Annotated in this window: 104 protein-coding genes, 1 tRNA gene and 1 pseudogene (2 of these 106 cut by a window edge); 57 read left to right on the top strand and 49 right to left on the bottom strand. The window is 69.4% G+C overall.

Going from position 1 to position 112,164, the window contains the following annotated elements; all coding sequences use genetic code 11:
- The 6 genes from phnE (ACF3NH_RS03475) to ACF3NH_RS03450 form a co-directional block, all read right to left on the bottom strand.
- Nucleotides 1-478, bottom strand: the 5' portion of a protein-coding gene (gene phnE, locus ACF3NH_RS03475) for a phosphonate ABC transporter, permease protein PhnE (RefSeq protein ID WP_422921877.1). It extends 365 nt beyond the left edge of the window; 478 of the gene's 843 nt are visible here — the first part of the coding sequence; its start codon is at nt 476-478; its stop codon lies off the left edge, out of view.
- Between the two features lies 1 nt (nt 479).
- A complete protein-coding gene (gene phnE / locus ACF3NH_RS03470) occupies nt 480-1,376 on the bottom strand; it encodes a phosphonate ABC transporter, permease protein PhnE (protein ID WP_198365741.1) in 897 nt (298 codons plus the stop codon).
- Between the two features lies 1 nt (nt 1,377).
- Nucleotides 1,378-2,364 carry a phosphate/phosphite/phosphonate ABC transporter substrate-binding protein gene (gene phnD / locus ACF3NH_RS03465; RefSeq protein ID WP_198365742.1) on the bottom strand — a complete coding sequence of 329 codons (987 nt, stop codon included), beginning with the start codon at nt 2,362-2,364 and terminating at the stop codon, nt 1,378-1,380.
- A gap of 159 nt (nt 2,365-2,523) precedes the next feature.
- Nucleotides 2,524-3,495, bottom strand: coding sequence for a phosphate/phosphite/phosphonate ABC transporter substrate-binding protein (gene phnD / locus ACF3NH_RS03460; protein WP_422921876.1), 972 nt, complete (start codon nt 3,493-3,495; stop codon nt 2,524-2,526).
- A 52-nt stretch (nt 3,496-3,547) separates the two neighbouring features.
- Complete coding sequence (gene phnC / locus ACF3NH_RS03455; RefSeq protein WP_198365744.1) at nt 3,548-4,384, bottom strand: phosphonate ABC transporter ATP-binding protein; 837 nt, start codon at nt 4,382-4,384, stop codon at nt 3,548-3,550.
- 156 nt (nt 4,385-4,540) lie between these two features.
- Entirely contained in the window at nt 4,541-6,763 is a 2,223-nt protein-coding gene (locus tag ACF3NH_RS03450; RefSeq protein WP_422921875.1) for a heavy metal translocating P-type ATPase, read from the bottom strand.
- A gap of 106 nt (nt 6,764-6,869) precedes the next feature.
- Between ACF3NH_RS03450 and ACF3NH_RS03445 the strand changes: the two genes are divergently transcribed.
- Both ACF3NH_RS03445 and ACF3NH_RS03440 read left to right on the top strand, forming a co-directional pair.
- A complete protein-coding gene (locus tag ACF3NH_RS03445) occupies nt 6,870-7,367 on the top strand; it encodes a MerR family transcriptional regulator (RefSeq protein WP_422921873.1) in 498 nt (165 codons plus the stop codon).
- A 310-nt stretch (nt 7,368-7,677) separates the two neighbouring features.
- The gene (locus tag ACF3NH_RS03440; RefSeq protein ID WP_422921872.1) at nt 7,678-8,106 is read left to right on the top strand and encodes a hypothetical protein; all 429 of its coding nucleotides are present in this window, start codon (nt 7,678-7,680) and stop codon (nt 8,104-8,106) included.
- A gap of 10 nt (nt 8,107-8,116) precedes the next feature.
- On the opposite strand, the gene ACF3NH_RS03435 is transcribed toward ACF3NH_RS03440, so the two are convergent.
- Both ACF3NH_RS03435 and ACF3NH_RS03430 read right to left on the bottom strand, forming a co-directional pair.
- Nucleotides 8,117-9,028, bottom strand: a complete 912-nt coding sequence (locus ACF3NH_RS03435) for an EamA family transporter (RefSeq protein WP_422921871.1) — start codon at nt 9,026-9,028, stop codon at nt 8,117-8,119.
- 46 nt (nt 9,029-9,074) lie between these two features.
- A complete protein-coding gene (locus tag ACF3NH_RS03430) occupies nt 9,075-9,989 on the bottom strand; it encodes a LysR family transcriptional regulator (protein ID WP_422921870.1) in 915 nt (304 codons plus the stop codon).
- A 176-nt stretch (nt 9,990-10,165) separates the two neighbouring features.
- Between ACF3NH_RS03430 and ACF3NH_RS03425 the strand changes: the two genes are divergently transcribed.
- The 13 genes from ACF3NH_RS03425 to ACF3NH_RS03365 all read left to right on the top strand — a co-directional run bounded on the left by ACF3NH_RS03425 (nt 10,166) and on the right by ACF3NH_RS03365 (nt 23,476).
- Nucleotides 10,166-10,921 (top strand): SIMPL domain-containing protein, encoded by a 756-nt coding sequence (locus ACF3NH_RS03425; protein WP_422921869.1) that lies wholly within the window; start codon nt 10,166-10,168, stop codon nt 10,919-10,921.
- Between the two features lie 60 nt (nt 10,922-10,981).
- Nucleotides 10,982-11,848, top strand: coding sequence for a DMT family transporter (locus ACF3NH_RS03420; RefSeq protein WP_198365750.1), 867 nt, complete (start codon nt 10,982-10,984; stop codon nt 11,846-11,848).
- A 148-nt stretch (nt 11,849-11,996) separates the two neighbouring features.
- Nucleotides 11,997-12,746 (top strand): class I SAM-dependent methyltransferase, encoded by a 750-nt coding sequence (locus ACF3NH_RS03415; protein WP_198365751.1) that lies wholly within the window; start codon nt 11,997-11,999, stop codon nt 12,744-12,746.
- A gap of 302 nt (nt 12,747-13,048) precedes the next feature.
- The gene (gene coxB / locus ACF3NH_RS03410) at nt 13,049-13,963 is read left to right on the top strand and encodes a cytochrome c oxidase subunit II (protein WP_198365752.1); all 915 of its coding nucleotides are present in this window, start codon (nt 13,049-13,051) and stop codon (nt 13,961-13,963) included.
- A gap of 42 nt (nt 13,964-14,005) precedes the next feature.
- Nucleotides 14,006-15,616, top strand: coding sequence for a cytochrome c oxidase subunit I (ctaD, locus tag ACF3NH_RS03405; protein ID WP_198365753.1), 1,611 nt, complete (start codon nt 14,006-14,008; stop codon nt 15,614-15,616).
- 48 nt (nt 15,617-15,664) lie between these two features.
- Entirely contained in the window at nt 15,665-16,600 is a 936-nt protein-coding gene (locus tag ACF3NH_RS03400) for a heme o synthase (RefSeq protein ID WP_232477052.1), read from the top strand.
- Nucleotides 16,597-16,770: a hypothetical protein gene (locus ACF3NH_RS03395; protein ID WP_198366206.1), complete on the top strand. Its 174-nt coding sequence runs from the start codon at nt 16,597-16,599 to the stop codon at nt 16,768-16,770. The genes ACF3NH_RS03400 and ACF3NH_RS03395 overlap by 4 nt, the downstream gene beginning before the upstream one ends.
- A gap of 13 nt (nt 16,771-16,783) precedes the next feature.
- On the top strand, nt 16,784-17,413 hold the full coding sequence (locus ACF3NH_RS03390) for a cytochrome c oxidase assembly protein (RefSeq protein ID WP_198365755.1): 630 nt from the start codon (nt 16,784-16,786) through the stop codon (nt 17,411-17,413).
- Nucleotides 17,414-17,530: 117 nt separating this feature from the next.
- The gene (locus ACF3NH_RS03385) at nt 17,531-18,382 is read left to right on the top strand and encodes a cytochrome c oxidase subunit 3 (protein WP_198365756.1); all 852 of its coding nucleotides are present in this window, start codon (nt 17,531-17,533) and stop codon (nt 18,380-18,382) included.
- A gap of 181 nt (nt 18,383-18,563) precedes the next feature.
- A complete protein-coding gene (locus ACF3NH_RS03380; RefSeq protein WP_198365757.1) occupies nt 18,564-19,262 on the top strand; it encodes an SURF1 family protein in 699 nt (232 codons plus the stop codon).
- Nucleotides 19,259-20,746: a carboxypeptidase M32 gene (locus tag ACF3NH_RS03375; protein WP_422921868.1), complete on the top strand. Its 1,488-nt coding sequence runs from the start codon at nt 19,259-19,261 to the stop codon at nt 20,744-20,746. The genes ACF3NH_RS03380 and ACF3NH_RS03375 overlap by 4 nt, the downstream gene beginning before the upstream one ends.
- 22 nt (nt 20,747-20,768) lie before the next feature.
- Complete coding sequence (locus ACF3NH_RS03370) at nt 20,769-21,899, top strand: THUMP domain-containing class I SAM-dependent RNA methyltransferase (RefSeq protein ID WP_422921867.1); 1,131 nt, start codon at nt 20,769-20,771, stop codon at nt 21,897-21,899.
- Nucleotides 21,900-22,033: 134 nt separating this feature from the next.
- Entirely contained in the window at nt 22,034-23,476 is a 1,443-nt protein-coding gene (locus ACF3NH_RS03365; protein WP_422921866.1) for a M20 family metallopeptidase, read from the top strand.
- 118 nt (nt 23,477-23,594) lie between these two features.
- On the opposite strand, the gene lpxK is transcribed toward ACF3NH_RS03365, so the two are convergent.
- The 5 genes from lpxK to rsfS all read right to left on the bottom strand — a co-directional run bounded on the left by lpxK (nt 23,595) and on the right by rsfS (nt 27,981).
- Nucleotides 23,595-24,584 (bottom strand): tetraacyldisaccharide 4'-kinase, encoded by a 990-nt coding sequence (gene lpxK / locus ACF3NH_RS03360; RefSeq protein ID WP_422921865.1) that lies wholly within the window; start codon nt 24,582-24,584, stop codon nt 23,595-23,597.
- Between the two features lie 142 nt (nt 24,585-24,726).
- Complete coding sequence (locus ACF3NH_RS03355) at nt 24,727-26,052, bottom strand: 3-deoxy-D-manno-octulosonic acid transferase (RefSeq protein ID WP_422921864.1); 1,326 nt, start codon at nt 26,050-26,052, stop codon at nt 24,727-24,729.
- Nucleotides 26,053-26,062: 10 nt separating this feature from the next.
- The gene (locus tag ACF3NH_RS03350) at nt 26,063-26,779 is read right to left on the bottom strand and encodes a lysophospholipid acyltransferase family protein (protein ID WP_198365762.1); all 717 of its coding nucleotides are present in this window, start codon (nt 26,777-26,779) and stop codon (nt 26,063-26,065) included.
- Between the two features lie 81 nt (nt 26,780-26,860).
- Complete coding sequence (locus ACF3NH_RS03345; protein WP_198366175.1) at nt 26,861-27,313, bottom strand: 23S rRNA (pseudouridine(1915)-N(3))-methyltransferase RlmH; 453 nt, start codon at nt 27,311-27,313, stop codon at nt 26,861-26,863.
- 11 nt (nt 27,314-27,324) lie between these two features.
- Nucleotides 27,325-27,981 (bottom strand): ribosome silencing factor, encoded by a 657-nt coding sequence (rsfS, locus tag ACF3NH_RS03340; RefSeq protein ID WP_422921863.1) that lies wholly within the window; start codon nt 27,979-27,981, stop codon nt 27,325-27,327.
- On the opposite strand from rsfS, the gene ACF3NH_RS03335 reads away from it, so the two are divergent.
- Complete coding sequence (locus ACF3NH_RS03335) at nt 27,956-28,930, top strand: hypothetical protein (RefSeq protein ID WP_422921862.1); 975 nt, start codon at nt 27,956-27,958, stop codon at nt 28,928-28,930. The genes rsfS and ACF3NH_RS03335 overlap by 26 nt on opposite strands.
- Here ACF3NH_RS03335 and ACF3NH_RS03330 read toward each other — a convergent pair.
- The 7 genes from ACF3NH_RS03330 to rplU form a co-directional block, all read right to left on the bottom strand.
- Nucleotides 28,888-29,568 carry a nicotinate-nucleotide adenylyltransferase gene (locus ACF3NH_RS03330; RefSeq protein WP_422921861.1) on the bottom strand — a complete coding sequence of 227 codons (681 nt, stop codon included), beginning with the start codon at nt 29,566-29,568 and terminating at the stop codon, nt 28,888-28,890. The genes ACF3NH_RS03335 and ACF3NH_RS03330 overlap by 43 nt on opposite strands.
- A gap of 2 nt (nt 29,569-29,570) precedes the next feature.
- Nucleotides 29,571-30,851 carry a glutamate-5-semialdehyde dehydrogenase gene (locus tag ACF3NH_RS03325; protein ID WP_422921860.1) on the bottom strand — a complete coding sequence of 427 codons (1,281 nt, stop codon included), beginning with the start codon at nt 30,849-30,851 and terminating at the stop codon, nt 29,571-29,573.
- Nucleotides 30,848-32,239, bottom strand: coding sequence for a hypothetical protein (locus ACF3NH_RS03320; protein ID WP_422921859.1), 1,392 nt, complete (start codon nt 32,237-32,239; stop codon nt 30,848-30,850). The genes ACF3NH_RS03325 and ACF3NH_RS03320 overlap by 4 nt, the downstream gene beginning before the upstream one ends.
- Before the next feature lie 65 nt (nt 32,240-32,304).
- The gene (gene proB / locus ACF3NH_RS03315; RefSeq protein WP_422921858.1) at nt 32,305-33,420 is read right to left on the bottom strand and encodes a glutamate 5-kinase; all 1,116 of its coding nucleotides are present in this window, start codon (nt 33,418-33,420) and stop codon (nt 32,305-32,307) included.
- A complete protein-coding gene (gene obgE, locus ACF3NH_RS03310) occupies nt 33,417-34,427 on the bottom strand; it encodes a GTPase ObgE (protein WP_198365768.1) in 1,011 nt (336 codons plus the stop codon). Before obgE ends, proB begins: the two co-directional genes overlap by 4 nt.
- Nucleotides 34,428-34,536: 109 nt before the next feature.
- Nucleotides 34,537-34,806 carry a 50S ribosomal protein L27 gene (gene rpmA, locus ACF3NH_RS03305; RefSeq protein ID WP_422921856.1) on the bottom strand — a complete coding sequence of 90 codons (270 nt, stop codon included), beginning with the start codon at nt 34,804-34,806 and terminating at the stop codon, nt 34,537-34,539.
- 26 nt (nt 34,807-34,832) lie between these two features.
- Entirely contained in the window at nt 34,833-35,150 is a 318-nt protein-coding gene (gene rplU / locus ACF3NH_RS03300) for a 50S ribosomal protein L21 (RefSeq protein ID WP_198365770.1), read from the bottom strand.
- A 232-nt stretch (nt 35,151-35,382) separates the two neighbouring features.
- Here rplU and ACF3NH_RS03295 point away from each other — a divergent pair.
- Both ACF3NH_RS03295 and ACF3NH_RS03290 read left to right on the top strand, forming a co-directional pair.
- Nucleotides 35,383-35,472 (top strand) — tRNA-Ser (locus ACF3NH_RS03295).
- Between the two features lie 74 nt (nt 35,473-35,546).
- A complete protein-coding gene (locus tag ACF3NH_RS03290) occupies nt 35,547-36,803 on the top strand; it encodes a hypothetical protein (protein ID WP_422921855.1) in 1,257 nt (418 codons plus the stop codon).
- On the opposite strand, the gene ACF3NH_RS03285 is transcribed toward ACF3NH_RS03290, so the two are convergent.
- Nucleotides 36,778-37,977 carry an IS256 family transposase gene (locus ACF3NH_RS03285; protein ID WP_422921854.1) on the bottom strand — a complete coding sequence of 400 codons (1,200 nt, stop codon included), beginning with the start codon at nt 37,975-37,977 and terminating at the stop codon, nt 36,778-36,780. The two genes, ACF3NH_RS03290 and ACF3NH_RS03285, sit on opposite strands and share 26 nt — an antisense overlap.
- A gap of 139 nt (nt 37,978-38,116) precedes the next feature.
- Between ACF3NH_RS03285 and ACF3NH_RS03280 the strand changes: the two genes are divergently transcribed.
- On the top strand, nt 38,117-38,803 hold the full coding sequence (locus ACF3NH_RS03280) for a site-specific integrase (protein WP_422921853.1): 687 nt from the start codon (nt 38,117-38,119) through the stop codon (nt 38,801-38,803).
- Here ACF3NH_RS03280 and ACF3NH_RS03275 read toward each other — a convergent pair.
- From ACF3NH_RS03275 to ACF3NH_RS03265, 3 genes are all read right to left on the bottom strand, one after another.
- Nucleotides 38,775-39,134 carry a hypothetical protein gene (locus ACF3NH_RS03275; RefSeq protein WP_422921852.1) on the bottom strand — a complete coding sequence of 120 codons (360 nt, stop codon included), beginning with the start codon at nt 39,132-39,134 and terminating at the stop codon, nt 38,775-38,777. The genes ACF3NH_RS03280 and ACF3NH_RS03275 overlap by 29 nt on opposite strands.
- A 257-nt stretch (nt 39,135-39,391) precedes the next feature.
- Nucleotides 39,392-41,983, bottom strand: a complete 2,592-nt coding sequence (locus ACF3NH_RS03270; RefSeq protein ID WP_422921841.1) for a DEAD/DEAH box helicase family protein — start codon at nt 41,981-41,983, stop codon at nt 39,392-39,394.
- 394 nt (nt 41,984-42,377) lie between these two features.
- A complete protein-coding gene (locus ACF3NH_RS03265; RefSeq protein ID WP_422921842.1) occupies nt 42,378-42,614 on the bottom strand; it encodes a hypothetical protein in 237 nt (78 codons plus the stop codon).
- A 261-nt stretch (nt 42,615-42,875) separates the two neighbouring features.
- On the opposite strand from ACF3NH_RS03265, the gene ACF3NH_RS03260 reads away from it, so the two are divergent.
- Nucleotides 42,876-43,148, top strand: coding sequence for a hypothetical protein (locus tag ACF3NH_RS03260; protein WP_422921843.1), 273 nt, complete (start codon nt 42,876-42,878; stop codon nt 43,146-43,148).
- A gap of 78 nt (nt 43,149-43,226) precedes the next feature.
- On the opposite strand, the gene ACF3NH_RS03255 is transcribed toward ACF3NH_RS03260, so the two are convergent.
- Both ACF3NH_RS03255 and ACF3NH_RS03250 read right to left on the bottom strand, forming a co-directional pair.
- On the bottom strand, nt 43,227-43,463 hold the full coding sequence (locus ACF3NH_RS03255) for a hypothetical protein (RefSeq protein ID WP_422921844.1): 237 nt from the start codon (nt 43,461-43,463) through the stop codon (nt 43,227-43,229).
- Entirely contained in the window at nt 43,460-44,119 is a 660-nt protein-coding gene (locus ACF3NH_RS03250; protein ID WP_422921845.1) for a recombinase family protein, read from the bottom strand. The genes ACF3NH_RS03255 and ACF3NH_RS03250 overlap by 4 nt, the downstream gene beginning before the upstream one ends.
- A gap of 690 nt (nt 44,120-44,809) precedes the next feature.
- Between ACF3NH_RS03250 and ACF3NH_RS03245 the strand changes: the two genes are divergently transcribed.
- From ACF3NH_RS03245 to ACF3NH_RS03210, 8 genes are all read left to right on the top strand, one after another.
- Complete coding sequence (locus tag ACF3NH_RS03245; RefSeq protein ID WP_422921851.1) at nt 44,810-45,514, top strand: hypothetical protein; 705 nt, start codon at nt 44,810-44,812, stop codon at nt 45,512-45,514.
- 76 nt (nt 45,515-45,590) lie between these two features.
- Nucleotides 45,591-46,052 (top strand): hypothetical protein, encoded by a 462-nt coding sequence (locus ACF3NH_RS03240; protein ID WP_422921850.1) that lies wholly within the window; start codon nt 45,591-45,593, stop codon nt 46,050-46,052.
- 3 nt (nt 46,053-46,055) lie between these two features.
- Nucleotides 46,056-49,490, top strand: coding sequence for a BREX system P-loop protein BrxC (brxC, locus tag ACF3NH_RS03235; RefSeq protein WP_422921849.1), 3,435 nt, complete (start codon nt 46,056-46,058; stop codon nt 49,488-49,490).
- A gap of 5 nt (nt 49,491-49,495) precedes the next feature.
- Nucleotides 49,496-52,816, top strand: coding sequence for a BREX-1 system adenine-specific DNA-methyltransferase PglX (locus ACF3NH_RS03230; RefSeq protein WP_422921848.1), 3,321 nt, complete (start codon nt 49,496-49,498; stop codon nt 52,814-52,816).
- Nucleotides 52,817-52,999: 183 nt separating this feature from the next.
- Complete coding sequence (gene pglZ / locus ACF3NH_RS03225; RefSeq protein WP_422921847.1) at nt 53,000-55,288, top strand: BREX-1 system phosphatase PglZ type B; 2,289 nt, start codon at nt 53,000-53,002, stop codon at nt 55,286-55,288.
- Between the two features lie 3 nt (nt 55,289-55,291).
- A complete protein-coding gene (brxL, locus tag ACF3NH_RS03220; RefSeq protein ID WP_422921846.1) occupies nt 55,292-57,340 on the top strand; it encodes a BREX system Lon protease-like protein BrxL in 2,049 nt (682 codons plus the stop codon).
- 500 nt (nt 57,341-57,840) lie between these two features.
- Nucleotides 57,841-58,500, top strand: a complete 660-nt coding sequence (locus tag ACF3NH_RS03215; RefSeq protein WP_422921845.1) for a recombinase family protein — start codon at nt 57,841-57,843, stop codon at nt 58,498-58,500.
- Nucleotides 58,497-58,733, top strand: a complete 237-nt coding sequence (locus ACF3NH_RS03210) for a hypothetical protein (RefSeq protein ID WP_422921844.1) — start codon at nt 58,497-58,499, stop codon at nt 58,731-58,733. The genes ACF3NH_RS03215 and ACF3NH_RS03210 overlap by 4 nt, the downstream gene beginning before the upstream one ends.
- A 78-nt stretch (nt 58,734-58,811) precedes the next feature.
- Here ACF3NH_RS03210 and ACF3NH_RS03205 read toward each other — a convergent pair whose 3' ends face one another.
- The gene (locus tag ACF3NH_RS03205; RefSeq protein ID WP_422921843.1) at nt 58,812-59,084 is read right to left on the bottom strand and encodes a hypothetical protein; all 273 of its coding nucleotides are present in this window, start codon (nt 59,082-59,084) and stop codon (nt 58,812-58,814) included.
- A gap of 261 nt (nt 59,085-59,345) precedes the next feature.
- Between ACF3NH_RS03205 and ACF3NH_RS03200 the strand changes: the two genes are divergently transcribed.
- Both ACF3NH_RS03200 and ACF3NH_RS03195 read left to right on the top strand, forming a co-directional pair.
- Nucleotides 59,346-59,582, top strand: a complete 237-nt coding sequence (locus ACF3NH_RS03200; protein ID WP_422921842.1) for a hypothetical protein — start codon at nt 59,346-59,348, stop codon at nt 59,580-59,582.
- A gap of 394 nt (nt 59,583-59,976) precedes the next feature.
- Nucleotides 59,977-62,568: a DEAD/DEAH box helicase family protein gene (locus ACF3NH_RS03195; RefSeq protein WP_422921841.1), complete on the top strand. Its 2,592-nt coding sequence runs from the start codon at nt 59,977-59,979 to the stop codon at nt 62,566-62,568.
- Nucleotides 62,569-62,906: 338 nt separating this feature from the next.
- Here the strand turns inward: ACF3NH_RS03195 and ACF3NH_RS03190 are convergent.
- The 5 genes and pseudogenes from ACF3NH_RS03190 to ACF3NH_RS03170 all read right to left on the bottom strand — a co-directional run bounded on the left by ACF3NH_RS03190 (nt 62,907) and on the right by ACF3NH_RS03170 (nt 67,692).
- Nucleotides 62,907-63,641, bottom strand: a pseudogene (locus tag ACF3NH_RS03190) (IS6 family transposase).
- A gap of 78 nt (nt 63,642-63,719) precedes the next feature.
- On the bottom strand, nt 63,720-64,028 hold the full coding sequence (locus tag ACF3NH_RS03185; RefSeq protein ID WP_198365772.1) for a hypothetical protein: 309 nt from the start codon (nt 64,026-64,028) through the stop codon (nt 63,720-63,722).
- A gap of 178 nt (nt 64,029-64,206) precedes the next feature.
- The gene (locus ACF3NH_RS03180) at nt 64,207-65,085 is read right to left on the bottom strand and encodes an oxygenase MpaB family protein (protein WP_422921840.1); all 879 of its coding nucleotides are present in this window, start codon (nt 65,083-65,085) and stop codon (nt 64,207-64,209) included.
- A gap of 145 nt (nt 65,086-65,230) precedes the next feature.
- Nucleotides 65,231-66,082, bottom strand: coding sequence for an SDR family NAD(P)-dependent oxidoreductase (locus tag ACF3NH_RS03175; RefSeq protein ID WP_422921839.1), 852 nt, complete (start codon nt 66,080-66,082; stop codon nt 65,231-65,233).
- Nucleotides 66,083-66,108: 26 nt separating this feature from the next.
- Complete coding sequence (locus ACF3NH_RS03170; RefSeq protein ID WP_422921838.1) at nt 66,109-67,692, bottom strand: AMP-binding protein; 1,584 nt, start codon at nt 67,690-67,692, stop codon at nt 66,109-66,111.
- A gap of 117 nt (nt 67,693-67,809) precedes the next feature.
- On the opposite strand from ACF3NH_RS03170, the gene ACF3NH_RS03165 reads away from it, so the two are divergent.
- Genes ACF3NH_RS03165 through ACF3NH_RS03155 form a run of 3 tightly spaced genes read left to right on the top strand, consistent with a single transcriptional unit; the run spans nt 67,810 to nt 70,849 of the window.
- Nucleotides 67,810-68,976 (top strand): iron-containing alcohol dehydrogenase family protein, encoded by a 1,167-nt coding sequence (locus tag ACF3NH_RS03165; protein ID WP_422921837.1) that lies wholly within the window; start codon nt 67,810-67,812, stop codon nt 68,974-68,976.
- The gene (locus ACF3NH_RS03160) at nt 68,976-70,049 is read left to right on the top strand and encodes a CaiB/BaiF CoA transferase family protein (protein ID WP_422921836.1); all 1,074 of its coding nucleotides are present in this window, start codon (nt 68,976-68,978) and stop codon (nt 70,047-70,049) included. Before ACF3NH_RS03165 ends, ACF3NH_RS03160 begins: the two co-directional genes overlap by 1 nt.
- Entirely contained in the window at nt 70,046-70,849 is an 804-nt protein-coding gene (locus ACF3NH_RS03155) for an SDR family NAD(P)-dependent oxidoreductase (RefSeq protein WP_422921835.1), read from the top strand. The genes ACF3NH_RS03160 and ACF3NH_RS03155 overlap by 4 nt, the downstream gene beginning before the upstream one ends.
- A gap of 114 nt (nt 70,850-70,963) precedes the next feature.
- On the opposite strand, the gene ACF3NH_RS03150 is transcribed toward ACF3NH_RS03155, so the two are convergent.
- Nucleotides 70,964-73,078, bottom strand: a complete 2,115-nt coding sequence (locus ACF3NH_RS03150; protein WP_422921834.1) for an acetate--CoA ligase family protein — start codon at nt 73,076-73,078, stop codon at nt 70,964-70,966.
- On the bottom strand, nt 73,075-74,220 hold the full coding sequence (locus ACF3NH_RS03145) for an acyl-CoA dehydrogenase family protein (RefSeq protein WP_422921833.1): 1,146 nt from the start codon (nt 74,218-74,220) through the stop codon (nt 73,075-73,077). The genes ACF3NH_RS03150 and ACF3NH_RS03145 overlap by 4 nt, the downstream gene beginning before the upstream one ends.
- 226 nt (nt 74,221-74,446) lie before the next feature.
- Here ACF3NH_RS03145 and ACF3NH_RS03140 point away from each other — a divergent pair, with 226 nt between their 5' ends.
- The 3 genes from ACF3NH_RS03140 to ACF3NH_RS03130 all read left to right on the top strand — a co-directional run bounded on the left by ACF3NH_RS03140 (nt 74,447) and on the right by ACF3NH_RS03130 (nt 77,259).
- Complete coding sequence (locus ACF3NH_RS03140) at nt 74,447-75,184, top strand: IclR family transcriptional regulator (protein WP_198365780.1); 738 nt, start codon at nt 74,447-74,449, stop codon at nt 75,182-75,184.
- Between the two features lie 111 nt (nt 75,185-75,295).
- On the top strand, nt 75,296-76,285 hold the full coding sequence (locus tag ACF3NH_RS03135; protein WP_422921832.1) for a Bug family tripartite tricarboxylate transporter substrate binding protein: 990 nt from the start codon (nt 75,296-75,298) through the stop codon (nt 76,283-76,285).
- Nucleotides 76,282-77,259 carry a Bug family tripartite tricarboxylate transporter substrate binding protein gene (locus ACF3NH_RS03130; RefSeq protein WP_422921831.1) on the top strand — a complete coding sequence of 326 codons (978 nt, stop codon included), beginning with the start codon at nt 76,282-76,284 and terminating at the stop codon, nt 77,257-77,259. The genes ACF3NH_RS03135 and ACF3NH_RS03130 overlap by 4 nt, the downstream gene beginning before the upstream one ends.
- 125 nt (nt 77,260-77,384) lie before the next feature.
- Here ACF3NH_RS03130 and ACF3NH_RS03125 read toward each other — a convergent pair whose 3' ends face one another.
- Both ACF3NH_RS03125 and ACF3NH_RS03120 read right to left on the bottom strand, forming a co-directional pair.
- Nucleotides 77,385-78,371: a Bug family tripartite tricarboxylate transporter substrate binding protein gene (locus ACF3NH_RS03125; RefSeq protein ID WP_422921830.1), complete on the bottom strand. Its 987-nt coding sequence runs from the start codon at nt 78,369-78,371 to the stop codon at nt 77,385-77,387.
- Between the two features lie 101 nt (nt 78,372-78,472).
- Nucleotides 78,473-79,123, bottom strand: a complete 651-nt coding sequence (locus ACF3NH_RS03120; protein WP_422921828.1) for a TetR/AcrR family transcriptional regulator — start codon at nt 79,121-79,123, stop codon at nt 78,473-78,475.
- A 167-nt stretch (nt 79,124-79,290) separates the two neighbouring features.
- Between ACF3NH_RS03120 and ACF3NH_RS03115 the strand changes: the two genes are divergently transcribed.
- From ACF3NH_RS03115 to ACF3NH_RS03085, 7 genes are read left to right on the top strand one after another with little or no spacing between them, the layout of a single operon-like run.
- Nucleotides 79,291-80,259 (top strand): Bug family tripartite tricarboxylate transporter substrate binding protein, encoded by a 969-nt coding sequence (locus ACF3NH_RS03115; protein ID WP_422921827.1) that lies wholly within the window; start codon nt 79,291-79,293, stop codon nt 80,257-80,259.
- Between the two features lie 23 nt (nt 80,260-80,282).
- A complete protein-coding gene (locus ACF3NH_RS03110) occupies nt 80,283-80,681 on the top strand; it encodes a Zn-ribbon domain-containing OB-fold protein (protein ID WP_422921826.1) in 399 nt (132 codons plus the stop codon).
- Nucleotides 80,678-81,826 carry a thiolase family protein gene (locus tag ACF3NH_RS03105; RefSeq protein WP_422921825.1) on the top strand — a complete coding sequence of 383 codons (1,149 nt, stop codon included), beginning with the start codon at nt 80,678-80,680 and terminating at the stop codon, nt 81,824-81,826. Before ACF3NH_RS03110 ends, ACF3NH_RS03105 begins: the two co-directional genes overlap by 4 nt.
- A 12-nt stretch (nt 81,827-81,838) precedes the next feature.
- Complete coding sequence (locus ACF3NH_RS03100) at nt 81,839-82,633, top strand: enoyl-CoA hydratase/isomerase family protein (RefSeq protein WP_198365788.1); 795 nt, start codon at nt 81,839-81,841, stop codon at nt 82,631-82,633.
- Between the two features lie 9 nt (nt 82,634-82,642).
- Nucleotides 82,643-83,458 (top strand): SDR family NAD(P)-dependent oxidoreductase, encoded by an 816-nt coding sequence (locus tag ACF3NH_RS03095; protein WP_198365789.1) that lies wholly within the window; start codon nt 82,643-82,645, stop codon nt 83,456-83,458.
- 1 nt (nt 83,459) lies between these two features.
- Entirely contained in the window at nt 83,460-84,473 is a 1,014-nt protein-coding gene (locus ACF3NH_RS03090; protein ID WP_422921824.1) for an NAD(P)H-dependent flavin oxidoreductase, read from the top strand.
- Nucleotides 84,470-85,990, top strand: a complete 1,521-nt coding sequence (locus ACF3NH_RS03085; protein WP_422921823.1) for an AMP-binding protein — start codon at nt 84,470-84,472, stop codon at nt 85,988-85,990. The genes ACF3NH_RS03090 and ACF3NH_RS03085 overlap by 4 nt, the downstream gene beginning before the upstream one ends.
- Before the next feature lie 136 nt (nt 85,991-86,126).
- Here ACF3NH_RS03085 and ACF3NH_RS03080 read toward each other — a convergent pair whose 3' ends face one another.
- The 3 genes from ACF3NH_RS03080 to ACF3NH_RS03070 all read right to left on the bottom strand — a co-directional run bounded on the left by ACF3NH_RS03080 (nt 86,127) and on the right by ACF3NH_RS03070 (nt 88,779).
- Nucleotides 86,127-86,861, bottom strand: a complete 735-nt coding sequence (locus ACF3NH_RS03080) for an IS6 family transposase (protein WP_422921822.1) — start codon at nt 86,859-86,861, stop codon at nt 86,127-86,129.
- A 76-nt stretch (nt 86,862-86,937) separates the two neighbouring features.
- Nucleotides 86,938-88,206 (bottom strand): extracellular catalytic domain type 1 short-chain-length polyhydroxyalkanoate depolymerase, encoded by a 1,269-nt coding sequence (locus tag ACF3NH_RS03075; protein ID WP_422921821.1) that lies wholly within the window; start codon nt 88,204-88,206, stop codon nt 86,938-86,940.
- 150 nt (nt 88,207-88,356) lie between these two features.
- A complete protein-coding gene (locus ACF3NH_RS03070) occupies nt 88,357-88,779 on the bottom strand; it encodes a CopG family transcriptional regulator (protein ID WP_422921820.1) in 423 nt (140 codons plus the stop codon).
- Nucleotides 88,780-89,119: 340 nt separating this feature from the next.
- Between ACF3NH_RS03070 and ACF3NH_RS03065 the strand changes: the two genes are divergently transcribed.
- The 3 genes from ACF3NH_RS03065 to ACF3NH_RS03055 all read left to right on the top strand — a co-directional run bounded on the left by ACF3NH_RS03065 (nt 89,120) and on the right by ACF3NH_RS03055 (nt 91,999).
- Entirely contained in the window at nt 89,120-89,911 is a 792-nt protein-coding gene (locus ACF3NH_RS03065) for a 2-keto-4-pentenoate hydratase (RefSeq protein ID WP_422921818.1), read from the top strand.
- A 167-nt stretch (nt 89,912-90,078) separates the two neighbouring features.
- On the top strand, nt 90,079-91,461 hold the full coding sequence (locus ACF3NH_RS03060; protein WP_422921817.1) for an aminotransferase-like domain-containing protein: 1,383 nt from the start codon (nt 90,079-90,081) through the stop codon (nt 91,459-91,461).
- A 187-nt stretch (nt 91,462-91,648) separates the two neighbouring features.
- Nucleotides 91,649-91,999, top strand: coding sequence for a DUF983 domain-containing protein (locus ACF3NH_RS03055; protein WP_232477013.1), 351 nt, complete (start codon nt 91,649-91,651; stop codon nt 91,997-91,999).
- Nucleotides 92,000-92,071: 72 nt separating this feature from the next.
- Here ACF3NH_RS03055 and ACF3NH_RS03050 read toward each other — a convergent pair whose 3' ends face one another.
- The 5 genes from ACF3NH_RS03050 to ACF3NH_RS03030 form a co-directional block, all read right to left on the bottom strand.
- Entirely contained in the window at nt 92,072-92,482 is a 411-nt protein-coding gene (locus ACF3NH_RS03050) for a hypothetical protein (protein ID WP_422921816.1), read from the bottom strand.
- 35 nt (nt 92,483-92,517) lie between these two features.
- On the bottom strand, nt 92,518-93,108 hold the full coding sequence (locus ACF3NH_RS03045) for a hypothetical protein (protein ID WP_422921815.1): 591 nt from the start codon (nt 93,106-93,108) through the stop codon (nt 92,518-92,520).
- Nucleotides 93,109-93,489: 381 nt separating this feature from the next.
- Entirely contained in the window at nt 93,490-93,750 is a 261-nt protein-coding gene (locus tag ACF3NH_RS03040; RefSeq protein WP_422921814.1) for a hypothetical protein, read from the bottom strand.
- A 169-nt stretch (nt 93,751-93,919) separates the two neighbouring features.
- Nucleotides 93,920-95,599 (bottom strand): FGGY-family carbohydrate kinase, encoded by a 1,680-nt coding sequence (locus ACF3NH_RS03035; RefSeq protein WP_422921813.1) that lies wholly within the window; start codon nt 95,597-95,599, stop codon nt 93,920-93,922.
- Nucleotides 95,600-95,634: 35 nt separating this feature from the next.
- Nucleotides 95,635-96,465, bottom strand: a complete 831-nt coding sequence (locus ACF3NH_RS03030; protein ID WP_422921812.1) for a DeoR/GlpR family DNA-binding transcription regulator — start codon at nt 96,463-96,465, stop codon at nt 95,635-95,637.
- 119 nt (nt 96,466-96,584) lie between these two features.
- Between ACF3NH_RS03030 and deoC the strand changes: the two genes are divergently transcribed.
- The 9 genes from deoC (at nt 96,585) to ACF3NH_RS02985 (ending at nt 105,532) form a co-directional block, all read left to right on the top strand.
- Entirely contained in the window at nt 96,585-97,286 is a 702-nt protein-coding gene (gene deoC / locus ACF3NH_RS03025; RefSeq protein WP_422921811.1) for a deoxyribose-phosphate aldolase, read from the top strand.
- Nucleotides 97,287-97,324: 38 nt separating this feature from the next.
- Nucleotides 97,325-98,380, top strand: coding sequence for an autoinducer 2 ABC transporter substrate-binding protein (locus ACF3NH_RS03020; RefSeq protein ID WP_422921810.1), 1,056 nt, complete (start codon nt 97,325-97,327; stop codon nt 98,378-98,380).
- Between the two features lie 118 nt (nt 98,381-98,498).
- Nucleotides 98,499-99,995, top strand: coding sequence for a sugar ABC transporter ATP-binding protein (locus ACF3NH_RS03015; RefSeq protein ID WP_422921809.1), 1,497 nt, complete (start codon nt 98,499-98,501; stop codon nt 99,993-99,995).
- On the top strand, nt 99,992-100,984 hold the full coding sequence (locus tag ACF3NH_RS03010; protein ID WP_198365803.1) for an ABC transporter permease: 993 nt from the start codon (nt 99,992-99,994) through the stop codon (nt 100,982-100,984). The genes ACF3NH_RS03015 and ACF3NH_RS03010 overlap by 4 nt, the downstream gene beginning before the upstream one ends.
- Before the next feature lie 11 nt (nt 100,985-100,995).
- Nucleotides 100,996-101,994 carry an ABC transporter permease gene (locus ACF3NH_RS03005; RefSeq protein ID WP_422921808.1) on the top strand — a complete coding sequence of 333 codons (999 nt, stop codon included), beginning with the start codon at nt 100,996-100,998 and terminating at the stop codon, nt 101,992-101,994.
- Complete coding sequence (locus tag ACF3NH_RS03000; RefSeq protein WP_422921807.1) at nt 101,991-103,088, top strand: aldose 1-epimerase family protein; 1,098 nt, start codon at nt 101,991-101,993, stop codon at nt 103,086-103,088. Before ACF3NH_RS03005 ends, ACF3NH_RS03000 begins: the two co-directional genes overlap by 4 nt.
- Nucleotides 103,089-103,103: 15 nt before the next feature.
- Nucleotides 103,104-104,039: a ribokinase gene (gene rbsK / locus ACF3NH_RS02995; RefSeq protein ID WP_422921806.1), complete on the top strand. Its 936-nt coding sequence runs from the start codon at nt 103,104-103,106 to the stop codon at nt 104,037-104,039.
- A gap of 117 nt (nt 104,040-104,156) precedes the next feature.
- Nucleotides 104,157-104,939 carry a DUF4394 domain-containing protein gene (locus ACF3NH_RS02990; protein WP_422921805.1) on the top strand — a complete coding sequence of 261 codons (783 nt, stop codon included), beginning with the start codon at nt 104,157-104,159 and terminating at the stop codon, nt 104,937-104,939.
- A 38-nt stretch (nt 104,940-104,977) separates the two neighbouring features.
- Nucleotides 104,978-105,532: a hypothetical protein gene (locus ACF3NH_RS02985; RefSeq protein ID WP_198365808.1), complete on the top strand. Its 555-nt coding sequence runs from the start codon at nt 104,978-104,980 to the stop codon at nt 105,530-105,532.
- Nucleotides 105,533-105,578: 46 nt separating this feature from the next.
- On the opposite strand, the gene ACF3NH_RS02980 is transcribed toward ACF3NH_RS02985, so the two are convergent.
- From ACF3NH_RS02980 to ACF3NH_RS02965, 4 genes are all read right to left on the bottom strand, one after another.
- Nucleotides 105,579-106,841, bottom strand: coding sequence for an OmpA family protein (locus tag ACF3NH_RS02980; protein WP_422921804.1), 1,263 nt, complete (start codon nt 106,839-106,841; stop codon nt 105,579-105,581).
- Nucleotides 106,842-106,879: 38 nt separating this feature from the next.
- Nucleotides 106,880-107,752, bottom strand: a complete 873-nt coding sequence (locus ACF3NH_RS02975; RefSeq protein ID WP_422921803.1) for a hypothetical protein — start codon at nt 107,750-107,752, stop codon at nt 106,880-106,882.
- 257 nt (nt 107,753-108,009) lie between these two features.
- On the bottom strand, nt 108,010-108,702 hold the full coding sequence (locus ACF3NH_RS02970; protein WP_422921801.1) for an anti-sigma factor: 693 nt from the start codon (nt 108,700-108,702) through the stop codon (nt 108,010-108,012).
- Entirely contained in the window at nt 108,699-109,241 is a 543-nt protein-coding gene (locus ACF3NH_RS02965) for a sigma-70 family RNA polymerase sigma factor (RefSeq protein WP_422921800.1), read from the bottom strand. The genes ACF3NH_RS02970 and ACF3NH_RS02965 overlap by 4 nt, the downstream gene beginning before the upstream one ends.
- Nucleotides 109,242-109,633: 392 nt before the next feature.
- Here ACF3NH_RS02965 and ACF3NH_RS02960 point away from each other — a divergent pair, with 392 nt between their 5' ends.
- Both ACF3NH_RS02960 and ACF3NH_RS02955 read left to right on the top strand, forming a co-directional pair.
- Nucleotides 109,634-110,875 (top strand): MFS transporter, encoded by a 1,242-nt coding sequence (locus tag ACF3NH_RS02960; RefSeq protein ID WP_422921799.1) that lies wholly within the window; start codon nt 109,634-109,636, stop codon nt 110,873-110,875.
- Nucleotides 110,876-111,007: 132 nt separating this feature from the next.
- Nucleotides 111,008-111,484 carry a YqhA family protein gene (locus ACF3NH_RS02955; protein ID WP_422921798.1) on the top strand — a complete coding sequence of 159 codons (477 nt, stop codon included), beginning with the start codon at nt 111,008-111,010 and terminating at the stop codon, nt 111,482-111,484.
- A 65-nt stretch (nt 111,485-111,549) separates the two neighbouring features.
- Here ACF3NH_RS02955 and ACF3NH_RS02950 read toward each other — a convergent pair whose 3' ends face one another.
- Nucleotides 111,550-112,164: the 3' portion of an MFS transporter gene (locus tag ACF3NH_RS02950; RefSeq protein ID WP_370591961.1), read on the bottom strand. The gene runs 585 nt beyond the window's last position; the window shows 615 of its 1,200 coding nt (coding positions 586-1,200); the start codon falls outside the window, past its right edge; its stop codon occupies nt 111,550-111,552.

Here is a 112,164-nt window from a genome sequence, read left to right as displayed (position 1 = left end):
CGAGGTCGCTGGTGAAGATGGCCAGCACGCCGGCCAGCGGGCCGAGGCCCACGGCGCGCACATAGGCCAGCGCCCAGATCAGCTGGTCGACGCCGCGGATGCCGTCGAAGACGCGGCGCAGCGAGAAGCGCAGCAGGGTCACGGTGATGACGTTGCGCGCGCCGAGGAAGCCGAGCGGCACGGCGACCAGCGCGGCCAGGACGGTGCCGAGGAAGGCCATGGCGACGCTTTCCGCCATGCCCTTCAGGATGTCGAGCCAGAGCTCGCCGGGGCTCGGCGGCACCATCAGCCGCAGGATGGTGAAGAGGCCGGACAGGCCGTTCCACAGCCGCGCGGGCGTGATGTCGAACAGCCAGAGGCTCCAGGCGAGCCAGGCCAGGAAGGCGGCGCTGCCCGCCCAGCGCAGCGTCCGGCCCATCGGCGTCGGCCCGAAGGCGCGGGGGTGGCTGCGTTTCCAGTCGGCGATCGAGGCGGACATCTCAGCGCTCTCCCGCGGTATCGATGAGGCGGTGGCGGAGCCGCTCGGAGACCAGGTCGATCAGCATGACGGTGAGGACGATGAGCAGCACGATGGCGCTGATCTCCTCGTAGTAGTTGAAGGCGATCACCTGATAGAGCTCCTGCCCGATGCCGCCGGCGCCGACGAAGCCGATGACGCTGGCGCCGCGCACATTGATCTCGAAGCGCAGCAGCGCGTAGCTGACGAGGTTCGGCGCGACCTGCGGCAGCACGGCGTAGCGGCAGGCCTGGGCCCAGTTGGCGCCGGAGGCGCGCAGCCCGTCCCAGGCCTGCATCTCGGTGTTCTCGATCACCTCCGAGAACAGCTTGCCCAGCGCGCCGGCGGTGTGGATGGCGATCGCCAGGATGCCGGCCAGGGGCCCGACGCCGAAGGCCCAGACGAAGATCAGCGCGTAGACGATCTCGGGGATGGTGCGCGTCGCCTCCAGCCCGCGCCGGGTGATCTGGTGCGCCCAGGCGTTGGGCGCGATGTTGCGCGCCGCCGGGAAGGCCAGCAGCAGCGCCACCGCGGCGCCGGAGAGCGTCGCCAGGGCCGCCATCTGCGCCGTCTGCAGCAGCAGCAGCGCCCAGGTGTCGAGGCGGTAGAACCAGAAGGCCAGGCTGCCCTCCGTCTCCACGCCGGAGAACAGCGCGTCCCAGCGCAGCGTGGGCAGGATGCGGCCGAAATACTCGCCGATGCGCGGCAGGCCGGCGAGCAGGGTGGCGGGATGGAACTCGCTCATCCAGCCCGCCGCCAGCAGGCCGGCGAGGAGAAGGGCGAGGCCGAGGGCGGTCCGGACGCGGCGCTGGCGGCGGAGGTCACGATAGGCCTCCTCCCCGCGTCGCACCGCCGGCAGATGGGCGGCGATGGCGTGCATGCTATCCGCGGCGGCGCCGGGCCGCCGCCTCCTCCTGTCTGAGGTCGATGAAGAGCTGGTAGTCGGCGTGCCGCGCCTCGCGGTAGCCGGTGCCCTCGCCACGGCTGATCTGGCGGTAGATCTCGGGATGCGCGCGGGGCAGGGCGAGGAAGAATTGCAGCAGGTCGCGCTTCAGCGCGTCCGGCAGGTCGGCGCGGACGGTGATCGGCCCGGTGGCGATCGGCTCGGAGCGCCAGATGAGGCGGACGTCGCGCATGTCGAGCATGCCCTTGTCCACCATGGCGCGGAGATTGCCGCGGGTGAAGCCGCGCGCCGCGTCGCCCTGGCCCGAGGCCCAGGTGCAGCAGGCGTCATACTGCTTCTGCAGCACGGCGACGACGGCCTGCTCGTGCCCGCCGGCGAAGCCGGTGCGGGAGAAATAGCGGTCGATATCGATGCCCTGGCGGCGCAGCGCGGCGCGCGGCAGCAGGTAGCCGCTGGCGGAATTCGGATCGGCCCAGGCGAGCGAGCGGCCCCGCATGCCGGCGAGGTCCTGGATGCCGGCATCGGCCCGCGCCACCATCACGGCGAGATAGCCGATGGAGCCGTCCTCCTGCTCCGGCACCACCAGCGGCTCGACGCCGCCCTTCGTGTCGAGCCAGGCGCCGGCATAGGCGGAGGCGCCGAGCGAGGCGATCTCCACCTGCCCCGCCGCGAAGGCCTGCATGACACCGGCATAGTCGCCCGAGGGATAGACCCGCACCGGCACGCCGAAAGTCGCTTCCATCAGCGCGCGGTAGCCGTCGAAGCGCGCCAGGCGGTCCACCTCGTTCTCGCCGCCCATCAGCGCGATGCCGAGGCGTGGCACCTGCCCGGCCCAGGGCCGGCGGCCGGGGGCGGGGAAGGCGACATCGCCATCCGCGCTCCTCCGCTGCGCCCGCGCGGAGCGGGGCGAGGCCAGCAGCGCGGCGGCGGCGAGGGCGGTGAGGTGGCGTCGGCTGGGCTGCATGTCTCGGCTCCGCTGCGGCGCCCCGGAGGATGGAGGAAGGATCGGAAGGGCGCCCGAGCGGATGGTTGTAGGTCAGATGGTGTCCGGGCGGCATCGCGCTTCCGGCGATGCCGCCCGGCCCCTGGCGGGGAGGCGAGGGGCCGGCGGCCCCGTGCGGGATCAGCTCCGGCGGCGGCGCTCGGCGGCCTCGTCGCGGCGCAGCTGGACGATCGGCGCGAACATCTCGTGCGTGACGCGGACATAGCCCTTGCCGCCGCCGCGCTCGATGTCGGCGTAGATCTTCGGGTGGCTGTCGGGCAGCGCCAGGTGGAAGTTGGTGAAGTCCTCCCTGAAGGCGGCCGGCAGGGCCTTGCGCACCACCAGCGGGCCGTTCGGGATCGGGCGCGACTTCCAGATCAGGTTGAGGTCGGCCATGTTCAGCATGCCCTTCTCCACCATCGCCTGGAGGTTGCCGCGGGAGAAGCCCTTGCTCTGGTCGCCGATGCCCGAGGCCCAGGTGCAGCAGGCGTCGTACTGCTTCTGCAGCACCGCGACGACACCCTGCTCATGCCCGCCGGCGAAGCCGGTGCGGGAGAAGAAGCTGTTGATGTCGATGCCGTCGTTGCGCAACTCCGACCGCGGGATGAGGTAGCCGGAGGTCGAGTTCGGATCGGCCCAGGCCAGCGACCGGCCCTTCATCTGTTCGAGCGAGGTGATGCCGGAATCCTTCCGCGTCACCATCACCGAGATGTAGGAGGAGGAGCCGTCGCTCTCCAGCGGCACCACCAGCGGCTCCACCGCGCCATTGGTGTCGAGCCAGACGCCGGCATAGCCGGAGGCGCCCATGGAGGAGGCCTCGATCTGCCCGGCCGAGAAGGCCTGCATCACGCCGGCATAATCGGCCGCCGGGAAGAGGCGGGTCGGCACCTTGAAGGTGTCCTCGATCAGCTTGCGATAGGCATCGAAGCGGCCCAGGCGGTCGGATTCGTTCTCGCCGCCGAGCAGGCCGATGCGGATCTGCGGGACCTCCTTCGCCCAGGGGCGCTCGCCGGTGGCGGGCATGGCGACGGGCGCCTGCTGGGCGCGCAGGGCAGCGGGCAGCAGGGCGGTGCCGGCCACGAGGCCGGCCAGCGTGCGACGCGTGATCATCATCGGTCTCCTTGGAGGCGTCCGGCCTTCCCGGCGGGAAGGCGGCGCGGATCTCTCAGGCGGTGAAGGCGGCCGCCTGGCTGGTTTCAGGCCCGTGCGCCGGCCTGCGTGCCGGCTCCATCAGGCTCTGCTCATCGAACTCGGCCTCGGACACGCCGTAGATCTCCCGCAGCTTCGCGGCGGTGAGGCCGGCGGGCGGCCCGTCGAACATCACCCGGCCGGCCTGCATGGCGATGATCCGGTCGCAATAGTCGCGGGCAATCTCGAGGTGGTGCAGGTTGCAGAGCACGGTGATGCCGTCGCGCCGGTTCACGTCGCGCAGGGCCTCCATGACGGTGCGGGAATTGCGCGGATCCAGGCTGGCCACCGGCTCGTCGGCCAGGATCAGGCGCGGCTCCTGCATCAGCACGCGCGCGATGGCGACGCGCTGCTGCTGACCGCCCGAGAGGGTGTCGGCGCGCTGCAGCGCCTGGTCAGCCAGATCGAAGCGATCCAGCGCGGCGAGCGCCATGGCGCGCTCCTCGGCCGGGAAATGCTTGAACAGGGTGGTCAGCGTGCCGAGCAGGCCGGGATGGTGGTTGAGCCGGCCCACCAGGACGTTGGTCAGCACGTCGAGCCGCTGCACGAGGTTGAACTGCTGGAAGATCATGCCGCAGCGGGTGCGCCAGTCGCGCAGCGCCTGGCCGCGCAACGCCGTGACATCGGCGCCGTCATGCAGGATGCGGCCGCTGGAGGGTTCGGTCAGCCGGTTGATCATGCGCAGCAGGGTGGACTTGCCGGCGCCCGAGCGGCCGATGACGCCGACCATCTGACCAGCCGGAATCGTCAGGCTCACATCCTGCACCGCCGCCGTGGCGCCGAAGCGGCGCGAGAGGTTTTCCAGCTGAAGCATCCGTCGCCCTATCGCAATGCGGCGGCGTATAGAGGGCACCCGTGACAGCGGAATGACAAGGGAATGACATCCGCATGTCGAATCCCCCGCGGCCAGGCAGATCCCGATCGGGCGGAATCGCCGGATCGGGTGAAGATGCTCGCGAAAACAAATGCTCTAGGGCCGCCAGCGCAGCAGCCGTAGGGCGTTGAGCGTCACCAGGACGGTGGCGCCGGTATCCGCCAGGATCGCCGCCCAGAGCCCGGTCGCGCCGGTCACGGTGGTCAGCAGGAAGACCAGCTTCAGGCCCACCGCGAGCGCCACGTTCTGCCGCACATTGGCCAGCGTCGCGCGGGACAGCGCCACCAGCTCGGCGACGCCGGAGACGCGGCCGCGCAGCAGCGCCGCATCGGCGGCCTCCAGCGCCACGTCGGTGCCGCCGCCCATGGCGATGCCGGCGGTGGCGGCGGCGAGCGCCGGGGCGTCGTTGATGCCGTCTCCCACCATCAGCACCGGCCCGGCCGCGCGCCGCGTGGCGATCTCGCGCAGCTTGTCCTCCGGCCGCAGCCCGGCCCGCACGGCCACGCCGAGCGCCGCGCCGATGGCGGCGCCGGTGCGCGGATTGTCGCCCGTCAGCATCACCGCCTCGAGGCCCTGGCGGCGCAGCGCGGCGAGGCCCTCCGCGGCATCCGGCCGCGGCTCGTCGCGCAGCGCGATCAGGCCGAGCACGCGCGCCTCCTCCATCAGCACCGTCACCGTCTGGCCCTCCTCCTCCAGCCGGAGCGTGGCCTCGGCCCAGGGGGAGGAAGTGGCGGAGGAAATGGCGGCTCCGGCCCAGGCCGGGCTGCCAAGGCCGAGGCGCCGGCCCTCGACCACGGCGGTCACGGCCTGGCCGGGGATCGCCCGGGCCTCGCGCGCCGGCGACGGGACCAGGCCGCGCGCCGCGGCCTCGGCCAGGACGGCGCGGGCCAGCGGATGCGCCGAGCCGCTCTCCACCGCCGCCGCGAGGCGCAGCAGCTCCGCCTCCGCCACCCCCTCCGCCGGCCGCAGGGCGGTGACGCGCGGCTGCCCCTCGGTCAGCGTCCCGGTCTTGTCGAAGGCGACGGTGCGGGCGCCGCCGATCGCCTCCAGCGCCTCGCCGCCCTTGACCAGCAGCCCGCGCCGCGCCCCGGCGGAGAGGCCGGAGGCCATGGCGGCGGGCACCGAGATGACCAGGGCGCAGGGACAGGCCACCAGCAGCAGGGCGAGGCCCCGGTAGAGCCAGGTGGCCCAGTCGCCGCCGGCCAGCAGCGGCGGCGCCAGGATGACGAGGGCCGAGACCGCCATGGCGCCGGGCGTCCACCAGGCGCTGAAGCGCTCGATGAAGCGCTGGGTGCGGCCCCGGCTGGCGCTGGCCTCGGCCACCATGGCGGCGATGCGGGACAGGGTGCTCTCGCCGGCCGCGTGGGTGACGCGGAGGCGCAGCGCGCCGTCGGTGCTGATGGCGCCGGCCACCACCGCGTCGCCCGGGCCGCGCGTCACGGGGATGGATTCGCCGGTCACCGGGCTTTCGTCCAGCGCCGCCCGGCCCTCGAGGATGGTGGCGTCGCAGGGAATGCGCTCGCCGGGGCGCACCAGGACGATGTCACCCGGGGCGAGGCCGGCGGCGGGGACGGTGGCGACGGCGCCGCCGGCCGCCTCGCGCCGGGCCTCGCGCGGCATCAGCGCGACCAGCGCCTGGATGCCGGCGCGGGCGCGGCCGGCGGCGACACCCTCCAGCAGCTCGCCCAGGGCGAAGAGGAAGACCACCATCGCCGCCTCCGCCGCCGCGCCGATCACGCTGGCCCCGAGGGCGGCGGTGACCATCAGCGTCTCGATGCTGAAGGGGCTGCCGGCGCGGGCGAGCGCCAGGGCGCGGCGGCCGAAGGGGATCAGCGCGACGAGGGTGGCGGCGAGATAGAGCGGGCCGGCCAGTCCGGGCAGGAGATGCGCGGCGATCCAGGCGCCGGCCACCAGCGCGCCGAGCAGGAAGACCAGCCGGGCCTTGCCGGTGGCGTACCAGGGGCGGTTGGCATCGGCGGGATCGTCGTGATGGTGCCCATGCCCATGGTCATGTCCGGCGTGGTCATGCCCGTGGTGATGGCTGGCGTGGTCATGGCTGTGGTCATGTTCGGGATGCGCCGCCGGTGGCGCGGCATCGCCGGGCAGGGGCGAGACGCGATAGCCGAGCGCCTCGACCTGCCGCCGCACGCCCTCGGGGCTGGCCCGCGGCTCCAGCTCGGCGGAGAGCCGCTCGGTCATCAGGTTGACCTCGACCGCCGAGACCCCGGGCAGGCGTTCCACCGCCCGCTTCACCTTGGCGACGCAGCCGGCGCAATCCATCCCCTCCACCCGCCACGCGGCCCTGCCCGTCGATGCCATCGCTTGTCCTTCCAGAAGGCCCTGCCCAGATGTGGGACCTCCAGCGACTGGAGGTTCAAGACCCCCGCGGCCGGAGGATCGGTCCGGGCCTGAGGAGAGGCGGAGCATGCAGGAGGTGCGGCGGGCGGCGCCACGCTGGTCCATCGGCGATCTGGCGCGGCGGACCGGGGTGAAGGCGACCACCATCCGCTGGTACGAGCAGGAGGGCCTCCTGCCGGCGCCGGCGCGCAGCGAGGGCGGGCATCGCGTCTATGGCGACGATCATCTGCGCCGCCTGGGCTTCATCCGCCACGCGCGGGAGCTGGGCTTCGGCATGCCGGCCGTCCGCGGCCTGCTGGGCCTGGCGGGGCGGCCGCGCGACGCCTGCAGGGAGGCGCATGCCCTGGCCCTGGCGCAGATCGAGGAGATCGACTCGCGGCTGCGACGCCTCGCCGCGTTGCGGGCGGAACTGACGCAGATGGCGGCCTCCTGCGCCGGCGGCCCAGCCGCCGACTGCCGCATCCTCGAGACGCTGGCCGACTTCGAGCATGGGCATTGCGCCGACCCGGCGCATGGGAGGGAGGCCGCCGACCCGGCGCATGGGAGGGGGGAGAGGCCGGCCTAGCGCGGCGGCGGTCGCCTCTCCCGCCGCGATGCCATCCGTGGCGGGTAGGAGGGGAATATCGTTGCGGCACGGCGCGAGGACTGGCTAGGCTTCAGCCATGCTGTCCCGCTTCCTCCTCCTCGCGCAACGACAGGGCCGCTCTCCGGCGGCCCTGGCGCGCGCTTGGAATGCCGGAGGAGCGCCGGCGGGGGCCTGAGCCTCCGCCTTCCATCCCGGCCTCCCGCGCCGTTCAGCCCCGCCACGCACCGGCGGGGTTTCCCCATGCGCCGCCCAGCGCCCCCGCCGGCCCCTGACCTTCCAGGAGCCCGCCATGACCCTCCACCATCCTGAACTCGGCGAGGCCGCGATCGACCGGATCGGCCGCGGCCTGCTGGACCGCAGCCTGCCCCGGGCGGAGTGGACCCACGCGGCGCACTTCGCCGCCGCCCTCTGGATCCTCGAGCGTTGCCCGGCGCGCGACATGCCGGAGCTGATCCGGGCCTACAACCTGGCCTGCGGCGTGGCGAACGGTGACAGTGGTGGATACCACGAGACCATCACCCAGGCCTCGCTGCGCGCCGCCCTGGCCTTCCGCGCCGCCCGGCCGGGCCTGCCGCTCGCCGCCCTGCTGCGCGCGCTGCTGGCCTCGGAACTCGGCGACAGGGACTGGCCGCTGGCCTACTGGACGCGGGAGCGGCTGTTCTCGGTCGCCGCGCGGCGCGGCTGGGTGGCGCCGGACCGGCGGCCGCTGCCCTTCTGAGGCGGCGGCCTCACCGCCCCAGCAGCACCAGCACCACCCCGGCCACCACCGTCATCGCGCCGATCACCTCGGCGCGCTTCAGCGTCTCCTTCAGATAGAAGCGGCTGAACAGCAGGGTGAAGAGGATCTCGGTCTGGCCCAGGGCGCGCACCATGGCCACGGGAGCGAGGGCGAAGCCGGCGAACCAGCAGGCCGAGCCGCAGGCCGAGAGCGCGCCGACCGGCAGGCTGTCGCGCCAGGTGCGGAAGACGGCGCGGAACTGCTCCGGCTCCTTCAGCGCCAGCCAGCCGCCCTGCATGACGGTCTGCAGGATGTTGGCCACCACCAGCGTGACCAGCGCGCGCAGGATCGGGTCGGGATGCGCCAGCTCCTGATTGGCGGCCTTGATCAGCACGGCGGTGAGGGCGAAGCCGGTGCCGGCGCCCAGCCCGTAGAGCGCCGCCGGCTGCAGCGTCGCCTGCAGCAGCCCGCGCGGCGACATCTCCCGACCCGCGAGGGAGAGATAGAGCACGCCCCCCACGCCGATGGCGATGCCGAGCCAGGACAGGGCGGAGAGGTGCTCGCCGAGCAGCACCAGGGCCAGGATCGCGCCCTGCACCGCCTCGGTCTTGGCATAGGCGGTGCCGACGGCGAAGCCGCGCGCGCCGAAGGAGAGGATCAGCAGGTTGGTGCCGAGGATCTGCGTCAGCCCGCCCAGCGCCACGAAGGCCAGGAAGGTCAGGGTCGGCGCCGGCAGGGCACCGAGCGCGCCGGTCGCCGCCGCATAGGCCAGCAGCAGGAGCAGCCCGACCGGCACGCCGTAGAGGTAGCGGACCACGCCCGCGCCGTTCACGGAAAGCTGGCCGCGCAGCTTCTGCTGGAGCGCGGTGCGCCAGGTCTGCAGCAGGGCGGCGGAGAGGGTGACGGCGATCCAGAGCGGCATGCGGCGTTCCAGGAAGGGGCCGGCGCGGGACCGGCCGAGAGCGGGATCAGCGGGGGAAGGTGCCCTCGAAGGTCTCGATGACCAGCTGGCGGAACCAGCGTTCGGCCGGGTCGCGGTCCTGCGAATCGCTCCAGGCGATGGAATTGGCGATGATGTCGGGCGCCACGGGCGGCACTTCCGTGGCCAGGCCGGCGCGCGCCGCCAGCCGCTGGCCGACGAAGTCCGGCACCGTGGTCACCAGGTCGGTGCCGGGCAGGGCGGCGGAGAGGAGGCCGAAGGAGCTGATGCTCAGCACCACGCGCCGGCTGCGGCCCTGCTGGCGCAGCACCGCGTCGACGAAGCCGCTCATGTCGCCGCGTGGCGTGACCAGCACGTGCGGGCGGGCGCAGTAGGCGTCGATCCCGGCGACGGAGGGGGTGGCGGGATCGCGCAGGATGAGCCAGCCGGAATGGCGCAGCACGCGGATGCGCGCATTGGCCGGCAACTCGTCGCCCAGATAGCCCAGGGCCAGGTCGATCTCGCCATGCGCGAGCCAGCCGGGCAGGGTGCGGAAGTCGCCGATGCGGATCGCCAGCCCGCAGAGAGGCGCCTCCTGCCGCAGCCGGGCCATCAGCGGCGGCAGGATGGCGAAGCCCACGGCGTCGGAGCAGCCGATGCGGAAGCTGCGGGCATCGCGCGAGGGCTCGAAGGGCGTGGCCGCGGCGATGCCGGCCGTCAGGGCGGCGAGCCGCGGCGCGATCACGGCGTGAAGGTCCTGGGCGCGGCTGGTCAGGCGCAGCTCCTGCCCCTCCCGCACCAGCAGCGGGTCCTGGAAGATCTCGCGCAGCCGCTTCAGCCCGCCCGAGGCGGCCGGCTGCGAGAGGAAGAGCCGCTCCCCGGCGCGGGTGACATGCCGCTCCTCCACCAGCGCCACGAAAAGACGCAGCAGGTTCAGGTCCGGCAGGCGGTCGGCGGGGTTCATCGGGCGTCTCCGGGGCCGGCGCGGCCCGTCCTGTCGTGATGTTCGTCCCGGGGCAGGGGCTAGAGCAGACACGCGGGCTTGACCAGAGCTTCGCCGGGCCAGGGGGAAGAGGGGCTTTCCAGGGGCGCCCGCCAAAGCGATACCGGCGGCTTGCGCATGACCAGGGAGACGCCAGCATGACCCGCCCGTTTTTCCGTCCCGGCCTCCTGCTGCTGTGCGGCCTGCTGGCCGCCGGCCCCGCCCTGGCGCAGGGGGGCGCCACGGTGCCGCCGCCCGGCTCCGGCTCCAGCCCCGGCCCTAACCCTGGCGCGGAGAGCGCCGGCGCGGCGGAGACGGTGCTGATCCTCTCCGAGACCGCCGAGCTCGGCCGCGCGCCGGACGAGGTGCGGGCGACGCTGCGGGCCGAGGCGCGCAGCGCCAGCGCCGCCGCCGTGCAGGCGCAGGTCAACACGCTGATGGAGAAGGCGCTGGCGCAGTCGCGGACGGTGGCCGGCGTGCGCGCCACCACCGGCGGCTACTGGACCAGCCGCAACGAGGAGAACCGCAACTGGACCGCCTCCCAGGCCCTGAACCTGCGCGGCGGCGATGCCCCCGCCCTGCTGGAACTGGCCGGGGCGCTGCAGGGGCAGGGCCTGGCGATGTCCCAGCTGGGCTGGCAACTCTCCCGCGCGCAGCAGACCGCGGCGCGGCAGGAGGCCGGCCGGAGGGCGATCGAGGCGCTGCGCCAGCGGGCCGAGGCGGTGGCGGCGCAGCTCGGCCTGCGCGTCGCCGGCATCCGCAACCTGCGGCTCGACGCGCCGGATTCGCCGGTGCCGCGCCCGATGGCCATGGCCATGGCGGCGCGCGGCCAGGGCGCGCCGGCCCCGGTGACGGCGCCGGAAGATGTGATCGTCTCCTCCACCGCGGTCGCCGAATTCATCCTGCGCCCCTGAAGCCGGTGCCGGACGGCGCCGGACTGACAGGACCGTTTCCCAATGCCATGATGGCCGGGAATGTCACCCATCCTGACGGGACTCGCGCTGCAGATCGTGGCCATCGCCTTCTTCGTGGCGCTGGACACGACCATCAAGTTGATGACCGCGCATTTCGCCGTGCCGCAGCTCATTTTCGCGCGTTTCGCCTTTCATCTCGTCTTCGTGGCCCTGGCCATGCGGCTGTTCGGCGGGCCGCTGCCCTGGCGCTCGCGGGCACCGGGGCTGCAGGCGCTGCGGAGCCTCTGCCTGGCCTCGGCCAACTTCCTCTTCTCGCTGGCCCTGGCGCGGGTGTCGCTGGCCGATGCCACGGCGGTGAACTTCGCCTCGCCCCTGCTGACCGTGGCGCTGGCCGCGCTGTGGCTGGGGGAGACGGTCGGCCGGCGGCGCTGGCTCGGTGTCGGCATCGGCCTGCTGGGCGTGGCGGTGGCGCTGCGGCCGCCCTTCCTGACCGGCGGGCCGCTGCCGCACTGGGCGATCCTGCTGCCCCTCGGCACGGCGGCGCTCTACGCCGTCTACCAGATCCTGACCCGCAAGCTGGCCAGCATCGACGATCCGCGCACCACCATCCTGCATACCGGCATCGCCGCCGCGCTGGCCAGCGCCCTGGCGCAGCCCTTCGTCTGGCACTGGCCGGCGGGGGGCTGGGGCTGGCTCGGCCTCGCGGCCCTGGGCGTCTTCGGCGCCGCCGGGCATGCCCTGCTGGTGCTCGCCTTCGCCCGCGCCCCGGCCAGCCTGCTGGCCCCGATGACCTATACCCAGCTGATCTGGGCCGTGCTGGCCTCGATGCTGGTCTTCGGCGACCATCCCGACCGCTTCACCCTGCTGGGCGCCGCCGTGATCACGCTGGGCGGGCTATTGGTGGCGCTGCCGCAAAGCCGGCGCTAGGATCCGCCGCCCGCGAGTGGATCCCACGAGTGGACATGGGGGGCGGCGCAACCGCCCGGCGTGACCTGGCGTTGCTGGTCCGAGGAAACTCTTGCGCTTGCGCCGGCAGTCATGAGGGGCTAGCGGAGGTCGGGCGCGAGGACAGGGAATGGCCACGACACTTGAATCACCGCGAAACCCAGCGGTTCACGCCTCGAATGACGCCGTTCTGCGGGATCATCCCCGGGCGGCGCTGGACGCCAACTCCGTCAGGGAGGCCTATCGCCGCTGGGCGGGGGTCTATGACGCGGTGTTCGGCGGTGTCTCCTCCTATGGCCGCCGCAGGGCCGTCGCCGCCGTCAACCGCCTTCCCGGCACGCGCGTGCTGGAGGTGGGTGTCGGCACCGGCCTCGCCCTGCCGCGCTACAAGCCCGAGAAGCGCGTGGTGGGCATCGACCTCTCGCGCGACATGCTGCTGAAGGCCCGCGAGCGCGTCGCGCAGGAGGGCCTCTCGCATGTCGAGGGGCTGCTCGAGATGGATGCCGAGTCGATGGCCTTCGAGAACGGGGCCTTCGATATCGCCGTGGCCATGTTCACCGCCAGCGTCGTGCCGGACGCGAAGCGCCTCTTCGCGGAGATGCAGCGCGTGGTGCGGCCGGGCGGCCACCTGCTCTTCGTCAACCATTTCGCCGCCGAGGGCGGGCCCCGCTGGTGGGTCGAGCGCACCATGGCGCCGCTCTCCCGCGTGCTTGGCTGGCACCCCGACTTCGCCTTCAGTGACCTGTTCGACCGCGACGCGGTCCAGGTCGAGGCGATTCAGCCCTGCCCGCCGGCGGGCCTGTTCACCCTGGTGCATCTGCGCAACGCCGAGCCGGCCACGGCGACGCTGACCGATCCCGCCAAGCTCGCCGCGGCCTGAGCGGCGGCGCCCGCCCCGCTCCCGGGGCGCGGCCGGGCGGCAGGTCCGGGCTTCCCTCTTTTCCAGATAGCGGATTCAAGGCGCGGCACGGGGCCGCGACGGCGGCGCTGGCCGGCTCATCGCCCCGCCCTCCCTTGTGCATGGTGGGGAGGCGCGACTATGGTCCGGCGGTATGCCTGCCCTGCGGTTGTGGGGTAAGGGGAGGGTGGACCGTGCGGTGCGGTCCGGCTTCGATTCGGCGCGCTGCGCGCCGGCGTCCGACGAGAGCGGGCGCATAGGGATGAGAGCGGACGGGATAGGGAATGCGGCGGTCGATCGTTTCGCGCTTCGCGGGCTTCGCCGCCACCTTCGGGGTGGCGGCTGTCTCCTTGCTGCAGGGGGCGCCTGCCCTGGCCCAGGCACCGGCTGCCACCGCGCCCGGGGCGACTGTGGCGCCGGATACGATGATCGGGGCCCCGGTGCCCTGGGGCATCGACCTGCAGCGCGCCGGTGGGCCGCTGAAGGACGCCATCCACGACTTCAACGTGCTGGTGCTCTGGATCATCGTCGCCATCACGATCTTCGTGGGCGCGCTGCTGGCCTACGTGGTCTGGCGCTTCCGCGCCTCGGCCAACCCGGTGCCCTCCCGCACCAGCCACCATACCCTGCTGGAGGTGGCCTGGACGGTCGTGCCGGTGCTGATCCTGATCGTCATCGCCATTCCGTCCTTCCGGCTGATCTACTACCAGGACCGGACGCGGGACGCCGAGCTGACCATCAGCGTGACCGGCCGGCAGTGGTACTGGCACTACGCCTACCCGGACCACGACAACTTCGCCTATGACAGCTATCCGGTGCAGACGGCCGACCTGAAGCCGGGCCAGCGGCGCCTGCTGGAGGTGGACGAGCCGCTGGTCGTGCCGGTGGGCAAGAACATCCGCATCCTCACCAGCGGCCAGGACGTGATCCACAGCTTCTTCGTGCCGAGCCTCGGCGTGCAGAAGTACACGATCCCCGGCCGCACCATGGAAACCTGGATGCGGGCCGACAAGGTCGGCACCTTCTATGGCCAGTGCAACCAGATCTGCGGCGAGAACCACTGGTTCATGCCGATCGTGGTGAAGGCGGTGCCGCAGGCGGAGTTCGATGCCTGGGTCGCCGGCGCCAAGCAGCGCTTCGCGGCCGATGCGGGCGCGCCGGCGGATGGCCAGGCCCTGGTTGCGGAGCTGCGCCGCTAAGGCGGCGTTCACGAGACGGTTCGAGAGCGGGACGGACAAGAGATGGCGACCGCGTCACACACGCACGACACCCATGGCCACGGGGATCACGGCCACCACGACCACACGCCCGGCTTCGTGGCGCGCTGGTTCTTCAGCACCAACCACAAGGACATCGGGATCCTCTACCTGATCTTCGCGGTGGCTGCGGCCTTTGTCGGCATCGGCCTGTCGCTGCTGATGCGGATCGAGCTGCAATCCCCGGGCATGCAGATCTTCGCCAGCGGCCAGGCCTGGAACGTCGCCGTCACCGCGCATGGCGTGGTGATGGTGTTCTATGTCGTCATGCCCGCGCTGATCGGAGGCTTCGGCAACTACTTCCTGCCGATCATGATCGGCGCGCCGGACATGGCCTTCCCGCGGCTGAACAACATCTCCTTCTGGCTGCTGGTCCCGGCCCTGCTGCTGACGGTGGGCAGCCTCTTCGTCGGCGGCGCCGGCACGGGCTGGACGCTCTATCCGCCGCTGTCCAACAGCACCTACCAGGCCGGCATGGGCCCGGACATGGCGCTGTTCGGCCTGCACCTGGCGGGCGCCAGCTCGATCCTGGGCGCGGCGAACTTCATCACCACCGTGTTCAACATGCGCGCCCCGGGCATGACGCTGCACAAGATGCCGCTCTTCGTCTGGTCGATGCTGGTCACCGCCTTCCTGCTGCTGCTCTCGGTGCCGGTGCTGGGCGGCGCCATCACCATGCTGATCACGGACCGCAACTTCGGTACGGCCTTCTTCGACCCCGCCGGCGGCGGCGACCCGGTGCTGTTCCAGCACCTGTTCTGGTTCTTCGGCCATCCCGAAGTCTACATCATGATCCTGCCGGCCTTCGGCATCATCTCCCACGTGCTCTCCACCTTCAGCCGCAAGCCGATCTTCGGCTATCTCGGCATGGCCTATGCCATGGTGGCGATCGGCGTGGTCGGCTTCGTGGTCTGGGCGCACCACATGTTCACCTCCGGCATCTCGGTGGACACGCGAGCCTATTTCATGGCCGCGACCATGGTCATCGCCGTGCCCACGGGCATCAAGATCTTCTCCTGGATCGCCACCATGTGGGGCGGTTCCATCTCCTTCAAGACGCCGATGCTCTTCGCCATCGGCTTCATCTTCCTGTTCACCATGGGTGGCGTGACCGGCGTGAAGCTGGCCAATGCCGGCGTGGACACGATCCTGCACAACACCTACTACGTGATCGCGCACTTCCACTACGTGCTGTCGCTCGGCGCCGTCTTCGGCATCTATGCCGGCTTCTACTACTGGATCGGCAAGATGAGCGGGAAGCAGTACCCGGAGAAGTGGGGCCAGATCCATTTCTGGCTGACCTTCATCGGCGTGAACCTGACCTTCTTCCCGATGCACTTCCTGGGCGCCCAGGGCATGCCGCGCCGCTACCCGGATTATCCGGACGCCTTCGCCGGCTGGAACCTGATCGCCAGCCTCGGCTCCTATATCTCGGTGGCGTCCTTCCTGGTCTTCATCTATGTCTGCTGGCGCACCTTCACCAGCAAGGAAGTGGCCGCCGCCAATCCCTGGGGCGAGGGCGCCACGACGCTGGAATGGCAGGTCTCCTCCCCGCCGCCCTTCCACACCTTCGATGAACTGCCCCGCATCCGCTGAGGTTCGATACGGCTGATGAGTGAGACTGCGATCGATTCCGAGATCCGTATGGGGGGGGCTTCGGCCCCCCTCGGCGCATCCGCCGAGCTTGACCTGAGCGAGGTCGGCGACTGGCTGGCGCTGCTCAAGCCGCGCGTCATGTCGCTGGTGGTCTTCACCGGGCTGGTCGGCATCATCGTGGCGCCGGGCGGACTCCATCCCGTGCTGGCCGCCACCGCCATCCTCTGCATCGCCGTCGCGGCCGGCGCCGCCGGCGCCATCAACATGTGGTTCGACCGCGACATCGACGCCGTGATGCGGCGCACGGCGCGCCGGCCGATCCCCGCCGGCCGCATCCGGCCCGAGGCGGCGCTGACCTTCGGCATCGTCCTGGCGCTCGCCTCGGTGCTGCTGATGGGGCTGGCGGTGAACCTCACCGCCGGCGCCGTGCTGGCCGGCTCGATCGGCTTCTACGTCTTCGTCTACACCATGTGGCTGAAGCGGCGGACGCCGCAGAACATCGTCATCGGTGGCGCCGCGGGCGCCTTCCCGCCGGTGATCGGCTGGGCCGCCGTGACCGGCCAGGTCTCGCTCGAGGCGCTGGTGATGTTCGCCATCATCTTCGTCTGGACCCCGCCGCATTTCTGGGCCCTCTCGCTCTATGCCAGCGGCGACTACCAGCGCGCCGGCGTGCCGATGCTGCCGGTGGTGGCCGGGGCACGGGAGACGCGGCGGCAGATATGGCTCTACTCCCTGGTGCTGGCGCCCCTCGGCCTGCTGCCCACGCTGCTCGGCATGGCCGGCCTGGCCTATGGCGCCGCCGCGCTGGTGCTGGGCGCCTTCTTCCTGGAGGCGATGTGGCGGGTGCGGCGCGACGCGCAGGACGAGGCCGGCCGCAGCCTGACCAACGACGCCCCGGCGCGCGCCGCCTTCCGCTTCTCCATCATCTACCTGTTCATGCTCTTCGCCGCCCTGGCGGCGGACAAGCTGGTCTTCGGCCCGTGAGCGCTCCCCCGAAGGCCTCGCGGGGCGGCCCGGCCGGCATGACGGAAGAGGAGAAGCAGGCTTTCATCCGCCGCCGGCGCGGGCGCAACTGGGCGATTCTGGCCGTGTTGCTGGGGCTGGTGGCGTTGTTCTACTTCATCGCCATGGCCCGCATGTCGATCACCGAATGAGGGAAGGGCGCGCATGACCCCCGATCTCGCCCGCCGCAACCGCCGGGTCGCGCTTGGCGCCGCCGCCATCGTCGGCGGCATGCTGGGCCTCTCCTTCGCCGCCGTGCCGCTCTACACCCTGTTCTGCGCCGTCACCGGCTATGGCGGCACGCCGGTCATCAACAGCGCGGCGGCGCCGGGGGCCGCGGACGGGCGGAGCATCACCGTCCGCTTCAACGCCACCACCCATCCGGGCCTGCCGTGGCAGTTCCAGCCCGGCCAGACCGCGATGCGCGTGCGGGCGGGCGAGGAGGGCATCGCCTTCTACACCGCCCGCAGCCAGGCCGCGGGCCCGAGCACCGGCATCTCGACCTACAACGTCACCCCCGAGGTGGCGGGGCCGTACTTCCATAAAGTCCATTGCTTCTGCTTCGACGAGCAGACCCTGCAGGGCGGACAGCAGGTGGAGATGCCGATCTCCTTCTGGGTCGATCCGAAGATCGCCGAGGACCCCAACACGCGGGACATCGGCACGATCACCCTGAGCTACACCTTCTTCCGCACCCTGGCCGATGCGGAGCGCGCCGGCGCCCTGGCCAAGGCGGGGCCCCATGCCGGGAAATGGAGCGAGGCGGACCCCGCGCGCCCCACGCTGACCCGGTGACGCACTTGATCCGCAAGCCGTTTTGAGGATTGATGCGACGAGTTTGACCGGGCGCCGCCAGCCCCTCCCGGCGGGCGGCGTTCCGCGAATCCCCTGAGTCGAGTCCCAGGAAGCACCATGGCCAGCAGCAACACGACCCTGGACGCGGAAGTCCCGCCTCCCAACAAGCATCCCTACCACCTGGTCGATCCCAGCCCCTGGCCGCTGGTCTCCTCCTTCTCCGCCGGGCTGCTGCTCTTCGGCATCATCCTCTGGGCGCAGCATGGCGTGCGCTGGGCCTTCTTCCTGGGGCTGCTCGGCACCCTGACCTCGATGTTCTTCTGGTTCCGCGACGTGGTGCGGGAGGCCCGCACGCCGGGCATCCACACGCCCGTCGTGCGGCTCGGCATGCGCTACGGCATGATGCTGTTCATCGCCTCCGAGGTGATGTTCTTCGTCGCCTTCTTCTGGGCCTGGTTCCACTTCGCGCTCTATCCGGAGCATGTCTCCGGGGCCGCCAAGGCGATCTGGCCGCCCGAGGGCATCCACACCTTCGATCCCTTCGGCCTGCCGCTGCTGAACACGCTGATCCTGCTGCTCTCCGGCTGCACCGTCACCTGGGCGCACCACGCCCTGCTGGAGAACGACCGCAAGGGCCTGTTACAGGGCCTGGGCCTGACCGTGCTGCTGGGCATCTCCTTCAGCTTCTTCCAGGCGGTGGAATATGCCGAGGCGCCCTTCGCCTTCCATGGCGGCGGCATCTATCCCTCGGTCTTCTTCCTGGCCACCGGCTTCCATGGCTTCCATGTCATTGTCGGCACCATTTTCCTGGCGGTCTGCTGGTTCCGCGCCTGGAAGGGCCATTTCTCGCCGCAGCGCCATTTCGGCTTCGAGGCGGCCGCCTGGTACTGGCACTTCGTGGACGTGGTCTGGCTGTTCCTCTTCGTCTGCATCTATGTGGCGGGCGCCGGCGTCATCGCCCAGCACTGATCCGCCATCGGCCCGCCGCCGCGCTCCGGAGCCTCCGGGCGGGGCGGCCGGGTGGGGCCCTTCCGGCCGGGCGCGCCAGTCGCGGCCCGGCCTTTTTCATGGATGCCATGGCCTGTTCTTCGCATGATCCCGCCCGGCCTCGCCCGGGGGCCTCGCCCGGGGCCCTGTCCGGGCGCGCCCGATGAGCGGCGGGCGCTGGCGCCGCCTTGTGGTGCCCATCCTTGTCACCCTGCCGGTCCTGGCCCTGCTGATCGGCCTCGGCACCTGGCAGGTGCAGCGGATGCACTGGAAGACCGAACTGCTGGCCCGCTTCGCCGCCGCCCAGGCCGGCCCGGCGCGGCCGCTGACCGCCGACCCCGAGCCCTGGGCCCGGTTCCATGTCACCGGCCGCTTCCTGCATGAGCGCGAGGCCTTGCTGGGACTGGAGGTGCGGGACGCCGTGCTGGGTGCGCAGTTGCTGACCCCCCTGCTGCGCGCCGAGGGACCTCCGGTGCTGGTCAATCGCGGCTGGGTGCCGCTCGAGCGCGACCGGCCGGTCGACCGCCCCGGGGGCGAGGTGCGGATCGAGGGCTATCTGCGCCCCAGCGAGCCGCGCGGCGCGCTGAGCGCCACCGACGATCCGGCGGCGCGGCGCTTCTACACGCTCGACCTCTCGGTCATCGGTCCCGCCCTGGGCCTGCCGGAGATGCCGCCTTTCGCCCTGGTCGCCCTCGCACCGTCGGGCCCGCCCTCGCGCGCCCTGCCGCAGCCGGCGCGGCACCTCCCGCAGCCGCCGAACAACCATCTCGGCTATGTCGTCACCTGGTACGGGCTGGCGCTGGCCCTGGTGGGCGTGTTCATCGCCTGGGCCCGCGCCCGCCTGAAGGAACCCGTCGCATGAGCCATGCCACCACCGCCTACGCCCGGCTGAAGGACCGCTTCGCCCGCATCGCCCTGATCGGCGAGGCGCAGGCCATGCTGCACTGGGACGCGGCCGCGGTGATGCCGCCCGGGGGCGCCGCCGCGCGGGGCGAGCAGCTCGCCACCCTGGCCGGGCTGGCGCACGAGCTGCTGACGGCGCCGGCCCTGGCCGATGATCTGGCCCAGGCAGAGGCGGAGGGCGAGTGGGACGCCGCCAACCTGGCCCTGATGCGCCAGGCCCAGTCCCGCGCCACCGCCCTGCCGACCGCCTTGGTGGAGGCCAGCAGCTGCGCCAATGCCGCCTGCGAGACGGTCTGGCGCGAGGCCCGGGCCGCCTCGGATTTCGCCCGCGTCCGGCCCTTCCTGGAGGAGGTGGTGCGGCTGCAGCGGGAGACGGCGGCGGCGCTGGCCGCCGTCACCGGCCTCGCGCCCTATGACGCGCTGATGGAGGGCTACCAGCGCGGCATCACGGCGGCCGATGTGGAGCCGGTCTTTGCCGCCTATGAGGGCTTCCTCGCCGAGGCCCTGCCGCGCGCCGAGGAGCGGCAGGCGCGCCGGCCCGCCGCCCTGCGGCCCGAGGGCCCGTTCCCCGCGGCGGCGCAGGAGGCCCTCTGCCGCGAGATGGCCGGGCGCGCCGGGCTCGACTTCGCGCATGCCCGGCTCGACCGCAGCCTGCATCCCTTCTGCGGCGGCACGCCCACCGATGTCCGCATCACCACCCGCTATGACGAGGCGAATCTCGCTAGCGCCCTGCTTGGCGTGCTGCACGAGACCGGCCATGCGCTCTACGAGCGCGGCCTGCCGCCGGCCTGGGCGCGGCAGCCCGTGGGCGAGGCGGCGGGGATGGCGGCGCATGAATCGCAGAGCCTGATCATCGAGATGCAGGCCTGCCGCTCGGACGCCTTCCTCCGCTTCATCGGCCCCCGGCTGCAGGCGGCCTTCGGCGGCCCGGCGGCGCCCTATGCCGCGGAGAACCTGTCCGGCCTCTGGCGCCGGGTGGAGCGCGGCTTCATCCGCGTCGATGCCGACGAGCTGACCTATCCCGCCCATGTCATCCTGCGCTTCCGGCTGGAGCGGGCGCTGATCGGCGGCGATCTCGCCGTGGCCGATCTGCCCGGCGCCTGGAACGACGGCTTCGCCACCCTGCTCGGCCTGACCCCGCCGGACGACGCGCGTGGCTGCCTGCAGGACATCCACTGGCATGACGGGGCCTTCGGCTACTTCCCTTCCTACACGCTGGGCGCCATGGCGGCGGCCCAGCTGATGCGCGCCGCGCGCGCTGGCCTGCCCGATCTGGATGCCGCCCTGGCGGAGGGCGACCTGTCGCCGCTGACCGGCTGGCTGCGGGAGAGGGTGCATGCCCAGGGGTCCCGGCTCGGCTTCCAGGACCTGCTGCGGGCGGCGACGGGCAAGCCGCTGGACCCTTCGGACTTCACGGCGCATCTGACCGAGCGGTATCTTTGAGGAAGGCTGGCCTGCGCGCGCGATGACCACAGACACCGGTTTCGAGATCTTCCTGGCCGCGCCGCCAGGCCTGGAGGACGTGCTGTGCGACGAGGTGCGCGGCAAGGGCTTCCGCCGCCCCCGGCCGGTCCCCGGCGGGGTCGTGTTCCAGGGCGGCTGGCCGGAGGTCTGGCGCGCCAATCTCTGGCTCCGCGGCGCCGGGCGCGTCCTGGCCCGCATCGCCGCCTTCCGCGCCGTGCACCTCGCCCAGCTCGACGACCGGGCGCGCCGCGTGCCCTGGGCCGATATCCTGCGGCCGGACGTGCCGTTCCGGGTGGAGGCGAGCTGCGCCGGCTCGCGCATCTATCACAGCGGCGCGGCGGCGGAGCGCATCGCCACCGCCATCCGCGAGACCCTGGGCGCACCGGAATCGCCCGAGGCGGAGATCCTGGTCCGGGCGCGGCTGGAGAACGACACCTGCACCATCAGCGTCGACACCTCCGGCGCGCCGCTGCACAAGCGCGGCTACAAGGAAGCCGTGAACGCGGCGCCGATCCGCGAGACCATGGCCTCGCTGTTCCTGCGCCGCTGCGGCTATGACGGCACCGAGCCGCTGCTGGACCCGATGTGCGGCTCCGGCACCTTCGTCCTCGAAGCCGCGGAGATCGTGGCCCGGCTCAACCCCGGGCGGAACCGCGCCTTCGCCTTCGAGAAGCTCGCCACCTTCGACGCGGAGGCCTGGGCCCGCATGCGCGCGGTGGTGCGGAGCGAGCGCCCGCAGGCGGTGCTCTGCCATGGCAGCGACCGGGACGCGGGCGCCATCGCCATGAGCCGGGCCAATGCCGAGCGCGCCGGCCTGGCGGCGCGGACGGTGTTCCGGCAGGCGACGATCAGCGAGGTCCGGCCGCCCGAGGGGACGCCCCAGGGAATGTCCGGCCTGGTCATCGTGAACCCGCCCTACGGCACCCGTCTCGGCGAGCGGGAGAAGCTCCTGCCGCTCTATCGCGCGCTCGGTCAGGTGCTGGCGGCCCACTTCTCCGGCTGGCGCGTCGGCCTGGTCGCCGCCGAGCCACGGCTGGCCCATGCCACCGGCCTGCCCTTCCTGCCGACGGATCCGCCGGTGCCGCATGGCGGGCTGCGCGTCACCCTCTACCGGACTGCGCCGCTGCCCTGAAAACCGCTCCGGGGTGATGGCGGCCGCCCTCCCGAAGCGGGCCAGGGCCCGAATCGCCGGGCAGGCTGGGAATTCACGCCTTCCGGCCTTGCACGGCGGGCGAGGATGCGCTGAGCCCCCAGCAGGACAGTCCGATGGAGCAGGCGGTCATGCGCAGCAACAGCGAGGAGATCTGGCGCCGGGTGGAGGAGAAGCGCGAGCGCTTCTTCGAGCTCAGCGACCGCGTCTGGGGCATGCCGGAGCTGAACTACGCCGAGCACCGCTCCGCCGCTGCCCATGCCGAGGCGCTGGAGGCCGAGGGCTTCCGCGTGACGCGGGGCGTCGCCGGCATTCCCACCGCCGTGATGGGCGAGGCCGGGGAGGGCGGGCCGGTGGTCGCCATCCTGGGCGAGTACGATGCGCTGCCCGGCCTCAGCCAGGAGGCCGGCGTGGCCGAGCACCGGCCGGTCGAGCCCAACGGGCATGGCCATGGCTGCGGCCACAACCTGCTGGGCTCGGCCTCCCTGCTGGCCGCCGCCGCGGTGAAGGACTGGCTGGCCGCCAGGGGCATCCAGGGCCGCGTGCGCTACTACGGCTGCCCGGCCGAGGAGGGCGGCTCGGCCAAGGGCTTCATGGTGCGCGACGGCGCCTTCGACGACGTCGACATCGCCATCTGCTGGCACCCGGCGGCCTTCTCCGGCGTCAACAAGCCGCATTCGCTGGCCTGCCTGGAGATGGACTTCAGCTTCACCGGCCGCTCCAGCCACGCCGCCGCCGCGCCGCATCTGGGCCGCAGCGCGCTCGATGCCGTCGAGCTGATGAATGTCGGCGTCAACTACATGCGCGAGCACATGCCGAGCCATGCGCGCATCCACTATGCCCTGCAGGATGCCGGTGGCATCGCGCCCAATGTGGTGCAGGGCAGGGCGCGGGTGCGCTACCTGATCCGCTCGCTCACCATGGCCGAGGTGCTGGCGCTGCAGGCGCGGGTGCGCAAGGTGGCGCAGGGTGCCGCGCTGATGACCGAGACCTCCGTCACCGACCGCGTGCTCAGCGCCGATGCCGAGCTGGTCGGCAACGATCCGCTGGAGCAGGCGATGGAGGAGAACTTCCTCCGCCTCGGGCCGCCGCGCTTCGATGCGGCGGACAAGGCCTTCGCCCACGCGATCCAGGCGACGCTGACCCCGGCCGAGATCGACAGCGCCTATCGCCGCGTTGGCCTGGCGCCGATTCCGGGCGAGGTGCTGGCCGAGCGGCTGGTGCCGCTCTCGGCCCCCGCGCCGAGCGGCGTCGGCTCAACCGATGTCGGCACGGTGTCCTGGAAGGTGCCGACGGTGCAGGCGCGCGGCGCCACCCATGCCATCGGCACGCCGGGCCATTCCTGGCAGATCGTCGCCCAGGGCAAGACGCCCGCCGCGCACAAGGGGCTGGAGCATGTCGCCAAGGTGATGGCCGGCACCGCGGCGGACGCGCTGAGCGATCCTGCCCTGCTGGCCCGCGCCAGGGCCGACCACGCCGCCCGCACCGCCGGCATGCCCGAGGTCTTCCCGATTCCGAAGGACGTGCCGCCGCCCTTCGACATGGCCGCTGGCGGCTAGAGCGGATCCCGATCGGGTGGAAGCAGCTGATCGGGTGAAGATGCTCGCAAAAACAAATGGCCAGAGCGTTTGTCGTGAGCCAGGGCGAACGGAAAATGCTCTGGAGCGGATCCCGGCCTCAGGCCGGCACGGGCACCCGCTGCGCCAGGGGTTCCAGCAGGGCCTCGATCCCCAGCGGGTCCTCCCAGTCCAGACGCACGGAGAGCACCGTGACGCGGCTGCGGAAGGCGGGGGGGATGCGCACGTAGTCCTTGCGCGTGGTCACCGGAATGGCGCGCAGCGCCTCCGCCTGCCCGAGCAGCTCGCGCAGGTCGCCGGCGTCGAAGGGGTAGTGGTCGGCATAGGAGACGCGCCCCGCCATCACCGCCCCCGCCTCCTGCAGCGAGGTGAAGAACTTGCGCGGATTGGCGATGCCGCAGAAGGCGAAGACCGGCTGGCCCTTCAGCAGTTCCGCCTCCGGCCCGGGCACCAGGCGGGCGCGCAGCACCGGAAGGCCCGGCGGGAGCTGCTCCAGGGCGCCGGATTCGTCCTCGCCGATCAGCACCGCGGCGCGGCAGCGCCCGGCGGCCTCGGCGACCGGCTCGCGCAGCGGCCCGGCGGGGATGATGCGGCCATTGCCGAAGCCGTAGGGGCCGTCGATGACCAGAAGCGAGAGATCCTTCTCCAGCCCCGGATTCTGCAACCCGTCATCCATGATGATGGCCTGGGCCCCGGCATCGACGGCGGCGCGGCCCCCGGCCTCGCGGTCGCTCGCCACCCAGGTCGGGCGGGTGGCCGCCAGCAGCAGGGCCTCGTCGCCCACGGCCTTGCTGTCGTGCTGCTTGGTGTCGACCAGGACCGGCCCCTTGAGCCGGCCGCCATAGCCGCGGGTCAGGAAATGCGTCGCCACGCCACGGTTGGACAGGCGCTGGCCGATATCCAGGGCCACGGTGGTCTTGCCCGCGCCACCCGCTGTGGCATTGCCGCAGCAGATCACCGGCACCGGCGCCTTCCAGCCCCGCCGCGCGACCCGGCGGGCGGTGGCGGCCGCGTAGATCGCGGCGATCGGCGAGAGCAGCAGGGGCGCGATTCCCCAGCCGCCCCCGCTCCAGAAGTCGGGGGCACGCATCCGGCTCTGACCTGTCCTCTCTAGAGCAGATCCGGCGAGGCCGGGATTGGCCAGCCGGTGCGATGCTCGTGAACGCCTTCGCGGAACCAGCCTCCCGGGCCCCAGCCTTCCGGACAAGGATGCCCGCAGGGCGCGGCCCCGCTCAAGAACAATACCCGCGCTGCCGCGCCACGCCGTCCCCGGGCAGGGCGGGCATGATTCCGAGGACCGCCGTGGCGAGCCTGCCGGGAAGCCCGGCCGACCGGGCGGCGACGGCGGCGGCGGCGGCGGCCATGGCGTGACCCCGCGCCGGATCGGATAGCACGTCTGTAACCGCTTGTGCCAGCGCCGCCGCCGAGGCCACCGGCAGCGCCCCGCCACGGTCCAGCAGCGCCTCGGCGGCCTCCAGGGCGTTCTCCGTGTGCGGGCCGAGCAGGATCGGGCAGCCGAGCCGCGCCGGCTCCAGCGGGTTGTGGCCGCCTTTCGGGACCAGCGTGGCGCCGACCAGGGCGACATCGGCCAGGCGGTAGAACAGGCCCAGCTCGCCCAGCGTATCGGCGACATGGATGCCGGCCTCCGGCACCGGGTCGCCGCCCTCGGCGCGCCGGGTGACGCCGCGTGGCGCGGCCGCGGCGGCGGCCAGGGCGGCGATGGCCGCCCCGCGCTCGGTGTGACGCGGCACGATGATGGTCAGCAGGTCGGGGAAGCGCGGAAGCAGGGCCGCGTGCGCCGCGCAGACGATCTCCTCCTCTCCCGCATGGGTGCTGGCCGCGAGGAAGATCGGACGGTCGCCGGTCATGGCACGCAGCCGGGCCAGCTCGGCCGGATCGGCGGGCAGCGGTTCGGCGGCGGCCTTGAGCTGGCCCCAGTAGACCGCGCCCGGCGCGCCCAGCCGCCGCAGCCGCTCGGCATCGCCTTCGCTCTGCGCCACCACCAGGCTGAAGCGCCCGAGCATGTCGCGCATCAGCCCGGGCGCCCAATGCCAGAGGCGGGCGGAGCGGGCGGAGATGCGGGCATTCACCAGCGCCAGGGGGATGCCGCGGCGCGCCAGGGCGGCGGTCAGGTTGGGCCAGAGTTCGCTTTCGACGAAGATGGCGCCGTCCGGCCGCCAGCCGTCGAGAAAGGTCTCCACCCAGCGCGGGACATCGAGCGGCACGAAGCGGTGATGCACCCGGTCGGCCAGCAGGGGCGGCAGGCGCTGCATCAGCAGGGTGGCGGCGGTGACGGTGCCGGTGGTGACGAGAAGGTGGAGGTCCGGCCGCCGCTCGACCAGGGCGTCCATCAGCGGCAGCAGGGAGAGCGATTCGCCGACACTGGCGGCATGGAGCCACAGCAGCGGCCCGGCGGGGCGCGACGCGGCCTCGCCCCGCCGTTCCGCCAGCCGCTCCGGCATCTCCTTGCCACGCCGGGCACGCAGCTCCAGCCAGAAGGGCAGGAGCGGCGCGAGGCCGGTGCCCACGGCATGGCTGATGCGGCCGGCCAGGCTCATGGGCGGCCGGTCACAGCGGCATCGCCGCCAGGTGGGGGGGCAGCCGCCCCGCGGCCCAGAGGTCCGCGGTGTCGCAGGCGTCATCCAGCGCCGCCTCGATCGTCGTCAGCGCCGCGGCCTCCTCGCCCCGCGCCACCGGGATGGCGGGGCCGCAGACCAGCACCGCGCGGGTGAAGGGCAGGGGCAGCATCATGCGGTCCCAGCTCGGCAGCAGGCGATGGCGCCGGGCGGCGGCGGCGGTGGGCAGCACCGGCGCGTCCGAGAGACTGGCCAGCTGCGCCACGCCCTCGGCCGCCTTGCGGCGTGGTCCGCGCGGGCCATCGGGCGTGATGGCCACCGGGCTGCCCTCGCGCAGCACCCGCAGCAGGACACGCAGCCCCCCGGCCCCGCCGCGCGAGGTCGAGCCATGCACCATCCGGAGGTCGAAGCGCGACACCACCTCGCCGATGAAGCGGCCATCGCGGTGCTGGGACACCAGCACATGCGGCCGCCAGTGTTCCGCCTGGGGGAAGAGGCGATGCGTGACGGTCCAGAGCATGGGCATCATCGGCAGGCGTTCATGCCAGAAGGTGATGATGACCGGCCTGCCCTCACCGGCATGCCTTGCGATCTCCGCATGGCCGATCAGGCTCCATCGCGTCGTGCGGTAGCACAGGGCGAGGTAGCTGCTGAGCAGCCAGGCCAGGGCCGACTGCGTGCGGGGGTGGCGGATCAGCCTGCGAAACATGGAATGCGCCCGGTCACGGGATGCGCCCCTAGCATAGCTCCGGCGGATGCGGAAACCCCGCCCCGTCGGGCCGGCCCCGCCTCAGGGCCGCCAGGCGCGGTGGTAGGGGTGGCCGGCGCGGATGGCCTGGGCGCGGTAGAGCTGCTCGGCCAGCAGCCCGCGCACCAGGAAATGCGGCCAGGTCAGGGGACCGAGGGAGAGCCGGTGGTCCGCCCGCGACAGCACGGCGGGGTCCAGCCCCTCGGCCCCGCCGATGAGGAAGGCCAGGCCCCGGCCGCTCTCCTCCCAGCGTTGGGTCAAGGCCGCCAGCCCCTCGCTGTCGGGCGCCGGCCCGCCGAGGTCGAGCGCGACCGCCAGCGCCCCCTCGGGCAGGGCGGCGAGCAGGGCGGCGCCCTCCCGGCGGCGCACCTCGGCGGCCGAGCCGCGCGCCTCCGGGATCTCGCGCACCGCCAGCGGTGGCCGGAGGCGGGCGTTGTGCTGCTCGAACAGCGCCGCCTCCGGCCCGGACCGCAACCGCCCGACGGCGATGAGCAGCGGCGCGCGGCTCAGCGCGGCTCCTCCTCCGGGGCGTCGGGGGACTCGTCCTCCTCCTCGTCGTCGTCCTCATCGTCCTCGTCGTCGTCCGGCTCGTCCACCGGGTCCCCGGGGCCGTTGAGGCTGTCGGCGTCGTCCTCGTCATCCTCGTCGTCGTCCTCGTCCTCCTCATCCTCGAAGGCCTCGAGCGAGGGGATGAAGTCGTCCTCCGCGGGCGGCGGCTCCGGCGGGACATCACCGGCCGGCATCACCAGGTCGTCGGGCGGCGGGCTGTCCGGGCCCCACATCTTCTCCAGCCGGTAGTTGGCGCGGGCCTCCGGCTTGAAGAGATGCACGATGAGGTCGCCGGCATCGAGCAGCACCCAGTCGGCCGAGGTCTCGGTGCGGATGCGGCGGATGCCGTGCTCGGCCAGGGCCTTCTCCAGATGCGCGGCCATCGCCTGGATCTGCCGGTCGGCGAGGCCGGTGGCGACGATGATCCGGTCGGCGAAAGCGGCGCGGCTGGCCACGTCCAGCACCACCACATCCTCGGCCTTGTCATCCTCCAGGCTGCGCACGGCGCTCTGCACGATCACGTCGAGATGCGGCACCTTGGGCCGGCTCGGCCTGCGGGCCGGCGCGGCAGGCTTGGCCTTGGTCGCCGTGGCGGCCTTGGGCTTCGCCGTCACGGCCGTCGCGCGCGCCGGCGTCTTCGCCGCCACGGACTTGGCGGCGGTGCCGCGCGCCGCCTTCGGGGCCGTCCGGGCGGTGGCCTTGCCCGGGCTGCCTCCGGCGCTGGGGCGGGCTTTCGCGGCGCGGCTGTTGGCGGTGCCGCCGCTCCGCGTGGGCTTGGCCGGGGTGGATGGAGCCTGGGTGGATCGAGCCGGGGCGGACCGGGCCGGGGCGGACCGGGCCGGGGCAGACCGGGCCGGGGCGGACCGGGCCGGAGCGGCGGCGCGGCTGGCCGGTGCCTTGGCCGGCGTGGCGCGGCTGGTGGCAGGCTTGCCGGTGCCGCGTGGGCTCGCGGCGGCGCGCGGAGTCTTGGTGGCCGCAGTCTTGGACGCCGGGGCCTTGGTCGCCGGGGCCTTGGTCGCCGGGGCGGCCCTCGGGGTCCTGGCCGGGGCCGCCGCGCCGCGGGCCGCCGTCCTGGCCGGAGCGGCCTTCCTCGCGGCGGTGCCGGCCGGCTTCGCGGCGGACCGGGCCGCGACGGGCTTCGCCGGCGCGGCGGCGCGCGCCGTCTTGCCGGACGTCGCGGTCCGCGCGGGCCTGGCCGCCGCCGTGCCGCGCGTGGTCTTCGCGGCGGTGGCCTTCGGCGCGGCGGCCTTCGATGGCGTGGTCCTTGACGTCGAGGTCTTCGACGCCGTGGTCTTCGAACTCGTCGTCTTCGTGGCGCCGGCGCGCGTCGTCTTCGGCGCGGCGGTGGAGCGGCCGGGCTTGGCGGTGCCGGCTGCGCGCGCCGGCTTGGTCGCGGCGCTGCGGGCGGATCCGGTGGCGCGGGGGCCCGCCGCGCTCTTGCGGCGGGTCTCGTCCGGGGTCTTGGGGGTGCGGGCTATGGCGGCCTCCTGTCTGGGCTTTTCTCTGCGCTGTATCGCGGGTCAGGGGGGTGGGGCCAGCGCGGAATGCCCGCGCGCGGCATGACTGGCAAGGCCGTTGCCGGAACGCCGCAGCGCCGTGGCGCTGGCCGGATGCTCGCGGGCCGGGATCAGGCCCCAGGCGGCATGCCCGCCGCCCTCCCGATCGGGCAGCACGGCGCCGGCTGGGCGGCGGTGCCGGCGCAGCGTGCTGGCGGCGGCGCCGTGCAGGGCAGGCCGCGTCCAGCCCGGGCGGGGCAGCACCGCCATCGGCGTCCGCGCCGCCAGGCTGCGCCACTGCCGCCACCGGGGCAGCTGCGCCAGGTTGTCGGCGCCGATGATCCAGACGAAGCGCGCGCGCGGGAACAGCCGCGACAGCCGCCGCAAGGTGCGGGCGCTGTAGCGCTGGCCGATGGACGCCTCGATCCCAGTGGCGAGGATACGCACGCCATCGGCGATCGCCCGCGCCGAGGCCAGGCGCTGCGCGAAGGGCGCCATGCCGGAGACCGGCTTGAGCGGATTGCCGGGCGAGACCAGCAGCCAAACCTGGTCGAGCCGCAGCGCCCGCAACGCCTGCTGCGCCACGTGCCGGTGCCCCGCATGGGCCGGATTGAAGCTGCCGCCCAGCAGGCCGATGCGCCGCCGCCGGCGGTCGCCCCACCGGCCGGGGCCGACCCGGCCCGGCCCGAGCTGTTCCGCCGCCACCGTCAGGGCCGTGTCTGCCCCGAGCCGAGTATCTGATAGCGATAGGTGCAGAGCTGCTCCAGCCCCACCGGGCCGCGCGCATGCAGCCGGCCGGTGGCGATGCCGATCTCGGCACCGAAGCCGAACTCGCCGCCGTCGCAGAACTGGGTCGAGGCGTTCCACAGGCCGACGGCGGAATCCAGCCCGTCCAGGAACGCCTGGGCCACCGCGGCGTCCTCGGTGATGATGGCCTCGGTGTGCTCGCTGCCATGGCGGCGGATATGCGCCAGCGCCGCCTCGGGGCCGTCCACCACGGCGATGGACAGCACCGCCTCCAGCCATTCCGTGCCGAAATCCGCCTCGGTCGCGGCGGGCAGCTCCGGGCAGATGGCGCGGGCGCGCGCATCGGCGCGGAATGCGCAGCCCAGCGCGGCGAGATCCTCGACCAGCAGCGGCAGCAGCCCCGGGGCGATGGCGGCGTCGATCAGCAGGGTTTCGGTGGCGCCGCAGACGCCGGTGCGGCGCATCTTGGCATTGGCCAGCACGGCGCGGGCCATGGCGGGCTCGGCGGCGGCGTGGACATAGGTGTGGCAGAGCCCCTCGGCATGGGCCAGCACCGGCACCCGCGCCTCCCGCATCACCCGCGTGACCAGCCCCTTGCCGCCGCGCGGGATGATCAGGTCGATCAGCCCGGCCGCGCCCAGCATGGCGCCGACGAAGGCGCGGTCCTGGGTGGGGGCGATCTGCACCGCCGCCTCGGGCAGGCCGGCCTGGCGCAGCCCCTCCGCCAGACAGGCATGGATGGCGGCGGCCGAGCGGGCGCTCTCGCTGCCGCCGCGCAGCAGCACCGCCGAGCCCGCCTTCAGGCAGAGCCCGCCGGCATCGGCGGTGACGTTCGGGCGGCTCTCGTAGATCATGCCGATGACGCCGAGCGGCTGCGCGACGCGGCGGATGACGAGGCCGTTGGGGCGTTGCCACTCCGCCAGACGGCGGCCCACGGGATCGGGCAGGTCGGCGATCTCCTCCAGCCCGCGCGCCATGGCCTCGATGCGGGCGGGGGTGAGGGTCAGGCGGTCGCGGAAGGCTTCGGTGATGCCGGCCGCGCCGACCAGATCGGCCGCGTTGGCGGCGAGCAGCTCCGGCTGCCGCGCCCGCAGCGCCGCCGCCGCTGCCCTGAGGGCGGCATCCTTCGCCGGCCGCGCCGCGCGGGCGAGCCGCGCCGCGGCAACCCGCGCGGCCCGCGCGGCCTCCTGCAGCGCGACCTCGATGGCGGTGGGGGAGGACGTCTCGGCGATGGCGTTCACGTCAGGCGCTCCGTTGCGGGACCGGGCGGGGTGGCGGCTCCGGCGGCCGTGCAGGTCAGGGTATGGAGAAAGACCGAAAAGGCGAATTGCTCGGCGCCCTCGCGCCGGTCGACGCTGGAGCCGAAGCAGGGGCGGTGCAGCAGGAACTCGGCCGCACCCTCTCCCAGGGGCAGCTCCGGCACCTCCAGCCAGTGCCGCTCGTTGGCGGTCCAGCGGGCGCCGGGGCCCGCGGCGGACCAGTGATACAGGGTGAGCGCCGTCGAGCCCCCGGCGTTGAAGGCGGGCGGCGGCAGGCCATGCAGGACGAGGCGGCGCGGCCCGCCGCCGGCTCCGGCGCGCAGGCTGAGGCGGGAGACCGGGCCGAGGCGGATGCCGGCACTCGTCCGCTTCACCTCGGAACTCGCCAGGCTGGCCTCGATCCCCTCGTCCAGCGACAGGCTCAACCGCTGGCCGGCTCCGTCGCGCAGCAGCGCCATGGCCTCGTCCAGCGCGCCTTCGCCGGCCCGCAGCAGGCGCAGCTGGCCCAGCTGCAGGGAGCCCCCGTCCAGGCCGCGCGCGGCCGTCGCCAGCTCCGCCGCGGCACCGGCACGGTTGCCGGCGAAGAGCGCGGCCCGGGCATGAAGCAGCCGGAAGGCGGGGCTGTCCCGATGGGCTGGCGCGGCGCCGGCCTCCGCCAGCAGGGCCGGCAGCGGCGCGCCGGTGGCGAGGGCGTCGATGAAGCCCTCGAAGCGCCGCTCCGTCTTGAGGGTCTGCGGCAGGTTGTGGAGGCCGTCACGCACCAGTGCGACGCCCGACCAGCCCTCCTCGACGAAGCGCCAGGCGTTGCGGAGGTCGAGCATCGCGGCATCGCCGAACAGGATCAGGTGCCGGCCCGGCTCCGGGCGGCGGGGCGCGAGCCGGTCGAGGCCCCGCATGCCGTGGTCGTGGATCCAGCGCCGGTGGCGGATGGCCACCTGGCCCTCCCCCTCCAGATCGACCGAGATGGGCGGCGACATGGCGACGACGCGGGCCCGCGGCAGGGCCTCGCCCAGCAGCAGGGCGCCATAGGCCCCCATGCTGACGCCCAGGATCGTGACGTGTCCGTAGTCGCGCCCGGCGAGGCGGCCGGTGAGCCAGCCCAGCAGCGCCGCCCAGCCCTCCGGGGCATTGTACCAGCTGCGCAGCCGGTCGCGGATCAGCAGGGTGTCCACGGGGCGGCGCGCCAGGCTGCCGGCGAACTCGTAGCTGGCGAGGGGCGCCGAGGTGTTGCCGACGCCGGTCAGCGCGATGACGAGGCCGCGCGGCGCGGCACACCGGCTGAAGCGAGCCTCGTAGCCGCCGAAGCGGACCTCCTCCACGCTGCCGTTCCCCGCTTCCTGCCCATCCACCATTGGCCCGCCCGCTGACATCTCACCCTCTTTTCCGGCGATGCTGGCGGTCCCACCCGCGGCGGGCAAGGGGGTCGGCCCCGCGCCTAGAGCAGCACGAGATCGTCGCGGTGGACGATCTCGGCACGGCCGCGCCAGCCCAGGATGGCCTCGATCTCCTCCGAGCGGCGGCCGGCGATCTGCCGGGCGGCCTCGGCGTCATAGGCGGAGAGGCCCCGCGCCAGCTCGAGGCCGGCCTCGTCGCGGATGGAAAGCGGGTCGCCGCGGTGGAAGCTGCCCTCGACGGCGCGCACGCCGGCGGGCAGCAGGGAGCGACCCTGGCGCAGCGCCCCGGCCGCGCCGGCATCGACGCGCAGCACGCCGAGCGGCGCGAGCGAGCCGGCGATCCATTGCTTGCGGGCCGAGCGGCCCTCCGGCGCCGGCAGGAACCAGGTGCAGCGGCCGCCCTGCTCCAGCGCGGCCAGCGGATGGGGCCGCTGGCCGAGCGCGATGGCCATGGCGCAGCCGGCGCCGGTGGCGATCCGCGCGGCGATCAGCTTGGTGCGCATGCCGCCCGAGGAATAGCCCGGCGGCGGCTCGCCCCCCATGGCCATGATCTCCTCGCTGATGCGCTCCACCACCGGGATATGGGCGGCGGCGGGGTCGGTGCGGGGGTCGGCCGTGTAGAGGCCGTCGATATCGGACAGCAGCACCAGCGCGTCGGCCTGGATCATCTCGGCGACACGCGCCGCCAGGCGGTCGTTGTCGCCGAAGCGGATCTCGGCGGTGGCGACGGTGTCGTTCTCGTTGATCACCGGCACGCAGCCGAGATCGAGCAGTGTGCCCAGCGTGGCGCGGGCATTGAGGTAGCGCCGGCGGTCCTCGCTGTCCTCCAGTGTCAGCAGCAGCTGCGCCGCGTTCAGCCCGTGGCGCGACAGGGCGGCCTGCCAGGCCCCCGCCAGCCGGATCTGCCCGACCGCCGCCGCCGCCTGCTTCTCCTCCAGCCGCAACCTGCGCCGGGTGAGGCCGAGGGCGTGGCGGGCCAGGGCGATGGCGCCCGAGGAGACCAGCACCACCTCCACCCCGCGCGCCCGCAGCGCCGCCACATCCTCGGCCACCGAGGCGAGCCACGCCTCGCGCGGGGTCGCGGTCTGGCCGTCCACCACCAGGGCGGAGCCGATCTTGACGACGAGGCGGCGGGTGGTGGCGAGCGAGGGTGTCATGCGCCCTGGTCCTCGCGCTGGCGGCGGATGGTGTCGGCCAGCTCCCGCAGCGTCTCCGGCACGCCGTCCTGGGTGGCACCGCTGATCAGCCGGACGGGGCGGCCGAGCGCGCGCTCCAGCGCCTTGGCGCGGCTGGCCCGGGCCTGCGGGGTCATGGCGTCGAGCTTGTTCAGCGCGACGATCTCGGGCTTGTCCGCCAGCCCACCGCCATACTCCGCCAGCTCGCCGCGCACCGTCTCATAGGCGCGGACCGGGTCGGGCTGGCTGCCGTCGATCAGGTGCAGCAGCACGGCGCAGCGCTCGACATGGCCGAGGAAGCGGGTGCCGAGCCCGGCGCCCTCCGCCGCGCCCTCGATCAGGCCGGGAATATCGGCCAGGACGAATTCCTCGGTGGCGTTCAGCCGCACCACGCCAAGCTGCGGCGTCAGCGTGGTGAAGGGATAGTCGGCGATCTTGGGCTTCGCCGCGCTGACCACGGAGAGGAAGGTGGACTTGCCGGCATTGGGCAGGCCGATCAGGCCGGCATCGGCGATCAGCTTGAGGCGCAGCCAGAGCCAGCGCTCCTCGCCCGGCCAGCCCTTGTCGGCGCGGCGGGGCGCGCGGTTGGTCGAGGTCTTGAAATGCGCGTTGCCGTGGCCGCCATCGCCGCCCTGGCAGATCACGGCGCGCTGGCCCTCGCGCACCAGATCGGCCAGCACGGTCTCCTTGTCCTCGGCCAGGATGACGGTGCCCACCGGCACCTTCAGCACGACATCCTCCGATCCCGCCCCCGTGCGGTCGGAGCCGGCTCCGTTGCCGCCCTTGCGGGCCTTGAAGTGCTGGGCGTAGCGGTAGTCGATCAGCGTGTTGAGGCCGGGCACGGCCTCGACGATGACGTCGCCGCCCTTGCCGCCATTGCCGCCATCCGGGCCGCCGAACTCGATGTACTTCTCGCGGCGGAAGGCGACGACGCCGTCGCCGCCATCGCCGGCCTTCACCCAGATCTTGGCTTCGTCGAGGAACTTCATCGGGCTTGGGGGTCCGGTCGGGCAGGGGGAAGCGGGGGTGCCAAAAACGAAAACGGGGGCCTTGCGGCCCCCGTTCGCGGTCGAAGTGTCGTCGCGGAGGCGCGCGGGCTTACTCGGCGGCCTGCGGCAGCGGCTCCACGGAGACATGCACGCGGCCCTCGGCGCGGCGGGTGAACTTCACCCTGCCCTCGACGGTGGCGTGCAGGGAGTGGGTACGGCCGACCAGGACGTTCTGGCCCGGGACCATCTTGGTGCCGCGCTGGGTCACGATGATGTTGCCGGCCAGCACATGCTCGCCGCCGAACTTCTTGACGCCGAGGCGCTTGCCGGCGGAGTCGCGACCGTTGCGGGAGGAACCGCCAGCCTTCTTGTGAGCCATGGGGAGTGTCTCCTACGGAAGCCGGTTCAGGCCGCGTTGATGGCCGAGATGCGCAGCACGGTCTGGTGCTGGCGATGGCCGTTCTTGCGGCGGCTGTTCTGCCGGCGGCGCTTCTTGAAGATGATGACCTTGTCGCCGCGGTTCTGCTCGACCACGGTCGCGGTCACGGTCGCGCCGGCCACGGTGGGGGCGCCGATGGTCAGCCCGGCCTCGCCGCCGATGGCGAGCACGTCCTGGAAGGTCACGGTCGCGCCGGCTTCGGCGTCGAGACGCTCGACGGTCAGAACGGCATCCGGGGTGACGCGGTACTGCTTGCCGCCGGTGCGGATCACTGCGTAGGTCATGGTGCGCCCTGAAAGCTCTCTGCCGTTACTGGCCTGGTCTACAATGAGGATCGGCCGGAAACGGCCTTCGGCGAGGCACGAGGCCCCGCCGGGAGGACGGGCGTATAGCGCCGAGGCGGTGAGGGAGTCAACGGCGATGGTCCGGGATGGCGGAAATCCCGCACGGCATCCGTTGCGCTGCCGCCCGCATGCCTTTATACCCCCGCCCGCCTGCCGACCAGGCGCGCCCCGCGGAGAGGTGGCAGAGTGGTCGATCGCGTCGGTCTCGAAAACCGAAGTACCTGCAAGGGTACCGTGGGTTCGAATCCCACCCTCTCCGCCATCTTGTTGATATCGTTGAGAAAACTTTGCTGAGACCGCCTCGGACGCCCCTGTGCTCCAAAATGGTGGTCCAAAGTGGAGTCCATTCGCTATCTCCGCCAGCACCCCCGAACCGGGCTGCTGCACTACCGGCGCGTCATTCCGCCGCACCTTCGTGCCCATGTCGGCGTCGGCACCATCTCCCGCAGCCTCGGCGCCCGGACCCTCAATCACATCGCCCTCTCGCGCTGGATCGAGGCGGACCGGGAGGCCGAGCAACGCTTGGCCGAGGCTCGGGCCACGGTCGGCGAGACGGTGACCACGACGGTCATGCCCACGGTCGCTGGGACGGTCTCGCCCATGGTCGCCAAGATGGTCGCGGCGATGGTCTCGACCGCCGCCCCAATCCTGATCGACGCGCGGGCCTGCATGGCGGCCTTGGCGATTTGGAGGGAGCGGGAGATCGGGCGGCAGAGCCTCCGGCTCCATGAGGCTTGGGCCGATCCCAGAGCATGGGAGCAGCTTGAGCGTTCCCACAACGAGATCAGGGACAGGCTCATCGGGTATGGCGACTCGACAGGCTTGCTCGAAATTGACGACTTGCTCGGCGCTGCCCTGCGAGAGGGCGGCATCGTCATCCCGACCGACGAGGCCACCGTGGCGGTGCTCCGTCCGGCATTTCGGGAGGCGCTCGCCGAGGTCCTGCGGGTGATCAACGGCCTAATCACCGCCAAGCGGAACGATGCTCAGCAGCCAGTCTCCGGCGACGGCGCGGGGTCATCGCCACCACCTTGCCGGATACCGGCGGATGCCGGTCCTGCCGGTGCCGCCGAGGCGGACAGGGACGGACTGCGCCTGTCCGAACTTGCCGACGCCTACCTGACGGGTTGCAACGCCGACCCCGACTATGCCGAGGACCTGCGCACTTACGTGCGGCGCCTACAGGAGAGCCTTGGGGGCGACCGCCCGGTCCAGCAGATTAGCAAACGGGATGTGGTCTGTTTCCGCGACCAAGTCTGCAAGCTGCCCGCAAGACCGGCCCACGCACAGCGCCGGATGCCCATTCTCGATCTCGTGGAAGTGGCGGAGCAGGAGCGTGCGGAGGGCTTCGGCAGGCCGCCCCTCACCAGCAAAACGGTGAAGAAGTGGTTGGACCACCTCGGCGCTATGTTCCGCTATGGGCTCGCAAACGAGCTTTGTAGCGCGAACCCAGTCGCCGGGGTGAAGCCGCCAAAGGAGAGAGACCCCGAACCGCCTCGTCAGCCCTTCGATCGTGTCCCACCCTGTGGTGTAGGAGCGGCGCTCCTCAGCGGGCTGAGCCGCGGTGTCAGGCTGCCGCGGCGGGCAGGCTGACGGGGGCAGTATCGCTCACAGCGCCGATGGTCTCCAGCGTCATGTAGCGCGACCGCTGTGTGGCCCATTCGTCGGACTGCTCGAGGAGCAGAGCGCCGACGAGCCTGGTGATGGCGGCTTCGTTGGGGAAGATGCCGACGACGTCGGTGCGCCGCTTGATTTCGCCGTTGAGGCGCTCGATGGGGTTGGTGCTGTGGAGCTTGGCGCGGTGCTCCCGCGGGAAATCCATGAAAGCCAGCACGTCCTCCTCGGCCGCATCCATCAGGCTGGCGAGTTTCGGCACCCTGGGGCGGAGCTGGTCGGCCACGGATCGCCACTGGGCATGGGCGGCCGCGGCATCGGCCTCGGCATAGGCGGTGCCGATCCAAGCCGAGACGATGCGGCGCTGGGTCTTGCCCGCATGGGCGGCGGCGTTTCGGCCGAAATGCACGCGGCACCTTTGCCATGTGGCCCGGAGCACCTTGGCCACTGCGGCCTTGAGGCCCTCATGGGCGTCGGAGATGACCAGCTTGACGCCGCGCAGGCCGCGCCGGGTCAGGCCGCGGAGGAAGTCCGTCCAGAAGGTCTCCGCCTCGGAGGCGCCGACCGCCATGCCGAGCACCTCGCGGCGTCCGTCACTGTTGACGCCTACCGCGATGGTGACCGCGACCGAGACAATGCGGCCAGCCTCGCGCACCTTCACGTAGGTGGCGTCGAGCCACAGGTAGGGCCAGTCGCCCTCGATAGGGCGGCCCAGGAAGTCCTGCACCCGGCCGTCGATCTCGGCGCAGAGCCGGGAGACCTGGCTCTTGGAAATGCCCTCCATCCCCATGGCCCGGACCAGGTCGTCCACCGAGCGCGTGGAAATGCCCTGGACATAGGCCTCCTGGATGACTGCCGTCAGCGCCTTCTCCGCCAGCCGCCGAGGCTCCAGGAAAGCCGGGAAGTAGCTGCCCTTGCGGAGCTTGGGGATGCGAAGCTCCACCGTGCCGGCTCGGGTCTGCCAATCCCGCTCGCGATAACCGTTGCGCTGGTTCACCCGCTCGGCGCTGCGCTCGCCATGCCCCGCACCGCAGCGGCCGTCCGTCTCCAGCTCCATCAGCCGCTGGGCGGCAAAGCCGATCATCTCCCGCAGAAAAGTCGCGTCAGAGCCCTTCTCCAGAAGCTCGCGAAGGGCAATCCTCTCGTCGGTCATCGTGGCGTCCTTGCGTCAGAGTTGCGTGTTGCAACACAACCCTACCGAGGATCACCGCGATGGCCGCCCTAACTTGGGCGGCTGCCTCCTACACCACCACCCGGGGCACGACCAGCCCTTCGGTCAGGATGAGCTTCGCGTGATCTTCACCTCACCGCTCTACCAAGGTCACGCAGGCGACGCCTATCGATGTAATCCCGGCATTCAGATCATCCGTGACAGCAAGTTCTGGCTACCGCTGCTCGGGCTTTACACCGGATGCCGACGTGAGGAGATGGCGCAGGCGCGGGTCGCAGATATGAAGTCGGAGGATCGGATCGCCTTCCTCCACATCAACACGCTTGCGCAGGACAACGGTCGCGAGAAGCGGCTCAAGACGGCCGGGGCACGCCGAATGGTGCCGCTGCACCGGACCGTGCTCGAAGCCGGGTTTCTAGAGCATGTGGCTGTGCTGCGACGCCGAGGTGAAATCTACCTGTTTCCCGATCTCAACCACATGGCCCGAGAACCCGCCGGAGCGTTCGGCAAATGGTTCGACCGATTCTGCCGCCGCCTTGCCGAGGTCAACGACCTACCGTTGGGACAAGGGATCGACCATCCGTCGCGGACGTTCCATTCGTTCCGCCATACCTTCAAGCGCGCCTGCCGTGATGCTGAGATTGGCAAGGAGCTACACGACGAACTGACCGGTCATGCCGGAGGCGGCGATGTCGGCCAAGGTTATGGGCGCACGAGTGACGGCCGCTTTTCCCTGCGAGTCCTGAATGCTGCTATCCAGCGTATTCAGTTCTCGGGATTCACGCTGCCTTCAATGCCGCCTTCATGAATGAATGCGCGTCGATCAGGATTGGGGCGGCGGTCGAGACCATCGCCGCGACCATCTTGGCGACCATGGGCGAGACCGTCCCAGCGACCGTGGGCATGACCGTCGTGGTCACCGTCTCGCCGACCGTGGCCCGAGCCTCGGCCAAGCGTTGCTCGGCCTCCCGGTCCGCCTCGATCCAGCGCGAGAGGGCGATGTGATTGAGGGTCCGGGCGCCGAGGCTGCGGGAGATGGTGCCGACGCCGACATGGGCACGAAGGTGCGGCGGAATGACGCGCCGGTAGTGCAGCAGCCCGGTTCGGGGGTGCTGGCGGAGATAGCGAATGGACTCCACTTTGGACCACCATTTTGGAGCACAGGGGCGTCCGAGGCGGTCTCAGCAAAGTTTTCTCAACGATATCAACAAGATGGCGGAGAGGGTGGGACCCGCTGCCATGGGCTGAGAAGACCGGCTTCGACCGCTTAGGACGGTCGCAGGATGGCAGATTGAAGCCTCAAGCTGAAGCCAGTTTTGGTGTTCACGGTGGGACGCCGCAGGCCGCCTCGATGTCGCCACCGTGGTGGTGACGACTGGGCGGCCAACGAGGTTGGTCAGGCGGCGCGACCGAGGGCCTGCTTCCTGATTTCCTTCAAGAGCGGCTTGATCTGCTGGCGGCGCTCGTCCGGGTGCCGGGCGTGCAGGGCCTCCTGCCGGAGAATGGTCGCGATTTCCCCGAGGTCGAGTCCGAGTCGGGCGAGAGTCATGCCAAGCTTGAAGAAGGCGACGTTCCCCTCACCCGGCGAGGCGCTGCGCCACGCCTCGATGGCCGTGTCGCGCCGCTGCGCCAAGGACTTGATTGATCCGGCGGTCTGCTGGGCGAGAAGCCGCTCACTCAATACCTGCATCGGGGACAGCGTCTTGGCCTTATCGTCATTCGCCGGAACAGGCGGCACCGAGGCGGTGGCGGGCTGCACGATCTCGGGCTCCGGGCGCGCCCTGTTGGCGGCGGCCATGATCCACTGGTAGGGATCGAGCGGCGCGCGCCGCTCCTCGTGATGGTCGGTGAAGAAGCTGTCGGCCGGGTCCTTGGCCTGACACGGCAGGTAGAACAAGCTCGACGGCACCAGCTTGGACATGTCGAAGCCGTGGTGGAGGTTGGACTTCCGCTTGCGGCCATCGACCAACTGCTTGGCTGACCAGAACCCCGCCTTGTTCACCGCGTCGATGATCTGGCCGACGACGGCCTTGTAGGCCCGGACCGACAGCGGGATCGTCGTGGGGATAAAGACGCGCCAGCGCGGCTGGTCGCGGGTGCTGCTGTAGCTGTTGAAGATCGCCATCCGCAGGCGCGGGAACAGCCGGGCGAACTCGTCCGGGAGCAGGTCACCGCCGTCATTATCCAGCCAGACGCCCCAGACCGCGCGGATGTTGTCGAGGCCGCGCTGAGTGTCCTCGGACAAGTTCGGGTCGAAGATGGCCGGGCTGATGAGGGCGTTGTCCTGCTTGTTCTCAAACTGGTTGCCGTGGAAGTGGCGCAGGCCCTCGATGATGGTGTCCACGTCGCTCAAGGGCATGAAGTCGAAGGGCTTCGAGGCGAAGATCGAGGTGAAGATCGTCCCGGCCATGGCGTCCAAGTCGGTGCGGCCCATGGTGGTCAGGGTCTGGTCGCGCCCCCGGCCGAACTCAGTCATCTGCTGCCGAAGCTCCTGCGCGAGGGAAGCCAGCGGACCGATGGTCGGCGGGACGCCGTTGATCAGGGCAAGCTCGGTGGCGAGTTCATCCCGGAAGCGGTCCCGGTGCGCGGCCTTGCGATCAGCGTCGCAAAGGTGCTTGCGGCGGCGCCCGCCCTTGCCCTTGCTGGGCATGGCGGCCAAGCCGTCGAGGGGCTGCACAGCGCAGCCGGGGAACAGGTCGGCCAGCCAGTCGGCCGTGGAGCGGTCCATGACGATGGCGGTCTTGCGGGTCTGGTCGCCGGGATTTCGCACCGAGATGCGCATCACCGCCTGATAGACGGCCTGCCAGTAGCAGGCCCGCCGGACCTCGGTGCCATCGAGACCGGTGCTCTCAAGGAAGGCGAAATGCGCGGGCGGCGGGTTCAGGGCTGAGAGCACCGCGACGTTGTGGACGTTCTGGAAGCAGTTCAGCCCGTGCGGCGAATTCGGCAGGCGCCGGGCCTGCCCAGTGAACAAGTTGTCCGGGAGGTCCTTGTTGCCCATCCACACGAACGGCGTTTCCACGAAGGTGGCGCCGACGCTCTGGGCCACGTGGTCGAGCACCGTCCGGGGCTGGCCCTCGGAGACCACGTCGGTGGTGAGCGCCTTGTCGCGGAAGTTCTTGGACCAATCCTCCTCGGCGGCGTAGCGGATGGTCAGCAAGGACCCGTTCTCGTGGCGGGCGTAGCGCAGGTTCTTGCTGATGCGCTGGTGCGGCCGGAACTGGACCTGCTGGGCGATCCACAGATGGAACAGCGTCGATTCCTTGAAGCAGGCGCCCATGATAGTGGCGGACTTGAAGTCCTTGACCAACGAGGGGCTCAGCACCCCGAAGGTCCAGAGACTGCGCCGGTCACCAATGCCGTTGGTCAGATCGTAGAACTGGTGATCGAGAACATAGGTCCGCCAGTGCGGCGAGAGCAGCTTGCTGATGAAGTCCTCGAAGCGGTCCCAGACCTCGTCGCCATTCTTGTTGTCGAGCATGGCCTGCAACTGGGTCCGGTTCTTGGCCTCGACTCGTTCGTAGCGGGCGCCGACGAGACCGCTCTCATCGACCTGCGTCGAGATGCAGTTGGTGATGAGATGGTGGGTCTCGGCGAGGTTCAGTTCCTCGCACCAGTCGGCCTGCGGGATTTCATCGATCAGCAGGTGCCAGCGATCAGGCCGATAGAAGTAGGGCAAGCGCAGGAAGGCAGTGTGGGTGATGATCAGCACCTCGCCCTGCGACCCGGCGTGGGTGCAATGCTGAACAATGCGTCCAACGACGTTGGAACTGGTTCCGCTGCCATGCGATCCGTTGCCGTGGATCGCGTTCACCGGGACGGCGGGGCTGAGGGTGAGGAAGTCGGCCAGCGTCTGCTGGATCAGGGTGATGCTCGGCTGAACGAAAAGGACCTTGTGGCCCTGCTGAGCGAGATGGTGGGCGTGCCGGACGGCGGCGTGAGTCTTACCGCTCCCGGCCAAAGCATCAACGAAATGGACTAATAACACGAGAAAGAATAGCTCCGGAGGAACCCGCTAAGGTTTGACGGCTATCGGCGGGTTCTTGTGGAGTTCGTTTCAGGTCACGCGGGCCGGGACCGGGATTGGTCCCATGAAGTCTATTCCTGATCGAGTGCGTCCAACTCCCGCTCGGAGCCGGACACCAAACTGGCGTCCCGATACTTGTCGCACATCTGGATTCCAAAACGCCACCATGTTGTGAGGCCCTGCTGTGCGATCTGGGCGAGCAGCACGTCGTCCGGGTGCAGCACCTGATCCGCGAGACGAAACCTCCTTCTTATAAGGTGTTTTCGTCCCGCTATCTGGCCGGTGCCCTGCCAACACCAACGAGGTTTGGGGCACCAAGGAGGTTGGCTGGCTCTGATCAGGCCAGCCCCGGACCTCAAAGGAGGTTGTCGGCCCAGTGGTCGAACTCGGACTGGGCTCGGCGAGAGGCGCAGCCCACGTAGACCGTCCAGCGGTCGGGCTGCTTATCGAGTGTTCCAAGGACCCGGAGTTCGGGGCGGTCATCAACCATCCGGGTGAGACGGCGATGATCCGCAGGATCGATCTGGGTGACCGACACGTATGGGTGGGATTCGGGGATCGTGAAGAACGGCCTTAACTCGGCGTAGCGCATGGTGTTGTGGAACTTCTTGAAGGGGTTTGGCACCGCGAGGTGCGACCCTATTTAGCCGTGCAGCAAAGCGACGTTCTGGTGCGCCGCCACCTGCGCGGCGTCATCGCGCGGCGCTCCTGAAAAACGTCCGCCGCCTCCACGTTATGGTTGAACGTTGAACCAGCCGCCCCGTAGAATGCCTCTCATGCAGTGAATAGGTGCTGCATTCAAACACACACTGTGACCTTGACTATGACTTCGAACAAATTGCCCCAGAATAACGTGACGGGGCGCGACTACGACATTGTGTCCAAGGCTCTGGCCTACGCAATCACCACCATCGACAACTTGCCGCGCAGGCAGCAGGAGGGCAGCGACCGTGATGACATGGTGCTCCTGCTCGCTGCCATGAGGCCGGATGGGCATTGGTTCGGCGAGGAGATCATGACGGCACGGCGGCACATGGGACTTGAGCCCTGCCTGAGTCCGAAGGCTCGCCAGAAGCAGTTGAACTCCTACTTCGGATCGAGCGCGAAGCGGCCTCGCCGCATCTGATCCTCAGGCTGCTTGATCTCGCTGTTTGGGTAAGGCCAGTCCCTCAACCTCGTTGAGAGCCGAGCGGCTGGTCCGAGTTCAAACCTCGTTGGAAGTCGAGGTCGATGACGGGCTCTCGGCGTCGGTCTGGTTGTCCGAGACCATGGTCTCCGTCTCGGCCAGCCATTCGACGATGGCCTGCTCAAGCGTGCGCACGACATCGTCCCAATCCTCATCGGTCATCGGCGCCCGAAACTGGGCCAAGAAGTTCGGCCCCGGCATGGCGTCCTCATCGTCGAGGTCGAGTTCAAGGTGATGGTCATCATGCGCGGTCATGCGGTGGGCTCCGGGTTGGTGGTGCCGGTATTTACCTGCCCGGCCATGGAGCGCCGCACCTCACTGACCTTGGCCGCGCTGACCCGAAGCAACCGGGCCGTCTCCCGGACGCCACGACCCTCGGCAAGCGCGTCCCGGATGCGGTTGAGCTTGACGATGGAGATGGGCGGTCGTCCGAGACGCTTGCCTGCCGACCGCGCCCGGTCCAAGCCCGAAAAAATTCTGGCTTGTGTCATCGATCTCTCGAACTCGCTGAAAACGCTCAGCATTCCGTAGAGCGCACGACCGGACGGTGTGCTGGTATCCAGCGCCTGTTGGTGGAGATACAGGTCCACGCCACGGGCCTGAAGGTCACCTAGAAGGCCAACCAGATCGGGCAGTGACCGGCCGAGGCGGCAAACGCTCCATGCGGCCACGATGTCGAACTCGCGGCGCGTGACACCTTTTAATAGGGCATCGAGGCCGGGGCGCTGCTGCCGACCCTTGGCCCCCGAGATGCCCTCGTCCTTGTGGATGGCAACGATGGTCCAACCCAGCCGGGCCGCCGCCTCCTGTAGGGGCTGAAGTTGGTTCTCCACGGTCTGACCCCGGTCGGCGGTCGAGACCCGGACATAGAGCGCGGCGCGGCGGGGGCCGGGGGTGGCGGAGTGTCTCACTCGTCCACGATCTCATGGAACGCCGATCCGTCAACAAAAGCGGATGGTTCTGGATACGGCAAATTGAGCGGACGGAACCGAGGAAAATAGCCGGGTTCAGCGCCGCCCCGACAAAGGGGATTTCTGAACGACTGCCAATGCGCCCCCGGCGCGCCTCCGTGTCCCTGCGCCTCGGAACTCATGTCGAGGACGGAGTGCCGGGAGACCAGTTGCCGAATGGGGTCCAAGATATCCAGAACCCGCCAGTCCGCCGTCTCGTGCGACGCCCCGGCGGACCACCGACAAACCACCGGTTCTCGTAATCGCCGTCGCAGCACCATTCACCATGAACGGTGACGGCGGCCCACATGCGCGCCCTGTCTCGTTGCGCCCTCGCGCAAAACGGAGCTATCCTTCTGATTGAACGGGAGCATATAAGTCCCCACCGGATGTATTGCATGTGGGTTTGTCGTGTTCTCTGAATCAAAGGGCATTACTGTCGATGTGGCTGAAAGCAGAGATGCCGGGCCACGAGCAGGCCAGATAGTGGATCAGTCGAAGCGACTGTCCTGTGTTGGTCCGACCGCACCTACGTCGTTGCTAGGCAATTCTACTTTGCATCCATGGTTTTCGAATCTTTCTGGCGCCGAGCAGTCTCTACTTCGCGCGGGGATCAAGTTACATGGCGGTGGCCCGCATCAATCCAAGACCATGATGCTTGACGACCTCACCGCTGTCCTTGGTGCTCAGATGGAGCGGAAGCCGGTCGAGGCCATCATCGGCGAGAACCTGCTGGGCAAGCCGAGCGCCCGCGCCCGAGAGGTGGCAGCCGACCGGCTTGCTAAGCTCTACGGTCTCGGTGACGCGCCGCCGCCGATCAGTCTGGCTCTATTCAGCCTTTGGCGACGTGATCTGCCGGGACGCCCGCTGCTGGCGCTGCTGTGCGCACTAGCCCGCGACCCTACCTTCCGCGACGGGGCCGACCCGGTGTTGGATGCTGCGCCGGGGGCTCAGGTCCGTTCTCCCGCACTTGCCGCAGCCTATGAAGCGCGCCATCCCGGACGCTTCGGTCCCAAGATGACAGCTTCCCTCGCCCGGAACGCGGCGTCCTCGTGGACGCAGGCTGGCTACTTGTCAGGCGCCGTGCGCAAGACGCGAGTCCGCGTCAAGCCGACGCCGACCACCGCCGCCTATGCCGCGCTGCTGGCCCGCCTATGCGGATTCGGGGGCGCCCGCCTGCTCGGAAGCCGCTGGCTCGACGTTCTCGACTGCCCGACCGAAGAACGTCTCGGACTACTCCGACAGGCGGAAGGCTTGGGGCTGGCGCGTGTGCGCAGCGCCGGGGACGTGCTGGAAATCGAGGTCCGCCGACCAATGGCGGACGCCTTGGGAGTCCCTGAACTTGTCAGCGGTTGACGACCTCCTAGCTGCCTTCGGCGAGCGACTGCGCGTGCCTTGGCGGCCTGACGAACCCGCCCTCGGGCGCGTGTGGATGCTCTGGTATGCCAAGGAGCACGAGCGCCGGGTCCGAGGTCGGATTGGTGAGTTCCGCCTCGCGGCGCTGAACGCCGATAAGGGGTGGCACGAACTTGACCTTGCGCCGCTGTTCGGCCAATGGATCGTATCGCAGCCGTGGTTCGAACGTGCCGCGCGCCGACCGGCCACGCTCTCGACGGTGATTGGGCAGTTCGAGGCGGCCGTCGCCGACCGTGTCCGCCTCACCCTGACCGCTTGCGGGCCGAACGACATTCTCGCCTTGACCGGCGTTGCGTCCCTGTTCGGGCTGATACGGGCGCAGGACCTCGTTCGCAGAGTCACCGACTCTACGCAGGTGCCCGGCCGGTTGCTGCTGGCCTTCCCCGGCGTCCATCGCGACGGCATCTATCGGATGCTTGATGCGCGCGATGGTTACAACTACCTCGCCGTCCCAATCCCTTCCGCCGATGTGGTCTGACCTATGACGCTGAACCGCGACGTTCTCGCGCGTGACCCCTTGTCCTTTGCCCTCGCGGATGGCGGCGTGGCGAAGGTGTCTTTCCCGCCCTCGCCGGACGAGCTTCCCGTGCTGCGGGAACAGTTGAGCATGTTCGTCTGCGAAGGCGCCTACGCTGACGCGCTACGGCGTATTCTCGAAGGTTACGTTGCGGTTGCTGGGGGCAAGACCGACACGCCAGCGGCATGGATCAGCGGCTTTTACGGGTCCGGCAAGAGCCTATTGGCAGCGATGCTCGGGGCGCTCTGGACCGACTTCCGCTTTTCGGATGGCGCGTCAGCGGAAGGCTTGATCCATAATATCCCCGACGACCTGCGCGCCGCCCTGAAGGAATTGCGGACCAAGGCGAAGCGGTTCGGCGCGGACCTCGTCGTCGGCGGCACCACGCTAGGACGCGGCGCCGGGGACCCGGTGAAGGCGGTGTTCAGCGTCATCATGCGGGCGGCCGGACTGCCTGCGACCTCGGACCTGCGCCCGATGCTGTTTGCCCTGTGGCTTGCCGAACAGGGCGTGCTTGATGCCGTGCGCGCATCCCTCGGCGATGCCTTTCCCACTGCCCTCGAAGCATTCCTGTTGGACGAACGTATCGCGAAAGCCACCTTGGCCGCGAAGCCGTCGCTGGCTCCCGATCCCGATACGCTCATGGATCGGCTGAACAACCTATTTGCCAACGAGCCGGAGCCAACCCCTGATCTACTGATCGAGAAGGCGCGGCAGGCATTGACGCTGGGCGGTCGGGACATCCCGCTGACACTGATTATCCTCGATGAGGTTCAGCAGTTTCTCCGCGAGGATTCGGACCGGACGCTGACCATCCAACTAATTGCAGAAGGCTTGGCTGCGAAGCTCAAAGGTCGGGTCCTGCTAGTTTGCACGGGCCAGTCAGCACTAGGCGACATCCCGTATCTGGAAAAGCTGCTCGGCCGCTTTCCGATGCGCCACCCCCTCGGCTCGGCCGACATCAACAGCGTCGTGCGCAAGACTATCCTCCGCAAGAGCGACACCGCCCGCCCGCAGATTGAGGCGATGCTGAACGTGCGGTCTGGCGAGATCGACAAGCACCTCCAAGGTTCCATCCTCAAGCGCACGGAAGCCGACCGCAAGGAAGCGGTTGCCGACTGGCCCCTGCTCTCGACCCGGCGCAAGCTGTGGGAGCGGGTTATGCAGGAGTTGGACCGGTCGGGGCTGGGCGCCACCCTTCGGAGTCAGCTTCGGCTGACCCTCGACGCGGTGCGGCAATATGGCCCCCGCGAACTGGGCGTTGCCGTGCCCGGCGATTTCCTGCTTGAGACATTCGGCGCCGAGGCGCTATCGCGTCAACTTATCGGCCGTGAGTTCTTTGACAAAGTCGAAACGCTGCGTGCCGAGGCTGGCGACGGCCCCCTGAAGGCACGCATCCTGCTGGTCGTCTATATGCTGGCGAAGATCGCGGGCGATGCTGAGACGCATGGTGTGCGCGCAACGCCCGAGATCATTGCCGACCTGCTGATCGAAAACCTCGGTGATGCCGCCGCGCTGCGCGCCAAGATTCCCCAACTGCTCGCAACGCTGCGCGCTGAGGGCTACCTAATCGATGTCGGCGATGAGTGGCGCCTTCAGAGCAAGGAAAGTGCTGAATGGCAGGTGGCCTATAACAAGGCGCACGCTGAGGAAGCAGGCGATGTGAACGGTATCGCGCGTTACCGCCAGCAACTTCTCGAAACTGCGCTTGAAGCGGCCCTAGCCACCGCTGGACAAGTTGTGCAAGGCGCGTCTAAGGCCGCCCGCAAAATCGAGCGCGTCTATGGTGATGCGAAGCCCTCAGGCTCCGGCCTCGTGCTGCGGCTCTGGAACGGCTGGGAGCACGGCGCCGCGACCCTGAACGACATCAAGGCGGCGGATGTCGCAAAGGACGCCACGCTGCACATGATGGTCCCCTCCCACCGGAGCAAGGACCTCTCCGAAGCCATCGTAACCCTGCGCGCGGTTCCGGTGGTGATGCAACGGCAAGGTGTGCCCAGCACCGACGGCGGCAAGGAGGCCAAGGCCGCCATGCAGGCGCGGCTTGACCGGGCACAACAGACGGCGAACGAAATCCTCGCTGAGGCGGTCGCCGACGCCAAGGTCCTGATCGCAGGCGGGCGCGAGATCGGCATCGGGCAGTCGCGCGCCGACGCGGTGAAGGATGCCGCCCAGCAGGTGCTCGACCGCCTTTATCCCGATTTCGCCACGGCCGATCACGCGGGATGGGATCGGGTGGTGACGAAGGCAAAGGCCCGCCAGCCGGATGCCATCAAGGAGGTTGGACATCAGGGCGAGCCGCAGGATCACACTGTGTGTAAGGCGCTGCTCCGCGCCCTCGGAAGCGGTAAGCGTGGCTCCGACCTGCGGACGCTGTTCGGCGCCCCACCCTATGGATGGCCGCGAGAGGCGGTCGATGGCGGGCTGCGCGTGCTCGCTCTTGCCGGGCAGGTGAAGGTCGCTGACGCAAACCACAAGCCGACCGATCTGGCTGCCCTGAACGACACCCAACTCGGCACCTGCCAGTTCACCGCCGAGAGCCGACCGCCAACAATGAAGGAGAAGCTCGCCCTGCGCGGGCTTGGCGCGGCGCTCGGAATTAAAATCGCGGCCGGTGAGGAACTCGTTCATCTTCGGGCCATCGTGGATGCCTTGGAGGCGCTGGCTCGCGAAGCCGGGGGCGAGCCCCCGTCGCCGCCCGCGCCCAGCGTGCCGGGACAGGCGGCCTATCATGCCGCGTCTGGTAACGACCTGCTGGTGGAACTGGCTGCCCGCGCGACCGAGCTAGGAACGCTGATTCCGCAATGGCAGGCGGCTCGGAAGCTCCGGGCGGAGCGCCTTCGCAACTGGACCCTTGCGACCGCGCTCATTGGCCTTGGCGCCAAGAGCCACGCGGCCGAGGCCGATGCGATCCGTGCCAACCGGAGCTTACTGGACGAGACAAACCCGGTTGCCGCTCTCGTCGCCGCTGCGGCGGAGACGCTCCGCGCCGAGGCCCACGCCGCATTCAAGGTTTGGCAGGAGGTGTGGACGGAAGGGGAAGCCCGGCTGAAAGCCGACGCGGCGTGGAACAAGATCGACGAGACGAAGCGGCACGAGTTGCGGCAGGAACACCGGCTCCTGCCGGTCCCGGAACCGGACCTCAGTTCGCCCGAGAAAATCGTCGAAAGCCTCACCGCGCGCGGGCTCGGCCAGTGGCGCGATATGGCCGCCGCGCACCCGGCGCGGATTGAGGAAGCCCTCTGCGACGCGGCCGTCGAACTGGAACCAAAGATGCAGATGGTGTCGATCCCTCGCCCCGTCCTCAAAACAGGTGACGATCTCACGACGTGGCTAGACAATCTCCGCGCAGAGATTGAGCCCCGTCTGCTTGCTGGCCCCGTTCTACCGACCGCGTGACCGTTATGCCCTTTCTCAACAAGACCCTCCGCCGCCAACTCGCCACCGCCATCCAAGAGGCTCGACTGGTCGCCGAGGAAGGCGCGGCCGATGCCGTTCGCCGTCTCGGGGTGATGGATGAGGTCGCGCCCGCCTATCTCCGTGAGGAGGACCGCGAGCTACGCCGCAAGCTGCGTGCTCATGCTCGCAGCCTCGGTGATAACTGGGATGGAAAGGTCCTGACCTCAGTCACTCGCCTCGTGGAGACAACGGCGTTCGAGCACTGGCACCGGATGTTGTTCGGCCGCTTCCTCGTGGAGCGGGGGCTTCTGGTTCATCCCGAGCTTGGCGTCGCTATCGCGCGCGAGGAACTAGGTGAGTTGGCTGCCGAGGAAGGGCTGCCGGACGAATGGGCGCTGGTGGAGCGCATCGCCGCCCCGGCGCTGCCCGCCGTGTTCAAGCCCGAGGACCCGGTGCTCGCCATGACGCTCGCGCCGGAGTTCTCGAAGCAATTGCGCGACATCGTGGTCAGCTTGCCGACCGAGGTGTTTACGGCGGATGATTCGCTCGGCTGGACCTACCAGTTCTGGCGGGCGGCCGAGAAAGACGCGGTAAACAAGTCCGGCGTCAAGATCGGTTCGCACGAACTACCCGCCGTGACGCAGTTGTTTACCGAGAGCTACATGGTGCAGTTCCTTCTGCACAACACGCTTGGAGCGTGGTGGGCAGGAAAGGTGCTGGCAGCAGACCCCACGCTCGCATCCTATGCCGAGGACGAGGACACTCTCCGGGCGGCGTGCTCACTGCCGGGCGTCGAGTGGGACTATCTCCGCTTCGTCCGCGAGGGGGAGGCACAGGACGGGCCGTGGCGCCCGGCGGCGGGAACCTTTCCCGGTTGGCCAATGCGTGCGGCCGAGATCACCTTCTGCGATCCATGCTGCGGATCGGGCCACTTTCTGACGGAAGGGTTCGCCATTCTCGTTGCCCTGCGGCAACGGGAGGACGGGCTGTCGCCCGCTGATGCCGTGCAGGCGGTGTTGCGGGACAACCTGCACGGGCTGGAACTCGACGGCCGTTGCGTCCAGATCGCTGCCTTCAACGTGGCGTTGGTTGGGTGGAAGCTGGCAGGCGAGCCGATTGCACTGCCTGCCCCGCACGTTGCGTGGATCGGCGCTCCGCCTCCGATGTCCAGAGCCGAGATGGCAGCCCTTGGGAACGGTGATCTGGGCCTACGGCGTGCGCTTGAGGCGCTCCATGATCAGTTTGCAGAGGCACCTATTCTCGGTAGCCTGCTTGAGATAGGCGCACGGAATCTGTTCGATGCCGATTTGCGCGAAAGAGGTGAAGCGGCTTTCGTGAAACTGCAACGGGCCGAACCTGAGCGGGCGGAAGGTGCGGTGGCCGCCCGTGGGCTGTTCGACGCTGCCGCGATCCTTGGACAACGCTACGTGCTTCTGGCGACCAATGTGCCGTTTCTCGGGCGCGGTAGGCAGAGATTTGAACTGGCAGATTTTATCGCAAGAAGAATGCCAAAAGCCAAAGCTGATCTGGCCACTGCAATGCTCCTACGGATGCAGCAGATGGCTGCTGCGGGTGGTGCTGTGGCAAGCATCGCGCCGCAGAACTGGTTGTATATCAATGCCTACGCTGGGTTTAGAGAAAATTTTCTTAATGAAACGAGTTTTGCCGTCGTGGCGGGGCTTGGTTCGCGCGCGTTCGAAACCATAACGGGCGAAGTTGTAAATCCTGCCCTCGTCATATTCAGCAACGCCATCCCAATCAAATCGACCGAATTCGCTGCATTTGACGCAAATGGAGTAAGCGAATACGACGAGAAGAAGGCCGTATTGTCGAAATGGTCTTATCGCAAGCTGAAGCAGGCAGATCAAAAGCGCAATCCGCAGCACGCGATCCGCACGTCGGCTTCAAGTGAGTTGCCCTTGCTCAGTCTGTTCGCGGATAGCTGGCAGGGCATCGTAACAAGCGACAACAATAGATATATGAGGAAGTTCTGGGAAGTTTCTCCCCCTAGTTCAGGATGGGAATACTGTGTCACAAGCCCAGAATCGACTGCTGATTACGTTAGCCGAGACACAATGCTCTGGTGGCGAGGCGGCGCTGGTCCACTACACGCTGAGGGAAAGGCACACAACTTTCCGCCCAAGAGTGCGCTCGGCCGTCGTGGTGTGTTGGCTTCGCAGATGGGCGACATGCGGGTGACGCTGTATGATGGAGAAATTTTCAACGATAAGAGTGTCCCCATCATTCCCTTTCGAGATGAACACCTGCCAGCCATCTACTGTTATCTGCAAGATGATAGTTTTTCTGTAAATGTCCGGGAGATAACGAGGAATCTCCACATTCCCAATCAATACTTACTGAAAGTTCCGTTTGACCTTCCGAAATGGGAAGCGGTTGCCTCTGAACGGTTTCCAGCGGGGTTGCCGGAACCGTATTCTGACGATCCGACGCAATGGCTTTTTCATGGCCATCCCGCATTCGCGGAAACCGGCACCGAACTTCACGTCGGCCTTGCTCACATAGCTGGTTTCCGCTGGCCCGCCCAAACAGACTCAAGCTTAAGACTTAGCCTTCTGGCGAAGAAGCGAGCAGCGCTTGCTGCCTCACTTCCTGCCGCCGACGCGGACGGATTGCTGACGATACACGCGAACGGAACTGACCGCTCCCTCGCAGACCGTTTGCGCGCTCTACTAAGCGCTGCTTATGGTGCCTCGTTAACGCCTGCACGGGAAGCCGAGCTTGTGCGCGCAGCAGATGCGAAGCTCGACAGGAAGGAAGCCCGCGATGTGAGCTTGGAGGGCTGGCTCCGCGACCGAGCCTTCCGCCAGCATTGTCTGCTGTTCCAGAACCGCCCGTTCCTTTGGCACGTGTGGGACGGACTCAAGGACGGCTTTTCGGCCCTCCTGCACTGCCACCGACTCGACCACGCTGCGATGGAGAAGCTGACTTACACGCTGCTGGGCGATTGGATCGCCCGTGCCAAGGCGGAAGGCAACACGGCGCGGGATGAGCGCGCTCGGCAACTTCAACAAAATCTGGTGGCGATCATCGAGGGCGAGCCGCCGTTCGACATTTTCGTTCGCTGGAAGCCGCTGGCGGCGCAGCCGGTTGGGTGGATGCCTGATCTCGACGATGGCGTTCGGCTCAACATCCGCCCCTTCATGACGGCTGGAATCCTTCGGGAGCAGCCGAAGGGAATCGCGTGGGGCAAGGACCGGGGCACGGATGTCAAGTCCGCGCCGTGGTATCACCTCGGTCCGAAGTTCGGCGGAAAGCAGGGGGACCGCATCAACGACCACCACGTCACGCTGGCCGAGAAGCGCTAAGCCCAGACGGGCAAGGGCAAAACCCGTGCGGCCTGATCCGGGAGAGCGGGAATGACTTCCGCCCGCTCGGTCCGGCCCCGTTGACGTGATGGTCGCCTTGGTTGGCGGCAGCAGGCGGCGAATGGTGCGGGTGGCGTAGCTGCGCCCGTGCCGCGACACCGCACCACAGCAGGACAGGACGGAGTGAACACCCCCCTCGACGCACTTGCGGAGGCCCTGAAGGCCGCCGCTGCCCACAATCCGGCTGCCGAGGCGGCGCCGGACGCCATCGTCTGGTGCGATGCCACGGGCGACTTCGCGCCGATCCTACCGGCCCTGCGTGGACGCCTGCCGGGCCTGTTGACCTTCGGCGGTTACGACCTCGCGGCGCGAACCGGTCCGGCGCTGTGGCTGCGTGCCGCCGCTGTGCGGCAGGTCCCCGGCATGGAATGGCCGGTGGGGGAGCCGCCGATCATCTACCTGCCGGGCCACGCCCGCGACGTGCTGCGCGGCGCCGAGGACTGCCCGCCCGAGCTTGCGCCGTTGGTCTGGTTCGCCGTCTCGGGGGTGTTCTTCGGCCAGCCGAAACAGGCTCGGGATTGGACGTTGCGCGGCTTCCTCGCGGCGCAGGGCAGTCCGGTCGGCGTCGATCTGCCGGAGGACGCAGCAACCCGCTCGGCCCTGTTGCGGGCCGCCCCCCGTCTGTTCGCCGAGCCCATCGCATCGCTGAAGGGCAAGCGGTGGGACGCGGCGGCGCTCGATGGGCTGCTGGTCGAGAACCCCGTTGCCGACATGCTGGCGTGGATCGACGGCGCGCTGACCCGCGAGGCCGACCCTGCCCGGTTCGACGCCTTCGCCGGGCTCGCCACGAAGCAGTTCGGCGGCTTCGACCCCCGCAAAAAAACCCGACAGGACGCCGCTGCGCGGCTTGTCAGCAAGGAGAAGGCGTGGGGCAAGGTCTGGGATCGCTTCGCCGAGGCGAACACCGGCTACAACGAGGTGGTCCGCCTGCTGGGCTTCGAGGAGCCGCAAGGCGACCTTCTCTCGGTGCCGGACGCTTATCCCGCCGAGAACACGCGCCTAGAGAAGGCGCTCCGCGCGGCGTTGCTCGCCCTCGACGGCAAGGCGGCCTCGGCAGCGGCGAAGGCGATCCGCGATCTGGAAATCAGCCACGGTTGGCGGCGGGACACCGTCTGGGGCAAGCGAGGTGAGGCCCGGCTCGCCTTCGTGCTGGCACATCTCGCCGTGATCGCGGATGCGGCCCTGTTACCAGCGCACGACACCACGGCGATGGCCGACACCTATGCCGCGACCGGCTGGAAGGTGGATGCGGCAGCGATGGCGGCGCTCAATTTGGCCCGCAACGGAGAAGATCGGGATGCGGTGATCGCGGCTCTGCGGGCGCTCTATCTGCCGTGGGTGGACGAGAACGCCACCGCCATGCAGGCCCTCGCCTTGGCGGACAAGGTTCCCTTCGCCCGGCCTGAGCAGGTCGCCGTCTCCACGGCCAGCACCGCGTGGCTGTTCGTGGATGGCTTGCGCATGGACCTCGCGCATGGCCTCGTCGAACGGTTGCAGACAGCAGGGGCGGCGGTGACGCTAAGGTGGCGCTGGTCAGGCTTCCCCACGATCACGGCGACCTGCAAGGCTCTGGCCTCCCCTGCGGCGGGTTTGCTGGCCGCCGGTCCCGTGGAGGACCTGCTGCCGACATTCGGTGGCAAGGGCGCGAACAAGCCGGTGCTGGTGAAAGCCATTGAGGCGGCGGGCTGGTCGTGCGCCGAAACCTTGATCGGCGACGCACCGATCTGGTGCGAGGCGGGCTCCTTCGATGAGGAGGGACATGCACTCGGGGCGAAGCTCGCCGCGCAGGTCAAGGACGGGATTGAGGAGATCGCCGGAGTCGTCCTGCGGCTGGCGAAGGCGGGGCGTCGCGTGCGGATCGTCACCGATCACGGCTGGTTGCTGATGCCGGGCGGGCTCCCTCATGCCGCGCTTCCGGCCGGGCTTGTGGTGCCGTCCGGCAAGGCGAACCGGGTCGCCATCCTGAAGGAAGGGGCAGCAACGGGCTATGCCCGGTTGCCATGGAGTTGGGACGAGGCCGTCCACCTGACCACGCCGCCCGGCGCGCGCACGTTCTTCAACGGGACCGAATACGCCCACGGCGGCGTCAGCCCACAGGAATGCGTGCTGCCAATCATTGATGTTGCGCTTGCAAACGCGGCGCCGCCGGTTGCCCTCTCCGTGAAATGGCGCAACCTCATGGTGAAGGTGCGTGTGGAAGGGGGCGCTGGGCTGATGGCCGATGTGCGCTTGGGGGCGGATACCTCCGGCGCCAGTGCGTTGATCAAGGGGCCGAAGGCGCTCGACGACGCGGGCGAGGCCAACCTCGGCGTGGACGGCGACCACGAAGGACAGACCGTCTGCGTGGTAGTCTACCGCCCCGAGACGCCGCACGACATCGCGGCGAAGCTGGTTACGAAGGCTGGGGGCTGATCCGTGGGACTGGACGAACTCGACCGCAAGGCAACGGAAGCCTTTCCCGGCCATATGGTGCGCAAGGACTTGGTGCGGCAGTTCCGGGGGCAGTTCCCGGTGCCGACCTATGTGGTCGAGTTCATGCTGGGGCGCTACTGCGCCAGCACTGACCCGGCCGAGATCGCCGAGGGGGTCGAGATGGTGCAGGACCAGCTATCGGCCCGCACCATCCGCGCGGGGGAGGAGGAACTGTTCAAGGCCCGAGCCCGCGAGAAGGGCTCGGTGCGGGTGATCGACATCATCACCGCCCGTCTCGATTCTAAGAGCGACAGCTACCTCGCCACTTTGCCGAGCTTACGGCTCACGGATGTGCGGATCGGTGACAAGTTGGTCAGCGAGCACGAGCGGATGCTGACGGGCGGGTTCTATGCGGAGGTTGATCTCGGCTATGACCCGGCCATCGCGCAGGAGAAGGGTGGACGCCCCTTCGAGGTGCTGTCGCTGCGGGAAATCCAGCTATCGACGCGCGACATTCTGACCAAAATCGCCGAGGGCCGGAAGGCACTGTCCACGACGGAGTGGCGGGACCTCCTCCTGCGCAGCGTCGGGCTGGAACCGGCGATGCTGACCTCGCGTGCCCGCGATGTGGCACTGCTGCGCATGGTGCCGTTCGTGGAGCGGAACTACAACATGGTCGAACTTGGCCCGCGCGGCACTGGCAAGAGCCACTTGTTTCAGCAGGTTTCGCCCTACGCCCATCTGGTCAGCGGCGGCAAGGCGACCGTCGCCCGTATGTTCGTGAATATGGCGAACGGGCAGCGGGGCCTTGTGTGCCAATACGATGTTGTGTGCTTCGACGAGGTATCGGGCGTGTCCTTCGACCAGAAGGACGGCGTCAACATCATGAAGGGCTACATGGAAAGCGGGGAGTTCTCCCGTGGACGCGAGAGCATCCGCGCTGAGGGCTCGGTCGTGATGGTCGGCAACTTCGACGTGGACGTGCAACACCAGCAGCGGGTTGGGCATCTTTTCGGCCCGCTGCCGCCCGAGATGCGCAACGACACGGCCTTCATGGACCGTATCCACTCCTACCTGCCGGGCTGGGACATCCCGAAGGTGAACAAGGCTCTGTTCACTAACCACTTTGGGATTGTGAGCGACGTGCTGGCCGAGTGCTTTTCCCGGCTTAGGTCGCAGTCCCGGATCAACACGATGCAGGGGCGGGTCCACTTCGGCGGCGCCTTGTCCGGCCGCGACACCAACGCGGTGAACAAGACCGTCTCCGGACTGCTCAAGCTGCTGTATCCCGACCCGGAGCAGCCTGTCCCCGACGAGGACCTCGAATTGTCCGTCCGGCTGGCCCTTGAGGTTCGCCGCCGGGTTAAGGAGCAGCAGAAGCGGATCGGCACGGCCGAGTTCCGCAACACCCAATTCAGCTACTCCATGGGGCTGGACGGCGTGGAGAAGTTCGTCGCGACACCGGAGCTTCAAAGCGAGGACAGCATCGGCGCCGATCCGCTTCCGGCTGGTCAGGTCTGGGCCATCAGTCCCGGCGGTCAGGATGAAGGTGTCGGCCTCTATCGCTTGGAGGTCAACGAAGGGCCGGGCGGGGGCGTTCGCATCCTTAACCAATCGCCTCCGGCGCCGTTCAAAGAGAGCGTCAAGATCGCCGAGCAAAATCTCTACGCGCGAAGCCGCGAACTTGTCGGGGACCGCAATCCCAGAGAGCACGAGTTCACCGTCCAGCTTCGCTCGTTTGACGCATCAAAGGCCGCTGGGCAGACGGGCCTTCCGGTGCTGCTGGCGCTCTCCTCGTCCCTACTCGGCAAGCCGCTCAAGGGCGGCCTCGCCGTCGTGGGCGGCATTAATCTCGGCGGCTCCATCGAACCTGTAGCGAACCCAGTCGATGTTGTTGAGCACGCGCTGTCGAAGGGAGCGTCAACCGTGCTGATGCCGGTTTCATGCCGCCGCCCGCTGGTGGACCTATCCGATGACGTGGCGACCAAGGTGCAGGTGCTTTTTTATGCTGACGCGGCCGACGCGCTCAGGAAGGTCCTTCACGAGGGCTGACAAGCATAGCGGCGCACGTTGATCGGCTCGCGAGACCGGCGACACGCTGTCGCCGCGCCATGGGCATCGGCTGCTCATCCCATCGTTCCTCGGGCGTGATTTTGTTTGGCAACCGTTGCGCCACGGCGGAACAGAGGTGTCGCCTTCGGGCCACGCCGGAGTGTATCAGGCCCGGCGGCGTGCTTGGTGTTCCAGACTATCGGAGAACCGGTGGTTTGTCGGTGGTCCGCCGGGGCGTCGCACGAGACGGCGGACTGGCGGGTTCTGGATATCTTGGACCCCATTCGGCAACTGGTCTCCCGGCACTCCGTCCTCGACATGAGTTCCGAGGCGCAGGGACACGGAGGCGCGCCGGGGGCGCATTGGCAGTCGTTCAGAAATCCCCTTTGTCGGGGCGGCGCTGAACCCGGCTATTTTCCTCGGTTCCGTCCGCTCAATTTGCCGTATCCAGAACCATCCGCTTTTGTTGACGGATCGGCGTTCCATGAGATCGTGGACGAGTGAGACACTCCGCCACCCCCGGCCCCCGCCGCGCCGCGCTCTATGTCCGGGTCTCGACCGCCGACCGGGGTCAGACCGTGGAGAACCAACTTCAGCCCCTACAGGAGGCGGCGGCCCGGCTGGGTTGGACCATCGTTGCCATCCACAAGGACGAGGGCATCTCGGGGGCCAAGGGTCGGCAGCAGCGCCCCGGCCTCGATGCCCTATTAAAAGGTGTCACGCGCCGCGAGTTCGACATCGTGGCCGCATGGAGCGTTTGCCGCCTCGGCCGGTCACTGCCCGATCTGGTTGGCCTTCTAGGTGACCTTCAGGCCCGTGGCGTGGACCTGTATCTCCACCAACAGGCGCTGGATACCAGCACACCGTCCGGTCGTGCGCTCTACGGAATGCTGAGCGTTTTCAGCGAGTTCGAGAGATCGATGACACAAGCCAGAATTTTTTCGGGCTTGGACCGGGCGCGGTCGGCAGGCAAGCGTCTCGGACGACCGCCCATCTCCATCGTCAAGCTCAACCGCATCCGGGACGCGCTTGCCGAGGGTCGTGGCGTCCGGGAGACGGCCCGGTTGCTTCGGGTCAGCGCGGCCAAGGTCAGTGAGGTGCGGCGCTCCATGGCCGGGCAGGTAAATACCGGCACCACCAACCCGGAGCCCACCGCATGACCGCGCATGATGACCATCACCTTGAACTCGACCTCGACGATGAGGACGCCATGCCGGGGCCGAACTTCTTGGCCCAGTTTCGGGCGCCGATGACCGATGAGGATTGGGACGATGTCGTGCGCACGCTTGAGCAGGCCATCGTCGAATGGCTGGCCGAGACGGAGACCATGGTCTCGGACAACCAGACCGACGCCGAGAGCCCGTCATCGACCTCGACTTCCAACGAGGTTTGAACTCGGACCAGCCGCTCGGCTCTCAACGAGGTTGAGGGACTGGCCTTACCCAAACAGCGAGATCAAGCAGCCTGAGGATCAGATGCGGCGAGGCCGCTTCGCGCTCGATCCGAAGTAGGAGTTCAACTGCTTCTGGCGAGCCTTCGGACTCAGGCAGGGCTCAAGTCCCATGTGCCGCCGTGCCGTCATGATCTCCTCGCCGAACCAATGCCCATCCGGCCTCATGGCAGCGAGCAGGAGCACCATGTCATCACGGTCGCTGCCCTCCTGCTGCCTGCGCGGCAAGTTGTCGATGGTGGTGATTGCGTAGGCCAGAGCCTTGGACACAATGTCGTAGTCGCGCCCCGTCACGTTATTCTGGGGCAATTTGTTCGAAGTCATAGTCAAGGTCACAGTGTGTGTTTGAATGCAGCACCTATTCACTGCATGAGAGGCATTCTACGGGGCGGCTGGTTCAACGTTCAACCATAACGTGGAGGCGGCGGACGTTTTTCAGGAGCGCCGCGCGATGACGCCGCGCAGGTGGCGGCGCACCAGAACGTCGCTTTGCTGCACGGCTAAATAGGGTCGCACCTCGCGGTGCCAAACCCCTTCAAGAAGTTCCACAACACCATGCGCTACGCCGAGTTAAGGCCGTTCTTCACGATCCCCGAATCCCACCCATACGTGTCGGTCACCCAGATCGATCCTGCGGATCATCGCCGTCTCACCCGGATGGTTGATGACCGCCCCGAACTCCGGGTCCTTGGAACACTCGATAAGCAGCCCGACCGCTGGACGGTCTACGTGGGCTGCGCCTCTCGCCGAGCCCAGTCCGAGTTCGACCACTGGGCCGACAACCTCCTTTGAGGTCCGGGGCTGGCCTGATCAGAGCCAGCCAACCTCCTTGGTGCCCCAAACCTCGTTGGTGTTGGCAGGGCACCGGCCAGATAGCGGGACGAAAACACCTTATAAGAAGGAGGTTTCGTCTCGCGGATCAGGTGCTGCACCCGGACGACGTGCTGCTCGCCCAGATCGCACAGCAGGGCCTCACAACATGGTGGCGTTTTGGAATCCAGATGTGCGACAAGTATCGGGACGCCAGTTTGGTGTCCGGCTCCGAGCGGGAGTTGGACGCACTCGATCAGGAATAGACTTCATGGGACCAATCCCGGTCCCGGCCCGCGTGACCTGAAACGAACTCCACAAGAACCCGCCGATAGCCGTCAAACCTTAGCGGGTTCCTCCGGAGCTATTCTTTCTCGTGTTATTAGTCCATTTCGTTGATGCTTTGGCCGGGAGCGGTAAGACTCACGCCGCCGTCCGGCACGCCCACCATCTCGCTCAGCAGGGCCACAAGGTCCTTTTCGTTCAGCCGAGCATCACCCTGATCCAGCAGACGCTGGCCGACTTCCTCACCCTCAGCCCCGCCGTCCCGGTGAACGCGATCCACGGCAACGGATCGCATGGCAGCGGAACCAGTTCCAACGTCGTTGGACGCATTGTTCAGCATTGCACCCACGCCGGGTCGCAGGGCGAGGTGCTGATCATCACCCACACTGCCTTCCTGCGCTTGCCCTACTTCTATCGGCCTGATCGCTGGCACCTGCTGATCGATGAAATCCCGCAGGCCGACTGGTGCGAGGAACTGAACCTCGCCGAGACCCACCATCTCATCACCAACTGCATCTCGACGCAGGTCGATGAGAGCGGTCTCGTCGGCGCCCGCTACGAACGAGTCGAGGCCAAGAACCGGACCCAGTTGCAGGCCATGCTCGACAACAAGAATGGCGACGAGGTCTGGGACCGCTTCGAGGACTTCATCAGCAAGCTGCTCTCGCCGCACTGGCGGACCTATGTTCTCGATCACCAGTTCTACGATCTGACCAACGGCATTGGTGACCGGCGCAGTCTCTGGACCTTCGGGGTGCTGAGCCCCTCGTTGGTCAAGGACTTCAAGTCCGCCACTATCATGGGCGCCTGCTTCAAGGAATCGACGCTGTTCCATCTGTGGATCGCCCAGCAGGTCCAGTTCCGGCCGCACCAGCGCATCAGCAAGAACCTGCGCTACGCCCGCCACGAGAACGGGTCCTTGCTGACCATCCGCTACGCCGCCGAGGAGGATTGGTCCAAGAACTTCCGCGACAAGGCGCTCACCACCGACGTGGTCTCCGAGGGCCAGCCCCGGACGGTGCTCGACCACGTGGCCCAGAGCGTCGGCGCCACCTTCGTGGAAACGCCGTTCGTGTGGATGGGCAACAAGGACCTCCCGGACAACTTGTTCACTGGGCAGGCCCGGCGCCTGCCGAATTCGCCGCACGGGCTGAACTGCTTCCAGAACGTCCACAACGTCGCGGTGCTCTCAGCCCTGAACCCGCCGCCCGCGCATTTCGCCTTCCTTGAGAGCACCGGTCTCGATGGCACCGAGGTCCGGCGGGCCTGCTACTGGCAGGCCGTCTATCAGGCGGTGATGCGCATCTCGGTGCGAAATCCCGGCGACCAGACCCGCAAGACCGCCATCGTCATGGACCGCTCCACGGCCGACTGGCTGGCCGACCTGTTCCCCGGCTGCGCTGTGCAGCCCCTCGACGGCTTGGCCGCCATGCCCAGCAAGGGCAAGGGCGGGCGCCGCCGCAAGCACCTTTGCGACGCTGATCGCAAGGCCGCGCACCGGGACCGCTTCCGGGATGAACTCGCCACCGAGCTTGCCCTGATCAACGGCGTCCCGCCGACCATCGGTCCGCTGGCTTCCCTCGCGCAGGAGCTTCGGCAGCAGATGACTGAGTTCGGCCGGGGGCGCGACCAGACCCTGACCACCATGGGCCGCACCGACTTGGACGCCATGGCCGGGACGATCTTCACCTCGATCTTCGCCTCGAAGCCCTTCGACTTCATGCCCTTGAGCGACGTGGACACCATCATCGAGGGCCTGCGCCACTTCCACGGCAACCAGTTTGAGAACAAGCAGGACAACGCCCTCATCAGCCCGGCCATCTTCGACCCGAACTTGTCCGAGGACACTCAGCGCGGCCTCGACAACATCCGCGCGGTCTGGGGCGTCTGGCTGGATAATGACGGCGGTGACCTGCTCCCGGACGAGTTCGCCCGGCTGTTCCCGCGCCTGCGGATGGCGATCTTCAACAGCTACAGCAGCACCCGCGACCAGCCGCGCTGGCGCGTCTTTATCCCCACGACGATCCCGCTGTCGGTCCGGGCCTACAAGGCCGTCGTCGGCCAGATCATCGACGCGGTGAACAAGGCGGGGTTCTGGTCAGCCAAGCAGTTGGTCGATGGCCGCAAGCGGAAGTCCAACCTCCACCACGGCTTCGACATGTCCAAGCTGGTGCCGTCGAGCTTGTTCTACCTGCCGTGTCAGGCCAAGGACCCGGCCGACAGCTTCTTCACCGACCATCACGAGGAGCGGCGCGCGCCGCTCGATCCCTACCAGTGGATCATGGCCGCCGCCAACAGGGCGCGCCCGGAGCCCGAGATCGTGCAGCCCGCCACCGCCTCGGTGCCGCCTGTTCCGGCGAATGACGATAAGGCCAAGACGCTGTCCCCGATGCAGGTATTGAGTGAGCGGCTTCTCGCCCAGCAGACCGCCGGATCAATCAAGTCCTTGGCGCAGCGGCGCGACACGGCCATCGAGGCGTGGCGCAGCGCCTCGCCGGGTGAGGGGAACGTCGCCTTCTTCAAGCTTGGCATGACTCTCGCCCGACTCGGACTCGACCTCGGGGAAATCGCGACCATTCTCCGGCAGGAGGCCCTGCACGCCCGGCACCCGGACGAGCGCCGCCAGCAGATCAAGCCGCTCTTGAAGGAAATCAGGAAGCAGGCCCTCGGTCGCGCCGCCTGACCAACCTCGTTGGCCGCCCAGTCGTCACCACCACGGTGGCGACATCGAGGCGGCCTGCGGCGTCCCACCGTGAACACCAAAACTGGCTTCAGCTTGAGGCTTCAATCTGCCATCCTGCGACCGTCCTAAGCGGTCGAAGCCGGTCTTCTCAGCCCATGGCAGCGGGTCCCACCCTCTCCGCCAGATATTCCCTGTAAGTTGTTGATTTGAGACGGTAATCCTGAGACTTCTAAATCTCAGCCCACATTTCAGCCCACGCGATGCTTCCGGACAGGGTGAACAGTTGGTTCCGTTGCAAAGATTGTCGGTAGCCGCGAATAGACACGATGGTAGCCAAATCAGGCAGCGGGAAGAAGCAGCTTGTTGATGAAGTTGGCCTGGGCCCGCATGTCTCGTCCGCCGATATCCCGAACCTGCTCCTTCCTGATCATTGCCATCGCCTCGTAGCCCGCCAGTGTTCGTCGTGCTGTATGGAAACCGCTGAAGCCGAGCCGTGGTCTGATCAGGCGCTTCACACGCCGGTGGGCTTGTTCCACAATGCTATTTAGGAACTTGCATTGTCGCAGGCGGGCGGAGCGCCACAATTTGCCGTCCGCTTTCATCTCTGCCGTGGCGCACGGGTAAGCGGGATTTTTGTCCACCGCAATGGTGCGCGGGGTTCACTCTACGTGGCTGTCCAAGCGCCTTCGGAAGAAGCGCTTCGCGGCTTCGGCATCCCGCCTGGCCGAGAGCAGGAAGTCGATGGTCTGGCCACGGCTGTCGACCGCCCGGTACAGGTAGGTCCAGCGCCCCTTCACCCGGACATAGGTCTCGTCAACCCTCCATGATCCGTTGGACAGGCGTAGATAAGGCCGGAGCCGCCGCTCCAACTCCGGTGCATAGGCCTGGATCCACCGAAAGATGGTGGTGTGCGCGATGCTGACATCGCGGTCCTGCAGCATGAGTTCGAGGTCGCGGTAGCTGATCGGGACCATCAGGTACCAGCGCACCACCCAGAGGATCACCTCCGCCGTAAACTGCCGACCTTTGAAGGTCAGATCCGTCCGGAGTTTCGCCAGCTGTCGTCGTGACATACCCCAGCTTGGCCCCGATCGCGCCAGACCACAAAAGATCCAACAGAACCGACCGAAGCGGTTAAGACAACCCGTCGGCTACGTGGCAGAGGCAGTTTCAACATCAGCCGCACCGCACTGGTGAAAGCTGGAAAGCGCCATCTCAAGTTGATCGTCACCGACCTCAGCCGTCACCATGATCCGGCCCTTGCGAACGCCTTCCGGCGTTTCTCCGGCAGCGGCATCAGCCGCGTCCGCGCCGGAGACCACGGTACCCGATGTATTGTCCTCTCCTTCAGCCGCGGCCCGCACGCGATTGCGGTCCAGCCCATGATCCTGGACGAGGTGCTCGACAGCCATTTCGGCGTCCCGGCGCGTATCGAAATAGCCGGTAATGGTGTGTGGCATGTTGGGCCTCCTTGGATATTTCACCTAGCGCTGGAGACCGGCATTGGATGCTTGGCCCATCGAATTAATCTGCGGTCGCAGGTCATTCATCCGATCAGGCCTGGGCGAGAAGCCCTGAAGGGCGCTGAACGCGGGCGCTCCCTCATTGTAATCCTCCGCAGCCACGCTCAGGCTGTCATCACCGGAAGGCCCACCGCAGCGTTGTCGCTAGGCCCAGCGCGCCGACGCGGATCAGGGGGCGGCCCAACATGGGCACGGTGAGGCTGTGCATGTGTTGCGCCCAGGCCGGCAGGAGGTCCGCTGCCGCCTGCATGGTCAAGGTTTGGATCGGCTTGGCCAATCTGTTTTGCGGCGGCTGCCTCAAGAGCAGCCGCGCAACGTCGTATGTGCGGCGATCGTAGCGCAATTGCGGCCGCATATCCTGGATCAGCCGATGCGCCATCGCCCGGCTGCGGGGAACGGGATCAGCGCCCAGCAGGCAGGCGATCTGTGCCATCTCATCAAAATACCGGTCCTGATCGGCACCCGACATGCTAGGCTCGGCGTAGCGGCGCCACGCATCCAGAAAGTGGGTCACCTCGGTGACATGCACCCAGGCCAGCAAGGCCGGGTCCTTCGCCGCATAGGGCGTGCCGTCGGGCAGGATACCGCTGACCTGCTCGTGAATGGCTCTGACGCGAGCAATGACGGCCTCGGCCTCCTCCCGCCCGCCATAGGTGGTGAGGGCGATGAATCGTGCCGTCCGTCGCAACCGGCCCTGCATGTCGGACCGGAAGCGCGAATGATCCCAGACGCCCGCCAGCACAGCCGGGTGCAGCATCTGCAGCAGAAGCCCGGCAATACCGCCCAGCATCATTGTTGTTACGTCGCCATGGACACGCCAGGCCACCGCCCGGGGCCCAAACAGGCCATCCGGCCTGCGTGTGACCGGCCGCTCACCCCGGGAGCGGTCGTTGAAGGTATCGACAACCTCGGCCACGATCGCCTGCTTCATCCGACGGGCCAGCAGACCAGGCAGACGATCCGGGGCAATGCCGGCTCCAGGAAACGGCATCATGATGTGCACCTGCGCGTTTACGTCAGATATATGGGTGCGTTGGAAATGCTGTCAGCACCTGGAGCAATGGACCTTCTTGCTACCTTGATCTTGGACATTATCGTCGACAATGCCGGGCATATCTCGCATTCAGGCGGCTTGCCTCCTAGTCCCGCACAATGCCTACGCCCAGGCCGCCATCGACGACCAAGCACTCGCCGTTCACATAAGCGGCTTCGTTGGAGATAAGGAACAACGCGGCATGCGCCACCTCCCAGCCGGTGCCCTGACGTCCGAAGGGAACGGCAGCGGCGCGATTCTGACGGTTGCGGCTGGCATCGCGGCCCATGGGCGTGTCCATCAACCCAGGTGCCAGGGCATTGCAGCGGATCCCGCGTGGCTCCCCCGCGCGGGCTAGACTGCGGGCCAGCGCGATCTGCGCCGCCTTGGAGGTCTCATAGGCCGGATTGCGGGAGGCGGCGCGAAACCCCGCCAGAGAAGCGATCAGCAGCATCGATCCGCCCGGCGCCATGACCCGCAGCGCTTGCTGGGCGAAGAGCATGTTGCTGCGCAGATTGACGGCGAAGACGCGGTCCCAATCCGCTACGGTCAAGGCATCGACCTCCTGCCGGGTGGAAATGCCGACATTCAGCACCAGCCCATCCAGCCCACCCAGCACAGCCACGGCTTGCATGACGGCAGGAGGGATCGCCGCCGCATCGGCGACATCGGCGGTAAGGGGGAAGGCGCGGCCGCCCTCAGCCTCGATCATGCGGCAGCTGGTTTCGGCAGCTTCTGTCACCAAGTCGAGGCAGGCGAGCCTCGCACCTTCGCGCGCGAAGAGCAGGGCCATGGCGCGGCCATTGCCTATTGGCGGATCGGGCTCCGCGCTGGCGCGCTGGCCGGCGCCGACCAGCAGCAGGCGGCGGCCGGCCAGCCGCGTCCCGCGCGGCCCCTGGCCCAGGCTTTCCGCATGCATCGACCGACCGGGATCGGGCAAGCCGGGGGCGAGATTCATTGCGGTTCTCCTTGCTATGGGCGGCCTCAGCCGACTGCGCGGGTCCGGCCTTCCCAATAGGGCGCGCGCAAGGCCTTCTTGTCCGGCTTGCCCAGCACGGTCAGCGGCAGTTGCGCGACGAAATCCACCGTTTTCGGCGTAGCGACCGCGCCCTTCCTCGCCTTCACATGCGCGGCCAGTTCCTCCGCCGAGACCTGCCATCCGGAGCGGCAGACCACGATGGCCTTCACCGCCTCGCCCCATTTGGCGTCCGGCACACCGATGACGGCGGCGGCAGAAACCGCCGGATGCGCGGTCAGCACATCCTCCACCTCCTTCGGGAAGACGTTGAAGCCGCCCGAAATGATCATGTCCTTCTTGCGGTCGACGATGAAGAAGAAGCCGCGCGCATCGCGATAGGCCATGTCGCCAGTATGCAGCCAGCCGTTGCGCAAGACTTCCGCGGTCTGTTCCGGCTGCTTCAGATAGCCGGCCATGACAAGCGGGCCGCGCACGCAGATCTCGCCCACCTCGCCCTGCGGCACCTCCCGGTCGTCATCGTCGAGCAGTCGCACGGCAATGCCAGGGTAGGGCTTGCCGGCCGAGGACAGGATGCTGTCATCGGCGTCGAGATGATCCAGGCGCGACAGGGTCAGGATGGCGCTGGGCGCTTCGGTCTGACCATAGCCCTGCTGCAGCACCGGGCCGAAGACCGCCAACGCCTCCCGGATGCGCGCGGGCGACATCGGCGCGGCGCCATACATCAATGTCTCCAGCTGGGAGAAATCGGTTTGCCGTGTGCGCGGATGATCCAACAGCTTGTAGACCATGGTGGGCACCAGGAAGGTGGCGGTGGCCCCGTGCTGTTCCAGTGCATCCAGGAAGCGGTCCGGGTCGAAGCCCTGCTGCAGGATGATCGTGCCGCCACGCCAGAGCACCGGGATCAGCGTGGCGCCCGCGCCGTGCGAGATCGGCGTGGGGCAGAGAAAGCGTGGTGCATCGCTCCAGGCGCGCCCGGCCATCAGCAGCAGGGTCTGGGTCAGGGTGGCGCGGCCGGGCAGCATGACGCCTTTGGGCCGGCCGGTGGTGCCGCCGGTATAGGCCAGGCGGATGATGTCGTCCGGCGTGGCCTCTGAAGGCAGAGGCGCCGGCGTGAAGCGCGAGGCCTCCGCCCAGAAGCCGGAAAATTCGGCGTCGGCCTCGTGCAGATACCAATGCGGCACGGCGGGCAAGCGGTCGCGCAGGGCACGCGCGCGGCCGGCATAGGCGGCATCGGCCAGCAGAAGCCGCACCTCGCAATGGTCCAGGATATAGGCGTGATCCTCGATGCCGCCCATGGCCTGCAGCGTCACGGAGCGCAGACCCAGCAGGTAGATCGCCGCGGTGACGAAGAAGACCTCCGGCCGGTTGCCGGAAAGCTGCACCACCGTGTCGCCACGCCGAAGGCCGAGGGCCCGCAATTGCTGCAGGGCACGGCTGATCGCGTCCCGTGTCTCGGCGTAGGTGAAGCGGCGCGCGCCGTCGATGAAGGCGATGCGCTGCGGATAGCGGTCCAGCAGGGTGACGATCATGTCGCCGATCGTGCCGCCATCATGGACTGAGGATGCGCGCTGCTGCTCGCTGATCACCATCTTGGCCTCCCAGCCGGCTTGCCCATCATGTCATTTAAGTACGACATGTTGTAGTTCTCTACAACATGTCGTAGCAAGCTGCGACGACAAGCCTTCGTGGCGGGTGGGAGGACCAAAATGACCGGCGACGCGCTTTCCGCTTTCGGTGTGACTTGGCCGAATCCCGCCATCTTCGGTCCAGGTAGCATCACGCAGCTTGGCGACAGGCTGCGCGGCCTTGGTGCCACGCGCGTCCTGCTGGCCTCCGATCCTGGGCTGCAGGCGGCGGGTCTGGTGTCGCGTCTGGCCGCGCTGCTGCACGATGCCCGCCTGTCCGTGGTCGTCTATGCCGGCGTCAGCCCCAATCCGCGCGAGGCAGAGGTGGAGGCCATCCTGGCCCTGTGGCAGGCAGAGGATTGCGACGCGGTGGTGGCGCTGGGCGGCGGCAGCACGCTGGATGCGGTGAAGGGCGCCTGCCTGCGCCGCTTCACCGGCCGCAGCCTGGACGCACTGTTCGATGACGGCATCCATGAGGTGCCGCAGGCGCCGCTGCGCTTCGTCGCCGTGCCCACCACCTCCGGTACCGGCAGCGAGACGACGTTGGGCGCGGTGCTGAAGACGCCGCGCCGCAAACTGGTGCTGCGCAGCGAGCATATCCGCCCTGTCCTGACCATCCTGGACCCGGAATTGGTGGTCAGTCTGCCGCCGCGCGCCACGGCGGCCACCGGCTTCGACGTGCTGATGCATGCGCTGGGCGTACTGACCTCCAACCGCCCGCATCCGATCGGTGAGATGGTGGGCGCCGATGCCATGCGCCGCGCCGCCGCGCATATTGGGCGCGCGGTGGAGAATGGGCAGGATCTGGAGGCCCGGTCGCAGATGATGCTGGCCAGCTACCTAGCTGGCCATGGCATCCATCTGAAGGGGGTGGATGCGATCCATGGTCTGTCCACGCCGGTAGAATCCTTGACCGACTGCACCCACGCCGAATCGCTCGGCGTGATCTGCCCACATGTGATGCGCTTCAACATGCCCGTCGCCGGAGCGCGATATGCGGGAATTGCCCGGATGATCGGCATCGTCGGCGCCGAGGAGGGTGAGGCGGAAGCGGCGGAGCGGTTGGTCGCGCATTTCGCCGGGCTGCGCGACCGCTTCGGCATGCCCTCGCGGCTGGGCGCGCTGGGGGTGCGGCCAGAGATGATTCCGGAGCTGGCGCGCCAGGCGCAGCTGAGCGCCGCCACTCGCGGTAATCCCCGCCCGCTGGATGCGGCCGCAGCCATGGCCCTCTACGAGGAGATGATCTGATGCCGGCGCCATTGCACGGCCTCCGCGTCCTGGATTTCTCAGAGCTGCTGCCCGGCCCCTTCTTGACCGGCTGCCTGGCGGAGCTGGGCGCCACGGTGCTGAAGGTGGAGCGTCCGCCGGCGGGCGACCCGGTGCGGCGTATGTCGCCGGGCGTTTTCGGCGCAGTGAACCGCGGCAAGGACAGCGTGCTGATCGACCTGAAGCAGCCCGAGGGACGTGCACAGGCGCAGGCCCTGGCCGATGACTTCGATGTGCTGATCGAAAGCTTCCGCCCTGGGGTGATGGCGCGGCTCGGGCTGGATTATTCCGGCTTGGCGGCGCGCAACCCGAAGCTGATCTATGTCTCGCTCAGCGGCTATGGCCAGAACGGGCCCTATGCCGCGGTGCCGGGGCATGACCTGAACTATCTTTCGGTGGCCGGTCTGAAGGCAATCTCCTCTGGCAGTGCAGGCGTGCCGGTGGCCGATCTCTGCGGCTCTGTCTATGGGCTGGCGGGCGTGCTGGCGGCGCTGCTGCAGCGTGCCACCACAGGGCGTGGCCAGCATCTGGACGTGGCACTGGCGGAATGCGCGCTACACTGGATGAACCCGCGGCTGGGCCGCTTCGCCGGCGCGGGCGCCGAGGATCTGGAAGCGCAGCGCCGCATGGCGCTGGCCCGCCCCGGCTATGGCGCCTTCGCCTGCCGCGACGGTCGTTCGATCAGCATCGGCGCGCTCGAGGATCATTTCTGGGCCCGGCTGGCCAATAGCCTGATGCTGGCGCCTTTCGACACGGCCGACCATGCCCGCATGGCGCAGCGCGTGCCGCAGACCGAGGCGATCAATGCGCTGATCGCCACCCGCTGCGCCGAGGAGGAGAGCGAGCCGCTGCTGCAGCGCCTACTGGCCGCCGATATCCCCGCCGCCCCCGTGGTGTCACCGGCCGAGCTGCCGCAATTCCCACAATTCGTGGTGCGCGGTGCAATGATGCCGACCGTGCTTGGCCCGCTGGCGCGCTTTCCGGTGCGGCTGCAGGGGATGGAGGATCTGGCGGAAGCGCCGGCGCTGGGCGGCAAGGCGGAGAAGCAGGCATGACGCCCGGCATCACACAGGAGCTTCAGGGCAAGGTCGCCATCATCACCGGCGCTGGATCGCGGGCGGAGGGCATCGGCAATGGCCGCGCCGCCGCCATCCTGCTGGCGCAGGCTGGCGCGCGGGTGGTGCTGGTGGACAGCAACCGCGCCTGGGCCGAGCGCACGGCGCAAATGATCGAAGCCGAATCCCTGGTGGTGGAAGCCGATGTCACGCAGCCCGATGCCTGCCGCGACATCGTCGCCCAGGCCGTGGCGCGATTCGGCGGGGTGGATGTGCTGGTCAACAATGTCGGCATCGGCGGCGCCCGCGGCACCGCGGTCGATGTCGATCTGGCCGAGTGGAATCACGGGCTGCTGGTCAATGTCACCTCCATGATGCTGATGGCAAAATTCGCCGTGCCGGAGATGGCGCGGCGCAGCGGCGGGACGATCGTCAATATCGCCTCGGTCGCCGGGCTGCGCGGCGGCACGCCGAACCTGCTCTACCCGACCTCCAAGGGCGCGGTGGTGAACATGACGCGTGCCATGGCGGTGCATCATGCGCGCGACAATATCCGTGTAAACTGCGTCTGCCCGGGCATGTTGCACACGCCCATGGTCTATGCCGGCGGCATGACAGAAGAGATGCGCGAAGCCCGCCGCAACCGGTCCCTGCTGCGCAGCGAAGGCACGGGCTGGGATTGCGGCGCGGCCGTGCTCTACCTGGCCTCGGGGTATGCGCGCTGGATGACGGGTGTGATCCTGCCGGTGGATGCGGGGGCGACGGCGACGACGTCGCTTGATCTGCCGGATCGAAGGTAGGAAAGGGATTCTTCTTTCTCTGAAGAAGAAAAGCAAAGGACTTTTTTTTGTTGGGCGTCCCGCCTGGAGGCCGGCAGCCGAACGCCAAAATGAGAAAAGCTTCTTGGTTCTTTTTTACAAGAAAGAACCTTTGCTTTCTTCTACCCCGCGCAGCGTGACCACCGCATCCAGTACCTGCGCCCCATCCGCACCGCTGCGGATCGGGTTGATCTCGATTTCCTCGATGCGCTCCGGTTGCGCTTCCACAAGGGCGGAAAGCGCTGCCATGGATTGGGACAGTGCATCCAGGTCGCAAGGCACGGCGCCGCGCATGCCTTGCAGCAGCGGGAAGCCACGCAGCTCACGCAGCATGCGTTGCGCCTCGGCCGCATCGACCGGCAGCAGGCGGCGGGACAGGTCGCGCAGCAGTTCCACGTGGATGCCGCCCAGGCCGCAGGTCATGACATGGCCCAGCACGGGATCGCGCGAGACCGAGAGCAGCAATTCCACGCCGCCGGAGGGGGCCATGCGTTCCACCAGCACGCCGTCGATGCGGGCAGCGGGATGGTGCTGGGCGGCTGCGCGGGTAACGGCGGCGAAGGCATCGCGTACGGCCGCCGCGTCACGTAGGTTCAGCGCGACGCCGCCCATGTCGGATTTGTGCAGGATCTCCGCGCTGGCGATCTTCAACACCACGGGGAAGCCCAGTTCCGTGGCGGCGGCGGCGGTCGCCTCGGCGCTGGTGGCCAACCGGCCTTGCGGCACGGACAGGCCCGCGGCGCGCAGCATGGCCTTGCCCTCGGCTTCGGATAGGGTGCGGGTCGGGGCCTCGGACAGGCCGGCCCCCAGGCCTTGGGGTAGGATACCGGGCTGCCAGGCGCCATGGTCAATGAAGCGGCGGAAGGACTTCGCGGCATTGCGCAGGCTGCGCATCGGCACCATGCCCGCCTCGGCGAAGCAGCGATAGGCGGCGCCGGTGCGCTCGCTCATCCAGACTGGAACCAGCGGGATAGGTGATCTCGTTTGGGCCGCCACTATGCGCTCCGCCACGGTCTGTGAGACGCTGCCGTAATCCAGCGGCATGGGCATCATCACCAGGGACACGGCTGGATCGTTGGCGACAGCGGCGAGGGTTTCCTCAATCACGCCAGGATTGGTCAGGGTGACGGTGGTGGTATCCACCGGATTGCCCAGCGCGGCATAGGGCGGCAGTTTTTCCGCCAGCGCCGCCGTGGTTTCCGGCGCCAGATCGGCCAGCACCAGCCCGGCCTGGCCGACCATGTCGGCCGCGAGGGCACAGGCGCCGCCGGAGGAGCCGAAAATGGCGATGCGCTCGCCGCCTCGCGGCCGGCCGCGGGCGAGCAGGGAAGCGACATCGACCAGCTCGTCGATGTCATCGACTTCGATGATGCCCAACTGGCGGAAGGCGGCGCTGTTCACCTCGGCGGAGCCGGTGAGGGAGGCGGTGTGCGAGGCGGCGGCGCGCGTGCCATAAGCGGAGCGGCCGACCTTCAGCGCGACGATGGGCTTGCCCGCCTCGGCGGCGGCGCGGGCGGCGGCCAGGAAGCGCGGCCCGTCCTTGATGCCTTCCAGGATGGTGCCGATCACCCGTACATCCGGCGCGCCGGCCATGTAATGGATGAAGTCCGCGACCTGCAGATCCACCTCGTTGCCGGTGGAGCACCAGAGCGCGAAGCCGGTGCCGCGCTCCATGGATTGCAGCAGGTTGCGGCCCAGCCCGCCGCCCTGCGTCGCCAGGCCGATCGGGCCCGGCCGCAGGTCATGTGAGAAGGCGGGAGAGAAGGTGAAGCCCAGCCGCTTGTTGATATTGGTGACGCCCGGGCAGTTCGGGCCGTAGAGCCGCATGCCGCTGGCGCGCGCCAGGGCCTGCATCTCTGCCTCCACCAAGCGGCCTGCCTCGCCGGTCTCGCCGAAGCCGGAGGACAAGATGATGACGTATTTCACGCCCAGCGCGGCGCAGTCCCGCAGCGCCTCCATCACGCCGGCGGCGGGGACGGCGATCACCGCCAGCTCCGGCACCTCCGACAGGTCGGCGACGCGGCGGTGGCAGGCGCGGCCGCGGATCTCCGACCGCGTGGCATTCACGAGGTGCAGCGCGCCGCGGAACTCCGAATGATCCAGGATGTTCGATAGCGTGCGCCCGCCGACGCTGGCGGCACGCTCGGAAGCGCCGACCAGCACGACGGAGCGCGGATCGAAAAGCGGGGAAAGATCGGAGAAGCCGCTCATGACAGCGCCGAAAGCTCCAGGATCTCGCGGCCGGCGATCAGCGTCTGGATTTCCGTGGTGCCCTCCGGGATCATGCCGCCGCGGGTGTCGCGAAAGATGCGCTCGATCGGGTAATCGGTGGAGTAGCCCATGCCGCCATGCACCTGCAGCGCCATGCTGGCCACTTCATGCGCCGCCTCAGTGGCATAGAGCTTGGCGATGGAGCATTCGGTGCGCGCATCGCGGCCGCGATCCAGCGCGGTCGCGGCATTGTAGGAGAGGGCGCGCGCCGCCTCGGTGCGGATGGTCATGTCGACGATGTGCTTCTGCACCAGCTGGAAGCTGCCGATCGGCTTGCCGAACTGCTTGCGCGTCTTCGCGTAGTCGATGGAAAGGTCGAGTGCTGCCTGTGCCGCGCCCACCGCGCCCATGGCGATGTTGACGCGTGCGGCGTTCAGCCCCTTCAGCACATGGCGGAAGGCGCCGCCTTCCTCGCCCAGCAGGTTCTCGCGCGGGATGCTGATGTCGCTGAAGCCCAGCTCCGCCGTGCCGGTGCAGCGCAGCACCATGGTGTCCAGCGGGCGCACCTCGTAGCCGTCACTGTGCTCGACGATGAAGGCGGACAGCCCGCCCTCGCAATCCGGGCTGAAGGTGCGGGCGATGACGATGGCAAAATCGGCATTGGCGCCGTTGGTGATCCACATTTTGCGGCCGTTCAGCAGGTAGCGATCGCCGCGCCGGTCAGCGCGCATCTGCACGCCGGCGGCATTGGACCCCACCTCCGGCTCGGTCAGGCCGAAGCAGGCGCGTCGGGTGTTCTCCAGCAGCGGCCGCAGGAAGCGCGCCTTCTGCTCCGGCGTTCCATAGGCATGCAGACGGTTGATGGCGCCGTTGGTGATGTTCACCAGCGTGCGCAGCGACATCCAGCAGTAGCCGGTCTGCTCCAGCAGCATGCCCCAGGTGACGTAGTCCAGGCCGAAGCCGCCCTCCGCCTCCGGCAGGCGCCCGCCGAGATAGCCGAATTGCCGCAGCTCCCCCAGCAGCTCGAAGGGGAAGGTCTTCGCCGCCTCGTGCCGGTTGATCACCGGGGTGACCTCCCGCTCCAGGAAGCGGCGGACATTGTCGCGCAGCAGCTCCTGCTCCGGGGAAAGGTCAATGGCCATCGGGACCTCCGGACCGTGCTGGACCGATGCATGCGCGCGCCACCATGACCATTCCCTCCCGCCCGACCTTCCGCAGCCGTGGCCTTTCCTTCGATGCGGCCATGCTAGTCGAAGTGACTTTCAAGTCAACAAACTGTCTTTGGAGTCACGTCTCGCGTGCGCTGGTCAGATGGCGGTGGCTCCTCTAACGCCGTCTCCTTCCTGTTCGAAACCCTGAGGGCTCCCGATGCCGACCACCGTTCCGGCGACCCTGCGCACCCTGGCCGTCTTCGAGACCTTCGCCCGCGAGCAGCGGGAATTGTCCAATTCGGAGGTCGCCCGGCTCATCGGCCTGCCGGAAAGCAGCACCTCCGACCTGCTGCACACGCTGCATGAGGCGGGCTTTCTGCTGCGCACCCTGCGCTCCCGCCGCTTCTATCCCACGCGGCGGCTGCTGGATCTGGCACAGCAAGCGGCGGCACGAGATCCCATCGTTACCTTCGCCGCCGAGGCCATTGCCATGCTCAGCGAAAGAACCGGCGAGACGGCGCTTTGCGGCCGGCCCGACGGGCATCGCGTGCAGGTAGTGGCGATCCAGGAAGGCAGCCATGTGCTGCGTTACATGCTGCGGCCGGGGGACCGGCTGGCACTGCATGCCTCGGCACTGGGCAAGGCTCTGCTGGCGCTGATGCCGGCCGAGGAGCGGCGGCGCCTGCTGCAATCCCGCCCGCTGCGCGCCCTGGGCCCGCAGACCATCACCGACCCGGAGGCGCTGGAACGAGCGGTGGCCGAGATCGCCGCACGCGGCTGGTCCTGGGTTTCGGGCGAGGCGGGAGAGGGGGTGGCGGGTATCGCCATCGCCGGGCTGGTGGGCGGCGAGCCGGTGGCGATCTCCCTTGGCGGGCCGGTGTCGCGGCTCGAGGCCAATCGCGAGCGCTATCTGGCGGCGCTGGAGGAGGCGCGCCCGCTGCTCTTCGGCCCCTGAAGGCCGTATCTCCATAAAGTCGTGTTGATTCCCGATTGGTCTCCGATATCCTGAAGGTAATTCCGGTGACTCGGAGGTAACGGCAGGATGGCCGAAAGGGAGGAAACAACCATGCGGATCACCCGAAGGGCTGCCTGGAGCGGCGCGTGCGGGGGATTGGCGGCGGCGCTGGGCCTGCCCCTTGCCCGGGCCGAAGGCACCTATCCGAACCGGCCGATCACCTGGATCGTGCCCTTCACCCCGGCCGGCATCACCGACGTCAATTCGCGCCTGGTGGCGCGCAAGCTGGGCGAGCGGCTGGGCCAGAGCATCATCATCGAGAACCGCCCCGGCGCCGGCGGCACGCTGGGCACCGAGTTGGCCGCCCGCGCGGCCGCCGATGGCTACACCATGATCTATGGCACCCAGGGCACGCTGGCCACCGCGCCTGCCCTGTTCCGCCGGCTGCCCTATGACCCGATGGGCTCCTTCATCCCCATCCAGGGCATGTTTGAGACGCCCAATGTGCTGGTGGTGCATCCCTCCCGCCCCTATCGCACGGCGGCGGAGCTGGTAGCTTACGCGAAGCGGCATCCCGGCCGCATCAACTTCGCCACGTCCGGTGTCGGCACCGGCACGCATCTGGCGGCGGTGCTGTTCCAGACGGTGGCGGGGATCGAGATGACCCACATCCCCTATCCCGGCAGCGGCCCGGCGCTGAACGACCTGATCGCCGGCAATATCGACATCATGTTCGACTATGCCGTCGCTACCCGCGCGCATATCGAGGGCGGTCGGTTGCGCTCGCTGCTGGTGACCGCGGCCGAGCCGATCCCGGCCCTGCCGCAGGTACCCACCGTGGCGCAACTGGGCCTGGGGGATGCGCTCTCCGCCAGCTGGTCCGGCATCCTGCTGCCTGCCGGCACGCCACAGCCCATTGTCGACCGCCTGGCCGAGGCGGCCGAAGCGGTGATCCGCGACCCTGAGATCCGCCAGGTGGCGGAAAGCAATGGCAGCCGCCCCATGGTGGAACTGAACAAGGAGCGCTTCGGCCGTTTCATCCAGGAGGAGATCCCGCGCTGGTCGGAGATCGTCCGCCGTTCCGGCGCGCAGCCCTCATGAACGCGCCGCTGACCCGCCGGGCCCTGGGCGCCGGCCTTGCCGCGCTGGCGGCGCCGGCCCTGGCGCAGGAGCGCTACCCGAGCCGCGCCCTGACCTGGGTGGTGCCCTTCACCCCGGCGGGTGTGACGGATTCCACCTCGCGCCTGGCCGCGCGCAAGCTGGGCGAGCAGTTGGGCCAGACGGTAATGATCGAGAACCGCCCCGGCGCCGGCGGCACGCTCGGCACCGAATACGTGGCCCGGGCGGCACCGGATGGCTATACTGTGCTCTATGGCACCAATGCCGCCATGGCCGGGGCGCCGGCCCTGTATCGCCGGCTCGGTTATCACCCCGTGCGCAGCTTCACGCCGATCCAGGGACTGTTCGAATCCTCCAATGTCTTCGTTGCCAATCCGTCGCGGCCCTATCGCAATGCGGCGGAATTCATCGCCTTCGCCCGCGCCCATCCCGGCCGGGTCAATCTGGCGCATGCGGGGGTCGGTACCTCCACCCACCTGACCGCGGTGCTCTTCGAATCCGTGGCCGGGATCGAGACCACCCATGTCTCCTATACCGGGGCCGCTGCGGCGCTGACCGACCTGATGGCGGGCACGGTGGATGTGATGTTCGACTATGTCGCCACCACGCGGGAACATGTGGCCAATGGCCGGATGCGGCCGCTCGCGGTTACCGCGCAGCGGCGCATTCCGGCCTTGTCGGATGTGCCTACCGTTGCCGAGATCGGCCTGCCGGAGGCCTGGTCCTCCGCCTGGTCGGGGCTGTTCCTGCCGGCCGAGGCGCCTCCGGCGGTGGTGCAGCGGCTGTCCGCCGCGGCTGCCGCCATGCTGCGGGATCCGGAATTGCGGGCCTATGGCGAAGGGAATGGCAGCCGGCCGATGGACGAGATGGCCGGCGAGGCCCTGGGCCGCTTCGTCGAGACGGAAATGACGCGCTGGGCGGAGGTGGTGCGGCGCTCCGGAGCCCAGCCATTGTAGAAACGACGTTCTTTTTTTGTAATAACCAAGAAATTCTTGTCAGTTGGCGTCCCGCTTCACAGTTCAGGCGAGGCACCAACTGAGGAACTGTCTTCGCTTCTTTTCTTAAGAGAGAAGATGCTTCTCTACTCCAGGCGGATTTTGGCGTTGCGGATCACCGCCCCGATGCTCCTGCGTTCCGCTGCCAGGATGGCGGTGAAATCGGCGGGTCCCAGCCAGGCGGATTGCCCGCCCAGTTCTTTCATACGTCCAGCGAAGGCCGGATCCTGCACCGCCCTGCGGACGATGTCGGTCAGGTAATCCACCATGCCCGGCGGCAGGCCCGGCGGCGCGCCCAGGCCCAGCCAGGTGGTCATCACCACGCCCGGCACCAGGCTGTTCAGCGTCACCGCGCCGGGGAAATCCGGATGCGGCTCCGTGCCGGTCACGGCGATGGCGCGCAGGGCGCCGCTGTGAACATGCGGCAGGGTGGGGCTGACGCTGTCGATCATGAAGTCGATATTGCCGGCGATCAGGTCGGTCACCGCCGGGCCGCTGCCGCGATAAGGCACATGCGTCGCCTGAAAGCCGCCCTCCTTCTTCAGCATCTCCATGACGATGTGTTGGGAGGTGCCGGGGCCAGGCGTGCCGTAGGACAGCGGCGGGCCGCCGGCGCGGGCCCGGGCCAGCAGCTGCGGCAGGTCCTGGAAGGGGGAGGCCCTGGGCACCACCATCACCAGTTGCCCCGCGGTCATGCGCGCGATGATGCTGATGTCGCGCTCCGGATCATAGGGCACCGGCATCAGTAGCGGGTTGGTGACGATCTGGCCGGGCGTCAGCATCAGCAGGATATAGCCATCGGCCGGGGCGCGGGCCGTCATCTCGGTCGCCAGGTTGCCGCCGGCGCCCGAGCGGTTTTCCGGCACCACCTGCTGCCCCAGCAGCTGCGACAGGATGGGGGCGGCCAACCGGGCGGCGATATCGGTGGCACCCCCGGGGGCGAAGCCGATCAGCAGCCGGATCGGCTTGGCAGGATAGCCAGGCGGCAGCGCGGGCTGTGCCCGCAGGCCCGGCACCCGGGCAAGGGGCAGGGTGCCGGCCAGGGCGATGGCGCCCCGACGGGTCCAGGTCATAACGGTTCCTCCTTTCCGGTCGGCGCAAGACGCCGCCAGCCGCCATCCGGCAGCGTGACCTATTGGTCCCGGAAGTTACTATAGAGTCAAGTTTGGCCGGATCAGCCCGGCGGCGCCGGCCCCCGCAGGCCGTTCAGCACAAAGCCGGCAAAGATCTCGCCGATCTGCCGGCCGCTTAGCGAGCCTTCGGGTGTGTACCAGCGGGCGATGTGGTTGATGGCGCCCATGAAGAAGGCGACGGCCAAGCGGGGATCGCCCTGTGGCATGGCGCCGGCCTGCATGGCTGCCTGCACCATGGCGCGGAGAGCACGATCGGCTTCTCGCATGCGGGCGCGGATCGGCTCGGCATATTCCGGGGGCAGCGAGGTCACCGGCTCCGCCAGCACCGCATAGGAGCCGAGCTCGCTGGTCACCAGGTCGATATAGTGGACGATGTAGAGGCGCAGCCGCTCCAGAGGATCCTGGCTGCCTTCCGCTGCCATCTCCCGTGCCCGGGCGCCGGCATCGAAAGCAATGCTTTTCGCCTCGAACAGGATCTCGTGCTTGGTGCGGACATAGCGGTAGAGCGCCGGCTTGGTCACGCCGAGCGTCTCCGCGATCTCCTCCAGCGAGGTGTTGTGGAAGCCGCGCCGGCCGAAGGCGCGGGCGGCCTCCCGCACCAGGGCGCGGCGCTTGCTTTCGTACTGCGCCTCGCGGGCCGGGACGGCATCCGCCCAGCGTGCTGGCTTCTTCTCGGCTGCCGTCCGGGTCATCCCTGCCTTCCTGCTTCCCGTCATCTGCCCGGCCCAGCGCCGCGGCGCAAGCCGCGTGACCATCGGCGCATTGGAGTTGACTCAAAAGTCACTTAGGGTACCATGAAGTCACAAGCGCGGATCGCCCCATGCGGGCAGAGAACGCGCGAAGCAGGGGAGAAGCCTCCATGTCCATGCCGCGCCGCGCGGCCCTGGCCGCCATGGCCACTGCCGCGCTGCTTCCGGGCGTGGCCGCTGCTCAGGGCGGCGCCCAGCCGATCCGCATGGTCTGCGGCTCCTCCCCCAGCAGCATTACCGACCTGATCGCCCGCATTGTGCAGCCCGGCCTGGCGCAGCGCCTGGGCCAGGCTGTGGTGGTGGACAACCGCCCTGGCGCCGGCGGCAATCTGGCGGTTGAATTCCTGACCCGCGCCGCGCCGGACGGGCAGACGCTGATGCTGCTCTCCGGCGGCATCGTCACGCTGAACCCCCACCTGTTCCGCAACCTGCCCTTCGATCCGGTGCGCGACATCCGCCTGGTCTCGCGCATCACCGCCGGCGGCTTCCTGCTGGCGGTGCCCGCCGCCACCGGCGTGCGCGATGTGGATGGTCTGGTCGCGCACCTCCGGCGCAAGGGCGATGCGGCCAATTACGGTTCCCCCGGCATCGGCTTCGCCATGCATGTGGGGGCGGAGATCTTTCTCAACGCCGTCGGTGCCCGGGCCACTCATGTGCCCTATCACGGCAGCGCCGCCGCCATGAACGGGCTGGTGGCGGGGGAGGTGGATTTCCTGTTCGACAGCCGCGGCCCGCTGGCGCCGCATTTGGAATCTGGCCGGGTGCGGGTGATCGCCAATGGCGGTAGCGTCCCGGATCTGGCCTATCCCGATCTGCCGCTGCTGTCCACGCGTTACCCGGAGGTGGTGGTACAGAGCTGGACGGCTCTCGCCGCCCCGGCCCGCCTGCCGGAGCCGCAGCTGCAGCGGCTGGATGCCGCCATGCGCGCCACCCTGGCCGAGCCCGAGGTGACGGAGCGGCTGCGCCAGGTCGGCAATGGCCCCGCCTATCTGGGGCCCGAGGAGCTCTCTCGCTTCTTCGCCGATGAGCGCGCCCGCGCCGCGCGCGGCGTGGCCGTGGCGGGACTGCACCCGCAATGACCCCCTTCCAGGGAGAGACGGATTTGCCGCTTCGCGACCCAGGGCTCTACGCGCCCTCCGGCACCGGCGACGGCGCCGTGCTGCTGGCGCTGCGTGATCCCGCCACGGGCACCATCGCCTTCCCCCGCACCGCGTACGGCATCGGCGCCACACCGGCCGAGGCGGCGGAGCCGATCCAACTCAGCGGCCGCGGCACGGTGCTGACTTGCATCACCATCCATCAGCCGCTCTCCCCCGGCATGGCGGTACCGCTGCTGGTAGCGCGGCTGCGGCTGGAGGAAGGTCCGGTGCTGGATGGCATCCTGGAAGGCACCGAGGAAGTGCCGCCCGGCACCCTGGTCCAGGCCGTGCTGGTGCCGGAGGACAGCGAGCGCGGCCCACTGCTGGTCTGCCGCTTCCGCATGCTGGAGGGCGCGGCATGAGCGGCCTGCGCGAGATGCGTCCGGTGCGGGTGGTGGGCATCGGCATGCATCCCTACCAGTTCCCGACCGAAATCCCCTATGTCACGCTGGGCCTGACCGCGCTTCGCCAAGCCCTGGCCGATGCCGGGCTGGACTGGCCGGCGGTGGGTTTCGCCGCCATCGGCACCGGCGCCATCGGCATGGCGGCGGGGCGGGTGATGCTGCGGCATATTGGCTCCACCGGGCTCGAGGTGATGCAGGTGGAGAATGCCTCCGCCTCCGGCTCCTCCGCCTTCCGCACGGCCTGCCTGATGGTGGCCAGCGGCCAGCACGAGGTTGCGCTGGCGCTCGGCGTCGACAAGTTCGGCAGCGGCCAGCGCGCAGCGCACAAGGATGGCATCCCTCGCCTGACGCCGGCCGCCGAGATCCCCGCGGTGAAATTCGCCCTGATGGCCCGCGCCTGGCGCGACCGCTACGGGTTGACGCCGGAGGAGATGGCGCTTGTCGCGGTGAAGAACCACGGCAATGCCGCGCGCAATCCCTACGCCCAGTTCCGCAAGCCCCGCACGCTGGAGCAGGTGCTGAACAGCAACCGCGTGGCCGGCGACCTCACCTCTCTGCAATGCACCCCGCGCGGGGAAGGCGCCGCCGCGGTGATCGTGGCGAGCGAGGAGGCCATCCGCCGCCACGGGCTGGATCGCGGCCGCGCCATCCGCGTGCTCTCCTCCGTCGCTTCCTCCGAGCACGCTGTTGCCGACGAGGGCTGGAGCCTGGTGGAAATGGTGCAGCGCTCCGGCCTGGCGGCGCTGGAACAGGCCGGTGTCGCCATGGGCGAGGTGGATATCATCGAGCTGCACGACGCCTTCAGCATTGAGGAGATCGTTTATGCGGAGGCGCTCGGCCTTTGCCCGCTGGGCCAGGGCGCGGCGCAGCTGCGGGCTGGGCGCTGGGATATTGGCGGCGGCGGCTGCGCGGTGAACCCTTCGGGCGGGCTGCTCGGCATGGGTCATCCGATCGGGCCGACCGGCGCCGGGCAGGTCGCGGAAATCGTGCGGCAGCTGCGCGGCGAGGCCGAGGGGCGCCAGCATCCGGGCGCGCGCACGGGGCTCGCGCACATGATCGGGCTGGGCTCGGTCGCCGTCGGCCATGTGCTGCAGCGGGATTGAGGGAGAAGCGCCATGCGCGAGGAATTGTCGACGCTGATCTATGAGCAGGTGGAGGGCGTCGCGACCGTCACGCTGAACCGGCCGGAGCGGATGAATTCCATTGGCGGCAGCATGAAGGAGGATCTGGCCACTGCCTTCTTCCGCCTGGCCAAGGAGGATGCCGGGCTACGCTGTGTCATCCTGACCGGGGCCGGCGACCGCGCCTTCTGCGCCGGTGCCGACATCAAGGAACGCGCCGAGCTGCGCCGCACCGGCCCGGAATACTTCATGGCGCAGAAGGCGACGCACCAGCTGATCCGCGGAATGCAGGAATTCGAGCGGCCGCTGATCGCCGCCATCAATGGCGTGGCGTTGGGCGGCGGCATGGAGTTGGCGCTCACCGCCGACATCCGGTACGCGGTGGCGCATGCACGGATGGGCCTGCCGGAAGTGCGGCTGGGCGCCATTCCCGGCGCCGGCGGCACCCAAACCCTGCCGCGAGTTGTCGGCGCCAGCATGGCCAAGGAGCTGATGTTCACCGCCGAGCACCTGACGGCGGAGAAGGCCCTGGCCATCGGCCTGGTCAGCAAGGTGGTGGAGCGCGACGTGCTGGCCGCCGCCATGGAGACGGCGCGCAAGATTGCAGAGATGCCGCCGCTGGCGGTGGCCTTCGCCAAGCGAGCGGTGAATGCCGGCATGCAGGGCGGCATCGAGGCCGGCTTCGAACTCGAACGCTATGCCGCCGGCATGCTGACCGACAGCGAGGACCGCCGAGAAGGCTTCCGCGCCTTTGTCGAGAAACGCAAGCCTGCCTTCGTCGGGCGCTGAGAGGATCGCATGGAACTGAAGCTGCAGGGTCGCGTGGCCCTTGTCACCGGCGGCGGCCAGGGCGTCGGCCGGGCCATTTGCCGCGAGCTGGCCGCCGAGGGCGTCAAGGTCATCGTCAACGACCTCTTTCCTGAGCGCGCCGAGGCGGTGGTGCGGGAGATCCGCGAGGCGGGCGGCGAGGCCACGGCCTCCCCCGGCGATATTACCAAGGCAGATTCCGTGGCAGCCCTGGTGGCACGCGGGCGAGAGGCTTTCGGCCCCATCACCATCCTGGTGAACAATGCCGGCGTCACCCCCGGTCGCCGCGCCAAGGGGGGCATGCCGCCGACCTTCATCGACACGCCCGACAGCGAGATGCACCAGACGGTCGAGCTGAACGTCTACGGCACCATGTATTGCTGCCGCGCCGTGCTGCCCGACATGGTCGGGGAGAAATGGGGGCGGGTGATTTCGATCGCCTCCGAGGCGGGGCGGATCGGCGAGGCGCGGCTGGCCGCCTATTCCGGCGCCAAGGCGGCGATCATCGGCCTGACCAAGTCCCTGGCCAAGGAGCATGGGCGTGACCGCATCACCGCCAATGTGGTGGTGCTGGGCGCGGTCAGCCATGAGGGCATCGCCCCTGGCCAGGCGACCAGCGCCGATGCCACGCCGGAGACCAATGAGCGCCTGGCGAAAATGCTGAACGCCTATCCCGCGGCCAAGGGATTGGGCCGGCTGTCGCGGCCGGAGGATGTCAGCGGCGTCGTCGCCTTCCTGGCCTCCGATCGTGCCGCCTTCATCACCGGGCAGCATATCGGCGCCAGCGGCGGCTATGCGATGCCCTGACATGCATCTCCCCGTCTTCCGCACCCGCCTGACCGACCTCTTCGGCATCCGTCACCCGATCCTGGCCGGCGGGCTGATGTGGCTGTCCGATGCGCGCTATGTCGCCGCCGTGGTGCGGGCGGGCGGCATGGCCTTCCTGACACCGCGCTCCTTTGCCGAACCGGATGGCTTCGCGCGCGAGCTGGAAAAGTGCCGCAAGCTGACCGGCGGCTTGCCCTTCGGCGTGAACCTCAATGTCTCGAAGGTGGAGGGGCACAATCTTCGCCTGGAAGCCTGGCTGGAGCTGTCGCTGCGCGCCGGCGTGCGGCATTTCGAGACGGTGGGCCGTGCCCCGGGCGACCTGATCCATCGCATCCATGCCGCGGGCGGCATCGCCATCCACAAATGCCCGTTGCTGCGCCATGCGCTGAATGCCGAGCGCGCCGGGGCGGATGCCATCTGCCTGATCGGGGTGGAGGCCGGTGGCCATCCCGGCGCCGCCCAGCTGGGGTCGCTGGTGGTGGCGCCCATGGCGGCGCGGCAGCTTTCCGTGCCCCTGGTGGTCGCGGGCGGCATCGGCACCGGGGAGAGCCTTCTCGCCGCCCTGGCCTCCGGCGCGGAAGGGGTGCTGCTCGGCTCCCGCCTGCTGGCGGCGGCGGAGATCTGGGCGCATCCCGCCTATAAAGCGCGCATCGTTGCGGCGGCACAGGATTCCTCCGTGGTGACCTTTGCCGGCACGCACCCCATGGGCGCCTGGCGGGTGCTGGAGAATGCGACCTCCCGTGAGGTGCTCCGGCGGGAGGCGGCCGGCGCCCGCGACCATGCTGAGTTTGCCGACCTCGTCGGTGGCACGAGATCCCGCGACCATGCCTATCGCGATGGCGATGTGGAACGCGGCATGCTCTCCTGCGGCCCCGCAGCTGCCTTCTGCGACATGGTGGAGCCGATGGAAGCCATTTTCGACCGGCTGATGACAGAGGCGGTCGCGGCGCGACGGCGCTTGGCCGGCCTGACCCTGGACATGGTGTCCGCATGACCCAGACCATCCTCTTCGGCACGCACAACATCGACGGGACGGCGTTGCGCGACCGCGCCGCACGCGCCGCCAGCGGCTTGGCCGCGCTGGGCGTCACCGCCGGCGAGCGCATTGCCGTGATGCTGCGCAACGAGCCCGCCTATCTGGAAGTGATCCTCGCCGCCGACCGGCTAGGCGCGCCGCTGGTTGCCATCAATTGGCATTTTCGCGCCGAGGAGGCCGGGCATGTGCTGCAGGACAGCGGCGCCCGAGTGCTGGTGGTGCATGCCGACCTGCTGCCGCATATCGAACCCCTGGTGCCGCCGCAGGTGGCGGTGATCGTGGTACCGACGCCGCCGGAGATCGCCGCAGCCTATGGCCTAGGCGCGATCCCCGCAGCACCGGAAGGTACACTGGACTGGCCGGCCTGGCGCGATGCCCAACCGCCCTGGACGGCGCCGACGCCGCCTTCGCTCGGGATGATGCTCTATACCTCCGGCACCACCGGAAGGGCCAAGGGCGTGCGCCGGCTGCCCGGCACGCCGGAGCAGCATGACGCCGCGCGGCGCATCCGCACCCTGGCCGGCGGGGCGCGACCGGGGATGCGGACGGCGGTGGTGGGGCCGCTCTACCATGCCGGCCCGGCCTCCAATGCGCGGGTGGCGCTGGCCCAAGCCGAGCTCATCCTGGTACTGCCGCGCTTCGATGCGGAGGAACTGCTGCACTCCCTCCAGGCGCATCGCCTGACGCATCTGGCCCTGGTGCCGATCATGCTGGTGCGACTGCTGAAGCTGCCGGAGGCGGTACGGGCGCGCTACGACCTTTCCTCGCTGGAAGGGGTAACGCATGGCGGTTCCGCCTGCGCGCCGGAGGTGAAGCGCGCCATGCTCGACTGGTGGGGCCCGATCCTTTCTGAAACCTATGGTTCGACCGAGATGAGCCTGATCACCAGTTGCAGCGCCGCGGACTGGCTGCGTTTTCCCGGCACGGTGGGGCGGGCACTGCCCGGCACCTCTATCCGCATCCTGGATGAGGAGGGCCGTATCCTGCCGCCCGGCGAGACCGGCGAGATCTTCGTCGATTCCGGCCCGAATGCGCTGCCCTTCACCTATCACAACATGCCGGAGGAACGCGCCCGCGTGGAGCGCGACGGCCATGTCACCAATGGCGATGTCGGCCATCTGAACGCGGAAGGCTTCCTGTTTGTCACCGATCGCAAGCGGGACATGGTGATTTCCGGCGGAGTGAACATCTATCCGGCCGAGATCGAGGCAGCGCTGATCACGCATCCCGATGTGCTGGACTGCGCCATTTTCGGCGTGCCGGACGCGGAATATGGCGAGGCCCTGGTGGCCGCCGTCCAGCTCAGGTCCGGTGCCGCGCCGATGGATGCGGCGATCCGTGGGCATCTGCAGGTGCGGCTAGCGGGCTACAAGGTGCCGCGCCGGATCTGGCTGGTGCCGGACATGCCGCGAGACAGTATGGGCAAGATCTTCAAGCGACGACTGCGGGAAGCCTATGGTGCGGACAGGCCGTGAGCTGCGCCTGACTATCCGCGTGACAGCCCCGTAGGCGGGAGGATGAAGTCTCGAACGCCGGAGAAATGAACACCCCTATCGGAGGTTCCGTTGCGAAGATTGTCGGTAGCCGCGAATAGACACGATGGTAGCCAAATCAGGCAGCGGGAAGAAGCAGCTTGTTGATGAAGTTGGCCTGGGCCCGCATGTCTCGTCCGCCGATATCCCGAACCTGCTCCTTCCTGATCATTGCCATCGCCTCGTAGCCCGCCAGTGTTCGTCGTGCTGTATGGAAACCGCTGAAGCCGAGCCCTGGTCTGATCAGGCGCTTCACACGCCGGTGGGCTTGTTCCACAATGCTATTCAGGAACTTGTATTGTTGCAGGCGGGCGAAGCGCCACAATTTGCCGTCCGCTTTCATCTCTGCCGTGGCGCACGGGTAAGCGGGATTTCTGTCCACCGCAATGGTGCGCGGGTTCACTCTATGTGGCTGTCCAAGCGCCTTGCGGAAGAAGCGCTTCGCGGCTTCGGCATCCCGCCTGGCCGAGAGCAGGAAGTCGATGGTCTGCCCACGGCTGTCGACCGCCCGGTACAGGTAGATCCAGCGCCCCTTCACCCGGACATAGGTCTCGTCAACCCTCCATGATCCGTTGGACAGGCGTAGATAAGGCCGGAGCCGCCGCTCCAACTCCGGTGCATAGGCCTGGATCCACCGAAAGATGGTGGTGTGCGCGATGCTGACATCGCGGTCCTGCAGCATGAGTTCGAGGTCGCGGTAGCTGATCGGGACCATCAGGTACCAGCGCACTGCCCAGAGGATCACCTCCGCCGTAAACTGCCGACCTTTGAAGATCGGATCCGTCCGGAGTTTCGCCAGCTGTCGTCGTGACATACCCCAGCTTGGCCCCGATCGCGCCAGACCACAAAAGATGCAACAGAACCGGCTCCCGTGAATGGCCGAGGAGCGCTCACCCGGCGCTACTGTCTTTGGGGTGTTCCAGGAAGAAACGCAGCATCTCGCGCGAGGCGTCGGGGCCACGGGCGTCGGTATAGGTTCCTGCGGGGCTGCCGCCGGACCACGCGTGGCCGCCGCCGTGAACCAGCCACTGCTCCAGCAGCGGCTTTCCCGCCGTATCGGCGTAGATGGTGCGACGATAGGCATGTCCGCCCGGCACCTGCCCGTTCTGCACCGCCTTGACCCGCAGGACGCCCGACGCGCTGGACTGAGCAATGACCTGGTCGCCGTTGCGGGGGTGCACTGTTCTGTCCTGATCGGCGTGAAAGACGATGGTCGGGACAATGCGGGGGCGCGGCGCAGCCGGGCCGGGGTGACCAGGCTGCGGCGGAACCGCGGCACCCTGGCGCATCGCGGCGAAGGCCGAGGGGATGTCGCGGGCCGCCCCGCAGGCCAGGCCGGAATGCACGCCCACGGCAGCGTAGAGATCGGGATAGGCTTGCGCCATGATGGCGGCGGCGGCGCCGCCGGCCGACAGCCCGGCGATATAGACACGACGCGGATCGACCGCATGGCTGCGCATGATCTGGCGCGTGATGCCGGCGATGAGGGCCGGCTCACCCTGCTCCCGCTGCTGATCGCCGGGCTTGAACCAGTTCCAGCATTTCTGGGCATTGGCGGACTGGCTTTGGCCCGGATAGGCAATGAGGCAGGCATGCTCTTCCGCGAGCGCGTTCATTCGCGTGCCGGCGGCGAAGTCGTCGGGTGACTGTGTGCAGCCATGGAGCATGACCACCAACGGCACCGCCCGACCCTGATAGGTGCTCGGGACATAGAGCTTGTAGCCGAGGCGCCTGCCGTGATCCGTCACGAAGCCGGCGACGAACTCCGCGCCTTCAGGGACCGGTTCGGCCATCTGTGATGCCTGGCCTGCCATCGGTCCCTGTCCCCCCTGCGGCACGCCTTTGGGGAAGGCCTGGTCGAGCAATCCGCGCAGCGCCTCTGGCATGGCCGGCGGCGTCCTGCCCGCGGCTGTCCGCCAGCCGGCGGCGAATGCCTTCTCCCTGGTGGGCGCCGGCTCCAGGAGTTCACCGGTCTCGGGGTTCATATCCAGGATGCGGGGATGACCGACGGCCGACAGGCCGGCGGTATCCGGCGCCGATGCGGCAGCCTCGGATTCACCACGCAGCAGGCGCTGCAGCAGCGCTGAAGCCTCGGTGAGGCGACCCTCGCGGGTGAGGCGGGTCGCCTCCCGCATGGAATTCGAGAGCGGGACATTCATGTCGGGAACTTTCGATGTGCGAGAACGGGCCTTCGCGCAGGAAGGGAGGCTTGCTCCGCCCTCCGCGGTGGAGCACCGCGGACGAGGAGAGCTGGTCATCGCGGCGCAGGCGGCCATTGATCGGCCGGGGTGGGGCGCTGCGCCGGCCGATCAGCGGATACGGTCGGCGAGCGCCTTCTTCACGGCGTCACTGGCCTGAAGCGCGCCGAGGACGGAGATCGAGGCGATCGTCGCACGGGCCAGCTCCGGCGTGACATCGGCCGCGATGCTGGCAAGCCCCAGCACACGGATGTCGAGCCGCTGCCCTGCTTTGCGGATGGCTTCGAGATCCTCACGGCTGAAGTGCTGCAGCCCGAGATCCAGGCTTTTCCGCGCAACAGACTGCCTGGTCGCCTCACTGTGCCGCTCGATCTGGTTGCGGATCGCGGTGCGGATGAAGTCGGTCCGGTTGGAGTAGAAGCCATCCTGCACCAGCAGGTCGATGTGGCCGAGATCGACGTAACCGAGATTGACGGTGATCTTCTCGGTGTCGCCGCTGAGCTTGGGCCTTAGCGGTTGAACGTTGCCGGCCATCCCTTATCCATCCCTATGCCATCCATGTGGATGGTATTTGGATGGTTGAATGCGATCTTCAAGCCATGGGCAGGGACAGATCGGGAAATCGCCTGAAGCGGCTTCGGCGGAGGCTGCCGTGGGCACCGTGTTGGCCGATGCGGGGATCTCGGCGCGCGTCACTTCCCGGAACGTTTTCTGCCGGGTTGTCCGATGTTCAGCACAAGCCGAGCATCGCGGCGAAGGAAGGGACGCTGGCCATCTTCCCGTTCCCGGTCGTCCGCGGGCTGCGCCGACTTCATCTCTGCGCTGACGCCCGCCATGCTGGCAGGTGCTTCACACGGGGAGAAAAAGAGCGACCATGCAGACTGACCGGCGGCTGCAACTGGCGGAGCTGCTCTGCGCCGCGCGTCGTGACGGGAAGCAGATCCAGGATCTCCCGCCCCATCTCGTGCCCGAGACGGAGCAGGAAGCCTACCAGGTCAACGGGATGGTGGCCGAGCTTCTCGGCTGGGACGCGCTCGGATGGAAGATCGCGGCGACGACACCGGCGATGCAGGAGAAGCTGCGCCGCACCAGGCCGATCTATGGCCGGACCTATCGGCGCCATGCCACGACATCGCCGGCCCGCTTCCGGCACGGAACGCTGCTGGACCCGCTGGTGGAATGCGAGTTCTTCGTCACGCTGGGCCAGGATCTGCCTGCCCGCGACACGCCCTGGCGCATGGAAGAGATCCTCGGCGCGGTGAGGACCGTCCATGCGGGCATCGAGGTGGCGGAATGCCGCTTCCCGATGGAGGCGCTGCCGCCCCTTCCCGCCGTGCTGGCCGATGGCAGCGCCTCCGGCCGCTACGTCTTCGGGGGGCTGATCGAAGGATGGCGCGAAGGCCTGGAGGAGATCCCTGTGGTGCTGGAGGTCGATGGGGTACGGCGGCGGCAGGGAAGGGGCTCGGATGTGATGGGGAACCCCCTCGGCCCGGTGCTCTGGCTTGCCGAGGCGCGGCGGCGGGAGGGGGGTGGCCTGCGGGCTGGCGAGACGATCAGCACGGGCTCCGCCACCGGCATGTTCCCGGTCCAGGCCGGCCAGCACGTGCGGGCGATCTTCGGCGATCTCGCCGAGGTGCAGGCGGCTTTCGAGACCGGCGCGCCGTAGGAGAGCGTCCTACGGGTCAGCGGCGTCTTCCACGTCCTGGCGGTGGGTGCTCCCTGCGCCAGGGCGGAGCGCGCACCCTCTTTGAATGCATACAATAGGGCGCTACGGTGCGGATTGTATGTTGAATGAGGTTGGCCGTGTCGCGCTCCGCTGGAGATCTGGTTTGGGTGCCGAGCCTCGATCGCTCGACGAAGCCGCTGTACCGGGCCATCGCGGATGCGCTGGAGCGGGACATCCGGGCGGGCCGCGTGGCGAATGGCACCCGCCTGCCGCCGCAGCGCGCGCTGGGGGAGACGCTCGGCGTCGACTTCACCACCGTCACCCGCGCCTATGCCGAAGCGGCCCGCCGCGGCCTGGTGGAAGGGCGCGTGGGCCAGGGCACCTTCGTGCGCACAGGCCACGCCCCGGCTCCGGTGGCATCGGAGCCGCGGCAGGCGGCCCGGTCCACGGATCTCCGCATGAATGCGCCGCCACTGCCGGCGGGCCTGGATCTGCGGGACAAGCTGCGGCAGGAGATCGGCGCCTTCGCGGCGGAGTTGGATCTCGACCTTCTGCTCCGTTACCAGCAGGTGGGCGGCGGCCCCGGGGATCGGCAGGCCGGCGCCGCCTGGCTGAAAGGGCGTGTCGATGTGGGGCCCGAGCAGCTGCTGGTCTGCGCGGGCGCCCAGGGCGCCCTGCTTTCCCTGCTGAGCGTCCTGTGCGAACCGGGTGACGTGGTGTGCTGCGAGGCGCTGACCTATCCCGGCTTCCGCAGTTTGGCGGCCCACCTGCGTCTGAGGCTGGCACCGGTCGCCATGGATGGCGACGGCCTGTTGCCCGATGCCTTCGAGCAGGCCTGCCGGAGCCACCGCCCCAGGGCGCTGTACTGCACCCCGACCTTGCACAACCCGACCACGGCAACGATGCCGCTGGAGCGGCGCCGGTCGCTGGTGGCCATCGCCTGCCGGCATGGCGTGCCCATCATCGAGGACGATGCCTACGGCGCCCTGGCGCCCCAAGCGCCACCGCCGCTGGCGGCCCTGGCGCCGGACGCCGTCTTCCACGTCTCCGGTCTGGCCAAGCCCGTCTCGCCGGCGCTCCGCATCGCCTACCTCACCGTGCCCGAGCCCCGTCAGATCTCCCGGCTCGCCTCGGCCATCAGGGCCACGACGGGCATGGCCTCGCCGCTGACCACCGCGCTGGCGACGCGCTGGATCGGCGACGGGACAGCCGCAGGGATCGTCGAGGCCATCCGCCGGGAAACGGCGGCGCGGCACGCCATCGCCAGGGAGACCTTGCTGCCAGGGCAGGTGGCGGGCGATCCCGCGGCCTTCCACCTCTGGCTCCGGATGCCGGAGGCCTGGACCCGCGGCGAGTTCGTCGCGCGCCTGCGCTCCCCGGACCTCGGCATCGGCATCGTCGCCAGCGACAGCTTTGCCGTCTCGACGCCGCCTGAGGCGGTCCGGATCGGGCTGGGCGCCGCCGAGGACCCGCAGAGCCTCCGCAGGGCGCTGCAGCAGATGGCGGATCTGCTGTCCGAGGCACCCGCCATGTCCTCCATGATTGTATGAGGAATATGCCTACATTTATCTTGATTTTGTATGTTGATATGGAGCATAAGCCGCAGAATTGAATGCAGGCAATCCGAGACACTGCCTTTCAGAGGAACACGCGATGTCATCCGATCAGGACTGGCCGCCTCTTCCCCCTCTCCGCACCGGGATTCGCGGCCGTTGTCCGCGCTGCGGCCAGAGCCACATGTTCGACGGTTTCCTGAAGCTGCGCTCCCGCTGCGAGGTCTGCGGCCTGGATTACTCCTATGCCGACCCCGCTGACGGCCCGGCCTTCTTCGTCATCTGCTTCGCCTGCATTCCCACGGTCATCCTGGCGCTCTGGCTCGAGGCGAAGTTCGCGCCCCCCAACTGGGCGCATCTCGTCATCACGCTGCCCTTCATGCTGCTGACCTGCATCCCGCCGCTGCGGCCCCTGAAGGGTTGGCTCGTGGCCAGCCAGTTCTTCTTCAAGGCCGAGGAAGCGCGTTTCGGCATGGCCGCACCGGCGCCGAAGCCCGCCGGATCGTCGGGCGCCACCCATCAGCGCTCCGCCTGATACCGCTCAGGCTTCCGGGAGGGCCATCCTTCCGCGACGGTGCCCGCGCGGGATCTCCCGCCGCCGCATCGCTTAAGGCGGCGCGGCCTCCTCTCCTCGATCCAGGACGCGGACGATCCGGATCCGCCCCGTGAGGCGTCCACGCCGGGCCAGAGCGGCAATCCGGGTTCCCGGCGGCAACATCTCGAAGTGCGCTGGCCGAACGGCGGCGCAATGCCGCTGATCCTCCAGTTGCAGACAGACCTCGTACTTCTCGGGATCGGCGGTCGGTACCACGCCGGTCCCGACCTGGCCGCCTGGCGTCACCACGGCGATGGTCGTCAGCGAGACGGAGGCGGCGTGCCACTTCCGGCTCGCGACGATTCCCTCCATCCGCTCCGCGGGCCGTCCCGCGATGTCCGCGATGAGGATGCCCAGGACCACGAACATGGCCACAGGCACGGAGAGAAGCACGAGCGACATGAACCACAGGAATGCGTGCATCGGGCGATGCGGCGGGGGTTGTCGAGTCGCCGCCCTCAGGCGGCGGACCGGAACACCCCGCCATCCTTGCCCTGCGGGGTCTCGATCTCGTAGGCGGCCTCGACGGCCTGTCCCTGCACGGGTTTCTTCCAGGGCGCCGACCTGGAGACGATGATCGCGTGGCGGCCGATGAAGCGCTCCTTCTGCACGAAGCCGCGCAGCTCGACGGGCTCGCCGCGCTGATAGGCCAGCACGGCGGAGCGTCCCTCCCGGCCGGCCTCGCCCACCATCTGCACGATCTCTATCAGCGCCTGGCCGCGCAGCGCCTCCCGGAAGCCGGCCGTGTGCTGCAGCTTCCACTGGCCGACCCGAACGGTGCGGCCGGCCTGGCTGTCATAGGCGAAGCTGCGCCGGTCGCCGTCCACCGAGACGTCGCCCAGGCCCGCGGCGCTGCCGCTCATCCGGCGGCCCGGCATGCTGCCCTGGGCCTTGAACTCGATCGGCAGGCGAAGCAGCCGGAGGGGATGCGGCGCCGGCATTTGCCGCAGCAGCTCGCAGGCATCCTCCCGCCGGAAGGTGTCTTCCTGGCCGTAGATGATCCGGTCCACCACGGCGGCGAGGAGGAAGCGGTTGTCGAGGCTGGGCATCCGAGGCCGGCTCCGTCACACAGGATCGCCAGCCTAGCCTGAGCCCGGAGGAACGCCATACCAATTTCTGGAAAGCCGGCGGAGAATGCGACAGGCCCGGCGTGCCGTGGCCCTCATCACCCTGCGGTCGCGACAAAGAACAATCTCGGGAAGGGCAGAAGCACTGTGCCATCCGCCAGCGCCGGATAGGCCCGCGCCACCTCCGCCTCGTAGCGGCGCAGGAACGCCGCGCGCTCCGTCTCGTCCAGCGGCTGGAGAAGGGCGCAACCCGCTGCCCTTGAACCACTCGACCACGGCGGCCGCACCCCCGGCCAGAGGATGGTGGTAGGTGGTGAGCCAGACGTCGGCCTTTGCGCCAAGCTGGTGCAGCGTCCCGAAATATCATCCCGCCCCATGCCGTGGCGCCCGCGCCGTCCCGGCGGCCGCCAGCAGAGCGGCGACACGCTCGCCCGGATTCGTCCGCTCCAGGGTGAAGAGCTGCGAGGTCCAGCCCTCGTTCCTGGGGACGGCCGCCAGCACGGCCTGCCGGAGTGCGCCGCGCGGGTCGGCATCGGTCGACAGACGGAAGGTTCGGCCGAGGTCGCGGACACTGTCCTGATAGACACGAATGCGGATGGTGCGGGACAGGGCGGTGTCGATCATCCCGGCAGACTGCCACATCCTGCCGTGTCGCCGCGACCGCCGGATCGCCGGGGTCGTTGAACGCGCGCGCCGGGCGCGACCCGGAGCGCCCCCTCAGGGCCCGCGGCCGGCCCCGGCCTTTCCACCTGACTGGCCGCGAGGCCGGAGCGGCAAGCCCGCCGGGGGCTGGTCATGCCCGCCCGGCCCCAGGCGGGCCGCCATCGATCGCCGCCTCCCGCATCAGCGCGCGATACGCCATCTGGTCCTCATACATCCGCCGGAAGACCGCGTACTTGGCGTCGTGATAGCGCCGGATCGCGGCCTCGCCCGGTGCCAGGATGGTGCCCGCCCCGCTCATCGCCGCCATGGCTTCCGGCAGGCCGGGATGCACCCCGCCCGCCGTCGCGCCCAGCATAGCGGCGCCGAGCAGGATGGCCTCCGGCTCCCGCGGCAGCACGACACGGCAGGCCGTGGCATCGGCATGCTCGCGCAGGAAGACCGGGTTGCGGGTGCCGCCGCCGCAGGCCATGACGGTGTCGATGGCGTAGCCCCGCCCGTTCATCGCCTCGATGATGTGGCGCGTGCCATAGGCCACGGCCTGCACCGTGGCGAGATAGAGCAGCGCCAGATCCTCCGCCCCCGCCGCCAGGCGCAGGCCCGAGACCATGCCCCGCAACGAGGCGTCGGCGCGGGGCGAGCGGTTGCCGTGGAAGTCCGGCATCACGTGCAGCCCCTCGGTCAGCAGGGCGGGGAAGGGCAGGCCGGCGGCCATCCGGGCCAGCTCGCGGTTGAGCGCCTGGTAGATGGTCTCCCCCGCCCGGCCGGCGGCATCGGCCATGGCGGGATAGGCGGCATGGGTGGTGATGACATGGTCGATCAGCGCGCCGGTGGCCGACTGGCCGCCCTCGTTCAGCCACAGGCCCGGCATCATCGCCGCGTGATAGGGGCCCCAGACGCCGGGAACGAAGCGCGCCTCGGGCGAGACGGCCATGTGGCAGGAGGAGGTGCCGCCCACCAGCGCCACGCGCCGGTTCAGCGCCGCCGCGCCAGGGGCGGCGCCGTCCAGCGCGGCGCCGAGGACACCGAGGCCGCCGGCATGGGCGTCGATCGCCGAGGCGCCGACGGGAATGCCCTCGGGCAGGCCGAGGGCCGCGGCGGCGGTGGCGCAGAGCGTGCCGATGCGCTGGCCCGGCGGGAGGATCGCCGTGCCGATCCGGCGGAAGCCCTCCTCCGCCAGGTCATCGAGGCCGATGGCGCGGAAGAAGCCGGCGTCCCACCGCCCCTCATGGCCGAGATAGGTCCATTTGCACACGGCGGAGCAGAGCGAGCGCGCGAGGCTCCCCGTGGCACGGTGCGTCAGGTAGTCCGGCAGGTCGAGGACATGCGCCGCCCGGCGCCAGCTGCCGGGAAGGTGGCGCTTCAGCCAGAGCAGCTTCGGCACCTGCATCTCGAGCGAGATGCGCCCGCCGACGTAGCGCAGCACGTCATGCGCGCCGGCATTGATCTCCTCCGCCTCGGCGGCGGCGCGATGGTCCAGCCAGACCACGACGTTCTGCGCCGCATCGCCATCCTCGCCGGCCGGAACGGGGCCGCCCGCGGCATCGAGCAGCACCAGGGAGCAGGTGGCGTCGAATCCCAGGCCCCGCACGCGCGGCGTCCCGCCGGCCCGCGCCAGCCCCGCCAGCGCGCCACGCACCGCGGCGCAGACGGCGGACCAGATGTCCTCCGAGGATTGCTGGGCCATCTCGGGCGAGGGGCGCCACAGGCGGATGGGATGCGTGGCCTGGCCCAGCATGACGCCCTCCGGCGTGAAGGCCCCGGCGCGCGCGCTGCCCGTGCCCACATCAACGCCGATGACGATGTCCTGCATGGTGTGTCTCCTGGATGCGGGGTCCGGTCTGCGGATCAGGGCGCGGCGGGGGCGAGGTCCAGGCTGCCGCCGGCGCGGCGCAGCGCCGCCCGCGCGGCGGCGGGCGCCGACGTGTCGGTGACGACATGCCGGAAGGCGGAGAGCGGCGCGAAATAGGCCGGGCGAACCTGGCCCAGCTTGCTGCCATCCACCACCAGCACCGCCAGGGCGGCGCTGGCCAGCGCCATCTGCTTCACCGCGACCTCATTGAAGTTGACGCAGGTGGCGCCGTGCGCGGCATCCACGCCGGCGGCTGAGAGAAAGGCGGTGTTGAGACGCAGCCGCCGCAGGCTCGCCAGCGCCTCGTCCGAGCTGAAGGTGGTGGCGCCGGGATGATAGAGGCCGCCGAGCAGGATCAGCCGTGTGTTCGGCCGCCGCGCCAGCAGGGTGGCGATGTTCAGCGCGTAGCACACCACGGTGAGGGACAGGCCGGGGGGCAGGCTCTCCACCAGATGCGGCGTGGTGGTGCCGCAATCGACGAACAGCGCATCCCCCTCCCGCACCAGGCGCGCGGCATGGGCGGCGGCCTGGCGCTTGGCGGCGGCGTGCTGGTCCTGCTCGCGCTCCAGCGCATAGGCGCCCGGGGAGAGGGCGGGGGAGGGGGTGGTGCCGGAGGGGAGCACATGCCCGCCGAGCAGGATCACCCGCCGCTCGCCGGCCGCGGCCATCCGGGCCAGGTCGCGCCGCAGCGTCATCGAGGACACGTCCAGCCGGCGCGCCGCTTCCTCCAGCCGGGCCGGGCCGTTCTCCCGCAGCAGGCTCTCCAGCCGCGCCATGCGTTCGGCGCGCCGCCGGCCGGCCAGGCCCTGTCCCTCGCCGAGCGCCATGTCACCTCCCTGTCAGCGCCGCTTGACGTCGCGCGGAGCTGGTGTGAGGATTATAACAATTGTTATAAAACTGACAAATGCGGGGACGGCCGATCGCCGCCTCCAGAGGACGGCGGCACATGGTACAGGCGCAATCCGGGCCGATCTCGGCCGCAGCGCTGGCGAAGCTGATCGACCACACCCTGCTGAAGCCGGAGGCCGGCCAGGCCGAGCTGCGCCTCTGGGCCGAGGAGGCGCGCGCGCATGGCTTCTGCTCGGTCTGCGTCAATCCGGTGAACGTCGCGCAGGTGGCCGGGTTGCTGAGCGGCAGCGGTGTGCGGACCTGCTCCGTGGTGGGCTTCCCCCTCGGCGCCACCACGCCGGAGGCCAAGGCCTTCGAGACCGCGCGGGCCGTGCGCGACGGGGCGGACGAGATCGACATGGTGATCAACATCGGCGCGCTGCGCGACGGGCGGCTGGACGCGGTGCGGGCGGACATCGCCGCGGTGCGCGCCGCCTGCCCGGGCCGGGTGCTCAAGGTCATCATCGAGACCTGCCTGCTCGACGAGGCGCAGAAGCGCATCGCCTGTCGCCTCGCCGTCGAGGCCGGGGCGGATTTCGTGAAGACTTCCACCGGCTTCTCCACCGGCGGGGCGACGGAGGCCGATATCGCCCTGATGCGCGCCGAGGTGGGGCCGCGGATCGGCGTCAAGGCCTCGGGCGGGGTGCGGACGCTGGCCCAGGCGCAGGCCATGATCGCCGCCGGCGCCACGCGCATCGGCGCCAGCTCGGGCGTGGCGCTGGTCTCCGGCGCGGCGCCGGCCGCCACTGCCGGCTACTGAGACCGGGCTCGAAACGGAAGACAGGGAAGGAACAAGCCATGATCACTCGTCGCAGCTTCGGTGCGCTGGCCGCCGGTGGCCTGATGGCCGGCGGCCTCGTCCGGCCCGCCCGGGCCCAGGGCAAGGCGGTGGACGCCGGCAAGGTGGCCGCCGACATCAACGCGAAGGCGGGCAGGAAGCGCGTCATCGCGACCGTGGTGAAGGTCGACGGCATCGCCTGGTTCGACCGCATGCGCGAGGGCGTGAAGCAGTTCGGCGCCGATCAGGGCCACGACACCTGGATGGTGGGCCCGAGCCAGGCCGATGCCGCCGCCCAGGTGCAACTCGTCGAGAGCCTGATCGCGCAGGGCGTCGACGCCATCTGCATCGTGCCCTTCTCGGTCGAGGCGGTGGAGCCGGTGCTGCAGAAGGCGCGGCGGCAGGGCATCGTCGTCATCTCGCACGAGGCGGCGGGGCTGCGGAACATCGATTACGACATCGAGGCCTTCGACAACCACGCCTACGGCGCCAAGCTGATGGAGAAGCTCGGCGAGCAGATGGGCGGCGAGGGCAAGTACGTGGCCACCGTCGGCAGCCTCACCTCGCAGTCGCAGATGGAGTGGATCGACGGCGCGGTGGCCTATCAGAAGCAGCACTTCCCGAAGATGCAGGAGGCCACGCGCCGCATCGAAACCTATGACGACGCGACGACGGACTACAACAAGCTCAAGGAAGTGCTGACCGCCTACCCCGACCTGAAGGGCATCCTCGGCGCGCCGATGCCGACCTCGGCCGGCGCCGGCCGCCTGATCTCCGAGCGGAACCTGCAGGGCAAGCTCTTCTTCTCCGGCACCGGCCTCGTCTCCGTCGCCGGCGAGTACCTGAAGAATGGCGCCATCAACTACATCCAGTTCTGGGACCCCGCGGTCGCCGGCTATGCCATGAACGTGATGGCGGTGATGGCGCTGGCCAAGAAGGAGATCAGGCCAGGGCTCGATCTCGGCCTGGCCGGCTACGGCGACCTGAAGCCGGTGAGCCAGGACCGCCCGAACGTCTTCGCCGGCCAGGGCTGGGTGGGCGTGACCAAGGACAACATGGCCCAGTACAACTTCTGAGCCGATAACGTCCGATCCCGGCGCGGCTCCTGACTGTCTCGGGGTCGGAGGCGCGCCGCGACGCCGGGCGGGAGACGACGCTCCCGGATCCGGCTGGCCGCTGGAGGAAAGAGGTCCCATGACCGCTCCGCTGATCGAACTGCGCCATCTCGGCAAGAGCTTCGGGGCGGTGCACGCGCTGAAGGATGTCTCGCTCGCCATCGGCCGCGGCGAGATTCATTGCCTGGCGGGAGAGAACGGTTCCGGGAAGTCCACGCTGATCAAGATCATCAGCGGCGTGAACCAGCCGGACCGCGGCGAGATCCTGATCGATGGCCAGGCCGTGGCGGGCCTGACGCCGCGGGACGCCATCGCCCGCGGCGTGCAGGTCATCTACCAGGACTTCTCGCTCTTCCCGAACCTGACGGTGGCCGAGAATCTCGCCCTCAGCCTGGAACTGCAATCCGGCACCCGGATCGTCTCCTGGCGCCGCGTGCGGCGGATCGCCGAGGAGGCGACGCGCAAGCTCGGCGTCGCGCTCGATCCGGACGCGCCGGTGGAGACGCTGCCGACGGCGGGCAAGCAGCTCGTCGCCATCGCCCGCGCGCTGATGTCCGACCCGCGCCTGCTGATCATGGACGAGCCCACCACGGCGCTGACGGGGCGCGAGGTGGCGGCGCTGTTCCGCGTGGTGCGCGACATCCAGAGCCGCGGCATCGCCGTGCTCTTCGTCAGCCACAAGATGCGCGAGATGCTGGAGATCAGCGAGCGCCTGACCGTCATCCGCAACGGCGAGGTGGTGGCGGCGGGCCCGATCGCGGCGTTCGACGAGGCGGGCATCACCCGCGCCATGACCGGCCAGGAGATCGCCGCCGAGGGCTATCGCCGGGAGGGCGAAGCCGGGGCCACGCCGCTGCTGGAGGTGGAGAACCTCTCCGTCCCCGGCCAGCTCGACGACATCTCCTTCCGGCTGATGCCGGGGGAGATCCTCGGCATCTCCGGCCTGCTCGGATCGGGGCGCACGGAGCTGGCGCTCGCCCTGTTCGGCATGAAGCCCGGCCACGGCGGCCGCATCCGCATCGACGGGCGGGAGGCGAAGCTCGGCTCGTCGCAGGCGGCGATCGCCGCGGGCATCGCCTATGTGCCGGAGGACCGCCTGACCGAGGGGCTGTTCCTGGCCGCGACCATAGACCGCAACCTGCTGGCCGCCTCGCATGGCCGGCTGAGCCGCTTCGGCGTGCTGCGGGCCGGCCGCGCGGCGGAGGCGGCGGCGGGGATGATCCGCGCGATGGCCATCGCCACCCCGACGGGCAACCGGCCGGTGACGCAGCTCTCCGGCGGCAACCAGCAGCGCGTCGTCATCGGTCGCTGGCTGCTGAACGATCCGCGCATCCTCATCCTGAACGGACCGACCGTGGGTGTCGATGTCGGCTCCAAGGCCGGCATCCACCGCAAGATCCGTGACCTGGCCCGCGGCCACGGCCTGGGAGTGCTGATGATCTCCGACGACCTGCCGGAACTGGTGGACAACTGCAACCGCATCCTGGTGCTGCACCGGGGCCGGCTGGTGGACGAGGTGGAGGCCGCCGCCACCAGCGAGGCGGCGCTCGGCGAGCGCCTGGGGGCGCTGCAATGAGTGGCCTGGCCCGCGCGCTGCGGCGCCATCCGGAGCTGATGGTGGCGGCGGTGCTGGTGGTCGCGGTGCTCGTCATCGGCACGGTCAACCCGGTCTTCTGGCAGCCCGCCAACGTCTTCAGCCTGCTGCGCGCCAGCGTCGTCACCGGCATCCTGGCGCTGGCCGTGCTGCTGGTCATGCTCTCGGGCGGCATCGACGTCTCCTTCCCGGCCTTCGCCATCGCCGCCATGTATCTCACCGTGAAGGCGATGATCGCCTGGGGGTTCGACGGTGTCGTCCTGCCCTTCCTGATGGCGAGCGGCATCGGCCTCGGCCTCGGGCTGGTGAACGCGGCCTTCGTCCATTACCTGCGGATGATCCCGCTGATCGTGACGCTCGGCACCGGCACGGCGGTGCGCGGCTTCATCCTCGGCGTGGTCGGCACCAGCCAGATCAACATCGGCCAGATGCCACCCCGGCTAATCGACTTCGCCCGGGGCGAGTTTCTGCAGGTGACGCAGGGCGATGGCAGCATGGCAGGCCTGTCCTCGATGGTGCTGGTCTATGCGGCGATCGCGCTCGCCGTGCATCTCATGCTGCGCCACACCATGCTCGGGCGCGGCATCTACGCCATGGGTGGCGGCATGGAGGCGGCGCGGCGCGTCGGCTTCAACACGCGGCGCATCACCTTCCTGATCTACGGCCTCGCCGGCGCCCTGGCGGGCTTCGCCGGGCTGCTGCACGGCGCGATGATCTGGACCGCCAACCCGCGCGACATGGTGGGGCTGGAGCTGGACGTCATCGCGGCCGTGGTGCTTGGCGGCGCCTCCATCTTCGGCGGCCGCGGCACGGTCATCGGCACCATGCTCGGCGTGCTGACGCTGGTCGTGATCACCAACAGCCTGATCATCCTGGGCATCGACACGACGTGGCAGCGCGTGGTGGTGGGGCTCATCGTCATCGCGGCCACCGCGATCACCGCCTGGCGCGATCGCCAGCGCCTCGCCTGAGGAGAGACAGCATGTCCGCCTTCATGCAGCGCCTGCGCCGGGCCGATACCGACCTCCTCCAGCTCCTCCTGCTGACGGTGCTGATCTTCGCCGGCATGGCGGCGCTGAACCCCGAGCGGTTCCTGCGGCCCTATGTCTTCGAATCCATCACCTTCATCGCGCCCGAGCTCGGGCTGCTCGCCATCGCCATGATGGTGGCGATGCTGACCGGCGGCATCGACCTTTCGGTCATCGGCATCGCCAACCTGTCGTGCATCCTGGCCGGCCTGTTCTTCCACAGCGTCGGTGCGCCGCGCGGGCCAGAACTCGCCAACCTGTCCCTGCCGCTGGTGCTCGCCGGGGTGGGCATCGCGCTCGGCACGGGGCTGCTGGCGGGGGCCGTCAACGGCTTCCTCATCGCCAGGCTGCGCGTCACGCCGATCCTCGCCACCATCGGCACCGGGCAGGTCTTCACCGGCATCTGCCTGGTTCTCACCGGCGGGCCGGCCGTGGTGGGTTTCCCCGCGCTCTGGGGCCAGTTCGGAAACGGCACGGTTCTCGGCGTGGCCGCGCCGCTGGTGGTGTTCCTCATCGTGGCGGGGCTGGTCTGGTTCCTGCTCTCGCGCACCGTCTTCGGCATCGACCTGACGCTGATCGGCACCAATCCCCGGGCTGCCGTCTTCGCCGGACTGCGCACCGCGCGCACGGTGTTCCTCTCCTATGTGCTGACAGGCGGGCTGGCGGCCATCGCCGGCATCCTGCTCTCCGGCCGCACCAACGCGGCGAAGTCGGATTACGGCGTCTCCTACCTGCTCCAGGCGGTGCTGATCGCGGTGCTGGCGGGCACCAATCCGGCGGGCGGAAAGGGCTCGGTGCCCGGCATCGCCCTGGCGCTGGTGGCGCTGATGCTCCTGTCCTCGGGGTTGCAGATCATGCGTTTCAGCAATTTCCTCGTCGATCTCATCTGGGGTGGCTTCCTGCTGCTCTCCATCGCGCTGGCCGCCTGGCGCGCGCGGGGCCGCGGAGCATGATCGCCACCATTCCCCTGCATCCCGGCCTCTGCGGCGAGGCCCCGCGCGAGGTGTTCCGCGCCGGCGAGATGCGCGCCACGCTGCACCGCTACCCCACCGGCATCGGCGCGCTCCGCCTCGCCAATGCGCGGGGGATGGTCGAGGTCCTGCCCTGGATGGGCGGCATGATCTGGTCGGCCTGCTTCGACGGCGTGGATCTTGCCATGACCAGCGGCTTCGACATGCCGCGCCCCGCCACCGGCATCGGCGGCACCTATGGCTGCTTCGCCTTCCACAGCGGATTGCTGCGCAACGGCGTGCCGGCGGCGGAGGACGACCACGCCGCGCATGGCGAGTTCCCCTGCGCCGAGATGCGGTCCGCTTGGCTGGAATGGGGCGAGGACGCCGAGGGGCCGTTCCTCCGCGCCGTGTCCGAGCGGGATCATGTCGTGGGCTTCGGGCCGCATTACCTCGCGCATCCCTCCCTCACGCTGCGCCCCGGCGCCACGCTGTTCGACATCGGCCTCGGTGTCGAGAACCGCTCCGGCAAGCCGATGGAACTGATGTACATGTGCCACGTCAACTTCGCCTTCGTGCCGGGGGCGGAGCTGATCCAGGCGGCGCCCTATACCCCGGAACACGTAACGGTGCGCCGCGCCGTGCCCGCCCATGTCACGCCCGATGCGGACTACCTGGCGCTGATCGACGACCTCGCCCGCGATCCCGCGCGCATGGCGAGGCTCGACGAGTCCGCGCTCTATGACCCGGAGCAGGTCTTCTACCTGAGCGGCCTCGGCACCGATGCGCGGGGCGAGACGCATCTGATGCTGAGGCGGCCGGAAGGGGATGGCTTCGCGCTGTCCTACCGCCCCGACGCGCTGCCGCATTGCGTGCGCTGGATCCTGAACGATCCGGACCAGAAGGTGGCCGCCTTCGCCCTGCCGTCCACCTGCCAGCCCGAGGGTTACGCGGCGGAGAGGCGCAAGGGCCATGTGCGCCTGCTGCCGCCCGGAGGCCGCGCGGCCTTCGCCGTGCGCCTCGGCTACCTCGACCGGACCGCCGCCGCGCGGATGGACCGGACCATCTCCTCCCTGACCATCTCCTCCCTGGCGTAGAACGGAGCGGCCGTCATGAGCGCGCGCATCGGTGTGGTCGGCAGCAACATGGTCGATCTCGTCACCTATATCGACCGGATGCCGGCGGCGGGCGAGACCCTCGCCGCGCCGTCCTTCAGCATGGGGCATGGCGGCAAGGGCGCCAATCAGGCCGTCGCCGCCGCCAGGCTCGGCGGCGAGGTGCTGCTGGTCAGCCGTGTCGGCGATGACCTGTTCGGCGGCGGCACCATCCGCAACCTCCGGGACATCGGCATCGACGTGACGCATGTGCGCGCCGTGCCGGGCGCGCAGAGCGGCGTGGCGCCGATCTTCGTCGAGCCCTCGGGCGAGAACCGCATCCTGATCGTCAAGGGCGCCAACGAGCACCTGCTGCCGGCCGATGTGGACGCGGCCGCCGCGGACCTCGCCACCTGCGGGCTGATCCTGCTGCAACTCGAGATCCCACTGGAGACCGTGTACCACGTCATCGACTGGGCGGCCGCGCGCGGCATTCCGGTGCTGTTGAATCCGGCGCCGGCGGTGCCGGAGCTGGATGTCTCGCGCATCCTGGGCGCCACCTTCCTGGCGCCGAACCAGACGGAACTCGGCATCCTGAGCGGCTTGCCGGCGGAGACGCGGGAGCAGGCCGAGGCCGCCGCCCGCACGCTGGTGGCGCGCGGGGTGAGGCAGGTGATCGTGACCCTGGGCGCGGAGGGCGCGCTGCTGGTGACGGCCGAGGGCCCGGCGCGCCACGTGCCGGCCGTGCCGGTGCGGCCGGTGGACACCAGCGGCGCGGGCGATGCCTTCCTGGGAGCCTTCGCGCAGCATTACGCGAGCCACGGCGACACGCTCGCGGCGATGCGCTGGGGCGCCCTGTACGCGGCGGATTCGATCACCCGGCAGGGAACCCAGAAGGCCTTCGCCGGCGAGGCGGAGTTCGCCGCCTTCCGCGAGGCCCTCGGCGGGGGCTGAGGCACGGCCTCCGCGCGTTTTCCCGGAATTCCAGTCCCGATGCATCCAGGGCCGGGCGCGGCCCGTACCGCTCATGAGGGCACCGCAAGGCGGCCCGTGCAGCAAGGATCATCGGCCATGCATGTTTCGTACTCTCTGGCACTGGGCTTCGGCCTCGCGGCCGCCGCCGCCGCCACGCCCGCGGGGGCCGCCACGCTGCTCGCGCTGACGAACGACAGCCGCCTGGTGGAGATCGACAGCGAGACCCTCGGAGCTGGCCGGCCTGTCGCCATCCGCGGCGCCGAGGGCCGGTTGCTCGGCATCGACCAGCGTGCGGCGGACGGCAGGATCTATGGCGTCACCGACACCGGCCGCATCGTGACGATCGATCACCGGAGCGGGCAGGCCGTGGTGGTCGCGCGGCTGTCGGAGCCCTTCACGCCGGGCGGAAGGAGTGTGGTGGACTTCAACCCCATGGCCGACCGTCTGCGGCTGATGGGCATGAACGGTGCCAACTTCCGCGTGCATCCCGACACCGGCGCCGTGACGCGGGATGGCGGGCTGACATACCAGCCGGGTCCGCTGGGCGGCACCGTGCCGCGCATCGTGGCCGGCGCATACACCAACAGCATCGGCAAGCCGTCCTCCACGGCGCTGTACACCATCGACACGTCTCTCGGACAACTGAACCTGCAGGCACCCCCCAATGAGGGCGTGCAGCAGGCCAGGGGCGCCATGGAATCGCTGCCGGCCGGTGTCGCCTTCGACATCCTGGCGGACGCCCAGGGCGGAAACCGGGCCTGGCTGCTGTCCGCGGGCCAGCTCGGGGTTGTCACGCTGGAAACCGGTCAGGTGCGCCTCCTCGGCGCCGTCGCCGGCCTGCCGGGCAGCGAGATCGTCGACATTGCCGCCCTCCATTGAAGGCCACCCCTCCCCACCCGCCCTCCCGGGAGACCGTGATGCACAAGAAGGCCACCGTTGCCGATCTGCTGCTGATGCCGAAGCTCTACGCCCTGCCGCGCCGTGGCGTGCAGTCGGCGCTGGAGCACTTCGTCTGCGGCTACAGCGCCACGCTCTTCGCCCAGATGAGTGAGGGGGCGGGCCTCCTCCATGACGAGATGCAGCGCATCCTCGACCACACCGAGGCCGAGGTGCTGCATGAATCCGCCGTCGACGCGCATGGTCTGCGCCAGGGCATCTACCGCCTGCTGTTCCAGGATGGCGTGGTCGGCTTCGTGCGCATGCGGCTGCGGGAGGATCATCGCAGCGCCGAGCCGCCCCTGCCGCTGCGATCCGCCGGCTTCCACGTCGATTCCAGGCTGGCGGCGGTGCTGGCCAACCGGCTCCTCCGGGCGCTGATCCTCACGGAGGACCAGCCGGCACGGGGCGTGAACGCCCCGGTGGAGGATTTCCTGCTGTTCGACGGCGACGGAGCCTACCGGCCGGTGGTCGGGCAGATCTCGGACGACACCTTGCGCCGCCTTCTCAGCCTCGACCTTTCGCCCTGGCGCTGACCCGTGGCCGTGACCGGACGGGCCTCCCCGCCCGTCCGGTCAACGCCTACCGCGACGCGATCCTGCAGGCGCGGGGCTGCAACTCCACCCGGCGATCGAGCGCATCCGAGAGATCGTCCGTCCCGGTGCCGATCAGCAGCGCCGCCGCGCCCAGGCCGGTGGCCGTGGAGCGCGGCTCCAGTTCCGGCGCGCGGGCGACAAGGCCGCGGCGCACGGTCTCGGCCCGTCCGGCGGACAGGTGCTCGTTCCAGGCGGCGGTGCCGGTCGGGCTGGAATGGCCGGTCAGGTCGAGGCAGACGGCACGCGGGGTGCTCTGCGCGGCGATCTGGCGCAGCCACATCGGATAATCGCCGCTGATCTCGGGGTTGGGCCAGAAGGCGGGCGTGCCGGGGCGGAACAGGAACTTCATCGCCAGCCGCCCCTGGTCCAGGCCCTGCTTCACCACCTGGCCGAAGGCCGCCTCCGCCGCCTCCGCGCGGCCGAGGGCGCGGTTGCTGAGATAGAGGCCGTTGCGGGCCTTCATCGGGCTTCCGCCCGGCAGAGCGACGGCTGCCTCATAGGCGGCCAGCGCGGCGGCGTATCGCTCGTCCTCATAGGCGCGGATGCCATCGGCGATCAGCGCCTGGGCCGGCAAGGCCTCCAGGTAGCGGGGATCGATCGGCTCGCCGGGATCGCGCGCGCAGGTCTGCAGGTAGGCGGCGGTGATGGCCTCCGGCGACCAGGCGGGGCTGTCGCGGAAGAAGCCGGTCGGCGCCATGTCCACCGCCTCGGCGCGGACCCAGGCGGTCTCGTGCGAGACGACCTTGCCCGTGCGGAGATCGCCCAGCACGGCCCAGATGCGATAGGTGCCGGGTCGCGGTGCGCTGCTCGCCGGGATGACGCCCGGACCCGGGACCGGCGTGATGGCGCCCATCAGCACCACAGGCCTCGCCCGCAGGCTCTCCGTGCCGAAGGGTTGCAGGGCATAGTCCGGGTAGCGCTGGCCGATGATCTCCGCCATCCGCGCCTCCATCCCGCGTGTCGCGCTGGTCTGGATGCCGGTTGCGCGGTCGATCAGCGGATCGATCACCAGAGGATGCCGGCCGGAGGGGCCTGGCGGGTCGATCCGTGCCCGGTCGAACAGGGCGATGGTCAGGTCCCGTACCGCCTCGTCCAGCGTCTGGGCGTCCCTGGGCGGCTTCGGCGCTTCCGCCACCCGCATGGGCAGGGTCGGGGCGGCGGCTTCGGGGGAGGGAGGGGTGGTGCATCCGGCCAGCAGGCCGAGGAGGCCGAGGCAGGACATGGCGCGGAACAGGGCAGGGGGGGACATGGCTCGGATCTCCGGAGGCTTCGTGGTCTGGATGGAGGTCAGGGCTGCCGCTCGCCGCAGCCATCGCGCAGCCGTTGCCGGTCCGCTGCGCCAAGCGCCTCGCCCAACTGCGCGCGCAGGATCGTGGCGCGGCAGGCCGCCAGGGCCTCGGACCGCGGCGGCGCCGGAGCTGCCCGGCCGGGCGAACTCACCGGGGCGGATGGCCCCGGCCGGGGCGAGGCCGACCGGGGCGGGGTCGGGCCGGCCCTGTCCGGCCCATCCGGCCGCGCCAGCGACGCCGAGGCGGGGCCGGGAGGTGGAGCCGGCGTCGCGTTCTCCGGCCCCGGCGGCATGTCCGGAGCCGGGACGGGCGCGGCCAGGGCGTTGAGCCCCGGCGCGGTGTCCAGGGGAGCCTCCGCCGGCGCCTCCCCCGGAACAGGGGGAATCGGCAGTGCGATCACGGCGGGAGGGGCGATGGAGCTCAGGTCCTGCGGCGGCGGAAGCGCGCGCGGCGCCAGGCCGGATGCCCAGCGGCGCAGTGGCTCGGCGGGTGGGTCGCCCGGCCATGGGATGGCCAGGACCATGGCCACGCCGAGCACGCAGCCGGCCAGGCCCAGGCCCACCCATCCCGCCGGCCGCCGCCAGGGCGGATCGGAGCGGTCCACCGGCGCCGCCCCCGACCGCACGACCCGATAGGGCCCCGGATAGGGCCCCGGTGCGGCCGTGGCCGCGGCGGGCCGCCCGATCCCCGCATGCCAGGCAGCGAGATGCGCCGTGGACGGCGCCGGTGTGGGCAGCACCACCTGCGACGGGTCCGGCTGTGCCGCCTGGCCGAAGGCGGGGATCGCCGGGCGCGGCGCGCGGGGGGAAAGCCGTCCCGCATCCCCTGAGGAAGCGGAGGAGGCAGGCCGGATGCGATGCGCCGTATCCAAGTTGTTCTTCCTCTCGCCAATGACCGCCCCGGGGCTACGGCGGGAGAGGAAGATCAGATGCAGTCATCGCGATGCCGTGATCGGGGAAGGTCGGCCGGCGACAGGAAGATCGAGCGGACAGAGATGACGGGGTTTGGAATCAGGCCGAGAACAACTTCTTGGGTAAAAAACTGTAAGCCATTGTTCTGGAACAATTCATTGCCCCTTCCTGGACCTGCCGGCTTGGCGGGGATGACGTCTCGTCGGGGGCGCCGGGTTCATGCGCCCCCGACGGCGGTCAGCCGGCCGATGAACAGAATGGGTCCCGTCGGCCTGCCGGTGGGCGAGCCCCCCGGAGGTTCCAGGCTGATCTCGATCAGCATGCCGGGAGACGGCGCAAGGCCGCCCGGCGTGACCGTGACGCTGCCGTCCCCGGGAATCAGGCCGAGCGAGGTCGGTGCCGTGGCGCCCTGCGGCAGCGCCCAGAGCTGCAGCACCCGGCTCGGATCGACCGGCTGCGGATTGAGCGCGGCCAGCCGCAGCGCGCCGCCCTGCGCCTCGACCAGCCAGGCCGGCTGGTCGCGCTGGGTGAGCAGGACGGTGGTCAGGCGCTCCGGCGCCGGCCGCAGCCACAGGAAGGCGGCCAGCCCGGCGGCGAGCGCCGTGCTGCCGAGCGCCCAGCCCCGCCACATCCAGCCGGCCCTCTCCCGGCGCGGCGCGGCGCGCGAGGGGGCCGGCCCGAGTCCCGCCAGCGAGGCCTCGATGCGCGGCCAGAGCGCCGGTGGAGGGTCGAGCGCGGGCTGCAGATGGGAAAGCGGCGCCAGCCGGCGGCGCCACCCGTCCACCTCCTGCCGCAGCCCGGCATCGCCGGGCAGGGCCTCCTCCAGTGCCGCCGCCTCACGCGCCTCCAGCGTGCCGAGCACGTATTCGGCGGCCAGCAGATCTCTCTCCTCGCGATCCTCGGGGATCATGTCATGCACTCCCGCAGCCGCAGCAGGCCGCGACGGATCATCGATTTCACCGTGCCGAGTGGCGCCTTGAGCCGTTCACCGATCTGCGGATGCGACAGGCCGTGCACGAAGGCCAGCAGGATGGCGCCGCGAGGATGGGCGTCGAGCTGGTCCAGGCATTCCTGCAGCCGCCGGCCGTCCTCCTGCTCCGCGATCCCCTCCAGGACGCGGGGCTCCAGCGCCGCGTCGCCCAGGCCGGGGTCGTCGGTCGGCAGTTCCCGCCCGCGCGCCCGGGCGCGGTCCAGCGCCGCGTTGCGGACGATGCCCATCATCCAGGCGGCTGCCGGGCCGCGCGCGGAATCGTACTGGCCCGCACGGCCCGCGATCTTGAGGAAGGCGTCGTGCACCGCATCGGCCGCGGCCTCGCGGTCGCGCAGGATCGCCATGGCGACGCCGAACATGCGGCTGGCCTGCGCATCATAGACCGGCCGCAGGGCGTCCCGGCGGCCGCGCGCGATATCCGCGAGCAGAAACTCCATGCTCTGGTGCTGACCGTCCATGCGCCCTCCGCCGCTTCCGGGAGGCGAGACGGATTTCGCCGGGAGCGCAAGGGCAGGCATGCCTGACATCTGCTTGATGGGCGGCGGGGAAGGGCCGTGCCGCCTGGCTGGACCAGCGGTCCGCATCCTTCCGGCATGGCGCCGCCGACCTTGGGCCCGCAGGAATGGCAGGGGAGGCCGCCGCGATGGCGCGGCAACCGGCGGATGAAGGCAAACGAAAATTTCCCCGCCTCCGGCGCGGCCCTGGCGTGGCCCCCCGCCATGCCGCAGACTGCGGCCAACGCCCGGCACGGACCGGCGATGGTGAGGGAAACGCAGGACATGAACGTGTTCGAGGCGCGCGGGGCGCCGTCCCGGCCCGGTGCGGCCGGCCGTCTCCCGGTGCCGGCCGCATGACGGGCGAGGCCCTGCCGGATTCGCGGACCGCCTGGATTCGTCTCTCCGCCATCATCACGCTCTCCATGCTGGGCGGCGTGGGAATGTGGTCCGTCATTGTCGCGCTGCCCTATGTGCAGGCCGAGTTCGGCGTGACGCGTGGCGCCGCCTCGCTGCCCTATACCCTGACCATGCTGGGCTTCGGCGCCGGCGGCATCCTGATGGGGCGGCTCACGGACCGGTTCGGCGCCATGCGGCCGCTGATGGGCGCGACCGTGATGCTGGCCGTCGGCTATGTCCTCGCCGGGATGGCGCCGGACCTGGCCTTCTACACCCTGGCCCAGGGTCTGATGATCGGCATGCTCGGCGCCTCCGCCGCCTTCGCGCCGCTGGTGGCCGATGCCTCGCTCTGGTTCCGGCGGCGGCGCGGCACCGCCGTGGCCCTGGCGGCCTCGGGCAACTATCTGGCGGGTGTCGTCTGGCCGCCGGTGCTGACCTGGCTGATCGGCGCGCATGGCTGGCGCGTGGCGCACATGATGGTGGGCGGCATCTGCCTGCTGACGATGCTGCCGCTGGCCCTGGTGCTGCGCGCCCGCGCGCCGGGATCGCGGGACGGCGAAGGCCCGGGCGAGGCGGGACGGGCCCGCCCGCTCGGCCTCTCGCGCAACGGCCTGACGGCGATCCTCTGCTGCGCCGGCGTGGCCTGCTGCGTCGCCATGTCGATGCCGCAGGTGCACATCGTCGCCTATTGCGGCGACCTCGGCTATGGCGTGGCGCGCGGGGCGGAGATGCTTTCCGTGATGCTCGCCTGCGGCATCGTGTCACGCATCGGCTCCGGCCTCATCGCCGACAGGATCGGCGGGCTGGCGACGCTGCTTCTGGGCTCGGTGCTGCAGGGGCTGGCCCTGTCGCTGTTCCTGTTCTTCGACGGCCTGGCCTCATTGTTCATGCTCTCGGCCCTTTTCGGCGTGGTGCAGGGGGGCATCGTGCCGTCCTACGCGGTGATCGTGCGTGAGAGCTTTCCGGCCTCGGAGGTCGGGACGCGCGTGGGCATCGTGCTGATGGCGACGCTGGTGGGGATGGCGCTGGGCGGCTGGCTCTCCGGCGTCATCTTCGATCTGACCGGCAGCTATGCCGCCGCCTTCCTGAACGGCGTCATCTGGAACGCGGCGAATGTGCTGATCGTCGCCTGGCTGCTGCTGCGGGGGCGGCGTGCCGCCGGACGGGTGCCGGCTTCCCCGGCGGGTTTGGTTCTTTAGCGCCGCCGGGCGGCGTGCTAGGGCCGCAGGATCGATGTTCCGTCGTGCCCGTCCAGGCTGGCGGCGGAACGGAGCAGACAACCAGGCGGGCGCGAGGCCTGCCGCGGCCCCGTTTTGCAAGGGTAGGGTCACATGATCCAGCGCCTTCTCTCCGTCAGTCGCTTCATCATGATCATCCCCTTCGCCGTGACGCTGGCATGCTCCTTCGTCATGCTATTCTACCAGAGCGCCGTCACGATCGCCTCCGCGATCGAACTGGCGCAGCGGGGAGAGGTGAACCAGACGGTGATGAAGATCTTCGCCGTCGAGGTCATCCAGGCCATCGACGTCTTCCTGATCGCGATCGCCAGCTACATCACGAGCATCGGCCTCTACACGCTCTTCATCGATGAGAAGCTGCCCCGCCCGTCCTGGCTGCGGCTCCAGAACCTGGAGGATCTCAAGGACAATCTCATCAGCGTCGTCATCGCGGTCCTGGCGGTGCTGTTCCTGCGCGAGGCGGTCGCCTGGGAAGGCAATCTGGGCATCGCATCCTTCGGCGCGGCCTGCGCCCTGGTGATCGCCTCGCTGGTGTTCTTCCTGGTGAAGAGCCGCAGGAGCGACGACTGACGCGCGGCATTCCGGGCGCCTTCAGGAGAGGTCCGGAATGCCGCCTGGCGGGGATCACCGGCGGATCACCCCAGGTCCGGCGCCATCTGGATCGACTGTGGCGCGACGACGGCAAAAGGCCGCTCCTCGTGTTCCGGCTCGGCCCGCGTGGCGGCGCGGAGCAGCGAGGCGGCCATCAGGACCCCGGCGGCGCCCGCCATGAGGTACAGGACGCCGTCGATGTCGAGGTGGCCCATGATCCAGGAGGCGGAGACCGGCCCGCAGGCCGAGCCTATGCCGCTCACCAGGATCATGCGGCCGCTGATGGAGACAACGCGTTCCGCCGGCAGGTGGTCCATCGCGTGGGAGACGCAGACCGGGTAGAGCGCCGACATGAACCCGCCCAGCAGCGCCGCCAGGGGCAGGATCGCGGCGAAGGTCTTCGGCGCGATGCTCAGGGCGAGCGCGGTGCCCGCCACGCCCGCCGCGAGGGCCCCCGCCAGCAGGCGCCGGTCCAGCCGGTCCGAGAGCAGGCCGACGGGGACCTGGAAGGCGAATCCGCCCAGCACGGCGGTGAGCATGAACAGCGAGATGGTCGTCTGCGGAATGTCGTTCACCAGCATCCAGGCCGGGAAGACGGCGTAGAAGGTCGCGCCCACCATGCCGGCGATGAAGCATCCCAGCACGGCCAGCGGCGCCGC

The organism is Pseudoroseomonas sp. WGS1072 (assembly GCF_049340465.1).
Classification (GTDB): domain Bacteria; phylum Pseudomonadota; class Alphaproteobacteria; order Acetobacterales; family Acetobacteraceae; genus Pseudoroseomonas.
This window is presented reverse-complemented; position numbering and strand designations above follow the sequence as displayed.

Bases quoted from the DNA above. Each gene is read 5' to 3' on its own strand.
- phnE (WP_198365741.1), bottom strand. From the start codon at position 1,376: ATGCACGCCATCGCCGCCCATCTGCCGGCGGTGCGACGCGGGGAGGAG.
- phnD (WP_198365742.1), bottom strand. From the start codon at position 2,364: ATGCAGCCCAGCCGACGCCACCTCACCGCCCTCGCCGCCGCCGCGCTG.
- phnD (WP_422921876.1), bottom strand. From the start codon at position 3,495: ATGATGATCACGCGTCGCACGCTGGCCGGCCTCGTGGCCGGCACCGCC.
- phnC (WP_198365744.1), bottom strand. From the start codon at position 4,384: ATGCTTCAGCTGGAAAACCTCTCGCGCCGCTTCGGCGCCACGGCGGCG.
- ACF3NH_RS03450 (WP_422921875.1), bottom strand. From the start codon at position 6,763: ATGGCATCGACGGGCAGGGCCGCGTGGCGGGTGGAGGGGATGGATTGC.
- ACF3NH_RS03445 (WP_422921873.1), top strand. From the start codon at position 6,870: ATGCAGGAGGTGCGGCGGGCGGCGCCACGCTGGTCCATCGGCGATCTG.
- ACF3NH_RS03440 (WP_422921872.1), top strand. From the start codon at position 7,678: ATGACCCTCCACCATCCTGAACTCGGCGAGGCCGCGATCGACCGGATC.
- ACF3NH_RS03435 (WP_422921871.1), bottom strand. From the start codon at position 9,028: ATGCCGCTCTGGATCGCCGTCACCCTCTCCGCCGCCCTGCTGCAGACC.
- ACF3NH_RS03430 (WP_422921870.1), bottom strand. From the start codon at position 9,989: ATGAACCCCGCCGACCGCCTGCCGGACCTGAACCTGCTGCGTCTTTTC.
- ACF3NH_RS03425 (WP_422921869.1), top strand. From the start codon at position 10,166: ATGACCCGCCCGTTTTTCCGTCCCGGCCTCCTGCTGCTGTGCGGCCTG.
- ACF3NH_RS03420 (WP_198365750.1), top strand. From the start codon at position 10,982: ATGTCACCCATCCTGACGGGACTCGCGCTGCAGATCGTGGCCATCGCC.
- ACF3NH_RS03415 (WP_198365751.1), top strand. From the start codon at position 11,997: ATGGCCACGACACTTGAATCACCGCGAAACCCAGCGGTTCACGCCTCG.
- coxB (WP_198365752.1), top strand. From the start codon at position 13,049: ATGCGGCGGTCGATCGTTTCGCGCTTCGCGGGCTTCGCCGCCACCTTC.
- ctaD (WP_198365753.1), top strand. From the start codon at position 14,006: ATGGCGACCGCGTCACACACGCACGACACCCATGGCCACGGGGATCAC.
- ACF3NH_RS03400 (WP_232477052.1), top strand. From the start codon at position 15,665: ATGGGGGGGGCTTCGGCCCCCCTCGGCGCATCCGCCGAGCTTGACCTG.
- ACF3NH_RS03390 (WP_198365755.1), top strand. From the start codon at position 16,784: ATGACCCCCGATCTCGCCCGCCGCAACCGCCGGGTCGCGCTTGGCGCC.
- ACF3NH_RS03385 (WP_198365756.1), top strand. From the start codon at position 17,531: ATGGCCAGCAGCAACACGACCCTGGACGCGGAAGTCCCGCCTCCCAAC.
- ACF3NH_RS03380 (WP_198365757.1), top strand. From the start codon at position 18,564: ATGAGCGGCGGGCGCTGGCGCCGCCTTGTGGTGCCCATCCTTGTCACC.
- ACF3NH_RS03375 (WP_422921868.1), top strand. From the start codon at position 19,259: ATGAGCCATGCCACCACCGCCTACGCCCGGCTGAAGGACCGCTTCGCC.
- ACF3NH_RS03370 (WP_422921867.1), top strand. From the start codon at position 20,769: ATGACCACAGACACCGGTTTCGAGATCTTCCTGGCCGCGCCGCCAGGC.
- ACF3NH_RS03365 (WP_422921866.1), top strand. From the start codon at position 22,034: ATGGAGCAGGCGGTCATGCGCAGCAACAGCGAGGAGATCTGGCGCCGG.
- lpxK (WP_422921865.1), bottom strand. From the start codon at position 24,584: ATGCGTGCCCCCGACTTCTGGAGCGGGGGCGGCTGGGGAATCGCGCCC.
- ACF3NH_RS03355 (WP_422921864.1), bottom strand. From the start codon at position 26,052: ATGAGCCTGGCCGGCCGCATCAGCCATGCCGTGGGCACCGGCCTCGCG.
- ACF3NH_RS03350 (WP_198365762.1), bottom strand. From the start codon at position 26,779: ATGTTTCGCAGGCTGATCCGCCACCCCCGCACGCAGTCGGCCCTGGCC.
- ACF3NH_RS03320 (WP_422921859.1), bottom strand. From the start codon at position 32,239: ATGTCAGCGGGCGGGCCAATGGTGGATGGGCAGGAAGCGGGGAACGGC.
- proB (WP_422921858.1), bottom strand. From the start codon at position 33,420: ATGACACCCTCGCTCGCCACCACCCGCCGCCTCGTCGTCAAGATCGGC.
- obgE (WP_198365768.1), bottom strand. From the start codon at position 34,427: ATGAAGTTCCTCGACGAAGCCAAGATCTGGGTGAAGGCCGGCGATGGC.
- rpmA (WP_422921856.1), bottom strand. From the start codon at position 34,806: ATGGCTCACAAGAAGGCTGGCGGTTCCTCCCGCAACGGTCGCGACTCC.
- rplU (WP_198365770.1), bottom strand. From the start codon at position 35,150: ATGACCTACGCAGTGATCCGCACCGGCGGCAAGCAGTACCGCGTCACC.
- ACF3NH_RS03285 (WP_422921854.1), bottom strand. From the start codon at position 37,977: ATGACCGACGAGAGGATTGCCCTTCGCGAGCTTCTGGAGAAGGGCTCT.
- ACF3NH_RS03265 (WP_422921842.1), bottom strand. From the start codon at position 42,614: ATGCGCTACGCCGAGTTAAGGCCGTTCTTCACGATCCCCGAATCCCAC.
- ACF3NH_RS03255 (WP_422921844.1), bottom strand. From the start codon at position 43,463: ATGACCGCGCATGATGACCATCACCTTGAACTCGACCTCGACGATGAG.
- ACF3NH_RS03245 (WP_422921851.1), top strand. From the start codon at position 44,810: ATGATGCTTGACGACCTCACCGCTGTCCTTGGTGCTCAGATGGAGCGG.
- ACF3NH_RS03240 (WP_422921850.1), top strand. From the start codon at position 45,591: ATGCTCTGGTATGCCAAGGAGCACGAGCGCCGGGTCCGAGGTCGGATT.
- brxC (WP_422921849.1), top strand. From the start codon at position 46,056: ATGACGCTGAACCGCGACGTTCTCGCGCGTGACCCCTTGTCCTTTGCC.
- ACF3NH_RS03230 (WP_422921848.1), top strand. From the start codon at position 49,496: ATGCCCTTTCTCAACAAGACCCTCCGCCGCCAACTCGCCACCGCCATC.
- ACF3NH_RS03210 (WP_422921844.1), top strand. From the start codon at position 58,497: ATGACCGCGCATGATGACCATCACCTTGAACTCGACCTCGACGATGAG.
- ACF3NH_RS03200 (WP_422921842.1), top strand. From the start codon at position 59,346: ATGCGCTACGCCGAGTTAAGGCCGTTCTTCACGATCCCCGAATCCCAC.
- ACF3NH_RS03185 (WP_198365772.1), bottom strand. From the start codon at position 64,028: ATGCCACACACCATTACCGGCTATTTCGATACGCGCCGGGACGCCGAA.
- ACF3NH_RS03180 (WP_422921840.1), bottom strand. From the start codon at position 65,085: ATGATGCCGTTTCCTGGAGCCGGCATTGCCCCGGATCGTCTGCCTGGT.
- ACF3NH_RS03175 (WP_422921839.1), bottom strand. From the start codon at position 66,082: ATGAATCTCGCCCCCGGCTTGCCCGATCCCGGTCGGTCGATGCATGCG.
- ACF3NH_RS03170 (WP_422921838.1), bottom strand. From the start codon at position 67,692: ATGGTGATCAGCGAGCAGCAGCGCGCATCCTCAGTCCATGATGGCGGC.
- ACF3NH_RS03165 (WP_422921837.1), top strand. From the start codon at position 67,810: ATGACCGGCGACGCGCTTTCCGCTTTCGGTGTGACTTGGCCGAATCCC.
- ACF3NH_RS03160 (WP_422921836.1), top strand. From the start codon at position 68,976: ATGCCGGCGCCATTGCACGGCCTCCGCGTCCTGGATTTCTCAGAGCTG.
- ACF3NH_RS03155 (WP_422921835.1), top strand. From the start codon at position 70,046: ATGACGCCCGGCATCACACAGGAGCTTCAGGGCAAGGTCGCCATCATC.
- ACF3NH_RS03150 (WP_422921834.1), bottom strand. From the start codon at position 73,078: ATGAGCGGCTTCTCCGATCTTTCCCCGCTTTTCGATCCGCGCTCCGTC.
- ACF3NH_RS03145 (WP_422921833.1), bottom strand. From the start codon at position 74,220: ATGGCCATTGACCTTTCCCCGGAGCAGGAGCTGCTGCGCGACAATGTC.
- ACF3NH_RS03140 (WP_198365780.1), top strand. From the start codon at position 74,447: ATGCCGACCACCGTTCCGGCGACCCTGCGCACCCTGGCCGTCTTCGAG.
- ACF3NH_RS03135 (WP_422921832.1), top strand. From the start codon at position 75,296: ATGCGGATCACCCGAAGGGCTGCCTGGAGCGGCGCGTGCGGGGGATTG.
- ACF3NH_RS03130 (WP_422921831.1), top strand. From the start codon at position 76,282: ATGAACGCGCCGCTGACCCGCCGGGCCCTGGGCGCCGGCCTTGCCGCG.
- ACF3NH_RS03125 (WP_422921830.1), bottom strand. From the start codon at position 78,371: ATGACCTGGACCCGTCGGGGCGCCATCGCCCTGGCCGGCACCCTGCCC.
- ACF3NH_RS03120 (WP_422921828.1), bottom strand. From the start codon at position 79,123: ATGACCCGGACGGCAGCCGAGAAGAAGCCAGCACGCTGGGCGGATGCC.
- ACF3NH_RS03115 (WP_422921827.1), top strand. From the start codon at position 79,291: ATGTCCATGCCGCGCCGCGCGGCCCTGGCCGCCATGGCCACTGCCGCG.
- ACF3NH_RS03105 (WP_422921825.1), top strand. From the start codon at position 80,678: ATGAGCGGCCTGCGCGAGATGCGTCCGGTGCGGGTGGTGGGCATCGGC.
- ACF3NH_RS03100 (WP_198365788.1), top strand. From the start codon at position 81,839: ATGCGCGAGGAATTGTCGACGCTGATCTATGAGCAGGTGGAGGGCGTC.
- ACF3NH_RS03095 (WP_198365789.1), top strand. From the start codon at position 82,643: ATGGAACTGAAGCTGCAGGGTCGCGTGGCCCTTGTCACCGGCGGCGGC.
- ACF3NH_RS03090 (WP_422921824.1), top strand. From the start codon at position 83,460: ATGCATCTCCCCGTCTTCCGCACCCGCCTGACCGACCTCTTCGGCATC.
- ACF3NH_RS03085 (WP_422921823.1), top strand. From the start codon at position 84,470: ATGACCCAGACCATCCTCTTCGGCACGCACAACATCGACGGGACGGCG.
- ACF3NH_RS03080 (WP_422921822.1), bottom strand. From the start codon at position 86,861: ATGTCACGACGACAGCTGGCGAAACTCCGGACGGATCCGATCTTCAAA.
- ACF3NH_RS03075 (WP_422921821.1), bottom strand. From the start codon at position 88,206: ATGAATGTCCCGCTCTCGAATTCCATGCGGGAGGCGACCCGCCTCACC.
- ACF3NH_RS03070 (WP_422921820.1), bottom strand. From the start codon at position 88,779: ATGGCCGGCAACGTTCAACCGCTAAGGCCCAAGCTCAGCGGCGACACC.
- ACF3NH_RS03065 (WP_422921818.1), top strand. From the start codon at position 89,120: ATGCAGACTGACCGGCGGCTGCAACTGGCGGAGCTGCTCTGCGCCGCG.
- ACF3NH_RS03055 (WP_232477013.1), top strand. From the start codon at position 91,649: ATGTTCGACGGTTTCCTGAAGCTGCGCTCCCGCTGCGAGGTCTGCGGC.
- ACF3NH_RS03050 (WP_422921816.1), bottom strand. From the start codon at position 92,482: ATGCACGCATTCCTGTGGTTCATGTCGCTCGTGCTTCTCTCCGTGCCT.
- ACF3NH_RS03045 (WP_422921815.1), bottom strand. From the start codon at position 93,108: ATGCCCAGCCTCGACAACCGCTTCCTCCTCGCCGCCGTGGTGGACCGG.
- ACF3NH_RS03040 (WP_422921814.1), bottom strand. From the start codon at position 93,750: ATGATCGACACCGCCCTGTCCCGCACCATCCGCATTCGTGTCTATCAG.
- ACF3NH_RS03035 (WP_422921813.1), bottom strand. From the start codon at position 95,599: ATGCAGGACATCGTCATCGGCGTTGATGTGGGCACGGGCAGCGCGCGC.
- ACF3NH_RS03030 (WP_422921812.1), bottom strand. From the start codon at position 96,465: ATGGCGCTCGGCGAGGGACAGGGCCTGGCCGGCCGGCGGCGCGCCGAA.
- deoC (WP_422921811.1), top strand. From the start codon at position 96,585: ATGGTACAGGCGCAATCCGGGCCGATCTCGGCCGCAGCGCTGGCGAAG.
- ACF3NH_RS03020 (WP_422921810.1), top strand. From the start codon at position 97,325: ATGATCACTCGTCGCAGCTTCGGTGCGCTGGCCGCCGGTGGCCTGATG.
- ACF3NH_RS03015 (WP_422921809.1), top strand. From the start codon at position 98,499: ATGACCGCTCCGCTGATCGAACTGCGCCATCTCGGCAAGAGCTTCGGG.
- ACF3NH_RS03010 (WP_198365803.1), top strand. From the start codon at position 99,992: ATGAGTGGCCTGGCCCGCGCGCTGCGGCGCCATCCGGAGCTGATGGTG.
- ACF3NH_RS03005 (WP_422921808.1), top strand. From the start codon at position 100,996: ATGTCCGCCTTCATGCAGCGCCTGCGCCGGGCCGATACCGACCTCCTC.
- ACF3NH_RS03000 (WP_422921807.1), top strand. From the start codon at position 101,991: ATGATCGCCACCATTCCCCTGCATCCCGGCCTCTGCGGCGAGGCCCCG.
- rbsK (WP_422921806.1), top strand. From the start codon at position 103,104: ATGAGCGCGCGCATCGGTGTGGTCGGCAGCAACATGGTCGATCTCGTC.
- ACF3NH_RS02990 (WP_422921805.1), top strand. From the start codon at position 104,157: ATGCATGTTTCGTACTCTCTGGCACTGGGCTTCGGCCTCGCGGCCGCC.
- ACF3NH_RS02985 (WP_198365808.1), top strand. From the start codon at position 104,978: ATGCACAAGAAGGCCACCGTTGCCGATCTGCTGCTGATGCCGAAGCTC.
- ACF3NH_RS02980 (WP_422921804.1), bottom strand. From the start codon at position 106,841: ATGTCCCCCCCTGCCCTGTTCCGCGCCATGTCCTGCCTCGGCCTCCTC.
- ACF3NH_RS02970 (WP_422921801.1), bottom strand. From the start codon at position 108,702: ATGATCCCCGAGGATCGCGAGGAGAGAGATCTGCTGGCCGCCGAATAC.
- ACF3NH_RS02965 (WP_422921800.1), bottom strand. From the start codon at position 109,241: ATGGACGGTCAGCACCAGAGCATGGAGTTTCTGCTCGCGGATATCGCG.
- ACF3NH_RS02960 (WP_422921799.1), top strand. From the start codon at position 109,634: ATGACGGGCGAGGCCCTGCCGGATTCGCGGACCGCCTGGATTCGTCTC.
- ACF3NH_RS02955 (WP_422921798.1), top strand. From the start codon at position 111,008: ATGATCCAGCGCCTTCTCTCCGTCAGTCGCTTCATCATGATCATCCCC.